97 protein-coding genes and 1 tRNA gene (1 of these 98 running past the window's edge) are annotated in these 115343 nt (G+C 62.1%); 44 read left to right on the top strand and 54 right to left on the bottom strand.

The features are described from left to right. Positions 1-31, top strand: partial view of a carboxy-S-adenosyl-L-methionine synthase CmoA gene (gene cmoA, locus CRO06_RS10525; protein ID WP_022994101.1) — the end only. 719 nt of this gene lie to the left of the window's left edge; the window shows 31 of its 750 coding nt (coding positions 720-750); its start codon lies beyond the left edge, outside the window; its stop codon occupies positions 29-31. A gap of 210 nt (positions 32-241) precedes the next feature. On the opposite strand, the gene CRO06_RS10520 is transcribed toward cmoA, so the two are convergent. Continuing rightward, positions 242-1234 (bottom strand): DUF2333 family protein, encoded by a 993-nt coding sequence (locus CRO06_RS10520; protein ID WP_022994102.1) that lies wholly within the window; start codon positions 1232-1234, stop codon positions 242-244. A gap of 383 nt (positions 1235-1617) precedes the next feature. On the opposite strand from CRO06_RS10520, the gene dsbD reads away from it, so the two are divergent. From dsbD to accC, 4 genes are all read left to right on the top strand, one after another. Further along, positions 1618-3540 (top strand): protein-disulfide reductase DsbD, encoded by a 1923-nt coding sequence (dsbD, locus tag CRO06_RS10515; RefSeq protein WP_244902812.1) that lies wholly within the window; start codon positions 1618-1620, stop codon positions 3538-3540. A gap of 184 nt (positions 3541-3724) precedes the next feature. Continuing rightward, positions 3725-4177 carry a type II 3-dehydroquinate dehydratase gene (gene aroQ, locus CRO06_RS10510; protein ID WP_022994104.1) on the top strand — a complete coding sequence of 151 codons (453 nt, stop codon included), beginning with the start codon at positions 3725-3727 and terminating at the stop codon, positions 4175-4177. A gap of 34 nt (positions 4178-4211) precedes the next feature. Further along, positions 4212-4664, top strand: coding sequence for an acetyl-CoA carboxylase biotin carboxyl carrier protein (accB, locus tag CRO06_RS10505; RefSeq protein ID WP_022994105.1), 453 nt, complete (start codon positions 4212-4214; stop codon positions 4662-4664). An 11-nt stretch (positions 4665-4675) separates the two neighbouring features. After that, on the top strand, positions 4676-6022 hold the full coding sequence (accC, locus tag CRO06_RS10500) for an acetyl-CoA carboxylase biotin carboxylase subunit (protein WP_022994106.1): 1347 nt from the start codon (positions 4676-4678) through the stop codon (positions 6020-6022). A 41-nt stretch (positions 6023-6063) separates the two neighbouring features. Here the strand turns inward: accC and CRO06_RS10495 are convergent, their stop codons facing one another. Both CRO06_RS10495 and CRO06_RS10490 read right to left on the bottom strand, forming a co-directional pair. Further along, the gene (locus tag CRO06_RS10495; RefSeq protein WP_022994107.1) at positions 6064-6726 is read right to left on the bottom strand and encodes a BUD32 family EKC/KEOPS complex subunit; all 663 of its coding nucleotides are present in this window, start codon (positions 6724-6726) and stop codon (positions 6064-6066) included. Between the two features lie 63 nt (positions 6727-6789). After that, on the bottom strand, positions 6790-7359 hold the full coding sequence (locus CRO06_RS10490) for a methyltransferase (protein ID WP_022994108.1): 570 nt from the start codon (positions 7357-7359) through the stop codon (positions 6790-6792). Positions 7360-7515: 156 nt separating this feature from the next. On the opposite strand from CRO06_RS10490, the gene prmA reads away from it, so the two are divergent. The 10 genes from prmA (at position 7516) to coq7 (ending at position 19687) form a co-directional block, all read left to right on the top strand. Continuing rightward, positions 7516-8400: a 50S ribosomal protein L11 methyltransferase gene (gene prmA / locus CRO06_RS10485; protein WP_022994109.1), complete on the top strand. Its 885-nt coding sequence runs from the start codon at positions 7516-7518 to the stop codon at positions 8398-8400. An 82-nt stretch (positions 8401-8482) separates the two neighbouring features. Then, entirely contained in the window at positions 8483-9568 is a 1086-nt protein-coding gene (locus CRO06_RS10480) for a zinc-ribbon and DUF3426 domain-containing protein (protein WP_055099686.1), read from the top strand. 112 nt (positions 9569-9680) lie between these two features. Beyond that, the gene (gene dusB / locus CRO06_RS10475) at positions 9681-10721 is read left to right on the top strand and encodes a tRNA dihydrouridine synthase DusB (protein ID WP_022994111.1); all 1041 of its coding nucleotides are present in this window, start codon (positions 9681-9683) and stop codon (positions 10719-10721) included. Positions 10722-10765: 44 nt separating this feature from the next. Then, a complete protein-coding gene (fis, locus tag CRO06_RS10470) occupies positions 10766-11047 on the top strand; it encodes a DNA-binding transcriptional regulator Fis (RefSeq protein WP_014993375.1) in 282 nt (93 codons plus the stop codon). Between the two features lie 71 nt (positions 11048-11118). After that, positions 11119-12687, top strand: coding sequence for a bifunctional phosphoribosylaminoimidazolecarboxamide formyltransferase/IMP cyclohydrolase (purH, locus tag CRO06_RS10465; RefSeq protein WP_080530547.1), 1569 nt, complete (start codon positions 11119-11121; stop codon positions 12685-12687). A gap of 24 nt (positions 12688-12711) precedes the next feature. Next, positions 12712-13998: a phosphoribosylamine--glycine ligase gene (purD, locus tag CRO06_RS10460; RefSeq protein ID WP_026949657.1), complete on the top strand. Its 1287-nt coding sequence runs from the start codon at positions 12712-12714 to the stop codon at positions 13996-13998. A gap of 76 nt (positions 13999-14074) precedes the next feature. Further along, on the top strand, positions 14075-14824 hold the full coding sequence (locus CRO06_RS10455; protein ID WP_097058398.1) for a sulfite exporter TauE/SafE family protein: 750 nt from the start codon (positions 14075-14077) through the stop codon (positions 14822-14824). Between the two features lie 245 nt (positions 14825-15069). Next, entirely contained in the window at positions 15070-16128 is a 1059-nt protein-coding gene (locus tag CRO06_RS10450; RefSeq protein WP_026949656.1) for a cyclic nucleotide-binding domain-containing protein, read from the top strand. Further along, complete coding sequence (locus tag CRO06_RS10445; protein WP_097058397.1) at positions 16094-18883, top strand: hybrid sensor histidine kinase/response regulator; 2790 nt, start codon at positions 16094-16096, stop codon at positions 18881-18883. Before CRO06_RS10450 ends, CRO06_RS10445 begins: the two co-directional genes overlap by 35 nt. 135 nt (positions 18884-19018) lie before the next feature. Next, the gene (gene coq7, locus CRO06_RS10440) at positions 19019-19687 is read left to right on the top strand and encodes a 2-polyprenyl-3-methyl-6-methoxy-1,4-benzoquinone monooxygenase (protein WP_218839885.1); all 669 of its coding nucleotides are present in this window, start codon (positions 19019-19021) and stop codon (positions 19685-19687) included. Positions 19688-19836: 149 nt separating this feature from the next. On the opposite strand, the gene speD is transcribed toward coq7, so the two are convergent. Together speD and CRO06_RS10430 are read right to left on the bottom strand one after the other, a co-directional pair. After that, positions 19837-20640, bottom strand: a complete 804-nt coding sequence (gene speD / locus CRO06_RS10435; RefSeq protein WP_022994118.1) for an adenosylmethionine decarboxylase — start codon at positions 20638-20640, stop codon at positions 19837-19839. Between the two features lie 142 nt (positions 20641-20782). Continuing rightward, positions 20783-21202 (bottom strand): OsmC family protein, encoded by a 420-nt coding sequence (locus CRO06_RS10430; protein ID WP_014993367.1) that lies wholly within the window; start codon positions 21200-21202, stop codon positions 20783-20785. A 271-nt stretch (positions 21203-21473) separates the two neighbouring features. Between CRO06_RS10430 and crp the strand changes: the two genes are divergently transcribed. Further along, a complete protein-coding gene (gene crp / locus CRO06_RS10425) occupies positions 21474-22103 on the top strand; it encodes a cAMP-activated global transcriptional regulator CRP (protein WP_014993366.1) in 630 nt (209 codons plus the stop codon). Between the two features lie 158 nt (positions 22104-22261). Here crp and trpC read toward each other — a convergent pair whose 3' ends face one another. The 11 genes from trpC to cyoA all read right to left on the bottom strand — a co-directional run bounded on the left by trpC (position 22262) and on the right by cyoA (position 33336). After that, complete coding sequence (gene trpC, locus CRO06_RS10420; RefSeq protein WP_097058395.1) at positions 22262-23056, bottom strand: indole-3-glycerol phosphate synthase TrpC; 795 nt, start codon at positions 23054-23056, stop codon at positions 22262-22264. 137 nt (positions 23057-23193) lie between these two features. Then, the gene (trpD, locus tag CRO06_RS10415; protein WP_097058394.1) at positions 23194-24237 is read right to left on the bottom strand and encodes an anthranilate phosphoribosyltransferase; all 1044 of its coding nucleotides are present in this window, start codon (positions 24235-24237) and stop codon (positions 23194-23196) included. A gap of 2 nt (positions 24238-24239) precedes the next feature. After that, the gene (locus tag CRO06_RS10410; protein ID WP_097058393.1) at positions 24240-24830 is read right to left on the bottom strand and encodes an anthranilate synthase component II; all 591 of its coding nucleotides are present in this window, start codon (positions 24828-24830) and stop codon (positions 24240-24242) included. After that, positions 24830-26320 (bottom strand): anthranilate synthase component I, encoded by a 1491-nt coding sequence (trpE, locus tag CRO06_RS10405; RefSeq protein ID WP_026949651.1) that lies wholly within the window; start codon positions 26318-26320, stop codon positions 24830-24832. The genes CRO06_RS10410 and trpE overlap by 1 nt, the downstream gene beginning before the upstream one ends. A gap of 246 nt (positions 26321-26566) precedes the next feature. Then, the gene (locus CRO06_RS10400) at positions 26567-27127 is read right to left on the bottom strand and encodes a response regulator transcription factor (RefSeq protein WP_022994123.1); all 561 of its coding nucleotides are present in this window, start codon (positions 27125-27127) and stop codon (positions 26567-26569) included. After that, positions 27111-28466: an ATP-binding protein gene (locus CRO06_RS10395; protein WP_179746566.1), complete on the bottom strand. Its 1356-nt coding sequence runs from the start codon at positions 28464-28466 to the stop codon at positions 27111-27113. The genes CRO06_RS10400 and CRO06_RS10395 overlap by 17 nt, the downstream gene beginning before the upstream one ends. A gap of 39 nt (positions 28467-28505) precedes the next feature. Further along, positions 28506-29261, bottom strand: a complete 756-nt coding sequence (locus CRO06_RS10390; protein ID WP_244902811.1) for an SURF1 family protein — start codon at positions 29259-29261, stop codon at positions 28506-28508. Next, on the bottom strand, positions 29258-29644 hold the full coding sequence (cyoD, locus tag CRO06_RS10385) for a cytochrome o ubiquinol oxidase subunit IV (RefSeq protein WP_097058391.1): 387 nt from the start codon (positions 29642-29644) through the stop codon (positions 29258-29260). Before cyoD ends, CRO06_RS10390 begins: the two co-directional genes overlap by 4 nt. Then, positions 29641-30270, bottom strand: coding sequence for a cytochrome o ubiquinol oxidase subunit III (gene cyoC, locus CRO06_RS10380; RefSeq protein WP_097058390.1), 630 nt, complete (start codon positions 30268-30270; stop codon positions 29641-29643). Before cyoC ends, cyoD begins: the two co-directional genes overlap by 4 nt. Continuing rightward, positions 30263-32266, bottom strand: coding sequence for a cytochrome o ubiquinol oxidase subunit I (gene cyoB / locus CRO06_RS10375; RefSeq protein ID WP_022994128.1), 2004 nt, complete (start codon positions 32264-32266; stop codon positions 30263-30265). The genes cyoC and cyoB overlap by 8 nt, the downstream gene beginning before the upstream one ends. 68 nt (positions 32267-32334) lie before the next feature. Then, positions 32335-33336, bottom strand: coding sequence for a ubiquinol oxidase subunit II (cyoA, locus tag CRO06_RS10370; protein WP_051414491.1), 1002 nt, complete (start codon positions 33334-33336; stop codon positions 32335-32337). A gap of 142 nt (positions 33337-33478) precedes the next feature. On the opposite strand from cyoA, the gene CRO06_RS10365 reads away from it, so the two are divergent. Next, positions 33479-34792 (top strand): MFS transporter, encoded by a 1314-nt coding sequence (locus CRO06_RS10365; protein ID WP_055099691.1) that lies wholly within the window; start codon positions 33479-33481, stop codon positions 34790-34792. 51 nt (positions 34793-34843) lie between these two features. Here the strand turns inward: CRO06_RS10365 and CRO06_RS10360 are convergent, their stop codons facing one another. Next, entirely contained in the window at positions 34844-35956 is a 1113-nt protein-coding gene (locus tag CRO06_RS10360) for an NADH:flavin oxidoreductase (protein ID WP_097058389.1), read from the bottom strand. A gap of 149 nt (positions 35957-36105) precedes the next feature. On the opposite strand from CRO06_RS10360, the gene CRO06_RS10355 reads away from it, so the two are divergent. Continuing rightward, the gene (locus tag CRO06_RS10355) at positions 36106-36567 is read left to right on the top strand and encodes a winged helix-turn-helix transcriptional regulator (protein WP_022994132.1); all 462 of its coding nucleotides are present in this window, start codon (positions 36106-36108) and stop codon (positions 36565-36567) included. A gap of 1 nt (position 36568) precedes the next feature. Here CRO06_RS10355 and CRO06_RS10350 read toward each other — a convergent pair whose 3' ends face one another. From CRO06_RS10350 to CRO06_RS10330, 5 genes are read right to left on the bottom strand one after another with little or no spacing between them, the layout of a single operon-like run. Further along, the gene (locus tag CRO06_RS10350) at positions 36569-37108 is read right to left on the bottom strand and encodes a C40 family peptidase (protein ID WP_022994133.1); all 540 of its coding nucleotides are present in this window, start codon (positions 37106-37108) and stop codon (positions 36569-36571) included. A 22-nt stretch (positions 37109-37130) separates the two neighbouring features. Continuing rightward, positions 37131-37925 carry a DMT family transporter gene (locus CRO06_RS10345; RefSeq protein ID WP_097058388.1) on the bottom strand — a complete coding sequence of 265 codons (795 nt, stop codon included), beginning with the start codon at positions 37923-37925 and terminating at the stop codon, positions 37131-37133. Beyond that, positions 37926-38600 (bottom strand): ribulose-phosphate 3-epimerase, encoded by a 675-nt coding sequence (gene rpe, locus CRO06_RS10340; RefSeq protein ID WP_026949644.1) that lies wholly within the window; start codon positions 38598-38600, stop codon positions 37926-37928. A gap of 32 nt (positions 38601-38632) precedes the next feature. Beyond that, positions 38633-39298: an N-acetylmuramate alpha-1-phosphate uridylyltransferase MurU gene (gene murU, locus CRO06_RS10335; protein ID WP_022994136.1), complete on the bottom strand. Its 666-nt coding sequence runs from the start codon at positions 39296-39298 to the stop codon at positions 38633-38635. After that, a complete protein-coding gene (locus tag CRO06_RS10330; protein ID WP_097058387.1) occupies positions 39298-40284 on the bottom strand; it encodes an aminoglycoside phosphotransferase family protein in 987 nt (328 codons plus the stop codon). Before CRO06_RS10330 ends, murU begins: the two co-directional genes overlap by 1 nt. A 174-nt stretch (positions 40285-40458) precedes the next feature. On the opposite strand from CRO06_RS10330, the gene CRO06_RS10325 reads away from it, so the two are divergent. From CRO06_RS10325 to CRO06_RS10285, 9 genes are all read left to right on the top strand, one after another. Then, a complete protein-coding gene (locus tag CRO06_RS10325; RefSeq protein WP_231504735.1) occupies positions 40459-42732 on the top strand; it encodes an LPS-assembly protein LptD in 2274 nt (757 codons plus the stop codon). Further along, on the top strand, positions 42725-44023 hold the full coding sequence (locus CRO06_RS10320; protein ID WP_097058386.1) for a peptidylprolyl isomerase: 1299 nt from the start codon (positions 42725-42727) through the stop codon (positions 44021-44023). The genes CRO06_RS10325 and CRO06_RS10320 overlap by 8 nt, the downstream gene beginning before the upstream one ends. Further along, a complete protein-coding gene (pdxA, locus tag CRO06_RS10315) occupies positions 44020-44997 on the top strand; it encodes a 4-hydroxythreonine-4-phosphate dehydrogenase PdxA (protein WP_022994140.1) in 978 nt (325 codons plus the stop codon). The genes CRO06_RS10320 and pdxA overlap by 4 nt, the downstream gene beginning before the upstream one ends. Next, entirely contained in the window at positions 44994-45767 is a 774-nt protein-coding gene (gene rsmA / locus CRO06_RS10310; protein ID WP_022994141.1) for a 16S rRNA (adenine(1518)-N(6)/adenine(1519)-N(6))-dimethyltransferase RsmA, read from the top strand. The genes pdxA and rsmA overlap by 4 nt, the downstream gene beginning before the upstream one ends. A 48-nt stretch (positions 45768-45815) precedes the next feature. After that, complete coding sequence (apaG, locus tag CRO06_RS10305; protein WP_097058385.1) at positions 45816-46205, top strand: Co2+/Mg2+ efflux protein ApaG; 390 nt, start codon at positions 45816-45818, stop codon at positions 46203-46205. A gap of 72 nt (positions 46206-46277) precedes the next feature. Then, positions 46278-47090, top strand: coding sequence for a symmetrical bis(5'-nucleosyl)-tetraphosphatase (locus CRO06_RS10300; RefSeq protein WP_022994143.1), 813 nt, complete (start codon positions 46278-46280; stop codon positions 47088-47090). 346 nt (positions 47091-47436) lie between these two features. After that, positions 47437-49359 (top strand): PrkA family serine protein kinase, encoded by a 1923-nt coding sequence (locus CRO06_RS10295; protein WP_014993340.1) that lies wholly within the window; start codon positions 47437-47439, stop codon positions 49357-49359. A 114-nt stretch (positions 49360-49473) separates the two neighbouring features. Next, entirely contained in the window at positions 49474-50757 is a 1284-nt protein-coding gene (locus CRO06_RS10290; protein ID WP_022994144.1) for a YeaH/YhbH family protein, read from the top strand. Then, on the top strand, positions 50757-52253 hold the full coding sequence (locus CRO06_RS10285; RefSeq protein WP_022994145.1) for a SpoVR family protein: 1497 nt from the start codon (positions 50757-50759) through the stop codon (positions 52251-52253). The genes CRO06_RS10290 and CRO06_RS10285 overlap by 1 nt, the downstream gene beginning before the upstream one ends. A 61-nt stretch (positions 52254-52314) precedes the next feature. Here CRO06_RS10285 and CRO06_RS10280 read toward each other — a convergent pair whose 3' ends face one another. Further along, positions 52315-53295 (bottom strand): NAD(P)H-dependent flavin oxidoreductase, encoded by a 981-nt coding sequence (locus CRO06_RS10280; protein WP_014993337.1) that lies wholly within the window; start codon positions 53293-53295, stop codon positions 52315-52317. A 354-nt stretch (positions 53296-53649) separates the two neighbouring features. On the opposite strand from CRO06_RS10280, the gene CRO06_RS10275 reads away from it, so the two are divergent. The 3 genes from CRO06_RS10275 (at position 53650) to CRO06_RS10265 (ending at position 56720) form a co-directional block, all read left to right on the top strand. Next, complete coding sequence (locus tag CRO06_RS10275; protein ID WP_097058423.1) at positions 53650-54894, top strand: multifunctional CCA addition/repair protein; 1245 nt, start codon at positions 53650-53652, stop codon at positions 54892-54894. Next, positions 54879-55616 carry a pteridine reductase gene (locus CRO06_RS10270; protein ID WP_097058384.1) on the top strand — a complete coding sequence of 246 codons (738 nt, stop codon included), beginning with the start codon at positions 54879-54881 and terminating at the stop codon, positions 55614-55616. Before CRO06_RS10275 ends, CRO06_RS10270 begins: the two co-directional genes overlap by 16 nt. A gap of 222 nt (positions 55617-55838) precedes the next feature. Further along, positions 55839-56720, top strand: a complete 882-nt coding sequence (locus tag CRO06_RS10265) for a hypothetical protein (protein WP_097058383.1) — start codon at positions 55839-55841, stop codon at positions 56718-56720. Here CRO06_RS10265 and folK read toward each other — a convergent pair. Together folK and folB are read right to left on the bottom strand one after the other, a co-directional pair. Then, a complete protein-coding gene (folK, locus tag CRO06_RS10260) occupies positions 56710-57219 on the bottom strand; it encodes a 2-amino-4-hydroxy-6-hydroxymethyldihydropteridine diphosphokinase (protein WP_097058382.1) in 510 nt (169 codons plus the stop codon). The genes CRO06_RS10265 and folK overlap by 11 nt on opposite strands. Further along, entirely contained in the window at positions 57219-57575 is a 357-nt protein-coding gene (gene folB / locus CRO06_RS10255) for a dihydroneopterin aldolase (protein ID WP_022994150.1), read from the bottom strand. The genes folK and folB overlap by 1 nt, the downstream gene beginning before the upstream one ends. A 152-nt stretch (positions 57576-57727) precedes the next feature. Here folB and plsY point away from each other — a divergent pair, with 152 nt between their 5' ends. Next, the gene (gene plsY / locus CRO06_RS10250) at positions 57728-58333 is read left to right on the top strand and encodes a glycerol-3-phosphate 1-O-acyltransferase PlsY (protein ID WP_097058381.1); all 606 of its coding nucleotides are present in this window, start codon (positions 57728-57730) and stop codon (positions 58331-58333) included. Positions 58334-58472: 139 nt separating this feature from the next. On the opposite strand, the gene tsaD is transcribed toward plsY, so the two are convergent. After that, the gene (gene tsaD / locus CRO06_RS10245) at positions 58473-59510 is read right to left on the bottom strand and encodes a tRNA (adenosine(37)-N6)-threonylcarbamoyltransferase complex transferase subunit TsaD (protein WP_097058380.1); all 1038 of its coding nucleotides are present in this window, start codon (positions 59508-59510) and stop codon (positions 58473-58475) included. 220 nt (positions 59511-59730) lie between these two features. On the opposite strand from tsaD, the gene rpsU reads away from it, so the two are divergent. The 5 genes from rpsU to CRO06_RS10220 all read left to right on the top strand — a co-directional run bounded on the left by rpsU (position 59731) and on the right by CRO06_RS10220 (position 64683). After that, positions 59731-59946 (top strand): 30S ribosomal protein S21, encoded by a 216-nt coding sequence (gene rpsU / locus CRO06_RS10240; protein ID WP_014993329.1) that lies wholly within the window; start codon positions 59731-59733, stop codon positions 59944-59946. Positions 59947-59967: 21 nt separating this feature from the next. Further along, on the top strand, positions 59968-60417 hold the full coding sequence (locus CRO06_RS10235; RefSeq protein ID WP_097058379.1) for a GatB/YqeY domain-containing protein: 450 nt from the start codon (positions 59968-59970) through the stop codon (positions 60415-60417). Between the two features lie 129 nt (positions 60418-60546). Beyond that, positions 60547-62466: a DNA primase gene (dnaG, locus tag CRO06_RS10230; RefSeq protein ID WP_022994154.1), complete on the top strand. Its 1920-nt coding sequence runs from the start codon at positions 60547-60549 to the stop codon at positions 62464-62466. A 94-nt stretch (positions 62467-62560) separates the two neighbouring features. After that, a complete protein-coding gene (gene rpoD, locus CRO06_RS10225; RefSeq protein ID WP_022994155.1) occupies positions 62561-64450 on the top strand; it encodes an RNA polymerase sigma factor RpoD in 1890 nt (629 codons plus the stop codon). Positions 64451-64606: 156 nt separating this feature from the next. Beyond that, positions 64607-64683 (top strand) — tRNA-Ile (locus CRO06_RS10220). 72 nt (positions 64684-64755) lie between these two features. Here the strand turns inward: CRO06_RS10220 and CRO06_RS10215 are convergent. From CRO06_RS10215 to CRO06_RS10190, 6 genes are all read right to left on the bottom strand, one after another. Continuing rightward, complete coding sequence (locus tag CRO06_RS10215; protein ID WP_097058378.1) at positions 64756-65688, bottom strand: DUF808 domain-containing protein; 933 nt, start codon at positions 65686-65688, stop codon at positions 64756-64758. A 144-nt stretch (positions 65689-65832) separates the two neighbouring features. After that, positions 65833-67191, bottom strand: coding sequence for a hypothetical protein (locus CRO06_RS10210; RefSeq protein WP_097058377.1), 1359 nt, complete (start codon positions 67189-67191; stop codon positions 65833-65835). 46 nt (positions 67192-67237) lie between these two features. Beyond that, positions 67238-69289 carry a TonB-dependent receptor family protein gene (locus tag CRO06_RS10205; RefSeq protein ID WP_179746564.1) on the bottom strand — a complete coding sequence of 684 codons (2052 nt, stop codon included), beginning with the start codon at positions 69287-69289 and terminating at the stop codon, positions 67238-67240. A gap of 112 nt (positions 69290-69401) precedes the next feature. Continuing rightward, positions 69402-69842 (bottom strand): CopD family copper resistance protein, encoded by a 441-nt coding sequence (locus CRO06_RS10200; protein ID WP_097058375.1) that lies wholly within the window; start codon positions 69840-69842, stop codon positions 69402-69404. Positions 69843-69952: 110 nt separating this feature from the next. Continuing rightward, positions 69953-71875, bottom strand: a complete 1923-nt coding sequence (locus CRO06_RS10195; protein WP_097058374.1) for a hypothetical protein — start codon at positions 71873-71875, stop codon at positions 69953-69955. Between the two features lie 64 nt (positions 71876-71939). Further along, the gene (locus CRO06_RS10190) at positions 71940-72476 is read right to left on the bottom strand and encodes a hypothetical protein (protein WP_097058373.1); all 537 of its coding nucleotides are present in this window, start codon (positions 72474-72476) and stop codon (positions 71940-71942) included. A gap of 111 nt (positions 72477-72587) precedes the next feature. Between CRO06_RS10190 and CRO06_RS10185 the strand changes: the two genes are divergently transcribed. Then, a complete protein-coding gene (locus tag CRO06_RS10185; protein ID WP_097058372.1) occupies positions 72588-73322 on the top strand; it encodes a Crp/Fnr family transcriptional regulator in 735 nt (244 codons plus the stop codon). A 39-nt stretch (positions 73323-73361) separates the two neighbouring features. On the opposite strand, the gene CRO06_RS10180 is transcribed toward CRO06_RS10185, so the two are convergent. Together CRO06_RS10180 and CRO06_RS10175 are read right to left on the bottom strand one after the other, a co-directional pair. After that, complete coding sequence (locus CRO06_RS10180; RefSeq protein ID WP_097058371.1) at positions 73362-74087, bottom strand: SDR family oxidoreductase; 726 nt, start codon at positions 74085-74087, stop codon at positions 73362-73364. Between the two features lie 67 nt (positions 74088-74154). After that, entirely contained in the window at positions 74155-75345 is a 1191-nt protein-coding gene (locus tag CRO06_RS10175) for an oxygenase MpaB family protein (RefSeq protein ID WP_055099707.1), read from the bottom strand. 108 nt (positions 75346-75453) lie between these two features. Between CRO06_RS10175 and CRO06_RS10170 the strand changes: the two genes are divergently transcribed. After that, the gene (locus CRO06_RS10170) at positions 75454-76062 is read left to right on the top strand and encodes a TetR/AcrR family transcriptional regulator (protein WP_063140286.1); all 609 of its coding nucleotides are present in this window, start codon (positions 75454-75456) and stop codon (positions 76060-76062) included. A 38-nt stretch (positions 76063-76100) separates the two neighbouring features. On the opposite strand, the gene CRO06_RS10165 is transcribed toward CRO06_RS10170, so the two are convergent. From CRO06_RS10165 to CRO06_RS10145, 5 genes are all read right to left on the bottom strand, one after another. Continuing rightward, a complete protein-coding gene (locus tag CRO06_RS10165) occupies positions 76101-77072 on the bottom strand; it encodes an acyl-CoA dehydrogenase family protein (RefSeq protein WP_026949727.1) in 972 nt (323 codons plus the stop codon). Positions 77073-77092: 20 nt separating this feature from the next. Next, entirely contained in the window at positions 77093-77656 is a 564-nt protein-coding gene (locus tag CRO06_RS10160; RefSeq protein ID WP_022994168.1) for an NADPH-dependent FMN reductase, read from the bottom strand. Positions 77657-77708: 52 nt separating this feature from the next. Then, the gene (locus CRO06_RS10155; RefSeq protein WP_097058370.1) at positions 77709-77999 is read right to left on the bottom strand and encodes a DUF1330 domain-containing protein; all 291 of its coding nucleotides are present in this window, start codon (positions 77997-77999) and stop codon (positions 77709-77711) included. Positions 78000-78154: 155 nt separating this feature from the next. Continuing rightward, positions 78155-78949, bottom strand: coding sequence for a LamG domain-containing protein (locus tag CRO06_RS10150; RefSeq protein ID WP_097058369.1), 795 nt, complete (start codon positions 78947-78949; stop codon positions 78155-78157). Positions 78950-78959: 10 nt separating this feature from the next. Beyond that, entirely contained in the window at positions 78960-83519 is a 4560-nt protein-coding gene (locus CRO06_RS10145) for a phosphodiester glycosidase family protein (protein ID WP_244902810.1), read from the bottom strand. Positions 83520-83808: 289 nt separating this feature from the next. On the opposite strand from CRO06_RS10145, the gene CRO06_RS10140 reads away from it, so the two are divergent. Next, a complete protein-coding gene (locus CRO06_RS10140) occupies positions 83809-84615 on the top strand; it encodes a LuxR family transcriptional regulator (protein ID WP_022994171.1) in 807 nt (268 codons plus the stop codon). A gap of 308 nt (positions 84616-84923) precedes the next feature. On the opposite strand, the gene CRO06_RS10135 is transcribed toward CRO06_RS10140, so the two are convergent. The 4 genes from CRO06_RS10135 to CRO06_RS10125 all read right to left on the bottom strand — a co-directional run bounded on the left by CRO06_RS10135 (position 84924) and on the right by CRO06_RS10125 (position 99264). Then, on the bottom strand, positions 84924-86195 hold the full coding sequence (locus CRO06_RS10135; protein WP_179746562.1) for a PstS family phosphate ABC transporter substrate-binding protein: 1272 nt from the start codon (positions 86193-86195) through the stop codon (positions 84924-84926). A gap of 136 nt (positions 86196-86331) precedes the next feature. Then, positions 86332-86577, bottom strand: a complete 246-nt coding sequence (locus CRO06_RS20055) for a hypothetical protein (RefSeq protein ID WP_159660031.1) — start codon at positions 86575-86577, stop codon at positions 86332-86334. Between the two features lie 76 nt (positions 86578-86653). After that, positions 86654-87445, bottom strand: a complete 792-nt coding sequence (locus tag CRO06_RS10130) for a LuxR family transcriptional regulator (protein WP_097058367.1) — start codon at positions 87443-87445, stop codon at positions 86654-86656. Positions 87446-87504: 59 nt separating this feature from the next. Continuing rightward, positions 87505-99264, bottom strand: coding sequence for a filamentous haemagglutinin family protein (locus tag CRO06_RS10125; RefSeq protein WP_097058366.1), 11760 nt, complete (start codon positions 99262-99264; stop codon positions 87505-87507). A gap of 432 nt (positions 99265-99696) precedes the next feature. On the opposite strand from CRO06_RS10125, the gene CRO06_RS10120 reads away from it, so the two are divergent. The 3 genes from CRO06_RS10120 to CRO06_RS10110 are packed head-to-tail and all read left to right on the top strand — an operon-like array spanning position 99697 to position 101833. Beyond that, entirely contained in the window at positions 99697-100299 is a 603-nt protein-coding gene (locus CRO06_RS10120; RefSeq protein WP_167374812.1) for an STN domain-containing protein, read from the top strand. Beyond that, complete coding sequence (locus tag CRO06_RS10115) at positions 100296-100853, top strand: RNA polymerase sigma factor (RefSeq protein ID WP_022994176.1); 558 nt, start codon at positions 100296-100298, stop codon at positions 100851-100853. The genes CRO06_RS10120 and CRO06_RS10115 overlap by 4 nt, the downstream gene beginning before the upstream one ends. Continuing rightward, positions 100850-101833, top strand: a complete 984-nt coding sequence (locus CRO06_RS10110; RefSeq protein WP_097058365.1) for a FecR family protein — start codon at positions 100850-100852, stop codon at positions 101831-101833. Before CRO06_RS10115 ends, CRO06_RS10110 begins: the two co-directional genes overlap by 4 nt. A 147-nt stretch (positions 101834-101980) precedes the next feature. On the opposite strand, the gene CRO06_RS10105 is transcribed toward CRO06_RS10110, so the two are convergent. From CRO06_RS10105 to CRO06_RS10065, 9 genes are all read right to left on the bottom strand, one after another. Continuing rightward, on the bottom strand, positions 101981-102283 hold the full coding sequence (locus CRO06_RS10105; RefSeq protein WP_097058364.1) for a hypothetical protein: 303 nt from the start codon (positions 102281-102283) through the stop codon (positions 101981-101983). A gap of 16 nt (positions 102284-102299) precedes the next feature. After that, a complete protein-coding gene (locus CRO06_RS10100; RefSeq protein WP_097058363.1) occupies positions 102300-103274 on the bottom strand; it encodes a peptidylprolyl isomerase in 975 nt (324 codons plus the stop codon). A gap of 57 nt (positions 103275-103331) precedes the next feature. Then, a complete protein-coding gene (locus CRO06_RS10095; RefSeq protein WP_097058362.1) occupies positions 103332-103823 on the bottom strand; it encodes a YbjN domain-containing protein in 492 nt (163 codons plus the stop codon). 41 nt (positions 103824-103864) lie between these two features. Then, complete coding sequence (locus tag CRO06_RS10090; RefSeq protein WP_097058361.1) at positions 103865-104533, bottom strand: DNA repair protein; 669 nt, start codon at positions 104531-104533, stop codon at positions 103865-103867. Between the two features lie 29 nt (positions 104534-104562). Next, positions 104563-106257, bottom strand: a complete 1695-nt coding sequence (locus CRO06_RS10085) for a putative porin (protein WP_097058360.1) — start codon at positions 106255-106257, stop codon at positions 104563-104565. Between the two features lie 61 nt (positions 106258-106318). Then, complete coding sequence (locus CRO06_RS10080) at positions 106319-106978, bottom strand: energy transducer TonB family protein (protein ID WP_022994183.1); 660 nt, start codon at positions 106976-106978, stop codon at positions 106319-106321. A gap of 128 nt (positions 106979-107106) precedes the next feature. Beyond that, positions 107107-107532, bottom strand: coding sequence for an ExbD/TolR family protein (locus tag CRO06_RS10075; protein ID WP_014993295.1), 426 nt, complete (start codon positions 107530-107532; stop codon positions 107107-107109). A gap of 11 nt (positions 107533-107543) precedes the next feature. After that, the gene (locus tag CRO06_RS10070; protein ID WP_055099719.1) at positions 107544-109436 is read right to left on the bottom strand and encodes a DUF2341 domain-containing protein; all 1893 of its coding nucleotides are present in this window, start codon (positions 109434-109436) and stop codon (positions 107544-107546) included. A 59-nt stretch (positions 109437-109495) separates the two neighbouring features. Then, on the bottom strand, positions 109496-111079 hold the full coding sequence (locus tag CRO06_RS10065) for a ShlB/FhaC/HecB family hemolysin secretion/activation protein (RefSeq protein WP_421706430.1): 1584 nt from the start codon (positions 111077-111079) through the stop codon (positions 109496-109498). Between the two features lie 412 nt (positions 111080-111491). Here CRO06_RS10065 and CRO06_RS10060 point away from each other — a divergent pair, with 412 nt between their 5' ends. Together CRO06_RS10060 and CRO06_RS10055 are read left to right on the top strand one after the other, a co-directional pair. Then, the gene (locus CRO06_RS10060; protein ID WP_031228131.1) at positions 111492-111818 is read left to right on the top strand and encodes a hypothetical protein; all 327 of its coding nucleotides are present in this window, start codon (positions 111492-111494) and stop codon (positions 111816-111818) included. 63 nt (positions 111819-111881) lie between these two features. Continuing rightward, the gene (locus CRO06_RS10055; RefSeq protein ID WP_097058359.1) at positions 111882-112583 is read left to right on the top strand and encodes a 4'-phosphopantetheinyl transferase family protein; all 702 of its coding nucleotides are present in this window, start codon (positions 111882-111884) and stop codon (positions 112581-112583) included. Between the two features lie 257 nt (positions 112584-112840). On the opposite strand, the gene CRO06_RS10050 is transcribed toward CRO06_RS10055, so the two are convergent. Both CRO06_RS10050 and CRO06_RS10045 read right to left on the bottom strand, forming a co-directional pair. Further along, positions 112841-114628 (bottom strand): acyl-CoA dehydrogenase C-terminal domain-containing protein, encoded by a 1788-nt coding sequence (locus CRO06_RS10050; protein WP_097058358.1) that lies wholly within the window; start codon positions 114626-114628, stop codon positions 112841-112843. An 87-nt stretch (positions 114629-114715) separates the two neighbouring features. Then, positions 114716-115087 carry a YbaN family protein gene (locus CRO06_RS10045; protein ID WP_063140374.1) on the bottom strand — a complete coding sequence of 124 codons (372 nt, stop codon included), beginning with the start codon at positions 115085-115087 and terminating at the stop codon, positions 114716-114718. Positions 115088-115343: the final 256 nt, after the last annotated feature.

Below are 115343 nucleotides of genomic sequence, written 5' to 3'. Positions count from 1 at the left end.
TCTCGGAACAAAAAAAGCAGTGAATAGTTAATAGTGAACAGTGAATAGCGCGCGAGACAAGAAAGGTTGATCGGACAGCAAAGAGGCCGCGTCCAAGGGCTGGGCGCGGCCTCTTCGTTTTCAGGAAAAACCATCAAACAGGTTTCTCAGAGAAAGTTGCGGATACACAAACACGCCTTGCGGAACCGCAAACCTTTTTCTTCGCTATTAACTATTCACTATTAACTGTTCCCTGCTTTTCCTACCCCTCCTGCAGCAACTTCCGAAGATCAATCAGGGAGGCGTTGGCGCGGGACAGGTAGTTGGCCATGACCAGGGAATGGTTGGCGAAGATGCCGAAGCCGGAGCCGTTCAGAACCATCGGGCTCCACAGCGTTTCCTGGGTGGCTTCCAGTTCGCGCACCATCTGCCGGAAGCTGACGGTGGCGTTCTTCTTGCGCAGCACGTCGGCGAAATCCACTTCCAGCGCCCGCATCAGTTGCACCAGCGCCCAGGACGCCCCTCTCGCTTCATAGAAAACATTATCGATTTTCATCCACGGGGTTTTCACCACCCGTTCCTTGCTGTCCAGCTGAGTCACCGGGGTATTTTCCTCGGTGTCCAGCGTGGTGCGCCCGACGCTGCGGCTGAGGTCCTGGCTGAGGGCGCCAAGCCGGTTCTGTACTTCGTTGAGCCAGGAATTCAGGTTGTCGGCCCGGGCGTAGAACCGGCCATCGCCACTGCGCAGGCTCTCCAGGTAACGCTCCAGCGCGCGGATACCCCTACGGTACTCGCTTTCCGTGGCGGGCATGGCCCAACTGCGGGAGTCGAAATTGAACTGCGGCTCGGCAATCGCCAGATTACGGTCTTCCTGACTCTGGGACTGGGAGCGGCTCATGTCCCGGCGCATCACCCGCACCATATCGCGTAACTGCACCAACACGCCGAACTCCCAGGACGGCATGTTATCCAGCCACAGTCGATGCGGCAGCACGTCGTTGCTCAAATAACCGCCCGGTTTGTCCAGCAGGGTACTGGCCACGTTGATCACTTCCAGCGTAGTGACCTCTCCAGGCTGGGCATTGGCGAGTGCCCGCACTTCCTGGAGATCCGGCTCCCAGCTCCAGTACCAGCCGAGCAGTACGTCCACCAGAAGCAGGATCACGATCAGCCACAGGGCGCCTTTCCATATCCGGTTATTGGCCGGGTCCAGCAACCGGTCGCCCATCTTCTGGGAGAACTTCTCATTACTCATCGGTGATCCCCACTTGCATCCTGTCAGGCCGGGAACGGCCTTTTGTATCATCTCGGAGTCCGCGCTCGGGACTCCACGGCATTGTGCGCCAATATAGCAGTCTTTGTCGCCAACGACAGGATCCCGGCCGCCGGCGGCGGTCTTTGCGTCCATTTCGGCATGGGGGCACAATGCGTTCTTCACCGCCACCTGCTATCACTGCCTTAAAGCCCCTTTAATCCACGAGGCGCAGACTGGGAACCGATCCGCGCAGGCGGCCTCTATATTTACCCGGAGTATCAGGAATACGGGTAGCACCGGGGCCACCGCCAGCGGGTCATGGCCGTGCTCTTATGTTTGGGGGAGACCGGGCCAGGGACAAAACCGGTTATCTGGAGGAATCAATGTCACAACGCTTGCGTTCACTATTATCCCTTTTTGTGCTGGGGCTGCTCGCCAGCCCCGCGCTTGCGCTGTCTCTGGGCGGGGGAAGCAGCGGCGGGTTGGGCAACGACCAGCCGCCCACGGTGGACGAGGCGATCCAGGTGATGGCGGATGCCGACTGGGACAAACAAACCGTGCTGGTGGGGTTTGAACTTCTCGACGACGTCTATCTGTACCGCCAACGCTTTGAGTTCATTCTCCGCGACACCAACGGCAACGTTCTCGATGACTTTTCCGGTTTCCAGATGCCCGCGGGCAAACCGAAGGTGGATCCCATATTCGGTGACGTCGAGGTATTCTACCAGCGGCTGGAAGTGTCGTTGCCGTTGCGCAGCGTGCCGCTGGCCGATACCGAGTTGGAGGTGCGTTATCAGGGCTGCATCGAGGATTTGCTGTGCTACCCGCCGGCCAGCAAGACCTTCGCCTTCGAGGAGCCCCGTCCCGGCAAGCCCCCCACGGCGCTGAGCGCCACCGCACCGGCCGCCACGCCAACCGCCGCCGCGAGCACAGGCGACGGGGGGTTCCTGGAAACGCTGTTTTCAGAGGACGCCAACGCCTTTAATCGCTGGATCTCCGGTCAGAGCCTGGGGCTGGTGATCGCCCTGTTCTTCGCCGGCGGTCTATTGCTGGCATTCACGCCCTGTGTCTTCCCGATGATTCCGATCCTCTCCGGTATCATCGCCGGGGAACAGCACCCCAGCGCCCGCCGTGGCTTCCTGCTCAGCAGCGCCTATGTGCTCGGCGTGGCGGTGCCCTACACCCTGGCGGGGCTGTTGGTGGCCCTGTTCGGAGCCGGGCTGAACCTCCAGTTCCTGTTGCAACAGCCGGCCGCGATCATCACCAGTGTAGTGATCTTCGTGCTGCTGGCACTGGCCATGTTCGGCCTTTATGAGTTGCAGTTACCGGCGGCGCTGCGCGACCGTCTCAACCAGACTGGACCGAAGCGCAAGGGGCTGGCCGGCGCCGCCCTGCTTGGCATGATCTCCGCCCTGGTGGTATCCCCCTGCGTCACCCCGATCCTCGCCGGCGCCTTGATCTATGTGGCTGGCAGCGGCGATGCCCTGACCGGCGCCGCCAGCCTGTTCGCGCTGTCCATCGGCATGGGCGTGCCGCTGATCCTGTTCGGCACCGGCGGCGGCCATTTGCTGCCCCGGGCCGGCCTGTGGATGGAGGAGATCAAACGCTTCTTCGGCGTGGTCATGCTCGGGGTCGCCATCTGGCTGCTGGACCGCATCGTGCCGGCGCCGGTGACCCTGGCGCTGTACGGCCTGTTGCTGGCCATTTACGGCGTCCAACTGGGCGCCCTGGAACCGGTGAAAGAAGGCGGCTCCCGCCTGAAACGGGGCCTGGCTCTGGTGCTGACGCTGTATGGCGTGATTTTGTTGATCGGCGCCGCCTCCGGCGCCCGCGACCCATGGCAGCCGCTGGCCCACTGGCGGCAACCGGCGGCACCGGTGGCCGTTACTACCGGTACGGCGCAACCCACGGCGGCCAAGGAGGACCACGGTCCCTGGCGCACACTCACCGGCCAGGCGGCGCTGCGTCAGGCCCTGGCGGAGTCCTCCCGGGCCGGACGGCCGGTGCTGGTGGACTTCTTCGCCGAGTGGTGCGTGGCCTGCAAGGTGCTGGAGGAAACCACGCTGAGCCACCCGGACGTGCTGGCCACCATGGAGGGGTTCGATCTTTATCGGGTGGATATCACCGACATCAACAGCGAAAACCAGGCGATCATGACCGAATACAACATCTTCGGTCTGCCCAGCCTGGTGTTCTTCACCCCCGCTGGCGAGGAAGTCCCGGAGTCCCGGGTGCTCGGCGAGATGGGGCCAGAGCGGTTCATCCGCCATCTGGAACAAACTGTCTTGCCGGTCACCGCCTCCTGACCCGCCGCCGTGACCGGCGTCCCGATCCCGTCATCAGGGGCGCCGGTACATGTAACGAATAGTGTAAAGTTCTTTTTTCGCCGGGCGATTCCCCCTAGACTGCAAACTTCGGGAAAAGCCCCGGCCTGATGCCGTTTTTCCCTCCTGTTCACCGCAGATAACGACACATTCAGGGGTATCCATCTTGGCCACCATTCTGGTTCTGCACGGACCCAACCTGAATCTGCTCGGCCAACGCGAGCCGGACAAATATGGCGCCACTAGTTTGGCGCAAATCGACCAGGCCCTGCAGATCCGGGCCCGGAAGGCCGGCCATCATCTTCAGCATATGCAAAGCAATGCGGAATACGAGTTGATTGAGCGCATCCATGCCGCCCGCGCGGAAGGTGTCGACTTCATTCTGATCAACCCGGCGGCCTTCACCCACACCAGCGTGGCGCTGAGAGATGCCCTGCTGGCGGTGAGCATTCCGTTTATCGAGGTGCACCTTTCCAATATTCACCGGCGCGAAACCTTTCGCCATCACTCTTATTTCTCGGATATCGCCGAGGGAGTGATCTGCGGTCTCGGCGCCGACGGTTACCAGTTGGCGCTGGACGCGGCCATCCGCCGTCTGGGCACCGACGACGACATCTGACTTTTAACATCAACAGCTCCCAACAGGACTGGACATGGATATTCGAAAAATCAAGAAATTGATCGAGCTGCTGGAAGAATCCGGAATCGAAGAACTGGAAATTCACGAAAACGAAGAATCCGTACGCATCACCCGGGGCGGCTGGCGCAACGCCGCGCCCGCCCCCGCTGCCCCCGCCCCGGTGGCGCCCGCTCCGGCGGCTCCGCAACCCGCCGCGGCCCCGGCGGCCGAACCGGAACCGGCCTCCCCGGCCGGCCATCTGGTGCGCTCTCCCATGGTGGGCACTTTCTACCGGGCCTCCTCCCCCGGCGCCACCCCGTTCGCCCAAGTGGGCCAGAAGGTCAACGCCGGCGACGTGCTGTGCATCGTCGAAGCGATGAAAATGATGAATCAGATCGAAGCGGACAAATCCGGCACTATTGATGCCATCCTGGTCGAGGACGGCGAACCGGTGGAATTCGACCAGCCGTTGTTCTCCATCGTTTAACGGAGGTCGAAATGCTGGAAAAAGTCGTCATTGCCAACCGCGGCGAGATCGCCCTGCGCGTGCTGCGCGCGTGCAAGGAAATGGGCATCCGTACCGTGGCGGTGTACTCCAAGGCGGACCGCGATCTGATGCACGTGCGTCTCGCCGATGAAGCGGTGTGTATCGGCCCGGCGCCATCCACCGATTCCTATTTGAACATCCCCGCCATCATCAGCGCGGCGGAAGTGACCGACGCGGATGCCATTCACCCCGGTTACGGCTTTCTGGCGGAAAACGCCGACTTCGCCGAAAGCGTGGAACGTTCCGGCTTCACCTTCATCGGGCCGCGCGCCGACACCATCCGCCTGATGGGCAACAAGGTGTCCGCCATCGAGGCGATGAAAAAAGCCGGCGTCCCCACCGTTCCCGGCTCCAATGGTCCGGTGGGCGATGACCCGGAAGCCACCCAGGCCATGGCCGAGCAGATTGGCTATCCGGTCATCATCAAGGCCGCCGCCGGTGGTGGCGGGCGGGGCATGCGCGTGGTGGAGCATGCGGATCAATTGCTCAACGCGGTGACCCTAACCCGTTCCGAAGCGAAAAACGCTTTCGGCGATGCCACCGTGTACATGGAGAAATTCCTGCAGAAGCCACGCCATGTGGAGATTCAGGTGCTCTCCGACGGTGCCGGCCACGCCATACACCTCGGCGACCGGGACTGCTCCCTGCAGCGCCGTCACCAGAAAGTGGTGGAAGAGGCTCCGGCCCCCGGCATTCCGGCTCACCTGAAGGAAGAAGTGGCGCAACGCTGCGTCAATGCCTGCAAGGAGATCAACTACCGGGGCGCCGGAACCTTTGAGTTCCTGTACGAAAATGAAGGCTTCTACTTCATCGAGATGAACACGCGCGTGCAGGTGGAGCACCCGGTCAGTGAGATGATCACCGGCGTCGACATCGTCAAGGAACAGCTGCGCATCGCCGGCGGCGAAGGCCTGACGTTGAAGCAGGAAGACATCACTTTTCTTGGCCACGCCATCGAGGTGCGGGTCAATGCCGAGGATCCCAATACCTTCGTACCCAGCCCCGGCAAGATCACCTACTTCCACGCACCGGGCGGCAATGGGGTGCGGGTGGATTCCCACGTCTATGGCGGTTATACCGTACCGCCCTACTACGACTCACTGATCGGCAAGATCATCACCTGGGGCGAGAACCGCGACGTGGCGTTTGCCCGCATGCGTAACGCTCTGGACGAGATCGTGGTGGAAGGCATCAAGACCAACGTGGCCCTGCATCGGGACAAGATCTTCCGCGACACCGCGTTCCAGGAAGGCGGCGTGGATATCCACCACCTGGAAAAGAAGCTGGGTAATCATTAAGGCATCGCGGCTCTTTCTTGTATGGAAAGAGCCGCGATGCCTCAGCCCAGCAAATGCCGGACCCGCTCCGCCACCTCGCCGATCTCATGGGACGGCAGGTCGGCGGCATCCCGGTAGCCCACCAGTAACGCCTCCACCAGATCATCACGCAGATGCGGGCGATCTTCCTCGCAACGCAGGAAGTGCAGCCAGTTACGGCGCCGGGCCCAACGGGACATGGACCAGGGCCGCACCTTCATATCCAGCACATCGATCAGACCAATGCGCAGACCGTCGATGACGATGTTGCCCGGATGCACGGAACGGAAAAACACACCCAGCCGGTGCAGACGGGCGATAAATACGCCCACCCGGTACATCAGTTGGGTATCCACCTGCCCGCGAGCCAACATCTGACGCAACGTCAGACCCGGCATCGGCTGGTACACCGCCACCGTATGCGGCTCACCGATAATGCGGTGCAGGCTTTCCACCTCCAGGGTGGGGATGCGCAGTTGTGCCAGTTGCCGGGCATGGCGGGCAAACCGTACCGCCGCCGGGGACAACAATTCGCGGTTGAAGAAACGCTTGCGCCGGAAGTATTTCAGGTAGCGGCCATCACGCAGACGCAGCACCTTGATGCCGTGCCCGTCGCTTTCGACCACTTCCGAGTGGCTGATCACGTCCTCCAGCTGCTGGCGGCGGAGGGGATGAATCCGAATCATGGTAAAACGGCTCCTGAACCGTTTTAAAGGCGACCACCGCTATGGGGGCGCGAAAAGGGAAAATCAACGATAACGAGAGAAACGCGGCAGAATCGCCGGAGTGCGCGCCATATAGTCCAGATAGCGATGACCGTACCGCTCCAGCATACGTTGCTCTTCCCTGGGCAACTGCAGCAAGTAAACCATTGTAAAGGTCAGGGCCGCCGCGGGGCCAGCCAGCCAGTTCTGTAACAGCAGCAACTGCGCCAGGGACCAAAGCAGCATGGCGGCACAGGCCGGATGGCGCAGATAACGATAGATACCGCTATCCACCGGACGTCGGGAGCATCGGGCCAGATCCTCCTTGGCCCGCCAGAACAGCCACACCGCGGCACTGCCGAGCAGCAGCCCCAGCCAGGCCACTTCATCCATGAATACGATGTCGGCGAACTCGAACCAGGGCACCATCATATCCAGGAAAGGAATCACCGCCATGGTGCAAAACATCATGCCGACCAGAATGACTTTCTCGAGATCCAGCGAGGTGCGCGCCGGCACACGCGGACGCCGCAAACGCGGCATCGCGAACCGGTACAGCAAGGCGCTGGCGATCACCATCAGCACCAATATCAACTCGGCGGCATCTTCAGTCATAGGCTGGTCAGTCCGATAGACGAATCCGGATAGTACCCCTTAACGGCCGGTGAAAAAATAGCCGGTCCGCAAGTGTCAATGGCCATGACGGCCAAGCCCACCACGGCGCAAATTTTTCCTGTCATCGCTATACTGCCGCTTCTCCATGGAGGTGTCATGACCTGGCAACAACTACATCTGGCTTCCGACTCGCAACAAGCGGACGCCCTGCAAGACGCATTGGAAACCCTGGGCGCGGTGGCGGTGACGCTGACCGACGGCGCCGACCAACCGGTATTCGAACCGCCGCCCGGCGCACGGCCGCTATGGCGGGCCACCGTGGTCACCGCCTTGTTCTCGGACCAGGACGACCTGCAAAAAGTTCTCCAACGCCTGGATGCGTTGGGCCTGACGCCCCAGGATCACCGTATCGAAAGGCTGGAGGATCAGGTCTGGGAGCGGGCCTGGATGGACGACTTCGCACCGATGCGCTTCGGTGAGCGGCTATGGATCGTCCCCACCTGGTGTGAGCCGCCGGATCCGGAGGCGGTCAACCTGCGCCTGGATCCGGGGCTGGCTTTTGGTACCGGCACCCATGAAACCACCGCGCTGTGCCTGGAATGGCTGGAAGCGGCGCCGCTGGCCGGAAAACGGGTGCTGGACGTGGGCTGCGGTTCCGGCGTGCTGTCCATCGCCGCCTTGCTGCTTGGCGCTGGGCAGGCCCTGGGCAATGACATCGATGAACAGGCCTTGCTGGCCAGCCGCGCCAACGCCGAAGCCAACCAGGTGGCCGACCGGCTCGATCTGTGCCCGGCGGACGCCATGCCGGCGGGATTCCAGTGCGATGTTCTGGTCGCCAACATTCTGGCGGCGCCCCTGATCGAGCTGGCCCCGACCCTGGCCAGCTATTGCAAACCCGGTGCGCTGCTGGCGTTATCGGGCATTCTCGCCGAGCAGGCCCAAGCCGTGGCGGAGGCCTACCGGCCCTGGTTCGATCTGTCACCGATCGAGCAGCGCGGAGACTGGGTAAGAGTGGACGGGGTTCGCAAGCTGTCCGCATAACAGTTGCGGCGGGGCACCATGATTCGGTAAAACACCTTACACAGTCCCTACACGAAAAATCCGACCCACGGACCGCCAGCGCATGACCGGCCCTTACAAGACCCGCTGCCCCCATTGTGAGGCGCAATTCAAGATCAGCGAGGAACACCTGGCCCAGGCCAAGGGGGCGGTGCGCTGCGGCTCCTGTTTGCGGGTCTTTCAAGCCACCGAGCATCTTCTGGAAGGTCCGCCGCTGGTGCGGGAAGAAACGCGGCCGCCCGCGGTGGACTGGTCGGCGGCCCTGCCCGAGGAAGCACCGGCTCCGGCCACCGATGGCCATGACCGCCCTCACGCGGAAGACGACGGCCAATTGCAACTCAGCGACAGTTTCCTGTCTCTGGAAAAGGAAGACCCGATCCCAGACCTGGATCTGGAGCTGGGTAACCACCCCCATGAACAAACCGATGAGTCCTGGGCCGAAGCCCTGCTGCGAGAGCTCGAATCGGACCCCGAGCCAAAACCGGAACCGGTAACCGCCGATGCCGAACCCGCGACGCCGGAGCCCGCTCGCGCCGAGCCGGAAGCGGCCACGGACGACGCCTTTGAATTTCTCAACGGACCGGCCACCGCCCGCTCGGCGGCGCGCCGCGAACTGGATTCCCCTCCCCGCCGCAGCCCGCTGGCACTGCTCGGCTGGACAGCGGCTTCACTGGCGGCCCTGGCGGTGCTGGCCGGTCAGTATTTGATTTTTCACTTCGACAGCCTGAGCCGGGACCCGCGCTGGCGCCCCGCCTTTGCCGAGGCCTGCGCGGTGGCCGGCTGCACCCTGCCGCCACGAGTGGATGCCAACCGCTTGCGCGGCACCAACCTGGTGGTGCGCAGTCACCCGAGGTTCGACAATGCCCTGGTGGTGGACGCTCTGCTGTTCAATGAGGCGTCCTGGCCGCAGCCGTTCCCGGAACTGGAGCTGACCTTTATTGACCTGCAAGGCAAGCCGGTGGCCCGGCGGCGCTTCCATGCCGATGAATACCTGCGCGGGGAATTGGCTGGCGCCACGGCCATGCCAATCCGGACACCGGTACACGTTTCCCTGGAAATCGTCGACCCGGGGCGCAAGGCGGTCAGCTACCATCTGCGGCTGCTGCCGGCGGGCGAAACGCCGGCGGCACGGCTTTCCGATGCCCACTGACCCGCGGAACCCCGGCACCGGCCTTTTCTCCCGGCGCCCGGACCTCTATGATTGGCGCCCCCATGCCGGCGTCTCCACCCGGTGAACCTGTTGCGTCCAACCGAGGACAATCATGCGCATCGGCCCCCATGCCCTGCCCAACCCAGTGATCCTGGCTCCCATGGCCGGCGTCACGGACCGCCCGTTCCGGCGGCTGTGCCGGGAACTGGGCGCCGGTCTGGTGGTGTCGGAAATGGTGACCTCGGACACCCGCCTCTGGCAGTCGGCAAAATCCTCGCGCCGGCTTGATCACAGCGGCGAGCCCGGCCCGATCTCGGTGCAGATCGCCGGCGCCGACCCTTTGATGATGGCGGAGGCCGCCCGCGCCAATGTGGACCTGGGCGCCCAGATCATCGACATCAATATGGGCTGTCCGGCGAAAAAGGTCTGCAAACGGGCCGCCGGCTCCGCCTTGCTGTCCGAGCCGGAGCTGGTGGCACGGATTCTCGAATCGGTGGTGGCCGCCGTGCCGGTACCGGTCACCCTGAAAATCCGCACCGGCCCCACCCGCGACAACCGCAACGCGGTAATGATCGCGCGCATCGCCGAGCAATCCGGCATTCAGGCGCTGGCCATTCATGGCCGCACCCGCGCCGACCGCTTCAATGGCGAAGCGGAATTCGAAACCATTGGTGAGGTGGCACGCTCCGTGGAGATCCCGGTTATCGCCAACGGCGATATCGATTCCCCACAAAAAGCGCAACGGATACTGCAAAGCACTGGTGCCGGTGGTATCATGATCGGCCGCGCTGCTCAGGGTAACCCCTGGATATTCCAGGATACGGTGCATTACCTGGAGCACGGTCGTTTAGCCCCGGCGCCATCGGTGGAAGAAGTACGCGCTCGCGTGCTCGCTCATTTGAGTGACTTGCATGACTTCTACGGCACGTATTCCGGTGTGCGCATCGCTCGCAAACATCTGGGCTGGTACACCCAGAATCTGCCGGGCGGGGAGCATTTCCGGCGCGGATTCAACAACCTGGAAAAGGCCACCGACCAACGGCGGGCCATCGAGCAGTTTTTCCAACAGATCAGCGCCAGCAGTGACCGGTTGCGCATCGGTTGCTATGGCGGGGTGTCTGCCCGGAACAAAGACGGAGCATTGGCCGCATGACCCTTTCTTCCATGAAGACAGTCACTGCACGGACACTGACAGAAATGAACACCGCTGAATCGCGTAAACCGCATCTGACTCTCGCCCGCAGCGAAACCCACGATACACTGCGTAACTGCGTGCGACGGTCCATCACCGACTATTTCAATCAGCTGGATGGGGAAGCGGTCAGCGACCTGTACCAGATGGTGCTGGCGGAGATGGAAATCCCGCTGCTGGAAAAAGTCCTGGAATACACCCGTGGCAACCAAACCAAGGCCGCCGAGTTACTGGGCCTGAACCGCGGGACGCTGCGCAAGAAACTCAAGCAGTACGGTTTGCTGTAACCCTTTCCCTGATGATCCAAGGGCAGTGCTGACTGCCCTTTTTTGTTTGACCCAGACTCGGTGACTCTCCCATGAGCAAGGTGGTAGAACGCGCGCTGATCAGCGTTTCCGATAAAACCGGTATTGTCGACTTCGCCCGGGCCCTGGCCGACCGGGGCGTGGAACTGCTCTCCACGGGCGGCACTTTCCGTGCCATTCAGGAGGCCGGCATCGCCGTTCGCGAAGTATCCGATTACACCGGCTTCCCGGAAATGATGGACGGACGGGTGAAGACCCTGCACCCCAAAGTGCACGGCGGCATCCTTGGCCGGCGCGGCCAGGATGATCAGGTCATGGCGGACAACGCTATCCAGCCCATTGATCTGGTGGTGGTGAACCTCTACCCCTTCGAGCGGACCGTCGCCAACCCGGATTGCAGCCTGGAAGACGCCATCGAGAACATCGATATCGGCGGCCCCACCATGGTGCGCTCCGCGGCGAAGAACAATGCCCACGTGGGCATCGTCACCGACGCCGGCGACTACGCCCGCGTGCTGGAGGACATGGACGCCAATAGTGGTGCCTTGTCCGATGGGTTGCGCTTCGATCTGGCGATCAAGGCGTTCGAGCACACCGCCGCCTACGACAGCGCCATCGCCAACTACTTTGGCCGCCGGGTCGGCAACGGCAGCGCCGACTTCCCGCGCACCATCAACCTGAATTTCATCAAAGCCCAGGAAATGCGCTATGGCGAGAACCCGCATCAGAAGGCGGCGTTCTACACCGAGCGGCAACCTGCCCAGGCGTCCGTGGCCACCTCCCGCCAGTTGCAGGGCAAGGAACTGAGCTACAACAACATCGCCGATACCGATGCCGCGCTGGAATGCGTCAAGTCGTTCACCAAACCGGCCTGCGTGATCGTCAAGCACGCCAATCCTTGCGGCGTGTCGGTGAGCCTGGACGGCATCGGCAAGGCCTATGAGCTGGCTTTCCAGACCGATCCGGAATCCGCCTTCGGCGGCATCATCGCGTTCAACCGTGAGCTGGACGCGGACACCGCCAGGGCAATCGTCGACCGTCAGTTCGTGGAAGTGATCATCGCGCCGAAGGTCAGCCAGGAAGCCCTGGCGATCACCGGCGCCAAGAAAAACGTCCGTGTGCTGGAATGCGGTGAAATCAACGGGCCGGCAGCCGCCGGCCTGGACTACAAGCGGGTCAACGGCGGCCTGCTGGTGCAGGACCGGGACGTCGGCATGATCACCGAGGGGGATCTGAAAGTGGTCACCAAGCGGGCGCCGACGGAAGCCGAGATGCACGACCTGATCTTCGCCTGGAAGGTCGCCAAGTTCGTCAAATCCAACGCCATCGTCTATGCCAAAAACCGGCAGACCGTGGGGGTTGGCGCCGGTCAGATGAGCCGGGTGAACTCCGCCCGCATCGCCGCCATCAAGGCGGAACACGCCGGCCTGGAAGTGAAGGGCTCGGTGATGGCGTCCGACGCCTTCTTCCCGTTCCGCGACGGCATCGACAACGCCGCCGAGAATGGCATCCGCTGCGTGATTCAGCCGGGCGGATCGATCCGCGACGAGGAAGTCATCGCCGCCGCCGACGAGGCGGACATGGCCATGGTCTTCACCGGCATGCGCCACTTCCGTCACTAACCGGCCAGCAACGGAGACACACGGATGAAAGTTCTGATCATCGGTTCCGGCGGCCGTGAACACGCCCTGGCCTGGAAAGTGGCCCAGGCGGAGCACGTGGAAAAAGTGCTGGTGGCGCCGGGCAATGCCGGCACCGCCCGCGAAGCCAAGCTGGAAAACGTGGCGGTGGACGTGCTTGATCTGCCGGCCCTGGCTGACCTGGCCGAGCGCGAGCAGGTGGCTCTGACCATCGTCGGTCCGGAAGCACCGCTGGTGGCGGGCGTGGTGGATTACTTCCAGGAACGCGGCCTGCGCTGCTTCGGCCCGAGCAAGGCCGCCGCCCAATTGGAGGGCTCCAAGGCTTTCACCAAGGATTTTCTCGCCCGCCACCGGATCCCCACCGCCGCTTACGGCAACTTCACTGATGTGGACGAAGCCCTGACCTACGTTCGTGAACAGGGCGCGCCAATCGTGATCAAGGCCGACGGCCTGGCCGCCGGCAAAGGCGTGATCGTCGCCATGACGCTGCAAGAGGCGGAAGACGCGGTGCGCGACATGCTCGCCGGCAACCGTTTCGGAGACGCCGGCCACCGCGTGGTGGTGGAAGAGTTTCTCGACGGCGAGGAAGCCAGCTTCATCGTCATGGCCGACGGTGAGCACATCCTGCCGATGGCCACCAGCCAGGACCACAAACGGGTGGGCGACGGCGACACCGGCCCCAATACCGGCGGCATGGGCGCTTATTCGCCGGCGCCAGTGGTCAGCGACGCCGTGCACCAGCGCATCATGGATCAGGTGATCCGCCCCACCGTGGCCGGCATGGCCGCGGAAGGCATGCCCTATACCGGTTTCCTGTACGCGGGTCTGATGATCGACGCCACCGGCCAGCCCAAGGTGATCGAGTACAACTGCCGTTTCGGTGACCCGGAAACCCAGCCGATCATGCTGCGTCTGCAATCGGATCTGGCCGGGCTCTGCCAGGCGGCCCTGGATCGCCGCCTGGACCAGGTGGAAGCCCAATGGGATCCACGCCCGGCACTGGGTGTGGTGCTGGCCGCCGGTGGCTACCCGGATGACTACGGCAAAGGGGATGCCATCGAAGGGCTGGAGCAGGCCGATTCCGATCTGGTGAAAGTGTTCCACGCCGGCACCCGCGAGCAGGACGGCCAGGTGGTCACCAACGGCGGCCGGGTACTCTGTGTCACCGCCCTCGGTGACAGCGTCGCCGACGCGCAACGCAACGCTTACCAGGGCGTTGCCAGGATTTCCTGGAAAGACGCCTACCACCGTACCGATATCGGCTATCGCGCCGTGGCCCGGGAACAGAACTAGGGTGAACAGGCCCTAGCCTCCGTGCCAATTACCCCGGCGGCCTGACCGGCCGCCGTCAGCCCACGCAGGGAGTTCCATGCCTGAATCGCTGCCGCTGTTTCTGCTGGCCGTTGCCATCGGCACCTATATTCAGGCTGTCACCGGTTTCGCCCTTGGCATCTTTTTGCTGGCCGCCGTGACCCTGCTCCATCTTGGTTCCATCCCCGCCACGGCGACGGCCCTGAACATCATGAACCTGGCCCTTGGCGCGGTGGTGGTGGTTCCCCAGCTGAGAAAGGCGGATGGCCGTATCGTCGCACAGAGCCTGATCGGACTGGTGCCGGCCATGGTCATCGGTGTACTGCTGCTCAGCTATCTCAACAGCAATGCCCAGAACCTGCTCAAGGCCCTGCTCGGCGCCGTCATCATCGCCGCCGGCCTGGTACTGGTCTGCCGCCCCGATCCACTGCCCCGGCGTTCCTCGCCGGCCGCCTTTGTCGGCACCGGCTTCCTGGGCGGGTTCTTTGGCGGCCTGTTCAGCGTCAGCGGTCCGCCCATCGTCTATCAGCTCTATCGGCAGCCGATCCCGGTCCAGACCATCCGCATCACCCTGCTGACCCTGTTCTCACTGGCTTCGCTGGGGCGCCTGGTGGTGGTCGGACTGCACGGTGATCTGACCCTGGATGTGGTCAAAATCGGGCTGCTGTCGCTGCCGGTGGTGGCGGCGATGGCCTGGGTCGGCAACCGCTTCCCGCCGCCGGTCAGCGAGCGCACCATGCGGCGCGGCATCTTCGCCCTGCTGATGCTTTCCGGCGGCGGCACCTTGCTGATGGCACTGACCGCCTGACCTACAGCGACTTTGTAGCGACCGTTGGGCTTTGGATTTGGCGTGCCGCCCCTCCCTCTGGCGGGACTCTTATCACAAAACCGCGGCCCGCCGGGCAGCACGGCGGGAAAACGCTTGGAGTAGCCGCTATCATCAGCCCAAACGCGACGTTTCGGGACCGAGAGTCTCATCACAACCATAATGATCGCCGCCCGATAAGGGTGCCCGGCTTCTTTTGATGCCGTGCGTTTGTTCAGGGGGAAAGTATGTCCATCACCACGCCGGATCCGTCCCGGCTCGCCGAGTTTATTCCGTTCGACAGTCTCAGCCACACTCACCTGCACGCCATCCAGGGCCAGTTGGAAGCGCTGAATCTGCCACCCGGCCGGATGGTGTTCAAACGGGGCCAGCACAGTGACAAGGCCTACTTTCTGGTGGACGGTGAGCTGGATCTGATCGATGCCGGCTTCAGCGTGCGGCCCTTCTCCGCCACCGACGACGAGAATTACCTTGCCCTGGACAACTACGCGCCCCATACCGTCAACGCCATTACCCGCACCGACGCCACCCTGTACACCCTGGATCGGGACAAGCTGGACTTATTGATGGCCTGGACCGGCGCGGTTGATCTGCTGCCGCCGCCAGGGCAGGACGAGCAAAGGGACTGGACCGACGCGCTGCTGGCTTCCGGCCTGTTCGCCCGCATCGCGCCAGCGAAACTGCATACGCTGTTCATGAAGTTCCAGCCCCGGGAAGTGGAAATGGGCACCACCGTGGTCCGCGAAGGAGACAGCGGAGACACCTTCTATGTGCTCAAACAGGGCCAGGCCATGGTCACCCGCGGCCAGGGGCGCGGCGCCAATACCCTGGCCACCCTGGGCCCGGGCCGCTTTTTCGGCGAAGATGCTCTGATCAGCGATCAGCCGCGCAACGCCACCGTTACCATGACCAGCGATGGCGTGCTGATGTGCCTGGGGCAGGATGATTTCCAGGAAATTCTGCAAGCCTCGGTGATCCGCCATCTGAATGAGGCTACTCTCAACGACATGGTTCGCGACGGCGATCACGCCTGTATTTTGCTCGACGTGCGGCTGGCGGCGGAGTTCCGGCACGACCGGACTCCCGGGGCCCGCAACATTCCATTGGGCGAATTGAGACAAAAAGCCCCCGCCCTGGAGCGGGATTTCACTTATATACTGTGTTCCGCCGGTCGACGCAGCGAGTTGGGAGCCTATATCCTTTCCGAAGCCGGCCTGGAAGCGTATGTGCTGGATCGGGAAACGACGACGGATGATGCCACCAAGGACGTTTTGGCCACGGAATAACACACCAGCGCGATGGCTGCCGCTGATATTCGGCCTGCTCTGGCTGGTCGCCGGTCGCGCCTGGGCGGCTCCCCCGCCGCCGTTCGTGGTCAACAGCGAGCCGGACAACGCCCGCATCACCATCTATTCCGAGTACCTGCCCGACCCGGACAACCACTATTCCCTGGAGGATGTGGTCAGCGGCGGCCTGGACCACCGGTTCCAACCGGCCTCCCGTTTCGTTGAGCGGCTCGGGCTGAGCAACCACGACTGGTGGATCCGCGTTTCCATCCACAATGAGCTGTCCGACCAGCAGCGTTTCGCGCTGGTGATGGCGCCCCGCGCCTACCAGGACAGCCAGTTCTACCTTCCCGATGGCCCACCCGGTACCACCCGTTATCGTACGCCACTGCCGGATGAGTCCTTTGTCCACCGCTACCCGATCCAGGTGCTCGATCTGCCGCTGGGCCAGCCCCAGGTGTTCTACTGGCGGGTAAATCCTCATGGTGAGCTGGTCTATTCATTGACGCTCACCACCATGCAGAAAGCGCTCGGCGACAACCCACTGTACGGCGTCTACTGGCTGCTGATCGGCATGTTGCTGGCCATGTCCCTGTACCATCTGGCCCTGGCCTTGATGCGCTCCGCCGCCAGCCATGGTTACCACGCCCTGTTCGGTTTCTGTGTCGTCGGCCTGATCGTCATCGGCAGCGGCTTTCTGGGCCATCTGGACGATCTCAGCAGTTGGGATCATCCGCTGCGCCTGACCCTGCTTTCCGGCGCTCTGTTCGCCGCCTGCGGCGCCGGGCGCACCTTTGTCGACAGCCGTCAGCACAGCCCGGCGCTGCATTACATTCTGCTGGTGCTGGGCGCGTTGGCCCTGGTTCAGATCCCATTGCTATTGATTCTGCCGTCACCGGCGGCCATGGGACTGTGCTGCATACTGGTGCTGCTCACCGCGCCCTGTTTAATCGCGCTGGGCTATCAGGCCTGGCATCGGGAAGTGCCGGCCGGAGCCCTGTTCTTCTTCACCAGCATCCTGGTCGGCATTCCGGCGGCCATTCTCTGCCTGGTCACCCTGGGGCTGCTGCACACCGGCCTGGACGTGCCCCTGACGCTGCTTTTGGTATTCACCGTGGCGGGCACCTTGCAAACCGCCGGTCTGCACCTGCAGCATCAGCGCCGCCAAAGACTCAAGGCGGAACAACTGCGCAATCAGGCCGTCGCCGAGACCGTCGAGACCACCCGGCGCGAAACCCTGGCGCGCATGGGCCATGACGCCCGCACCCCGCTCAGCGGCATCCTCGGCATGGCCGAATTGCTCGACGATACCCCGCTGACACCGAACCAGAAGGAGTGCGTCAGCGCCATTCACAATGCGGGCGAAAGCCTGTTGAAGATCATCAACGATGTGCTGGAGTACTCCCAGCTGTCGACCTCCGGCGCCGAAATCAGCCATGAAGCCCTGGATGTACACGAGCTGCTGGTGGACGCCGTGGACCTGTTCCGCGAGCGGGCCGAGGAAAAGCAGGTGGAACTGATCACCCACGTGCACACCAATGTGCCGGCGCGCATGGAGGGGGACCCCGGGCGCCTGCGTCAGGTGCTGACCAACCTGATCGGCGCCTTCATCCGCCAGGCCCAGCACGGCGAGTTGATCATCGATGTGTCGCTGGAACCCACCGGCCAGGCCGGTCAGGTGCGCTTTGAATTCTCCGGTACCGCTCTGCGTGCCGGCACCCTGCATGATCTACGGGAAAACGGCGCCCGCCAGGACAGCAGCACGCTGAATCTGGCCATCGCCGAACAGCTGGTGGAAGCCATGAGTGGCCGCTGTGGACACCGCGACGGGCACAACCAGGAACCGGCCTATTGGTTCATCGTGCCGTTGTCGGCGCTGGATGATCCGGCACCGGACAATCCGGCGGACCGGGTGCCCCTGCTGGGCCGCAGCATGCTGGTGGTGGATGACTCCACCACCGTGACCCGGGTAATCCGCCATCTGGCCCTGAGCTGGGGCATGCGCGTCACCGCCAGCAACGATCCGCGCGAAGCGCTGGCCTCGTTACGTACCCAGGCCAATATCAATGAGCCCTACGATGTGGTGCTGCTCGACCACCAGATGCCGGGCATGACCGGGGTGCAGCTGGCGGCGCGGATCCACGAGGATCCGGTCATCACCCACTCACCGGTGCTGATCATGCTCACCGGTATCAGCAGCTCCCCCACCGATGTGGACGCGCGTAACGTCAGTATTCATCGGGTGCTGACCAAACCGGTGTCGGCGCCGCGCCTCAAACAGGTACTGAGTGAGGAGTTGGGCCTGCAGCGCCCGTCGGCGCCCCGCCAACGCAGCGAAAGCCCGGACCCCGGATTGCAGGTACTGGTGGTCGAGGACCACAAGCTGAGCCAGAAAGTTATCCGCGGCATGCTCAACAAACTGGGCATTACTCCGGAACTGGCCGCCAACGGCCTGGAAGCCCTCCACCGTGCCACCCAGAAGCGTTATGACCTGATCCTGATGGATTGCGAAATGCCGGAGATGGACGGGTTCGAGGCCACCCGGCGGATCCGTGCCCACGAGCGGGAAAACGGCCTGGTGGCGGTCCCCATCGTCGCCCTCACCGCCCATATCCTGCGCGAGCACCGGGAGCGCAGCCTGGCCTCCGGCATGAACGCCCACATTCCCAAACCGGTGGAACTCAATGTGCTTCGTGACGTGCTGATCCGCTTTACCCGGCGCGGCCAGGTCGAGGAATCCGGGGAAGAAACCTGACCCGCGCGAGGCGCGCCGCCGCGACGATGGCGAGCGTTGCCTGCTACACTATCGGCCCGGCCATGCCACCGTCCGCCACGGACATCGGCATGGCCGGCTTACCATCCGCCCCGTGAGCATCGTGGAGAAGTCGTGATGACGGGTCGTCACCTGACGCCAGTGGACCAATTGCTTAGCCGCGTGGACAACGCGCTGCGCACCCTCACTCCCGGGTCCACCCGGGCCTCCCGGCAGCCCGCCGCCCAGCCCGGCGGTGACGAAGCCGTCATCAAGGACCCGAGCGCCGCCCTGGACGCCCGGCAGCGGCGCCATATCGCCGGCCTGATGCGTATCAACCACACCGGTGAGGTCTGTGCCCAGGCGCTGTATCAGGGCCAGGCCAGCACCGCCACCTTGCCCCACGTGCGCCATGCCATGGAGGAAGCCGCCCGGGAGGAGGAAGATCATCTGGCTTGGTGCGAGGACCGTATCCGCGAACTGGGCAGCGTGCCCAGCCGTCTGAATCCGCTGTTCTACGCCATGAGCTACACTCTCGGTGCCGGCGCCGGGCTGGCCGGAGACCGCTGGAGCCTGGGCTTTGTCTCGGAAACCGAGCATCAGGTGGTGCGCCATCTGGAGCGCCACCTGTCCGAACTGCCCGCCGCCGATCACCGCACCCGTGCCATCCTTGAACAGATGCGCGAAGACGAGCTGAAACACGCCGTCACCGCCGAAGACGCCGGCGGCGCTCCCCTCCCCACCCCGATCCGCCGCGCCATGACCCTGATGAGCAAGGTGATGACGCTCACCACCTACAGGATCTAGTGAACAGTGAATAGTTAACAGTGAATAGCGCGCGGATGAATTTCTCCGTACGCTGCAACGAAAGAGGCCGCGTCCAGGTGTTGGGCGCGGCCTCTTTATCTTTTGATTTTCGCTGTTAACTGTTAATTGTTAACTCTTCACTGCTTTTTTTACATGTTCCGGCTGTAGAAAATCTCCAGCATTTCGGTCTGCAGACGTTCCTTGATTTCGGCCAGTTCGGCGTCGTCGAACTCGTCACTGCCGGCGCCGAACAGGTAGTTTTCGATGTCGAAGTCCTTGAGCAGCATCTTGGTGTGGAAGATGTTCTCCTGGTACACGTTGACATCGATCATCTGGTAGGCGTTCTGCGTGTCCTCCACCAGGAAGTTCTGGATCGACGTGATATCGTGATCGATGTAGTGCTTGGTGCCGTCCAGATCCCGGGTCATGCCGCGGACCCGATAGTCGATGGTGACGATATCGGAGTCGAAGCTGTGAATCAGGTAGTTCAGCGCCCGCAGCGGTGAGATCACGCCACAGGTGGACACATCCACATCCACCCGGAAAGTGGAGATACCGTTGTCCGGATGGGACTCCGGATAGGTGTGGACAGTCACATGGCTCTTGTCCAGGTGCGCCACCACCGTGTCCGGCAGCGGCCCGGGCGCTTCTTCGTCCCAGTCGGTACCGCTCGGCGGGGTTTCGTGTTCCGCGATCAGCATGGTCACACTGGCGCCCTGCGGATCGTAGTCCTGACGGGCCACGTTGAGGACGTTGGCGCCAATGATGCGCGTCACGTTGGTGAGGATTTCAGTCAACCGCTCCGCGTTGTAGAGCTCATCGATGTACTCGATGTACTCCTTGCGGTGCTGCTCGGTCTTCGCATAGGCGATGTCGAAAATATTGAAGCTGAGCGACTTGGTCAGGTTGTTGAAACCGTGCACCGAAATCTTGGGATTGGGATCTTTTACCACCGCATTTCCCCGTTGGCGGTCGTCACCGCCCGTGGTTAACTCACTCAACCCCGGATACGGCTGACCGCACCGGGAATCCGCAGGTTTTTGGCGCCGGCCCAGGTCCGCCCGGCACCTCGCCGCCTTGGCGAAGGGTATCCGCTCAGGCTTCGATGGTATAGCTGTGGGTGACCTCCACACCACCACGGGTGAGCATGATCGACGCGGAGCAGTACTTCTCCGCCGACAATGACACCGCCCGTTTCACCTGCGCCTCCTTGAGATCCTCGCCGGATACCACGAAGTGCAAATGAATTTTGGTGAATACGGCGGGGACTTCATCCTCCGCCCGCTCCGCGCTCAGCTCACAGCGGCAGCCTGTCACGTTCTGACGGGATTTACGCAGAATATGCACCACATCGAACGCGGAACAACCGCCAACGCTCATTAGCAGGGTTTCCATCGGGCGCGCACCGCGATTCTGGCCGCCATGATCGGGCGGACCGTCCATAAGGATGGTGTGACCGGAACCGGATTCCGCCTGAAAACAGGCTTCGCCCTGCCATTCAACCACAGCTTTCATCACCTACTCCTGCTCGGCACCGGAGCGGCCCGCCGGGCCCGCCCCCAAATGGGCGCGCAGATTACCACAGAGCGACCCCGCGACCATACCCTTAGAGCCCGCTCATGGTCTCCACGCCGCCCTGTTTACCACCTCCGCCCGCCCCCAACAGCGGACCGGCGTCACCCCTTCGAGCTCTCGCGGGCTCCTACCCTTGGCAGCGATGTGAAAAACAGGCAATATCCTTGAGCTTAATCGGCTAAGACATTCTTCTGGCTTAAGCAGAGACCCCATGAGCGACGGCAACAAGATTATTCCCAATCTGGACCACTTTCTGGCCAACTGCCACCGTCGGCGGTATCCGGCGAAGAGCACCATTATTTACGCTGGCGATGAGTCCGACGCCCTTTATTACATTCTCCGTGGCTCGGTCACGGTGATGATCGAGGACGACGACGGTCGCGAAATGATCATGGCGTATCTCAACGAAGGTGACTTCTTCGGTGAAATGGGCCTGTTCGAGAGCGACCCTTCCCGTTCCGCCTGGGTGAAAGCGAAAACCGAGTGCGAAGTGGCCGAGGTGAGCTACGCCAAATTCCGTCAGTTGACCCGGGAAGACGCCGACATTCTGTTCGCCGTATCGGCGCAACTGGCCGGCCGTCTGCGCGCCACCACCCGCAAGGTGGGCGACCTGGCGTTCCTTGACGTCACCGGCCGGGTCGCCGGCACTCTGCTGGACCTGTGCAAGCAGCCCGACGCCATGACCCATCCCGATGGTATGCAGATCAAGGTCACCCGCCAGGAGATCGGCCGGATCGTCGGCTGCTCCCGCGAGATGGTCGGCCGGGTCCTGAAGAATCTGGAAGAACAGGGCCTGGTGTCCGTGAAGGGCAAGACCATGGTGGTGTATGGCACGCGCTGATGAAGGCAGCGAATAGTTAATAGGGAACAGAGAATAGCTCGCGGATAAAGCGCCGCGGACACTGAAAGCCAAGAGGCCGCGTCCAGAAGTTGGAGCGGCCTCTTGGCTTTTTCTTTGCTTTTGATTTTCGCTGCTAACTATTCACTGTTCACTATTAACTAGAAAAACAGCTTTTTCAGCGCCGCGCCGGGGTCTTCCTCGCGCATGAAGGCCTCGCCGACCAGGAAACCGTGGATACCGTTGTCACGCATCAGGCGCACGTCGGCGCGGGTGTGGATGCCGCTCTCGGTGACCACAAGGTGATCGGCGGGTACTTGCGGAGCCAGTTCCAGAGTGGTGTCCAGACGGGTTTCGAAGGTGCGCAGGTCGCGGTTGTTGATGCCGACCACTTCCACGTTCAGCTTCATCGCCCGCTCCAGCTCCTCACCGGAGTGCACTTCCACCAGCACATCACAGCCGGCCTGCTGGGCGGCGTGGTAGAGCTCATCCATCTGAGCATCGGACAGTGCCGCCACGATCAGCAGAATGGCGTCCGCCCCCATGGCCCGGGTTTCGAACACCTGCCAGGGGTCAACAATGAAATCCTTGCGCAGTACCGGCAACGACACCGCGTTACGGGCGGCGCGCAGATAGTCCTCATGCCCCTGGAAGAACTCCTGATCGGTGAGCACGGACAGGCAGGCGGCGCCATTTTCCTCATAGCGCCGGGCGATATCCACCGGATCGAAGTCCTCACGAATAACCCCTTTGCTGGGGGAGGCTTTCTTGATTTCCGCGATCACCGCCGGTTTGCCCTCGGCCACGCGATCATACAGCTTGCGATGGAAACCTCTCGCCCGACGCTGATTCTCCGCCAGCGCCCGCAAATCCCCCATGCTGTAACGGCGTTTGCCGTCGACGATCTCCTGCTCTTTACGTTCGATGATGCGATCAAGAATGGTGCCGTTGCTCATGGCCGCTCCTGGCTGTCTGAGCGGGCCGTGCGCCGGCCCGCTTTCTTTATCGAGGGTGGTCAAGCCACTCCCATTAGAACGCTCCCGGCGGGGGATGTTCAAAGGGCTTATGTTAAATCCTGTCCAACCCGCCGCTCTCAGTCCGCCGCTTTCAAGGCACGGCAAAACTGGGCCAGTTCCCGCATGCGCTCGGCGGCTTCACCGTTATGAATCAAATCATCCGCCATCCGCACACCTTCCGCCAGTGTGCGGGTCACCCCGGACACATAGATCGCCGCGCCGGCGTTCAGGGCCACCATGTCCGCGGCCTTGGCCGCCACCGGCCCGGTGCGCTTGCCGAACGCATCCCGGATCAGCGCCAGCGACGCCTCGGGATCGGTCACGTCCAGCCCCACCAGGGAATCGGACTCGATGCCCACGTCTTCCGGTGTGATCTGGAACTCCCGTACTTCACCATCCCGGAATTCCGCCACATGCGTGCGCCCCGCCAGAGTGATCTCGTCCAGGCCATCATGGCCATGCACCACCATCACGTGCTCCGCGCCCAGGCGTCCCATGACTTCGGCCATGGGCCGGCAAAGCCGGTCGGAGAAGACACCGACCACCAGCCTCTGGACGGAGGCGGGATTGGTCATCGGGCCGAGAATATTGAACAGTGTGCGCATGCCCAGCTCCTTGCGCGGGCCGATGGCGTATTTCATGGCGCTGTGATGGCCGGGAGCGAACATGAACCCCACTCCCACCGCGTCCACGCACTGGGCCACCTGCTCCGGGGTCAGGTCAAGATCGATACCGGCGGCCTCCAGCAAGTCCGCGGAGCCGCTTTTGGAACTGACCGAGCGGCCACCGTGCTTGGCCACCCGGCAGCCGGCGGCGGCGGCGACGAAGGCGCTGGCGGAGGATACATTGAACAGATTGGCACCATCACCACCGGTACCGACGATATCCACCAGATGGCGGCGGTTCTCGATGGTCACCGGTTTCACCAGCTCGCGCATCACCATGGCGGCACCGGTGATCTCGTCCAGGGATTCGCTCTTCATCCGCAACCCCACCAGGAAACCGCCGATCTGAGCGTCGGTGGCACCGCCGGTCATGATCTGGCGCATTACTTCCCGCATTTCCTCGGTGGACAGATCGATATGCTCCACCACCCGCGCCAGCGCGTCCTGAATGTTCATTGTTATTGCCCCCCGTGCTCGAGAAAGTTCTTCAACATGGCGTGGCCATGCTCGGTCAGAATCGACTCTGGATGGAACTGCACCCCTTCCAGGGGCAGCTCTTTATGCCGCATGCCCATGATCTCTTCCATTTCGCCCTGCTCATTCTCGGTCCAGGCGGTGATTTCAAAACATTCGGGCAGTGTCTCCCGGGCCACCACCAGGGAATGATAGCGAGTGGCGGTGAACGGGCTCGGCAGTCCGGCGAACACCCCCTGGCCGGTATGGTGCACCGACGAGGTCTTGCCGTGCATCACTTGCCCGGCACGCACCACCTCTCCGCCGAACGCCTGCCCCAGGGACTGATGTCCCAGACAGACGCCGAGAATCGGCAGCTTGCCAGCGAAATGGCGAATCGCCTCCACGGAAATACCGGCCTCATTGGGCGAGCAGGGCCCCGGCGAGATCATCAACCGATCCGCCTCCAGCGCTTCCATGCCGGCCAGATCGATCTGGTCATTGCGGTGCACCAGCACCTCGGCCCCCAGTTCCTGCAGGTACTGGACCAGGTTATAGGTGAAGCTGTCATAGTTATCGATCATCAAGACCCGCATCAGCGTTCCCCCTCGTCCAGATTAAGCCCGCCCAGGGCCATGTTCACCGCGCGGAATACGGCACGGGCCTTGTTCATGGTCTCTTTCCATTCCAGATCGGGCTGGGAATCCGCCACCACGCCGCCGCCGGCCTGCACGTAAAGCCGGCCGTCCTTGACCACCGCGGTGCGGATGGCGATCGCCATGTCCATGTCGCCATCGAAGCCGATATAGCCCACGGCACCGCCGTAGACACCGCGCTTGGTGGGTTCCAGTTCGTCGATGATTTCCATGGCGCGGATCTTCGGCGCGCCGCTCAGGGTGCCGGCGGGGAAAGTGGCCCGCAGCACGTCCAGCGGCCCCAGTTCCGGGCGCAGTTTGCCTTCCACATTGGAGACGATATGCATCACGTGGGAATAGCGCTCCACCGCCATTTTCTCGGTCAGCTTCACCTCCCCTGGCTTGGCCACCCGGCCGACATCGTTGCGGCCCAGATCGATCAGCATCAGGTGTTCGGCCAGTTCCTTCGGATCCGCCAGCAGTTCCTCTTCCAATTCCCGGTCCCGCTCCGGCGTTTCCCCCCGTTTGCGGGTACCCGCGATGGGCCGCACGGTGACGGTATCGCCCTCGACCCGGGTGAGAATCTCCGGCGAGGAGCCGGCGATGTGAAAATCTTCCAGGTCCAGATAGAACATGTACGGGGAAGGGTTGAGATAGCGCAAAGCGCGATAAAGATCCATGGCCGGTGCCGGGAATTCACAGCTCATGCGCTGCGCTGGCACCACCTGCATCACATCTCCCGCCAGGATGTATTCACGAATCGTTTCCACCGCCTGGCCATGCCGGTCGCGGGGAAACTCAGAGACGAAATCCTCTTCTCCCACCGGTTCGCCATAGCGATGGTGGCCGGGCTCGGACAACGGCGCCCGCAGCTTCGCCTCCAGCTCGTCCAGACGGCGCAGCGCCCGGCCTTCGGCGTGGCTGTCCGCCGGGTCCACCTGCACGATCAGGAACAGGCTGCCGCGCAGGTTATCGAACACCACCACTTCCTCGGAGCGCATCAGCAGGATATCCGGTACGCCGAGCACATCCTCCCCCGGCGCCGGCCCCAGACGCGGCTCGAAGTAGCGCACGCTGTCATAGCCGAAGTAGCCCACCAGACCACCGTTGAAACGGGGCAGACCGGGGATCTCCGGGGTGTTGTATTCCTGCCGGTAGGCCTCGATCCAGGCGATCGGATCCGGCACGTCCAACTGGCGCTCGCCGTCGGCATCGGTAATCAGAATGCGCTGGCCGTGGATGCGGATCACCTCCGCCGCTGGCAGGCCGATCATGGAATAGCGCCCCCAGCGCTCCCCGCCCTGCACGGATTCGAACAGGTAGCTGTAGGGCCCGGCGGCCAGTTTGCGATAGGCGGACAGCGGCGTGTCCAGATCCGCCAGCACTTCGCGTACCACCGGTACGCGGGTGTAACCCTGGCGGGCATACTCATCCAGATTTCGTGGTGACATGGTGGTCCCCGATCTTGATACAGACGACAGATTGTAGACGGAAATAAAACGCGAGGGGTGCCGCTATCGGCAGTAGAAGCGGCAAGCGAAGAGCGTCACCATCGCCAGGCGGCGACGGAACGGGGCAGGAACTTGATTTGGAGGTCGGTGCGGCTCACCGGCTTTCCTTCGGCTTTTTGTATTGAGACCGGATTCTAGGACGTGCTGGGCCGGGGCGCAACACGCCCCGGCGAATAGCGTGCCGCCCTACTTCACCTGCTGTTTGCCCAGCTTGCGGGCCAGGGTGCGGCGATGCATGCCGAGCCGGCGCGCGGTTTCGGAAATGTTGAAACCGGTTTCCGCCAGGGTTTCGTGGATGCGCTCCCACTCGAGGGTCTTGATCGAGGTCGGCCGTCCCACCACTTCCACCTCGGTGCTGCCGTCGGCACGATGAAACGCGGCTTCGATGTCATCGGTATTGGAAGGCTTGGCGAGGTAATGGCAGGCGCCGAGCTTCACCGCCTCCACCGCGGTGGCGATACTGGCGTAACCGGTCAGCACCACGATCAGCATATCCTCATCATGGGCGTGCAAGGCCTGGACGCAGGACAGCCCGGTGGCCTCCCCCTTCAGCTTGAGATCCACCACCGCGTAACGGGGTGAGTGACTCTCCAGCAGCGTCATCATCGATTCCATGCCATCGGCACTGATCACCGCGTACCCGCGGCGCTCGAAAGAGCGGGCCAGGGTGCGGGCAAAGGGGGCATCGTCCTCGACAATCAACAGGGTGTCCGCGCTGTCTTCATGCTGGTTATGCTCGTTCACCATGCTCCTCCTCCAGGGCAATCGCCGATAGTGGCAACGTCAGCGTCACTTCGGCACCTTTGTGCGGCCGGTTGCGGGCGGTGAGGTTACCCCCCAGGGTACGCGCCACATTAACCACCAGGAACAGCCCCAGGCCGCTGCCGGGGCGCCCCTTGGTGGATTGATAGGGACGGCCAATACGGCCAAGCATCTCCTCGCTGAAGCCCGGCCCCCGGTCCAGAACCGTCAGTATCAGGGATTCGCCGTCACGGCTCACCTGCAGCCCCACCCAGTCACGGGAGGCTTCCAGGGCATTATCCAATACATTGCACAAACTTTGTTTGAGCGCCGAGTCGGAAACGATATCCATATCCTCGCCAAAGGCGTTGTGATAATCGAACCCGGTCACCGGGCGGGTGGCCCGCCACTCTTCCACCAGCTCGTCCAGGAAAGCATGCACGGTGGTTTCTTCCGAGGACTCACCCCGGGCTTCACCGGCGGACAGCAAAATACCGCTGACGATGGACTTGCAGCGCAGCACCTGGGTCTGCATTTCGGTGATCTCGTCGAGCAGATCCGGATCGGATTTGAACACCGGCATATGCCGCCAGTCCCCCAGGATCACCGACAGCGTCGCCAGCGGCGTCCCCAGTTCGTGGGCGGCGCCGGACGCCAGCAGCCCCATGCGGACGATGTGCTCCCCCTCGGCGGCGCGCTGACGCAGATCCGCCAGCCGCGCGTCCCGCTCGCGCCGGTTGCGGGTAATACGGCTGATGAAAATCACCAGCAGCACGGCGTTGAGAACAAAGCAGATCAACATCCCCTGGATATACAGACTCAGCGGCCCCCGTTCGTAATCCGGCGGCATCACCAGGGGCAGCCCGGCGAATTCCAGCCAGACGAAGCAGACCGCGGTCACCAGCAGGATGGTCCAGGTGGACCACGCCTCCAACAGCACCGCGGCCAGCACCACTTGCAGCAGATACAGGAAAATAAAGGGGTTGGTGGCGCCACCGCTGGCGTAAAGCTGCATCGTCAGTGTCGCCACGTCCACCAGCAGCGCCAGGAACAGTTCACCGTTGCTGACATCCCGGCGCAACCACCGCAGCCGCAACATGCTGAGCAGGTTGAACCCAATCAGCCCCGCCAGCACCGCGAGCATGAACGCCATCGGCAACGAAATGCCAAAACCGTACCGCACCAGCAGTATGGTGCCGATCTGACCCAGCACGGCGATCCAGCGCAGTTGGATCAACTGCTGCATGTTCTTGCGCCCGGTGGCGTCACCGTCGTCGGTCTCGCGTTGCGCCGGAATCGGCTGGGGGCTTTGCACCGCCGCCGCGGCCCCCTTCGTGGCTGTCATCGTCACCTTCTCCTGAGAGGTTGGCCCCTGAACAGGCTCCTAGCGCCGTGACCGCAGTTCCTCACGAAGCACGAACACAGCGCCGGCGGCCACCATCAAGGCAAGGGTATACCAGGTGATCGCATAGACCAGGTGATTATTGTGAAAAGAGACTACGGTCAGCCCGCCCACCGGTCCCTCCGCCGGCGCCGGCCCGGCGTCCGCATCGACGAAGTACGGTGCCACCCGGGTCAGGTCATGGGTCCGGGCAATGGCGGCCACATCCCGGGAGTACCAACGGCTCTCCGCGGGGACATTGTCCCGCAAAAAACCGCCGCCGGGCTCGCTCAAGCGCAGCAGGCCGCTGACCCGCACCTTGCCTTCGGGGGTCCAGGCGCCGGCGCCGGCCCGGTCGCGCTGTTGCTGGGGAACATAGCCGCGGTTGATCAGCACCACGGTGCCGTCGTCCCGTTTCAGCGGGGTCATCACCCAGTAGCCACTGCCCAGCTCGGTGCTGGCCTGGACCAGGGAGATGCGATCGGAAAGGAAGGTGCCGCTGAGCTGAACGTGCTGATATTCATACTCTTCGCGGCTGATTCGCGGCCACTCGGCGGGGCCCGGGGCGGGCACCGCCGGAGCGTCCACGCGGCTGGAGACGCGTTCGATCAGGTCCAGTTTCCAAGCCCGGCGCTCCACCTGCCAGTTGCCCAGGAACACCAGCCCGATGAACGCGGCCACCGCCACCAGCATCCACGCCAGCCGCGCCGCCCGGCGCGGGCGGCTCACGGCGGGCCGTGGGCGCGAGGGTTGGTTCACTGTCCGTGCACCGATTCCATCAGGCCGGGCATCATGTTGACGTTAAGGTGGTACATCACCCACAACGACCCCGCCAGGGTGATGAATACCATCACCGCGGTAAAGATCAGAGCCAACATGTTCCAACCGCCTTCGGATTGGAAGTTCATGTGCAGGAAGTAAATCATGTGCACCACGATCTGCACCGCGGCGAACCCCAGAATCACCAGGGCGGTGGTGCTGGAGGTCTCGAACACGCCGCCCATCACGATCCAGAACGGGATCGCGGTGAGGATCACCGACAGGATGAAACCGATCATGTAGCTTTTGAAATCGGCGTGCGGCAGCTCGTCGCCATGATGTTCGTGATGATGCTCGTGAACGTTGTCGTGATGCTCGCTCATACCAGCACTCCCATCAGATAAACGAAGGTGAACACGCCGATCCAGACCACGTCCAGGAAGTGCCAGAACATGGACAGACACGCCACGCGACGCTTGTTCTCCGGAATCAGACCGTGCTTGCGCAACTGGAAGCACAGGGTCACCAGCCAGACGATGCCGAAGAACACGTGCAGACCGTGGGTCCCCACCAGAGCGAAGAACGAGGTCAGGAAAGCACTGGTTTGCGGGCCCGCGCCGACATGAATCAAATGCGCGAACTCATACAGCTCCAGGCTCAGGAAGCCGACCCCGAACAAGCCGGTGATCAGCAGCCAGCCAATGGTGCCGCGCACCCGATTCTTCTGCATCTCCAACATGGCGAAGCCATAGGTGATGGAGGACAGCAGCAGCAGCGCGGTGTTCATCGCCACCAGCGGCAGGTCGAACAGCTCGGCGCCGGTGGGGCCGCCGGCGTAGCTGCGGCCCAGAACCCCGTAAGTGGCGAACAGAGAAGCGAAGATCAGACAGTCGCTCATCAGATACAGCCAGAAACCCAGCATCGTGCCCGTCTGCGGGTGATGCTCCTCGGTCTCGTAGAACTGCAGCGGCTGCCCTTGCGCTTGTTGAGTTTGAGTCGTATCAACCATGGTTCGCGAGTACCCGTGTCCGTTCCGCTTCCACGCGCACTACCTCTTCCACCGGAATGTGGTAGTCGCGGTTGTAGTTGAAGGTGTGGCCGATGGCCACCACCAGCAGCCCCAGGAAGGACACGCCGGCCAGCAGCCACATATGCCAGATCAGCGCGAAGCCCAGCACCGTGCTGATGCCCGCCAGAATGATCCCGGCCCCGGTATTCTTGGGCATGTGGATCGGCAGGAAACCGCTCTCCGGACGCTTGTAGCCGTGCTGCTTCATCTGCCACCAGGCATCCAGATCGTGCACACGCGGGGTGAACGCGAAGTTGTAAGCCGGCGGCGGCGAGGAGGTGGACCACTCCAGGGTACGGCCATCCCAGGGATCACCGGTTTCGTCACGCAAGGACTCCCGGCGCATGAAGCTCACCACCAACTGAATCAGGAAGGCGGCGATACCGATGGCGATCAGCACGGCGCCGAACGCGGCCACCTGGAACCAGATCTGCAGGGACGGATCATCGAATTGGCTCATGCGGCGGGTCACGCCCATCAGGCCCAGTACATACAACGGCATGAAGGCGAAGTAGAAGCCGGTCAGCCAGAACCAGAACGAGACCTTGCCCCAGAACGGGTCCAGCTTGAAGCCGAAGGCTTTCGGGAACCAATAGGTGATCGCCGCCAGCATGCCGAACAGCACACCGCCGATGATCACGTTATGGAAGTGGGCGATCAGGAACAGGCTGTTGTGCAGCACGAAGTCCGCCGGCGGCACCGCCAACAGCACCCCGGTCATGCCACCAATGACAAAGGTAACCATGAAGCCCACGGTCCACAGCATCGGCACGTCGAAGCGGATACGGCCGCGATACATGGTGAACAGCCAGTTGAACACCTTGGCCCCGGTGGGGATCGAGATGATCATCGTGGTGATCCCGAAGAACGAGTTCACACTGGCTCCCGACCCCATGGTGAAGAAGTGGTGCAGCCATACCAGGTAGGACAGCACGGTGATCACCACGGTGGCGTAGACCATGGAGGCATAGCCGAACAAACGCTTGCCGGAGTAGGTGGAAACGATCTCGGAGAACACACCGAACGCCGGCAGAATCAGGATGTACACCTCGGGGTGACCCCAAATCCAGATAAGATTGATGTACATCATGGCGTTGCCACCCAGATCTTCGGTAAAAAAGTTGGTACCGAGATAGCGGTCCAGGGTCAGCATCGCCAGTACGGCGGTCAGCACCGGGAAAGCGGCCACGATGAGCACGTTGGTGCAAAGAGCAGTCCAGGTGAACACCGGCATTTTCATCATGGTCATACCCGGCGCCCGCATCTTGACGATGGTCACCAACAGGTTCACGCCCGATAGGAGGGTACCGACACCCGCGATCTGCAAGGCCCATATGTAGTAATCCACCCCGACGCCGGGACTCTTGTCTATGCCCGCCAGGGGTGGGTAGGCCAACCAGCCGGTCTTGGCGAATTCACCGATGAACAGGGACACCATGACCAGCACGGCGCCGGAGGTGGTCATCCAGAAGGAAAAGTTATTGAGGAACGGGAAGGCCACGTCGCGGGCCCCGATCTGCAACGGCACCACGTAGTTCATGATGCCGGTCACCAGAGGCATGGCGACGAAGAAGATCATGATCACACCATGGGCGGTGAAGATCTGATCATAGTGATCCGGCGGCAGGTAACCGGCGGAGTCGCCGAAAGCCCAGGCCTGCTGGATGCGCATCATGATGGCGTCGGCGAAGCCGCGCAGCAGCATCACCAGGGCCAGAATGATATACATGATGCCGATCTTTTTGTGGTCGATGCTGGTGAACCATTCCCGCCACAGGTAACCCCAAAGGCGGAAATAGGTCAGCGCGCCTAGCAGCGCGATACCACCGAGGACCACCGCGGCGAACGTGGCGATCAGGATCGGCTCATGATAGGGAATCGCCTCCCAGGTGAGGCGACCGAAAATGAGCTTGGTCAGGTCGATTTGATCAAACATTTTGCACACCGACGCCCAAGGCGCTTCATGAAAGGTGTATCGGAACGATGGAAGACCGTGTCATTCCATCACTGATGCTGTTCGTGCCCGGCGGCATGGTCACCATGACCACCGTGGCCTTCAGCCTTGTCGGCCTTGTCACCGCCATGACCACCGTGGTGGCCACCGTGACCAAACATCATCATGTCTTTCATACACATCGTGCCGGGCTCCACGCAGAGATTCAGGATCGCGTCGTAGAGCGTGGGATCCACCTCGGCATAATAGTGTACGGGCTCGCGCTCGCTCGGCTTCTCCAACTCCCGATAAACGTCGCGATCCAGGGTGCCGCCCTCGGCGGCGACTTTCGCCACCCACTCATCGAAGCCGGCTTCGCTCAGGCCATGGAACTTGAAGCGCATGTGCGAGAAACCGGCGCCGCTGTAGTTGGCGGAGAAACCGTCGTAGACGCCCTCTTCATTGATCACCCCATGCAGCTTGGTTTCCATGCCCGCCATGGCGTAGATCTGGCCGGCCAGCGCCGGGATGAAGAAGGAGTTCATGGTGGACGAGGAGGTGATCTTGAAGCGGATCGGACGGTCCACCGGCGCCGCCAGTTCATTGACCGTGGCGATGCCCTGTTCCGGGTAGAAGAACAGCCATTTCCAGTCCAGGGAGACCACTTCCACCACCAGCGGCTCCATGTCCTCGGGCACCGGCTTGCCCGGCGCGATGCGATCCAGCGGGCGATACGGGTCCAGTTTATGGGTACTGACGTAGGTCATCGCCCCAAGGGCGATAATAATCAACAGAGGCACGCCCCAGATCACCAGTTCCAACACCGTGGAATGGTCCCAATCCGGCTTGTAGGTCGCTTCCTTGTTGGAAGAACGGTAGCGCCAGGCGAACAACAGAGTAAGGATGATGACGGGCACGATCACCAGAAGCATCAACACCGTGGCCCAGACGATCAGATCACGTTGTTGGGCGGCCACATCACCGGATGGTGACATGACCACTGCATCACACCCCGCCAGCAAAGCGACGGCGGCGGCCAGTGACATCCCGCGTACTAGCTTGAGAATTGGCATTGCCGAGTATTGTAAGTAGTCCAGGGTGCCGCGCACTGTACGCCTCCAGCCCGGAATGTTGAATTGGACATTTTGTCCAATGGTGTCACGATATCGAGAAAGTGATTATGATCGGTTGGACTTGATTCCGTGAGGTACAGCAATGATAACAACTAACGACGCCGCCGCCGTGCCCTCCTACTCTTCCGCTCCCGAGGCCCATCAGGCCGTGGCACCGAACGAGATCGCCGTGGGCGTGGTGATCGGGCGCACCTCAGAGTACTTCGACTTCTTCGTTTATGGAATAGCCTCGGTTCTGGTGTTCCCGTCGGTGTTTTTTCCCTTCGCCGGCCGCCTGGAGGGTTTGCTGTACGCCTTCACCATTTTTTCCTTCGCCTTCATCGCCCGCCCCTTCGGTACCGCGCTGTTCATGACCATCCAGCGCCACTGGGGCCGTAGCGTCAAACTGACCGCCGCCTTGTTCCTGCTCGGCACCGCCACCGCGGGCATCGCCTTCCTGCCCGGCCACGCGGTACTGGGTGGCTACGCCATCCTGGTGTTGTCGCTGCTGCGTATTCTGCAGGGGCTGGCCCTGGGCGGCTCCTGGGACGGCCTGCCCTCCTTGCTGGCGCTGAACGCGCCGAAAAACCGCCGCTCCCGCTTCGCCATGATCGGCCAACTGGGCGCCCCTATCGGTTTCCTGGTGGCCAGCGTCCTGTTCCTGTTTCTGTATATGAGCCTGTCCACCGAGGATTTCCTTGGCTGGGGCTGGCGCTATCCGTTCTTCGTGGCGTTCGCCATCAACGTGGTGGCCCTGTTCGCCCGCCTGCGGCTGGTGTTGACCCATGAGTACACCGCGGCGCTGGAAGAGAGCGAGCTGGAACCTCTGAGCACGCGCAAAATGTTGCAAGAACAGGGCTACAACATCTTCATTGGCGCCTTTGCCGCCCTGGCCAGCTACGCGCTGTTCCACCTGGTGACCATCTTCCCGCTGTCCTGGATCGTACTGAACGGCTCCCAGAATGTGCCGGATGTGCTGATCGTGCAGGCCATCGGGGCAATCCTGGCGATTTTCGGCACCATCGCCTCCGGCTGGATCGCGGAACGGATCGGCAAACGCAACACCGTCGGCTCGCTGGCGGTGCTGATCGGGATCTTCAGTCTGTTCACCCCGCTGCTGATGGATGGTAACGCGGTACAGCAGGATATCTTCATTCTGGTCGGCTTCGTTCTGCTGGGCCTGTCCTACGGCCAGGCTTCCGGCACCGTCACCGCCAACTTCCAGCGCCGCTTCCGCTATACCGGAGCGGCATTGACCTCCGACTTCGCCTGGCTGTTCGGCGCCGCCTTCGCGCCGCTGGTGGCACTGGGGCTGTCGGCCAAATTCGGCTTGGCTTACGTCAGCGTTTATCTGCTGTCCGGGGTGATTTGCACGCTGCTGGCGCTGCGTATCAACAAGTCACTGGAAGCGAGTTAAGGTTGTCGCACCCTCTCCCTTCAGGGGAGAGGGTGCATCAGCGGGGGCGAATCAGCTGAGCGAACCCAGCGCTTTCTTGGTGAAGATCTCGATCTCCTCCTCACGACCTTCCCGCATCTTGATCAGCCAGTTCGGGTCCTGCAACAAAGCCCGTCCGACCGCGATCAGATCGAATTCGTCGTTGGCCATACGCCGTTCCAGTTCGTCGATACTCACCGGATTGGCGGTGCCACCCATACCCTGATTGTTATGGCCGATGAAATCGTCATCCAGGCCCACACTGCCCACGGAAAGGGTCGGCTTGCCGGTCAGCTTGCGGGTCCAGCCAGCCAGATTGAGGTCGGAACCTTCGAATTCCGGCACCCAGAAGCGGCGGGTGGAGGCGTGGAACAGATCGACGCCAGCGTCCACCAGCGGGGCCAGAAAGCGCTCCAGCTCCTGCGGCGTGGTGGCCAACCGGGCCTCATAATCCTGCTGCTTCCACTGGGAATACCGCAGCACGATGGCGAAGTCCTCGCCCACCGCCTCACGCACCGCGCGCACGATGTCCGCCACGAAACGCCCGCGGTTGTCCATGTTGCCGCCGTATTGGTCATCCCGCTGATTGGTGCCTTCCCAGAAGAACTGATCAAGCAGATAGCCGTGGGCCCCGTGGATTTCCACACCATCGAACCCCAGATCCCGGGCGTGGCGGGCGGATTCGGCGAAAGCCCGGATAACGTCGTCGATGTCTTCCAGGGTCATGGCATGGCCGCTCTCCTTACCCGGCTTGAACAGACCGGAAGGGGAATAACCGGGCACGTCCTTGTCCGGGCCGACACCGGGCCGGCGCACCGCCCCCACGTGCCAGAGCTGGGGAATAATGGCGCCGCCGGCCTGGTGAACCTGCTCCACCACCCGTTTCCAGCCGGCCAATGCCAGCTCACCATGAAAAGCCGGCACCCGCTCGTAACCGTTGGCCGCCACATGGCCCACGGTGGTGCCCTCGGTAATGATCAGCCCCACCTCGCCTTCGGCGCGGCGGCGGTAGTAAGCGGCCACATCCTCATTGGGAATGTAGTCCGGAGAAAAATTGCGCGTCATCGGCGCCATGGCCACGCGGTTACGCAGCTTCAGGGACTTGTGTTCAAACGGACGCAACAACGCGTCCAGCGAGGTACTCATAGCCTGTTCTCCCGAGTCGTGGCGGCCCCGGCCGCCGTCCAATTTGGTTGCAGATCGCAACCGTAAACCAGGACGGTTTCATCATGCAACCGTTTTGGATAGACTGAAGTGGCTCTTATATATGCTGAATCCCTTGGAGGGCTGCGCCCGTGACCCGAAAACGCTTTGACGACCTGGACTGCTCCGTGGCCTGTGCCCTGGATCAAGTGGGCGACTGGTGGTCACTGCTGGTGGTCAAGGAAGCCATGCTCGGCACCCGTCGCTTCGTCGACTTTCAGCAGCGGCTGGGCATCGCCAAGAACATCCTCTGCAATCGCCTCAATCGACTGGTGGACAGCGGCGTGATGAGCAAGGTGGATGCCGGCGAGCACGGCACCCGCTACGAGTACCGGCTCACCGACAAGGGCCGCGACCTGTTCACGGTGATTACCGCGCTGCGGCAATGGAGCGAACGCTGGAACGGCAATCGGGACGATCTGCGGCTGGTGGACCGGATCAGCGGACACCCGATCCGCCAGCTCCGCGTGGAAAGCGATGACGGCCAGCCCCTTACCGTCCGCGATGTACGTTTCGAGGATGCCGGGGCCGAACGTCTGGCGAAGGACGCCTGAGTCAGAAGCGCGTTTCGATACGGCGGGCGGTCCAGTAATGGGAACGCCAGTAGACATTATCCAGCGACGAAACCATCACTCCGCGGCTGGTGGAAGCGTGCATGAAACGGCCGTGGTTCATATAGATCCCCACATGACGAACCCCCCGGCCGGTACGGAAGAACACCAGATCGCCGGTCTGTAACTGATCCTTGGCCACTTTCTCCCCTACCCTTGCCTGCTGGTCCGTGGTACGCGGCAGACGCACCCCCAAACGATCGTGAAAGGTGAGAAACACGAATCCGGAGCAATCAACACCCTTGCGGGACATCCCGCCCAGCCGGTAAGGCGTGCCTTCCCATTCCTGCAGCTGCGCGCTGAGCAAAGCGTGCACCATCCCTGGATTGGCCATATCCACGGAGTAATCCTCCATCGATACGGTCTGTTCCGGGTCGGCGTGGCTACCCGGCTCCGGCTCGTTTCGATCTTCCACCACCACCGGCCGGCTGGCACAACCGGCCAGCAGCATACACAACAGCGTCACTCCGCTTACCAGGCGCATTCGATAGTCCGCTTCTTCCTCGTCAAAAGGGTAGCAGCGCCACCCATAACGGCACCACCGCGCCGTAGGCAACGACGATGGCCGGGTGCAGCTTCTGCAACGCCCGCTGCATCAACCAATAGGAAAGGATACTGGTGAAAACCGCCAGGTAAACCAGCCGCCACCAATGATCCCAATGCCATTGCGCCACCTCCGGTAACCGCGTGACGCCCACCAGGCAGAGCAGCACGCCGGCGAACAGCAAGCTCCAGAAAGTGGTGGTAGCCGCCGCGGCGGGCAACCAGTTCCGCAAAATAGCCCCACGGGACAACACCGCGTAGCCGATCACCGCCGCGCAGCCGAGCAAATAGATCTGGCTTCCCGGCCGCGCCAGCAGCGCCATCAGGTCGGTGGGCACCGGCAGGATCAAATACTGGATCACCAGATACAACACCACGGCGAACCCCGCCAGCGGCACCGGGTGCAGATACTCCCGGTTGGCATACCAGGCCAGGATCGCGGTCCCCGGCGGCGACAGCAGATACAACAGAGACAACTCGACGCTGCCAACAGTTCGCAAAGCCTGGAACTGCGCCCAGAAAAACACCGCCAGCAGCGCGCCAAGGATCGCCCAGATGATCAAACGGCGCGGATTGAGCGCCACCCGGGCGGCCGCCGGAACCAATAGCAGCGCGGCGATCAGAAACCGCACCCCGGTCAGAGGCAGCGGGTGCGCGTCCCGAACCAGATATTCCGCGGTGGGAAAGGAAGTCCCGATCAGCAACGACCACACCAGCATTTCGCCATGCCCGGCGGCACGGGTGCGGATGCCGCTCATTCAGGCCCGGGCCAGTTCGGCGCGCATCTGTTCGATCACCGCGCCATAGTCGCTCTTGCCGAAAATGGCGGACCCGGCGACAAAGGTATCGGCGCCGGCGGCGGCCACATCGCGGATATTCTTCTCCGACACGCCGCCATCCACTTCCAGACGGATCGGCCGCTCTTGCCGATCGATCAGGGCGCGCACCTGCTCGATCTTCTTGAGGGTGCCGGGAATGAACTTCTGCCCGCCGAAGCCCGGGTTCACGCTCATCAGCAGGATCATGTCGAGCTTGTCCATGACGTATTCCAGGCACTCCGGCGTGGTCGCCGGATTCAACACCAGCCCGGCCTGGCAGCCGGCATCCCGGATCAGTTGCAGGGAGCGGTCCACATGACGGGAGGCGTCCGGGTGAAAGGTGATCATGGAGGCACCGGCGTCGGCGAACATGCCGATCAGATCGTCCACCGGCGACACCATCAGGTGCACGTCGATGGGCGCTTCGATGCCATGTTTGCGCAGCGCCTGGCACACCATCGGACCGATCGTCAGGTTCGGCACATAGTGGTTGTCCATGACGTCGAAATGAATCACGTCGGCGCCGGCGGCCAGTACCGCCTCGCATTCCTCTCCCAGGCGGGCGAAATCCGCCGCCAGGATGGAAGGCGCGATCCAGGGGGTTTGCTTACCCATCAAATTCTCCAGCACCGCCCGGCCCCGCGGGCTCAGGCGCGTAAAAAGTGATCCAGTTGTTCCAGCCGCCGCGGGGTTCCGATGTCCCACCACTGCCCCCGGTGATGCTCGCCGCCGACCCGCTCCGCCGTCATGGCCGAGCGCAGCAGCGGCGCCAGCTTCTGCTCGCCGGATGCCAGACCGTGAAACAACGCCGGATGCAGGCAAGCGATGCCCGCGTAGGTCAGCCGCGAGGCGCCATTATCCCGTACCCGGCCCTGCTCTGTTAAATGGAAATCCCCGTCCGCGTGGTGTGGCGGGTTATCCACCAGAACCAAATGCGCGTGGTCGGCCGCCAGATCCAGGTGCAGGCGGCTGAAATCGTAATCGGTCCAGATGTCGCCATTGACCAGGGCGAACGGCTCATCGCCGAGCATCGGCAAGGCGCGCAGAATACCGCCGGCGGTTTCCAGCGGGGTGCCTTCATGGGACCAACTGATATGCACACCGAAACGCTCGCCGTCCCCCAGCCGCGCCGGTAGTTGCCCGCCCAGCCAGCCGGTATTGATCACCAGTTCGCGGAACCCGGCGCGGGCCAGCCCTTCGATCAGATATTCGATCAACGGCTTGCCGCCCGCCTCCAGCAACGGCTTGGGGGTATGGTCGGTGAGTGGCCGCATGCGATTGCCATAGCCCGCCGCCAGGATCATCGCCCGCATCAGGGACACTCCCACTCGTCCAGCAGCCGTCCCAGGTCCGCCAGTTCCGGGCGGCGGCCGATCACGGTACGCAGGTAAGTGAAAAAGCGGGGTACATCCTTCACATAACCCGGCTTGCCGTCCCGGTGCATAATCCGGGCAAAGATCCCGATCACCTTCAAATGACGCTGGGCGCCCATCAGGTCACACCAGCGCAGGAAAACATCGAACTCCGGCAGCGGCAGCCCGGCGGCCAGGCCACGCTGATGGTATAGCCGCAGCCAGTCCAGCACCCGCGGCTCGGGCCAGCTGATGAACGCATCCTTGAACAGACAAATCGGGTCGTAACTGATCGGGCCGAGCACCGCATCCTGGAAGTCGATGACCCCCGGATTGGGCTCGGTCACCATCAGATTGCGTGGCATATAGTCCCGATGCACGAACACCCGGGGCTGTTCCAGAGCCGACGCCACCAGCAGATCAAACACCCGGTGCAGACGCGCCTGCTGTTCGCCGGTGGGCGTCAAGGACCGCTCATGCCGTAGATACCACTCCGGGAACAGCGTCAGTTCCCGGCGCAACAGCGCCTGGTCATAGACCGGCAGGCCGTCGGCATCGGCATGGACCTGCATGCGCACCACGGTATCGATGGCCTGGCCGAACCAGGCATCGGCATTGCCGTCATTCAGGGCCCGTAACCAGGTGTCGGTGCCGAGGTCATCCAGCAACAAATAGCCACGGGGCAGATCACTGGCACGAATCCGGGGCACATTGACACCGGCATCGGCCAGCCGCCGGGCCACATCGACAAAGGGCCGGCAGTCTTCCCGCGGCGGCGGCGCGTCCATGGCCACCAGCGAGGCCTGCCCCAGTGAATACCGAAAATAGCGGCGGAAACTGGCGTCCACGGACGCCGGCACCCCTCTCACCGCCTCGCCGGTCTGTTCACCGACCCATTGATCCAACGCGGACTTGCGCGGATCCCGATCATCCTTCTCTGGCTGCATTGCCCATCCCATTCGTTTACACTGCGGCGATTGACGAAGACTACCGTGTCGCCCTGTTTCCTGCCCCGAGGTGCCCCCGACCCGAGCGCCGGCATCGGGAAACACCGGGACAAATCCCGGCCAAGGGGGCGTCCTGCGGTTTAAAACGGCCTTTTTACCTGTTCTGAGCAGCCGATGCCACTGCACTCACGACTGATGTTTTCCTGCCTGGTACTGGGTTTCGCCAGCACCGCGGCAGCCAAGGACGATCTGAACTGGGTTGACCGTGAGGCAATGAAGGAGCTTCCCGAGGTGCTGCAACGCCCCATTCCGGTGTGGTGCGGCGGCATCTATTACAACCCCCGGGTCGGCCCGCGGGCGGAAGCCAGCGATACCATCATTACCGCCGATCAGACCAGCGCGTCCGAGGACGGCCTGATCGAAATGAGCGGCGACGTCCTGATTGAGCAACCCGGTTCCCGGGTGGTCACCAATTCCGCCCTGTTCGACCGCAGCAGCGGCAAGTTTGAAGTGGACACCCCGCTGCGCCTGGAGTCCAATCAATTCACCTTTCTCGCCGACTCCATGAGCGGCCAGACCAGTAGCCGCCAGGTCAGCCTGGGCAATGCCCGTTATTCGCTGTTCGGGCCGGGCGCCCATGGCTCCGCCGAGTATATCGATCAGCTCAGCAATCTGACCTCGGTGTTCAATGGCACCTACACCACCTGCCCCCCCGGCTCCAATGGCTGGCGCCTCTCCGGCGAACAGATCCTGCTGGACCGTGACAAGGGCTGGGGTGAGGCGCGCAACGTGGTGTTGCGGGTCAGGGACGTGCCACTGTTCTATTTGCCCTGGATCACCTTCCCCATCGATGACCGGCGCAAATCCGGGCTGCTGTTTCCGACCATCAGCACCAGCGACAACGGTGGCCTGGATTTCTCCCAGCCGATCTATCTGAACCTGCACCCGCAAATGGACGCCACCGTCGCCCCGCGCTATGTGGACGGCCGTGGCGCCGGTCTGGAAACCGAGTTCCGCTATCTGACCCGCTATGGCCAGGGCCAGGTCAGCTACGGCGTGCTGTTCCAGGATCGCGAGTTCGACGATCAGGACCGCGAGCTGGCGGCCTGGCGCCACGACGGCTCCATCGGCCGCTGGGGCCTGCACGTGGACATGAATTACGTGTCCGACGACTTCTACTTCAAGGACCTGGATACCGGTCTGCAGGTGAGCTCGCAGACCCACCTGCCACGGGTCGGGGAGCTGCGCTATTACGGCCAGACTTGGCAGGCGCTGGGCCGGCTGCAAGCCTGGCAGACCATCGATCCGACCTTGTCGGATGACTTGCACCCCTATCGCCGGCTGCCTCAGTTGCAGCTGACCGGCCGCCCGCATCTGCTCGGCCCGCTGCGCTTGTTATGGCTCAGCGACGTTACCGCCTTCGACCGCAGCGACAAGGACACCAGCAACAACCCCACCGGTGTGCGCATGCACGCGCAGCCAGCGCTGTCGGCGCGGCTGGAAAACAACTGGGGTTATGTGGAGCCCAGGGCACGCCTGTACCATACCCGTTATCAGCTGGATGATGGCGGCCCCAGCGGCAGCGAGCCCTCCCTCAATACCTGGGGCGCCAGCCTCGACGCCGGCATGTTCTTCGAGCGTTCCACCAACCTGTTCGGCCGCGGCTATACCCAGACCCTGGAGCCCCGGGTGTTCGTCAACAAGGTGGCCTACGAAAACCAGGATGATCTGCCGGATTTCGATGCCGGTGAGCTGACCTTCTCCTACAACACCCTGTTCCGGGAAAACCGCTATATCGGCTACGACCGCATCGGCGATGAAGAGAAGATCGCGGTGGGCTTGACCAGCCGTTTCCTGCGCGACGACGATGGCCGCGAACAGCTGCGTCTGCGCGTCGGCCAGGGCTACTACCTGGACGACCGCAGGGTGCAACTGGACGGCACCGGAGAAGACACCGCCGATCAGACACCGGCGGTGGCCGATATGCGATGGAACTTTGGCCGCGATTGGTACCTCTATTCCGAAGGCCAATGGGATACCTCCGGCGGCCAGCGCCAGCGCTCCACCCTGCGGCTCGGCTACAACGACCGCGAGCGGCGGATTTTCAACCTGGGCTTCCACGACCGCCCGGAGGATAATCTGCGGCAATCGGAAGTCGCGGCGATCTGGCCGATCCACCGTAACTGGCGGCTGATCGGCCGCTGGATGTACGACGTGGAAAACCACCGCACCCAGGAAACCCTGGCGGGCGCGGAATACCGAAACTGCTGCTGGCGGGTACGACTGGTGAGCCAGCGGGAACTCTACGACGATGATGGGGACGGCACCCTTGAGCCGGACTCCACCGTGATGTTGCAGATCGAAATGACCGGACTGGGCGGCTTCGGCGGGCGAGTGGACTCACTGCTGGAGCGCAGCATTTCCGGATACAGGAGAGAATATGAATAGGGCTTTGTCGACGTTACTGACCGTCTGTCTGTGTCTGGGCCTGGCAGTCAATGCCCAGGCACAGGTGCGGATCCTTGACCGCATTGTCGCGGTGGTCAACGACGGCGCCATCATGGAAAGTGAGTTGCAGTCCCGGGTTGCCGGCATCGTTGGTCAGTTCGAGGCGGACAACCGCCCTCTGCCTCCGGCCCAGGTGCTGCGCGAGCAAGTACTCGATCGCATGATCATCGAGCGCATTCAACTGCAACTGGCGGAGCGCGGCGGTATCCGCGTGGATGACGGCAGCCTCAATCAGGCGCTGACCGGCATCGCCCGGCAGAACAACATGGATCTGGAGCAGTTCGCCAACGCGGTCCGCGCCGACGGCTACTCCTGGGCCGAGTTCCGTGAGCAGGTGCGCAACGACATGGTGATTTCCCGCCTGCAGCAGCGTTCCGTTTCCTCCCGGGTGCGTGTCACTGATCGGGAAGTGGACCGCTTCCTCAGCTCCGACCTGGGCCGGCGCATGTTCGCCGCCGACTTCCATCTTGGCCATATTCTGGTGCAAGTCCCCAGCGGCGCCTCGCCGGAGCAGCTCGAGCAAGCCCGGAACAAAGCCAACGGCATCGTTCAGCGCCTGCGCGGCGGCGCCGACTTCGCCGAAACCGCGGTGGAACAATCCGACGGCCCACAAGCGCTGGAAGGCGGCGATCTGGGCTGGCGGCCGGCGGCCCAGTGGCCGACCCTGTTCGCCGAGACCGCCATCGACATGCAGCCCGGTGACATCTCCGAGCCGCTGCGCTCCGGAGCCGGTTATCACATTCTGAAAATGATTGAGCGTCGCGGCGGTGGCGGCGAGCACGTGGTCACTCAGTATCGGGTACGGCACGTGCTGATTCAGGCGGATGCCCTGACCACCGAGGATCAGGCCCGGGCCGAGGCCCAGCGCCTGCACCAGCAGGTGATCAGCGGCAGCATCAGCCTGGCCGATGTGGCCCGCGAGCACTCCGATGATCCCGGCAGCCGCAACCAGGGCGGCGAGCTGGGCTGGGTCACACCCGGCCAGATGGTGCCGGAGTTCGAGCAAATGATGGAATCCACTCCGGTGGGCCAGGTGTCTCCGGTGTTCCAGACCCAGTTCGGTTACCACTTCCTGCTGGTGGAAGAGCAACGTGAAGCGGACATGAGCGACGAATTCCGCCAGATGCGTGCCCGCCAGGCCCTGCAAAAACAACGATTCGACGAAGAACTGCAAACCTGGCTGCAGGAAAAGCGGGCGGAAGCCTACGTCGATATCCGCCTGGATCAATGACCGCGCCGATTGTCATCACCAGTGGCGACCCGGCGGGCATCGGCCCGGATCTGATGCTGGATCTGCCCGGCCGCTATGCCGACACCGCCCTCGTCGTACTGGCGGATCGGCAGGTGCTGCAAGATCGTGCCCGGCAGTTGGGTGTCCGGGCGACCTGGCCGCAATGGCAACCCGGCGACGCCCCGCCCACCGGCCCCGCCCTTTGGCACTGCCCCGCCGGTGCGCCGGTGACCGCCGGACAGCCGGATCCGGCCACCGCCGGCGGCACCCTGACGATGCTCGAGCGAGCTGCCCGGGGCTGTCTGGACGGCCATTTCGCCGCCCTGGTCACGGCACCGGTGGCCAAGAATATCATCCGTGAAGGCGCGGATCCGGCGTTTACCGGGCACACCGAATTCTTCGCCGAGCAAGCCGGCGTGGATCAGGTGGTGATGATGCTGGCCGCCAAGACCCTGCGCGTGGCCCTCGCCACCACTCATTTGCCGCTGTCCCAGGTGGCGGCGGCGATCACCGGGCCCACGCTGGAAACCACATTGCATATCCTGTGCCAGGACTTGCATGACAAATTCGCTATCGACTCGCCTCGTATTCTGGTCCTCGGGCTGAACCCGCACGCCGGCGAAGGCGGCCATCTGGGGCGGGAGGAGCTCGAGATTATCGAGCCGGCGCTGGAGAGGCTGCGCCGGCAAGGTTTGCGGCTCACCGGGCCGGTGCCCGCCGACACCGCCTTCCAACCGGAGCTGCTGGCGCGGCATGACGCGGTGCTGGCCATGTACCATGACCAGGGTCTGCCGGTGCTCAAATACGCCGGCTTCGGCGAAGCCGTGAATATCACCCTGGGGTTGCCGTTCATCCGCACTTCAGTGGACCACGGCACCGCCTTCGATCTGGCCGGCAGCGGACGTATCCGCGCCGGCAGCCTGCACGCCGCCATCGACCTGGCTCTGGAACTGGTGGAGAAACGTTCCTCATGACCGAACACCGCGCCCGCAAACGCTTCGGGCAGCACTTTCTGCATGACCCGGGCATCATCGATCGTCTGGTCCGCACGGTGGCCCCCATGGCCGGCCAGAAGCTGGTGGAAATCGGCCCCGGACGCGGCGCGCTCACCTATCCACTACTGGAGCAGGTGGCGCATCTGGACGTGGTGGAACTGGACCGTGACCTGATCCACTTACTGCGCGAGGCGGTGCCCGAGGAACGTCTGACCATCCATCAGGCGGACGCCCTGCGTTTCGACTTCCGCCCCCTGGCCGGCGACCTCAAGCTGCGGGTGGTGGGCAATTTGCCGTACAATATTTCAACCCCCTTGATCTTCCACCTGCTGGAACAGGCGGAAGTGATCGGCGACATGACATTCATGTTGCAAAAGGAGGTGGTGGACCGGCTCACCGCGGCGCCGGGCACGGGCGATTACGGCCGGCTGTCGGTGATGGTGCAATACCACTGCCAGGCGGATTATCTGTTCTTCGTGCCCCCGGGCGCGTTCCAGCCGCCGCCCAAGGTGGATTCCGCCGTGGTCAGACTGACCCCGCACGCCACCGCGCCCTGGCCGGCCCGGGATCCGGTCTATCTTGGCAAACTGGTCAACCAGGCCTTCACCCAGCGCCGCAAGGCGGTGCGCAATGCGCTGAAGACCCTGGTGGAACCGGACATTTTCGATGCCCTGGGCATCGACCCCGGCCTGCGTCCCGATCATCTTTCGGTGGCGGATTACGTCGCGCTGGCCAACGCCACCGGCTGACGGCGGAGGACGCCGCCCACCGGGTTTCCGACCCCGCGAGAGGGAATCATGAGCGACAGTAACAACGATGCCTACCGCATCGAGGTGTTCGCGGAAAGCGAGTACCTGCCGGAGCAAAGCGACGCCGACCAGAAGCGCTGGGCGTTCGCCTACCACATCCGCATCATCAACCGCGGCAGCCAGGGCGCGCGCCTGCTGACCCGGCACTGGATCATCACCGACGGCGATCAGCGCGTACAGGAAGTCCACGGCGAAGGCGTTCTCGGCCAGCAGCCGGAGCTGGCGCCGGGCCAGGAGTTCCAGTACTCCAGCGGCGCCATCCTGGAAACCGCCGTCGGCAGCATGCGCGGCAACTATCAGATGCTGTCCGAGGACGGCACCTGCTTCAATGCGCCGATCCCGGCTTTCACCCTGGCCGCCGATCGAGCCTTGCATTGAACCCCGGCGGCGGAAGCGGCACCCTGACCGACTCCGAATAACCACCCATAGCGAGCCTGACGGAATTTTCCCATGAGCACCTACGCCATCGGCGACATCCAGGGCTGTCTGGGCCCCTTCGAGGCCCTGCTGGAGCGGATTCGCTTCAAGGCGGACCGCGATCAACTGGTCCTGGCCGGGGACCTGGTCAATCGCGGCCCGGACTCGCTCGGCACCCTGCGGCGAATCCATGACTTGCGGGACAATGTCCTCACCGTACTGGGCAATCATGATCTGCACCTGCTGGCGGTGGCCCACGGGCAGACACACGCCAGGAGCAAGGATACCCTGGCGGCGATCCTTGAGGCGAAGGACCGGGACACCCTGCTGGACTGGCTGCAGCGCCAACCGCTGCTGATCGACCTGCCCGAATTCAACGCGGTGATGGCCCACGCCGGCATGCCCCCGCTATGGAGCCTGGAACAAGCCCGTGAACGGGCCGGGGAAATCACCGCGGTACTCGCCGATGGCGAGCAGGCGAGCACCTTTTTCGCCCATATGTACGGCAACGAACCAGCGGGATGGCGTGATGACTTGCAAGGTCCGGAGCGGTGGCGAGTGATCACCAACCATTTCACCCGCATGCGCTTCGTCAACGATGCCGGTGAACTGGATCTGGGCAGCAAAGGCGAAGCGGATCAGCCGCCCGAGGGCTATATGCCCTGGTTTGAACATCCTCGCCGGCGCGACCTGGGCCGTCGCATCCTGTTTGGTCACTGGGCGGCCCTGGAAGGCCGGGCCAGCGCCAATGACGTGGAACCCCTGGATACCGGCTGCGTATGGGGCGGCCAGCTTACCGCACTGCGCCTGGAAGACGGCCTCCGTATCGCTTGCCAGTGCCGTTGATCCTCCCTCCTCCCCTCTTTTCATGACGTTCCGGCGGTGACCGAATTCAGCTCCGCCGGTTCATTCCATCGCTGCAAAAAAAACAAAATTTTTTTTGTGGCCACCGTCCATGGCGGCCACCCTCCGGGCCGTCGCTGCGGCGACGTCAAAAATCGTTCCTGACGATTTTTTACGACTTGGCTTTGACTCAGACTTTGTTTTGGCGCCATGCTAAAGACAAGGCCGGTCACCGACATCCCGTGGACGGGATTCCCTGATCTTCGCGCCGCATCCATTTCGTTAAGGGTTTATTTTCATGTAGAAAGTGACGGCTTGACATTCAAGCGCCGCCAGGAGGGAGTGAGGAATGAGCATTATCAGCCATTATCAGGCCCGGTTTGACGCCACTCAGCAGGAGGAGTTGTCCCTGGAGGAGTATCTGGCGCTCTGCAAGAGCGACCCCAGCGCCTACGCCAGCGCTCCCGAGCGCATGCTCATGGCGATCGGTGAGCCTGAACTGGTGGACACCTCCAAGGATCCACGGCTTTCCCGGATCTTTTCCAACAAAATCATCCGTCGCTATCCCGCCTTCGACGAATTCTACGGCCTCGAAGAGGTCATCGAGAATATCGTCAGCTACTTCCGCCACGCCGCCCAGGGGCTGGAAGAAAAGAAACAGATTCTCTACCTGCTCGGCCCGGTTGGCGGCGGCAAATCCTCCCTGGCGGAGAAACTCAAGGCGTTGATGCAGAAGGTGCCGTTCTACGCCATCAAGGGATCGCCGGTGAATGAGTCCCCTCTGTCCGTGTTCGACGCCGACGAGGACGGTCCCATTCTGGAAGAGGAGTACGGCATTCCGCGCCGTTACGTGCGCACCATCATGTCGCCCTGGGCGGTCAAGCGTTTGCATGAATACGGTGGTGATATCAGCCAGTTCCGGGTGGTGAAATGCTACCCCTCCATACTGGATCAGATCGCCATATCGAAAACCGAACCCGGCGACGAAAACAATCAGGACATCTCCGCTCTGGTGGGCAAGGTGGACATCCGCAAGCTGGAGGATTTCTCCCAGGATGACCCGGATTCCTACGCCTTCTCCGGCGGCCTGTGCCGGGCCAATCAGGGCCTGATGGAATTCGTCGAGATGTTCAAGGCGCCGATCAAGGTGCTGCACCCGCTACTCACCGCCACCCAGGAAGGCAACTACAACGGCACCGAGCACATGGGCGCGATTCCCTTCGATGGCATCGTGCTGGCCCACTCCAACGAAGCCGAATGGCACACCTTCAAGAATAACAAGAACAATGAGGCGTTCATCGACCGCGTCTACATCGTCAAGGTGCCTTACTGCCTGCGCGTCACCGAAGAACAGATGATTTACGAGAAGCTGTTGCGCAACTCCAGTCTGCGTGATGCCCAGTGCGCCCCGGACACGCTGCACATGCTGGCTCAGTTCTCGGTGTTAACGCGGATCAGCGAACCGGAGAATTCCAGCATTTACTCCAAAGTGCGCGTTTACGACGGCGAGAACCTGAAGGACGTGGACCCGAGAGCCAAGTCGATTCAGGAATACCGGGATATGGCCGGCGTCGACGAAGGCATGGACGGCCTGTCCACCCGTTTCGCCTTCAAGATCCTCTCCAAGGTGTTCAACTTCGATCACTCCGAGATAGCGGCCAACCCGGTGCACTTGATCCACGTTCTCGAACAGCGCATCGAACAGGAGCAGTTCCCCCAGGAACGCCAGGAGCAATTCCACCGCTTCATCAAGGAGTACCTGGTTCCGCGTTACGTGGAATTCATCGGCAAGGAAATCCAGACCGCGTATCTGGAATCCTACTCCGAGTACGGGCAAAACATTTTCGACCGCTATGTTACTTACGCCGACTTCTGGATTCAGGATCAGGAATTCCGGGATCCGGATACCGGCGAAATATTCGATCGCCAATCACTCAACGAGGAACTGGAAAAGATCGAAAAGCCGGCGGGCATTTCCAACCCGAAGGACTTTCGCAACGAGGTGGTCAACTTCGTGCTGCGGGCGCGGGCCAACAACAGCGGCCGCAATCCAAGCTGGCTCAGCTATCAGAAGCTTCGTGATGTCATCGAGAAGAAAATGTTCTCCAACACCGAGGAGCTGTTGCCGGTCATTTCCTTCAACCCGAAAGGCAGCGAAGAGGATCGCCGCAAGCACGACAACTTCGTCAAACGCATGATGGATCGCGGCTACACCGAGAAACAGGTTCGGCTGCTGTCCGAATGGTACCTGCGGGTCCGCAAGGCGCAATAAAGGGCAATGAATAGTGAACAGTGAATAGTGGCGCGGGGCTGGCCGGATTGGAATCCGGCCCTCTGCCCGCGAAGCACAGTCCCACCGCCCTATCGGCCGAGACTGGAGAGCCCAATGAGCTATATCATCGACCGGCGTCTCAACGGCAAGCATAAGAGCGCAGTCAACCGGCAACGGTTCCTGCAGCGCTACCGGCGACATATTCGTGAAGCGGTCAATGACGCCGTGGGCAAGCGCTCCATCAAGGAAATGGAACAAGGCGAGCGCATTGTCATTCCCCGCAAGGATATTTCCGAGCCCATCTTCCACCACGGCCCCGGAGGCCAACGCAATATCGTCCACCCGGGCAACCGGGAGTTTCAGCAGGGCGACCGCATCAAACGACCCAGCGGCGGTGGCGGCCAGGGCAGTGGCTCCGGTCAGGCCAGCGACAGTGGCGAAGGCGAGGATGATTTCGCCTTTGAAATCGATCCGCAGGAGTTTCTGAACTTTCTGTTCGAGGACCTGGCGTTACCCAATCTGGTCAAACGCCACCTGGAGGGCACCCGCACCTTCCAGATCCGCCATGGCGGTATCGTCAGCCATGGCATACCCGCCAAGATCAATATCGTCCGTTCCATGCGCCAGGCGTCCATGCGCCGACGCGCGCTGACGGCGGCCAGCCGGCGCAAACTGCGCGAATTGGAGGAGGAACGGGAGGCCTTGCTGCAGCAGGATCAATCCCCTCAGCGCCAGGCCCGCCTGGCGGAACTGGACGAGCACATTGAGCGCCTGCGCCGGCGTATCGACCGGATCCCGTTTATCGATACCGTGGATCTGCGCTACAACCACCATATCAAGGTCCCGGTGCCGGTGAGCCGGGCGGTGATGTTCTGCATCATGGATGTTTCCGGTTCCATGAATCAGGATATGAAGGACCTGGCGAAGCGTTTCTTCCTGTTGCTTTATTTATTCCTGCAGCGCAACTACCAGCACACCGAGGTCGTCTTCATACGCCACCACACCAGCGCCAAGGAGGTGGATGAAGAGGAATTCTTCTACTCCCGGGAAACCGGCGGCACCATCGTCTCCAGCGCCTTGAAGCTGACCCGGGATATCATCAAGGAACGTTACCCGGTGGAGGAATGGAACATCTACGGTGCCCAGGCCTCGGACGGCGATAACTGGAACGACGACTCCCCCGGCTGCGCCGAGTTGCTGGAGAAGGAATTGCTGCCCCGCATGCAGCATTTTTCCTACGTGGAAGTCATGCCCCGCGCTCACCAGGCACTCTGGGACCAGTACGAGGGCATCATGGACCGGCACCCGGATGTCTTCTCCATGGCGCAGATCGACGACCCGGCGGATATTTACCCGGTTTTCCGCCAGCTGTTCCATAAACGCATGGAGGCCGCCTGATGCTGTTGTCCACCGGCTCCGACTGGGACTTCAACCTGCTTGCCCGCTATGACGAGGCAATCTCCGAGCTGGCCCACGGCAAGTATGCCCTTGACACCTACCCCAACCAGATCGAGGTCATTTCCTCGGAACAGATGATGGACGCCTATTCTTCCGTGGGCATGCCGGTGGGTTACCACCACTGGTCCTTCGGCAAACAATTCGTGGAGGTGGAAAACCGCTATCGGCGCGGGCAAATGGGGCTGGCTTACGAGATCGTGATCAACTCCAACCCTTGTATCGCTTACTTGATGGAGGAGAACACCATCACCATGCAGGCGCTGGTGATCGCCCATGCCTGTTATGGCCACAACTCCTTTTTCAAGGGCAACTACCTGTTCAAGTCCTGGACCGACGCTTCGGCGATCATCGATTATCTGGTGTTCGCCCGCAAATACATCGCCGAATGCGAGCAGCGCCATGGCGTCAACGCGGTGGAGGATATCCTTGATTCCTGTCACGCCCTGATGAACTACGGTGTCGATCGCTACAAGCGCCCGACGCCGATTTCCGCCCAGGAGGAGCGGCGGCGGCAGCGCGAACGGGAGGCCGCTTTGCAGCAACAGGTCTCTGAACTATGGCGGACTTTTCCAGATCTGCAGCCCGCGACGCAAAGGCGGGAAAAGAACGAGCGTTTTCCTCCGGAGCCCCAGGAAAACATTCTCTACTTCATTGAAAAGAACGCGCCGCTGCTGGAACCCTGGCAGCGGGAGGTCATCCGTATCGTGCGGAAGATGGCCCAGTACTTTTATCCACAGCGTCAAACCAAGGTCATGAACGAGGGGTGGGCCACGTTCTGGCACTACACCCTGCTCAATGATCTCTATGATCAGAAACAGGTCACCGACGGCTTCATGCTGGAATTTCTGCACAACCACAGCCAGGTGGTCTATCAACCGCCTTTCGACTCTCAGTACTACTCCGGCATAAACCCGTACGCGCTGGGCTTCGCCATGTTCCGGGACCTGCGGCGCATCTGTGAGAATCCGGAGGAAGAGGACCGTTACTGGTTCCCCGACATCGCCGGCAGCGACTGGCTGGCCACACTCAAGTTCGCCATGGAGAGCTTCAAGGATGAGAGCTTTATCCAACAGTTCCTGTCCCCGCGCCTGATCCGGGAATTCAAACTGTTCAGCCTGTTGGATGATACCGAGAAGGAATACATCGAAATCAACGCCATCCACGATGAGCGCGGCTATCAAAAGGTGCGCAACAAACTGGCCGAGCAATACAACCTGAGCATCCAGGAACCGAATATCCAGGTTTACGAGGCCAATGTGCGCGGAGACCGGTCGCTGGTACTACAGCACGTCCGCCAGCACCACCGCCCCCTGGACGAAAGCAGCAGCCGGGAAGTGCTCAAGCACCTGCATCGATTGTGGGGATTCGACGTGCACCTCGACAGCTTGGACAACGGCACGGTCGTTGAGCGTCAGTCAATTCAGGGTGGGCAATAAACGCGGCATCGCGGCCCTCTTTCCCATATGAACCCGGTGAAGAGGGCCGCGCTTCGATCAATCAGCCTGCCAGCAGATTGTTCAGGCGATTGCGAATGGTCTCGGTGCATTCGCTCATGATCTCCTGCACCAGCTCATCGCAGGAGGGGATGCTGTGGATCAACCCCTGCACAATGCCGCTGGTCCAGATACCGTAATCCACGTCACCTTCGGTCAGCGACACCTTGCCGCGAGTACCGGCGACCATGTCGCGGATCAGTTCGAACTTCATATCCTTGCCGGCTTCACGTTCGATCTCATTGACCTTCTCCGCCACCTTGTTCTTGTAAACCCGGGCGGTGTTGCGCAGCGGACGGTACACCAGCGCGGTATCCAGTTCACTGGCTTCGACGATGGCCTTCTTGATGTTCTCGTGAATCGGCGCTTCCTTGGTGGCCATGAAGCGGGTGCCCATGTTGATGCCTTCCGCGCCCAGCGCCAGGCAAGCCGCCATCTGCGTGCCGGTACCGATACCACCGGAGGCAATCATCGGGATATCCAGCACCTTGGCCGCCGCCGGCAACAGCACCAGGTTGGGCACATCGTCCTCACCGGGGTGGCCGGCGCATTCGAAACCGTCCACGGATACCGCGGAACAACCGAGTTTCTGCGCTTTCAGGGCATGCCGCACGGAAGTGCACTTGTGGATCACGCTGACGCCGTTCTCATTGAACTGAGCCATGAAGGGCTCCGGGCTGCGGCCAGCGGTTTCCACCACTTTGATGCCGGCCTCAATGATCACTCGCACGTATTCCTCATAGGGAACCGGCTTGATGGTCGGCAGCAGGGTCAGGTTGACGCCGAACGGCTTGTCGGTCATCTCCTTGCAACGGCGGATTTCCTTGTCCAGGTCTTCCGGGGTCGGCTGAGTCAGGCCGGTGATAATGCCGAGAGCACCCGCGTTGGAAACGGCGGAAGCCAGCTCCGCATAACCAACATTCTGCATACCCCCTTGAACGATGGGGTACTCGATGCCCAGCATCTCGGTAATACGTGTTTTCATGAAACTATCTCTCCCGTTAAGCCAGGGGCGGTCGGACAAAGCATCGGCCGGTGACGCCGTGATGACGGATGGCACGCTGGTGTCCACATGCCCGAATCAGGCAATGATCCGAATCAAATAACGACGAAGCACTAAACCATGGCCCCAGGCCCGGTTCAATGGTGATAAACGCCATGTAGATTGTCATTTCCCGTCATCGCCGGCCAGATTCGCAACCCAGGATCAGAGCAGGGACACCCGCAGACCAGAAAATAACCGTTCGCGTCGATTTCGACCGCATTCCTTGCCCCGGCGGTTTTCCGGCCAGACCAGACATGACATTCTAATGTTTACCTGGAAGCGATAGCGAACATGATGGATATCTATCTTGTCGGCGGTGCGGTCCGCGACGAATTGCTCGGACTGCCGGTCAAGGAGAAAGATTGGGTGGTGGTGGACGGCACCCCCGATACTCTTTTGGCACAAGGCTACAAACCCGTGGGTAATGACTTCCCGGTGTTCCTGCATCCGCGGACCGGCGAGGAGTACGCTCTCGCCCGTACAGAACGCAAGCATGGCCACGGCCACGGCGGTTTTCTCTTCCACACCGCCGAGGATGTGACGCTGGAAGACGACCTGAAACGCCGGGATCTGACCATCAACGCCATGGCCAGGGCCGCTGATGGCCGCTTGATCGACCCCTATAACGGTCAAAACGATCTCAAGGAGCGGCTGCTGCGCCATGTGTCCCCCGCCTTCGCCGAGGACCCGCTGCGGGTTCTGCGGGTGGCCCGTTTCGCCGCCCGCTATCACTGGCTCGGCTTTCGCGTGGCCCGCGAGACCATGGATCTGATGACCGACATCGTGCTGGCGGGCGAGCTGCAGCATCTCAGTCCGGAACGGGTCTGGAAGGAAACCAGCCGGGCACTGATGGAACGCTCACCGCAAACGTTCTTCCGCATCCTGCATGAATGCGGCGCACTGGCGGAGTTGTTTCCGGAACTGGCCAACCTGGACGGCATCCCTCAGTCTCCGGACCATCACCCCACCGTCGATGTGCTTACCCACCAATGGCGCTGTCTGGCCCAGGCGGCCCGGCAGAACCTGTCCCTGACCGGCCGCTACGCCCTGCTCTGCCATGACCTCGGCAAGGCCAGTACTCCGCCGGACCGCTGGCCGCGCCATCAAAATTACGAAAGGCAGAGCGAAACGCTGGCACTGGAGATGTCCAAGCGGTTGCGGGTTCCCAGGGAAATGGCCGACGCCGCCGCCGTCATGGCGCGCTGGCAGAACCGTGGACGTCGCGTCCTCAAGTTGCGCCCGCCGCGAGTGTGGGAAGTCCTGCACGCCCTGGATGTGATCCGCCGTCCCCGCCGGTTGCGCTTCTTCGTCGACGCCTGCGAGGCGGATTACCGCACCTGCCAGGCCGATCCCAAAGCGCCCTTCCCGCAGGGCGAATTCCTGCTCGGCGTCGCTGAAGTGGTCCGTACCGTGGACGTGGCGGGGCTGCGTCAGGCCGGTCTGTCCGGCCCGGCGCTCGGCCGCGCCCTGGAAAGCAAACGCATTCGCGCCATCCGCCTTTACCGACAGGAGTTCGTGGAAAAATGGCCGCTCCCGTAGCCCTGGTCACCGGCGCCGCGCGCCGCATCGGCGCTCGCATTGCCCGTCGCCTGCACCAATCGGGCTACGATGTGATCGTTCACTATCACCACAGCGAAGAACAAGCGCGAACCTTGGTGGAAGACCTCAACCGGCAGCGCCACGACAGCGCGGCCTGCCTGTACGCGGACCTGGTGGTGCCCGGCCAGGTGCGGCAACTGGCCGCCGAGGCACTGGCTCTGAAGCCCGGCCTGCGGTTGCTGGTGAACAACGCCTCCCGGTTCTATCGCACGCCTTTACATCAGGCCAGCGATGAGGACTGGGACCAACTGATGCACAGCAACCTGCGGGCGCCGTTTCTGCTCAGCCAGGCACTGGCCGCGACCCTGAAACAGCATCACGGCGCCATCGTTAATCTGGTGGATGTTTATGCCGAGAAGCCACTGCGAGAGCATCCGCTGTACTGCATGGCCAAGGCCGGACTGGCAATGATGACCCGCAGCCTGGCCCGGGAACTCGGCCCTGAAGTACGCGTCAACGGCGTGGCGCCCGGGCCAATATTGTGGCCAGAACAAGGCCAGGAATCCCAACAGGTGATCCTCGACGCCTTGCCGCTGGGCCGCGCCGGCGACCCGGATGACATCGCCAACACGGTGGCCTGGCTCGCCGATCACGCCCCCTACATTACCGGACAGATCATCGCCGTGGACGGCGGTCGCTCCCAGTCCTTTCCCGGAGCCTGAGGCAGGCCGTTCAGGGGATTGGCACTGACGTCCTTTACCGCTATGGTTGATAACCAAGACCGCAGCGACGGGCGATGGCCGTGGGGCCGACCGTCACAACATCAACAACGCGGTTGATCCTGTCGACTCAGGGATGGAGTCCAGCGTAGGCCAGCCTTGTCTTACCGTTCCATCCCCCAACCGGGCCGACAACGCCTTATTTCGGTTTAGAGGGATACTCGCATGTCACTTTTCACTATCGGCTCCACCCGTGCGCGGGCGCTGACGCCTGTCTTACTCGCCTCTGCCCTTGCCGCCTGTGGCGGCGGTGGTTCCTCCGGCTCGGGAGGTGGTCAAGAGCCCTTCGTCAGCCTGAATAACGAGAATACAGGCCCGCTGCTCTATCTCGCCCTGGAGGGCAGCCTGGGAATGGTGCCGGTGCAGATGCATGCCATTATGCTCCCCGATTTAGAGGGGGAGTGCACCCAAGGCTCTATCACCGTGGTTTACGGTACCAACGACATTCCCACCAGCGCCACCGCCAATAATTGCACCCTTAGTGGCGAAAACACCGACCCTGTGACCCTGGCGGGCACCGTCCGCTACGACTTTGAAGGTGATTCCACTTTGGAAGTCGACACCAGCGGTTTCAACTTGGTAGCGGGGAATCCTGTAGAGGCCAACATCCTGATCAGTGGAGAATTCGACTACGTTATGGACGCCGTCGATCATTTCGCTGATACGGATCTTCAGATAGATGCTCAGGGCCCCAGCCAGAGTGGCGAAGGCAAATACAACGCTAACTGGCACGTGGAGGATCTTAAAACCACCTGGGACTACTCGTCTGAAAATGTCACCTATACGGTAGAAGGGACGCTCCTGGTGAACGGTAGAAGCGAGAAAGTCAGCATCACCACCGCAGAGCCGCTAACAAGAAACCTGGACCAGGAATTCTGCCCCGAATCCGGCGAGATCCGACTGCGCGGCGCCAACAACACGCACGCCGAGGTTTTGGTGGAGCACCGGGACGGTATCGTCGTGACCATCAATGGTGTCGCCACCAATTACACTTGCGAGCAGTTCGAAGCTTATATGATCGAAGCGGAGAACTCCTTCATTCAGTGATATCGCCATCGGGCCAGCGGAACGGCACTTGCCAGAGCCGCTGTCCCTTGAAGTCGGTTTCCGCCAGCAACTCCCGGTAGCGGCGCCCATTCCCCGGGTGCCGCGTCTCCGGCGCCAGATCCGCCAGCGGACGCAGTACGAAAGCGTGCTTCAGAATTTCCCCGCGCGGCAGCTTGACGCCATCCACCTCGCCAACCGCATCGTCGTAAGTGAGGATGTCGATATCCAGGGTGCGGCTGGCGAACTTCTTCTCGCCGCGAACCCGGCCGTGACCGCGCTCGATATCATGCAGCGCCCCGGCCAGTTCCCCCACTGACAGCTCCGTATGCAGAGCCACCACCAAATTGAAGAACGGGCTGCCCTTGAAGCCCACTGCCTCGCTTTCATACACCGGGCTCAGCCTCAGCTCGCCGAACCGCTCCGCCAGCGCATCGAGACCGGAATGAATATTGTGTTGCCGGTCGATGTTGGAGCCGAGACTGAGAAACACCTCCGCCATCAGGAACGCTCCCCGCGCTCAATGATCACGCCAACGTCACGGGCACCGCGCAGGGCACCGGGTTTGCTCAGCCGCAATCGCAGCCAGGGCACGTTGAACTCCTCCAATACCAGCGCCGCCACCCGTTCCGCCAGGGTTTCCACCAGCTGGAATTCACTCTCCTCGATAAAGGCGATCAGGCGCTTGCTGATACTTTTGTAGTCCAGGGCATCGTCGATGTGGTCGGTGGCGGCGCCCTTGCTGATATCCGCGGCCATCTCCAGATCCAGGCTGACGGTCTGACGGATACGCCGCTCCCAGTCGAAAATGCCGATCACCGTATCGACTTTCAAATCATTGATATAAACGATGTCCATGCTGTTCCTCGGTCCGGCCGCGCGCGGGCCTGATACGCGGTTAGGTTTGGCCGCGCCACTCCCGGGAGCCTGAACCCGGGGTGACGCGCGACAAGCGGCTTGTGTGTACAATGTCCAGCCTGTTGATTCGGGGATTATAGCCGGTGGTTGCCATGGCATTACAGGAAAGCTGGGGTTGGTTGCTGTCTTTATGCGCGGTGGCGTATCTGCTGGGCTCGATTTCCAGCGCCATCCTGGTCTGCCGTCTGTTCGGCCATCCGGACCCGCGCACCCAGGGTTCCAGCAATCCCGGCGCCACCAATGTGCTGCGCATCGCCGGCAAACCGGCGGCGGCGCTGACCCTGCTCGGCGATGTGCTCAAAGGCGTGCTGCCCGTCCTGGCGGCGACGGCCCTGGGGCTCTCCCCATTTGCCGTGGCACTGGTCGGTTTCTGCGCCTTCCTCGGCCACTTGTTCCCGGTGTTCTTCCAATTCAAGGGCGGCAAGGGCGTGGCCACCGCCTTTGGCGTGCTGTTTCCGCTGCACTGGCCCAGCGGTCTGGTGGCCGGCGCGGTGTGGCTGGTGGTATTCGGGATGCTGCGCATTTCCTCGGTGGCGTCGCTGAGCGCCTTCGTCGCGGCCCCCATCTGCCTGTGGTTCTGGCTGCCCGGCGCCGCGCTGCCGATGGCCGCCCTGACCCTGATCATGATCGTGCGTCACCGCGCCAACCTGACCAAACTGCTGCGCGGCGAGGAACTGGGGTTCAGGAAGAAAGACTAGGGGCCCGCTTACACGGCAATTCGCTGCCAAGGCAGCTTCCCACGGAGAAGGGCTACGGAGCTGCCGTGGGAAGCTGGCTTGCCAGCGAATAGGGGACAGCAAGGGCCCTCTTCATACAAGGAAAGGACCGCGATCGTTCTCAATGAGAAGGCACCCTCGCCAGTTCCGACAGCGGCCAACGCGCCCGCACGCTCACGCCCAGCCCTTCCTGACGCTCGCCGGCGGCCAGCCGCAAAGCCCCCGCGTAAGCAATCATGGCACCGTTATCCGTGCAATACGCCAGCCCGGGGTAATACACCTTCACCCCCAGCTTGCCCATGGCCCGCGCCAGCCGCTCGCGCAACATGCCATTGGCACTGACGCCACCGGCCACCACCAGGCGCTTGGCGCCCGTGGCCTGCATGGCCCGGCGGCACTTGATCACCAGGGTGTCCACCACCGCTTCCTGGAACGCCAGGGCCACATCGGCGCGGTCCTGGTCATTCAGCGCGGTGGCGCCCCCCAGATCGTGAATGGTGTTGAGCGTGAAGGTCTTGAGGCCGGAGAAGCTCATATCCAGGCCGGGCCGATCGGTCATCGGCCGAGGAAAACGAAAGCGCCCCACCCGTCCCTGCTCCGCCAGACGGCTGATCGCCGGACCGCCGGGGTAACCCAGCCCCATCATCTTCGCCGCCTTGTCGAAGGCTTCACCGGCGGCGTCATCCACGGATTCACCCAAAGGGACGTATTCGCCCAGGGCGCGGGCTTCCAGCAGCAGTGAGTGCCCACCACTGACCAGCAGCGCGACAAAAGGAAAGTCCGGGGCGTCGTCTTCCAGCAGCGGCGCCAGCAGGTGCCCTTCCATATGGTGTACCGGTAACGCCGGCACGCCCCAGCCGTAGGCCAGAGCGCGAGCCACGCCGGCGCCCACCAGCAGGGCCCCGGCCAGCCCCGGCCCGGCGGTGTAGGCGACGCCGTCCAATTCCCGGGCGCCAATGCCGGCGTCGGACAGGACCTGGCGCAGCAGCGGCAACAAGCGCCGTACATGGTCGCGGCTGGCCAACTCCGGCACCACACCGCCATAGACCGCGTGCATGTCGATCTGACTGAACAGGGCCTGGCTCAACAGGCCCCGTTCGGTGTCGTACACGGCCACGCCGGTCTCGTCGCAACTGGTTTCGATGCCCAAAACGCGCATTTAGCCACCTCAAAAAGCGGAATCCGGCCAGCGGCGCACCCGCTGGCGAGGGCCGGCATGATAGCCCGGCGCGCCGCCATTTGCATTTACCTGCCGGTCACGGGTAGAATTCGCGCCCTGCCGCCTGGGTGGCCGTCCCCATGACGTTTGCCCCCGAGGGACCACCTGAGCCCGTGGCGGAACCCACACAACTCAACACTTTTTAGGTAGGTGATACTTCATGCCTCAGGTGAAAGTAAAAGAAGGCGAACCCTTCGACGTGGCCCTGCGCCGCTTCAAGCGCTCCTGTGAAAAAGCCGGTGTTCTGTCCGAAGTCCGCCGTCGCGAGAACTACGAGAAGCCGACTCAGGAACGCAAGCGTAAGCGCGCCGCCGCGGTCAAGCGTCACCTGAAGAAGCTGCAACGCGAGCAGCTCGCCCGTAAGCGTCTGTACTAAGACCGTTTCCGGTCTTTGACCATGAGCGCGATCAAAGCACAGCTCGCCGGCGCCACCAAAGACGCCATGCGCGCCAAAGACAAGGCGCGCCTGGGTGTTCTGCGTATGGCCATGGCGGCGCTGAAGCAAATCGAGGTGGACGAGCGCATCGAAGTGGATGACGCCCGCGCCCTCGCCGTGCTCGATAAACTGGTCAAGCAGCGCAAGGATTCCGCCGGTCAGTACCGTGACGCCAACCGTCCGGAACTGGCCGAGGTGGAAGAAGCGGAAATTCTGATCCTCCAGGAATTCCTGCCCCAGCCCCTGAACGATGCCGAAATCGAGGCGTTGATCGACGAGGCCATCACCAGTACCGGCGCCGCCGGCATGGGTGATATGGGCAAGGTCATGGGCTTGCTCAAGCCCAAACTGCAGGGCCGGGCCGATATCGGCGCGGTCAGCGGCAAGGTCAAAGCCAGGCTCACTGGCTGATTCCGGACCCGGCACGCGGTTCCCGCCCATCCCCGGCGGCGCCCCCATCAGCCGTTGAGTGCCGGCCTCCACCACTCTCTCATTAGCCGGACTTGCCATCAGCCCGGGTGAGTCGGAATATTGCTTCCCATGGCCGGTTTGATTCCCGAACATTTTATTCAGGATCTTCTCGCGCGAATCGATATCGTGCCGCTGATCGACGCCCGTGTGCCGCTGAAGAAAACCGGACGCAACTATTCCGCGTGCTGCCCGTTCCACCAGGAGAAGACGCCGTCGTTCACGGTGTCCCCGGACAAGCAATTCTATTACTGCTTCGGCTGTGGCGCTTCCGGCGATGCGCTGCGCTTCGTCATGGAGTACGACCATCTCTCCTTCCCCGAGGCGGTGGAGCAACTGGCCGGCCGCGCCGGTGTCGACATCCCGCGCGAGGAGCATCACGACAGTCGTGAGGAGAAAGCACGCCGGAGCCGGTTGCAAACCCTGTACGATTTGCTCGCACGGGCGGAGCGCTACTACCGTCAGCAATTAAAAAGCGCCCCGGATCGGCAAAAAGCAGTGGCTTACCTGAAAGGCCGGGGACTCAGCGGCGAGATCGCCGCCCAATACGGTCTGGGCTTCGCCCCGCCCGGCTTTGACAATCTGATGACCGGGCTGTCGCTGGACCAGGCCGGGCTGGAGCAAGCCCTCACTGCCGGCCTGTTGGTGCGGCGCGAGGACACCGGCCGGGTTTACGACAAGTTCCGTGACCGGATCCAGTTCCCGATCCGGGACGCCCGCGGTCGCACCATCGGTTTCGGCGGCCGGGTGCTCGGCGACGGCAAACCCAAATACCTGAACAGCCCGGAAACCCCGGTGTTCCACAAAGGCCGGGAACTGTACGGGCTATGGGAATGGCGCCGCAGCCGCGACCGCAGTGATCGTCTTTACGTGGTGGAGGGTTACATGGATGTGATCGCCCTGGCTCAGCACGGGGTGCCCAACGTGGTGGCGACCCTCGGCACCGCCACCAGCCCGGAGCACTGCCAGACCCTGTTCCGGCAAGTGAACGAGGTGGTGTTCTGTTTCGACGGTGACAACGCCGGCAGACGCGCCGCCTGGCGGGCTCTGGAATCCGCCCTGCCGTCCCTGGACGACGGCAAGCAGGCGCGCTTCCTGTTCCTGCCCGACGGCGAGGACCCGGACACCCTGGTGCGTGCCCAGGGGCCGGAAACCCTGCTGGCGCTCACCGAGAAGGCGGACACCCTGTCCAGCTATCTGTTCCGGCACCTGTCCGAGGGGCTGGACCTCAACACCGTGGACGGCCGGGCGCGGCTGGCGCGGCTGGCGCTCCCTTACCTGAGCAAGCCCTCGGGGCCGTTCTACCGGGTGCTGCTGGAGGAGGAACTGGCGCGGCTGACACGGCTGGAACGCTCCTCTCTGGAGCGGCTGCGCCAGGAAGCGCCGGCGGAACCCGCGCCTCGGCCAGCCCCGGCATCCAGGCCGGCGGCACCGCCGCAGCGGGCCGTCCGCCATACCGACCATGCGGAGCAACCGGATTGGGACGACGCACCGCCGCCGGACTTCCCGCCGGCCATGGCGGATGAACCGGACCCTGTCCCGGACCGCCCGCGGTTGGGATCGCGCGCGCGCCAGCCCGGCCTGGGCCTGGTGGAACGGCTGGTCCTGCTGCTGCTCTCCCACCCCCAGGTGGTGCGCGACCGCCCTCTTCCCGAAGGGGTCGAGGAACTGGATCTGGCGCGGGTCGATCTGCTGCTGCAGGTGGCCGGCGCGGTACGCGAGCACGCCACCCCGGCGGCGGCGCTGGGCGCCATCATGGCACTGGAACAAGGCGAGTCCCTGTCCCGTCTGCTGCGTGAGGCGCTGAAGCCAACCATGGATGACGATACCGCGCGGCGGTACTGGGACGATGCCCTGCATCGCCTGCATACTCTTGCATTGGAACAGACTTTGAAAACCGAGGAAGCCCGCCCCAATCCAGACCTGGCGCGGCTTTCAGAGCTTCACCGCGCACTCGCCAGAGCGCGTGCCGGACACCAGGCTGAACCATAGCGGGGGTCTTGTGATTACTGGCTCAACCCCCCATATCAGCGTATAATACGCCGTTTTCCCAGGACCACGGCTCTTCCAACTACGGGCATTTCGCATGACGACTCAAAAGCAGCAACAGCAGTCACAGCTGAAGCAGTTGATCGCGCTGGGCAAGGAACAGGGCTACCTGACCTACGCCGAAGTGAACGACCACCTGCCCGAGTCCATCACCGACACGGACCAGGTGGAAGACATCATCCAGATGATCAACGACATGGGCATCACCGTGGTGGAAAAAGCCACCGATGCCGATGAGATCATGATGGGTGAAGGCGCCGACAGCACCGACGAGGTTGCTGCCGAGGAAGCCGCCGCCGTACTCGCCTCCGTGGAGAGCGAGCCGGGCCGCACCACTGATCCCGTGCGGATGTACATGCGCGAAATGGGCACCGTGGAGCTGCTCACCCGGGAAGGCGAAATCGAGATCGCCAAGCGCATCGAGGAAGGCACCCGTGAAGTCATGCATGCCCTGGCCTTCTGGCCCGGCGCGGTGGAGATGGTGCTGGATGAATATGACCGTATCCTGTCCGAGGAGCGCAAGCTGACCGACGTGATCGCCGGTTACCTGGATCCGGACGACGACGGCGCCGCCGCCACCAACGCCAACAAAGAGCCGCGCTTCAACCAGAAGAAGCAGGCCGAGGCCGCGGAAAAGGATAAGGACGACGACGAAGACGACGACAGCACCGACAGCGACGACGACGGCGAAGAGGATGAAGGCGGCCTGGATCCGGCTCTGGCGGCGGAACGTTTCGGCGAACTGAAGAAGCGCTACGAAAAAGCTGAACGGGCGCTCAAGCGCAACGGCCGCGACCACGCCAGCAGCGCCAAGGCGCTGGAAGCGCTGGCCGAGCACTTCACCCTGTTCAAGCTGGTACCGCGCATCTACGACCAGCTGCTGCAAGGCGCCCGTACTCACCTGGATATCGTGCGCAAGTTCGAGCGCCAGATCATGGCGCTGGCGATCCGCCGTGCCGGCGTGCCGCGCAAGGATTTCGTACAGCAATTCCCGGGTAACGAGACCAACCTGGAGTGGGTCGCCGCCCACGCCAAGACCAAAAAGGCCAAGGACTACTCCGAGCGCCTGCTGGCGGTGGCGGAAGACATTCAGCGCAACCAGCGCAAGATCATCACCGTGGAAGAAGTCATCGGCCTGCCGGTGGCGGACATCAAGGAAATCAACCGCCGCATTTCCATCGGCGAAGCCAAGGCCCGCCGCGCCAAGAAGGAAATGGTCGAAGCCAACCTGCGGTTGGTGATCTCCATCGCCAAGAAGTACACCAACCGTGGCCTGCAGTTCCTGGATCTGATCCAGGAAGGCAACATCGGCCTGATGAAGGCCGTGGACAAGTTCGAATATCGCCGCGGCTACAAGTTCTCCACCTACGCCACCTGGTGGATCCGGCAGGCCATCACCCGCTCCATCGCGGACCAGGCGCGCACCATCCGTATCCCGGTGCACATGATAGAGACGATCAACAAGATCAATCGGGTACAGCGCCAGATGCTGCAGGAAATGGGCCGCGAGCCGACTCCGGAAGAACTGGGCCAGCGCCTGGAAATGCCGGAAGACAAGGTGCGCAAGGTGCTGAAGATCGCCAAGGAGCCGATCTCCATGGAAACCCCGATCGGCGACGACGAGGATTCCAGCCTGGGCGATTTCATCGAGGACGGCAACGTGGACTCCCCGGTGGATTCCGCCACCTCCCTGGGTCTGGAGGAAGCCACCCGGGAAGTGCTGGCCAACCTCACCGCCCGGGAAGCGAAAGTGCTGCGCATGCGCTTCGGCATCGACATGAACACCGACCACACCCTGGAAGAAGTCGGCAAGCAGTTCGACGTCACCCGGGAGCGGATCCGGCAGATCGAAGCCAAGGCTCTGCGCAAGCTGCGCCACCCCTCTCGCAGCGAGCACCTGCGCAGTTTCCTGGACGCGGACATGTAACTCGTTATATAACTACCGGCCCGGACGGCAAGCGCCATCCGGGCCTTGTTTTTTCGGGGAAAAACCAAGACACAAAGGACACCGGCATCTCGCCACCGAGACCGCCGGCCGGGGCAGGATACCTCCTCCCGCTGTTGCACATCCTCCGAGTTCCAAGGGCCTATAGCTCAATTGGTTAGAGCAGCGGACTCATAATCCGTTGGTTCCAGGTTCAAGTCCTGGTGGGCCCACCATTTCCATCCATGAAACCCCTAAGGCTTTTCTGTCCTGGAGCGGCCAATCAAGCCCTGAGCCCGGCGGGAAGCCTAGTGGGTCTGTGCCTCACTCTTGCCTCGCAAGCGCCCCACCAGATTCACCACCGCCAGCACGATGAGGCCGGCGATCAATCCACCGATCAGATTCACCAGCACCGGTATCGCCCAGGACACTGCCCCGGCCAGTTCGCCAAGGTGATGCACCCAGTCGTGGGAACCCGGAATACCATGAACCAGAATGCCACCACCCACCAGGAACATGGCGATGGTACCCAGCACCGACAAGGTTTTCATCAGCCACGGGGCCAAGGTCAGCAATCCCCGGCCGAGAGCAATGCGGGCCGGAGCGGCGAAACGGTCCTCGGGAGTTTTCATCAGCAACAGGCCCGCGTCGTCCAGCTTGACGATCCCGGCCACCAACGCGTACACCCCGATGGTCAGCAGCAAGGCGAGGGTACTGAGAGAAATCACCTGCACCCCGAAACTGGCGCTTTGCATGGCACCGAGGGAGATTACGATGATTTCGGCGGAGAGGATGAAGTCGGTACGAATGGCACCTTTGATTTTTTTCTTCTCGAAGGCGACCAGATCCACCTTGGCATCCTGTAACGCCTGGAGCCGTTCTTCCCGGTTGTGCTCGTCCTCACTATGCAGGAACTTGTGCAGGACTTTCTCGGCGCCTTCATAGCACAGGTAAGCCCCACCGATCATCAACAGCACGGTGATCGCCCAGGGTGCGAAGGCGCTGATCAGCAGCGCCGCCGGCACCAGAATCACTTTGTTGAGCAGGGATCCTTTGGCCACCGCCCAGACCACCGGCAATTCCCGATTGGCGCGCACGCCGGATACCTGTTCGGCGTTCAAGGCCAGGTCATCCCCCAGCACACCGGCGGTCTTCTTCGCCGCCACCTTGGTCATCAGGGATACGTCGTCGAGCAACGTGGCGATGTCATCGATCAGCGCCAGCAAACTGGTTCCGGCCATACTTCTCTCCTTGGGGCGGGCCGCCCGATGGCGCCGCGGCAAAGACAAGAAAGTACACGTGACCATGGGGATTCGGCAAATTCCCCTGTTTCCCATCCGTGTCACCGGGCAGCGCCGGGCAGGCAACGGCGCGGATCGGCTTTATCAGGTGACCACGCGCCCGCGCCTGAATGCCGCCAGGAGAGCCAGCAATGCCAGAGTAGCCGCACCTATACCGCCCCCATTGCCCGAGCTCTCCTGGTGACTTCCCAGGGTGTTCTCCACCGGCGCCACGCCGAAGGCCAGGACACCGGCCTCCGGGTTCAGATCCCAGGGGCCATTGTCATGCAATCGGATCTCCAGCGCATGATCGCTCAGTCGTCGATATGCATCGGACGCCATTAATCGATAGCGTTCGTTGCCGTCGATGACTTGAGAGGCGTACAGAAGAAGACGCGAAGACTCCGGCAGCGGTGCCTGGAAGGTAACACGCACCGTCACCGGCTCGCTTGTCATGGCGCTTGCCTGCAAATCGAACCGAATGAATCCGTATTGGTATTCCAGCCCGGCGTCACCGCGCGTGGTATCGGGAATGGAGGAATCTCCGTCCGGGTCCGTGGCCAGGGACATATAGCCGGTGGTGACGCCGGCAAAGCGCCAAGGCTCGCCCACGGCGGCCTCGGCGGTGGTGCCGGACAAGGCGTCTCCAGTCACCTGCCGCCCAGGGATACCGTCGAGCAGCGCCACACCGGCTGCCAACCGGGGATCCAGAGCCGCCGCGCCAGGCTCCAGGGCGTCGATGAGACCATCCGCATCCGTGTCCACCGGGTTCTCCGGGTCCTCCCCCAGTTCCTCCGCATCGGGCAAGCCATCACCGTCGGTATCCGCGTTATCGGCATCCGGGTTGAGCCCCAGCTGTTCCTTCAACTGGTCACTGATGCCATCACCTCCGCTGCTGCTGCCTTCCAGGCGCGCGTAACCTTCGAAGTCGGGCTGCACGGTCATCGGAAAAACACCCGTGATCTGAGTCCCCGGAATACCGTCGAGTACGCCCGCCGGCTCATCATCCACGGTGATGATCAAGATACGATTGGGGTTATCCGGGTCCTCGGTGATCTCGAACCGGGTGCTGGTATCGGCACGGGGATTACCGACATTCGGGTTGTAGATCTGAAAGCCGTGATAAACCGTGTACGTACCATCCAGATTATCGGTGAACCCGGCGGTAAAGCGATCATCCCCTTGCCCCTGATTACCGATGGATTGGACCTCGTAATCGAATCCCACGGTCAGGGTGGTGCCGCGAATCAGCACCCACCCCTCATCGAAGTTCCAGCTCCAGTCCGCATTTTGGATGCCTTTGCCCAGCACCAGCTCACTGCCGGCCTGGCAAGCTCCGGGACAACCTCGCATGGTGAGCAGGTGCTGACCATGATAGACACCGGTCAGGCCGGGAGTCCCGGCCATAGCCGCGCCGCAGATGATCAACAGCGGAGCACTCATCAAAGCAGTCTTCAATTTCATATCACCCCCTTCCTCGTTCCATATCGGGGGCTGCCGTGGCGCCCCTTCACCATCGGTAAGTTACTCCGGCGTAACCGTGAAATTCCGCGCCGGGCACGAAGGTCGGAGCGGTCAGGCTGGACTCGGGATCTTCCGCCGACAGCCCGCGGACTACGTAGGCCGTCTGCCAGGTCTCGTTGGTGAGATTGCGCAGATCCAGGAACCACTCCCAAGATGGCGTCGGACGATATGACAAAGCGGCCCCGAGCAGCAGATAGCTGTCCTGCTTCAGTCCCGCGTTGTAGTGATCGACATGGGTGTCTTGCGGCTGCCAACGGGCGGACAGTGTCAGGCCAAGCCGCCGCGACCAGTGATATCCCAATTCAGCGGTCACCAGGTGAACCGGAATGCCGGCGATCCGCTTACCGTCATACCGCCCGCCATGGAAACGGAAGTCGCTGTAGTTGTAGACCCCACGCACGGAGAGCCAGTCTCCGGAGCGGAACAGTCCACGCCCGCTTCGGGCGCTCACCGCCAGTTCAACACCCTGATGCACCGTATCGTGATCGTAGTTCACCGTGGTGCCGTCAATGGCGAAGTTCTGAACTTCCGCGATCAGCTCATCCTTGACCCGCGAATAAAAGTACGCCCCTTCCCAGGCGAAGGAGCCGGCAATCCGCCGGGCGCCCACTTCAAAGGTGTTCGCCATCTGCATTTCGAGGGGCTTGGTCATCAGATACAGGCTCGCCGGCGACGCCGGCACCGACCCCGGCCCCAGGTCCACCAATTGCCAAAAGGTGGGAGCTTCCGAACTCCGGCTCACATTGGCGTAGTAATGCGTGCCGGCGAAAGGCGAATAAATCAGTCCGAGCTTTGGATTGAGAGCGCGATAGGTCAGCTCGCTGTCGAGCAGACCAGGGGCTCTCTCATCATCGACATTCCGTTGGTGCCACGCATACTGAAACGCGGCCACTGCCTGCCACCGTCGGGACAGGGGATAATTGACCTGCGCTCCTCCGACCACGTTGCTGGCCCGCAAATCGAGATCGGCGAAGCGCCTCTCCAGACTGCCGTCGTCGGGATGCACCAGATAGTATTCCCTGGGCATGGCGCCAGAGTTGGCGGACAGGAATACCTGATAGCGAGCCTCCGTTCCATCCGTATTGGGAACAAACACTTCCGTCCCGTAATCCAGACCGAAATTGCCCGCCTCGGTATTGGCTTGCCAGGCCGGATTCTTGAACCGGTCCCGTATTGACTCAGCGTACAACCCCAGACTGTGGGAAGCCTGTTCCGTGTACCAGATGGTTTTGTTGGCCAGTCTGGTCTGCCGGGTGTCCCGTTCCGGCTGGCGCACCCGGACGTTGAGAAAATCCTCTGTGCTTTTATTGTCCGGATCAGCGTAGTCCCCCATCACCGAGTCTGGATCGGACAAGGCCCTGTCCTTGGTAAGCAGAAAGGGGATGTCGAAACGGTTATCCGCCAGATTCAGATAGGTTCGGTTGATCCAGTTCCCGCCCCGGTATCCGAAGTTGGCAACGAAGGTGTTCCTTTGCGCGCCACTGTGGCTTCGCCAACCGTCGGATGCCTGATACCCGGCGCGTATGTAGCCATCCCATTGCTCTTTTTTTTCAGCCAGGGCGACACTGCCCCGCCAGGTGTTCCAGGATCCCCCTTCCAGAGAGACCGAGGACGGACTGTTTCGTGCCGTGCGCATATTGAAATCAATGGCGCCGCCGAGAGTGGTACCACCATATCGGAGCGCGTTGGCGCCACGGTACACGGAGATCAGGCTGGTTTGCTCGGGATCAATCAGGCCGATAATAAAGGAACCGTCCGCCTGATTGATCGGCAGACCGTCGTAAAGAATCTGGATGCCACGACTGACCGGATTATCCTGAATGCCTGATCCACGGATATTCAGTCTTGGCTGATCATTGCCGCCGAAGAACTCCTGGATGATGATCCCCGGCTCAAAATCCAGCACCCTGGCCAGAGTAGCCTGGCTACCCTCCTTCTCTCCGGGATCGATCAGGTTGGTCGCACCGGGCACGTCATCGAGCCGGCGTTGCAGTTCCCGCTTTTCATGCACCGCTTCGTTACCGGCTTCGACCGTCACCGGATCCAGACGGTTAGGCTCCGCCGCCAGAACGGTTGTGGCAACGAGCAGGCAACACGACAAACAACGCCGGATCATCGGCTCGCCTCCCACGGAGGGCAAGGCGGATCGATCAGGTCAGGTAGAACATGGCCTTGGCCAACACCACAATCAGCACCATGTGGATGAAAACACTGTAGTGGGTAATCTTGAAGCGCAGGGAGCTCATACTCCCACAGACGGAGGCCCGGATGGCGGTAATGAAATGCACCAGGACACTCAGCGCGAGCACAATCTTCACCGTCAGGAGTGTGGAAAAAACGCTGGAAAATGGAGGATACCAGCCAGCCCAATACACCCTCACCAGTAATCCGATCCCGGTGAGGAAGAGCAGCCCCACCACATAGGGCATGATCTTTCGCGCTCTTCGGTGAATGCCCTCCTCCACCAGCGTCATCATACCGGCGGGCAGATACCGACGGATGTTCTCCAGAAAGATCACCTCGAACGCCACGATGCCGATAAAGAAGATCGCGCAGAACAGGTGCAGCGTGATCAGTACTCCGTATTCCAATTCGATTCTCTCTCATTAAACGGTTGCAAAGCCGAATCATTGCTCACCAACTCCCGGAACCTCAATGACATTTGTCATGGTGATAAGGGACGCCAGGCGTCCCACGGCACCTATCTCTTGCGGCGGATGAGCAAGACTGAAATCAACCCCAGCAATCCCAGGGGGAGAGTGCCGCCACCCCCGGAACCGGAGCCACCACCGGCGCCGTCATTACCATCACCATCGCCGCCGCCATCTCCGCCTCCGTCCCCGTCCCCGCCGGAATCTTCTGGCTCGGTGGTGGCGAGCACCAGGTTGACCAGTCGCCCGCCGTCCTCGTAGGGGTAATCGTCCGGTAGCGCGACGATGTCCTGGTCTTCATCAATGGGTGAAAACATATGGGTGGAAACCGTGAACCGCACGCTCTGTTCGTCAAGCCGGGTATACGGCACCTCCACCGCCAGGCTGGCCCAGATGGTCGGTGCCAGAATTTCCTCTCCGTTGATCACCTCGGAGGTACTGTTGAGCACGCGCCGGACGGTGAACAACCGGAGCCCTTCCGGGATCCCCCCGGCGAATTCCAGCTGCATGGGTGGCGCATCGGGAAGCAGGCGATACACCACCGTGCCGTCGGACAGCTCTTCGCCCAGCTTGACGTAGTCGACAATACCCGCTTCATCCAGGAACCCTTCAAAGTCATTTTCGAAGGCTTCGCCGAAAAGTCCGGTTCCCTGCGCACGCCACGCGCTGATTCCGGCTTCGAACGCGGGCCGGGCCAGTTCCATACTGGCGGCATGGTTGTCCATCAGCGTCTTCTTGCGCGCCAGCAACGTCTGTTGCTGCTCGGTCGGTTGATCCCCGAGACTGTCCCTATACGCCTCGTAGTCAGCCTTGCGGAACAACCAGTCTTTCTTGGCGGTGAGATATTCCCCCGCATACGGCTCGATGAATTCCTTGTTCCACCGGTCCCAATCGGTATCCCTGGCGGTGGTGGCAAACTGAATCTGGCCCAGATGGTAGCTCAGCTCCGCGCCGTCTCCGGCAATAAGGGGCAAGGACTCGCCCACCGAGCCGGGTTCAAAATAACGGGTGTCGATGCCGGTGACGGTATTGCCCAATTGAAAGCGGTTTCCCCTGCTGTTGGTCAACGTCACCAAGCGCCCGTCAAGCAGCTGTATGCCGGCAGCCACGGAATCATCCGCCGCGCCGTTGGCGCCTTCGATCAAATCGGCGATACCGTCGTTGTCGGCATCGATCGGCATGGTGACGATGTCACCGCGCCTGGCAACGTCCAGAACGGTATCGACGGCTACGCCATAGGCCTGTGCCTGGGCATCGGTCACGCCATCGCCGTTACTGTCCGCACCATCGTCCGGGTACATCACCGCGCTTTCGAACTGGGGAGAGACCCGGAAGGGAAACACCGCGTTGGGTTGCCCCTCGAACATGGCCGGCAACCAGCGCCCCGGAATCCTGTCACCATCAGGCCCATCAAGAGTGGTGATCGAAAGCCTGCCATCATCGGCTTCCTGTATCTCGAAATCCGTGGTGATCACGCCGAGAGGGTAGCCGGCGAAATCAAGGAAGATCTGTAAGGCGAATTGCGCGGTGTATGTACCGTCGCCATTGTCCATGAAAGTGCCGGTCACCTCGGATGGATCAGGCGTCTTTTCCGGAAAGAGCTGCCCATCGATTCGCTCCCGACCCGGGCTGAACAACTGGAACGGCGGCGAGGCCGTCTGCAAGGCATATATCCACCCTCCTCCGAGAGTGATCGTTTTGTTGTCAAAGTCCCACTGCCAATACTGCGTGGAACGACTGCCCCCAAGCCGGTTGTAGTAAGTGCTGTTATCGTACGGGCTGGTCAACAACTGGTTGATCGGCGCCCGCGGAATCTCCGCCGGTAAGGTAATGGGACTGTTCATATGCAGGGAATAACGACCGATATAGGTACCGTTCAGCCCCGTGGTCCCGGCCAGGCCGAGAGCGCTTTGCAATGCAAGGATGACGGCGGCAACGCGCGCGACCATTCTCAATCTGGTATCAGCTTTCATGGGAGCAATCCTGATGTTTACGGTGGCGGGCACGCCTGGCATGCCCGCCTTCGCCGGTTGCCTGTCAGTAAGCGGAGCCGGTCAGTTCAATGGACAAATTAGCCGGGAATGGCGAGGCCGGAAGGTTGTGCCCGATGACCCCGTCGCCATCGGAATCGATGGTATCGATGATCAGAACACCACCGCTGTCGGTGATCTCCAGCGTGATCCCGGTATCCTTGTTGGGGTTGCCAAACAGCGGATTGAACACCTTGAAGTTGTAATTGAACGAATAGGTACCATCGCCGTTATCGGTAAACGGAATCGTCGTGCTCCCGGAGCTGATATCGGTCAAGGCGTAATTGAAAATGCCGGATATGCCCAGAAAGCTGGCGTTCACCTGGCCGTTGGTGATGGTCATTTCCGCGTTATCAAAATCCCAGTCCCAGTCGTAATAAGCCAGGCCGGTGGCGCAAATGGTGTTGTCGTCGGTGGTCCTGACCTGAATCAGATAATCACCATAGTAGGCGCCGGTCAGTCCGGGGGTTCCGGCCATCGCGCCGGCGCCCAGTTGCAGCGTGAAGATCCCCAGAATCGTGGCAATGCTAAGAAGCGGTTTCATGGCATTTCTCCGAAGATGAAAGGTCGTTCCTTGCTCCTGAAGACAGGAGAGCCTATCATCTGATAATCATTCTCAAACAAAAATGACTTTTATCAGTTCGGTGGGTGGGCCGTGTCCGTAATCGAAGCACTGAGCAAGACCGCCCTGTTTTCCGGGGTGGCATTACCGGCCTTGCGGGTCATCACGCGGGGCGCGCATTCCATATCCGTGCCGTGCGGTGGACATTTGTTTGCGTCAGGTGATGAGGCACACGCATTCTTCCTGGTAAAGACGGGAATCGTTCGCCTTTACCGTGCCGGCCTGGACGGTGAGGACAAGGTCTACCAGGTCTTGGGGGAGGGGGATTTGATCGCCGAAACCGCCATGTTTTCCAACCCCTGCGTCTACCCGCTCTCCGCCCAGGCGGAGAGCGACTGCGATCTTTACCGGTTACAAAAAGAAGGTCTCGTCGAACTGGCCACCAACGATTCCCGCTTTGCTCTCTATCTGCTGGAGCAGATGTCGGGCCGGTTGTATCAGGCGGTCAATCGCTTCGATCATTTGACCGTGACCAATGCCAGCCAACGATTGGTGATGTACCTCCTTGACTTGATCCAGGAACAAAAAAGCCATTGGCTGACCCTGCCGGTCAGCGTCAAGGTTCTGGCCAGGCAATTGAACATGTCCCCGGAAACGCTTTCCAGATTGCTGGCCCGCTTCCGGGAAAGCGATATGATCAGCGGCCGGGGCCGCAAGTGGGTTATCTCCGATGCCGCCGGCCTCTGCCGGGTCACCAACCTTCCGCTACCGGATTCCATGTCCTCCATGGCGGGCGGCCAGTTTTTTCGCTGCTGCAACTTCGGCTAGGGGGGGGCTCCCGCACGCCCTGTCCGGACTGACGCCATGTCAGGAAAACGCCGCCCGTCCCACCGAGGCGCCGCCGTCCACGAACAGGGTCTGGCCGGTGATGTAGCCGCTATGCTCGCCGAGCAGAAATTCGATGGCGGCGGCGATTTCGTCCGGCTGGCCGAGCCGGTCCATGGGGACACCGGACAGATAGCGCGCTTCACCTTCACTTCCGGGCGGGTTGTTTTCGCGAAACAGTTCGGTTTCCGTCGGGCCCGGTGCCACCGAATTGACGGTGATACCGGTTTTCGCCAGTTCCAGCGCCCAGGTGCGGGTGAAATTGACCAGAGCGGATTTGGCGGAGGCGTAAGCGGTGCGCCCCGGCATACCCAGCACGGTCAGGCTGGAGATATTAACCACACGCCCCCAGCCGCGCTGGCGCATCCCCGGCAATACCGCCTGGGTGGCCTGGATGCTCGGGTGCAGATTCAGCGCCAGCACGCTGTCGAAGGTATCCAGATCGATCTCGCCCAACGGCTGCGGACGCACCGCGCCCACATTGTTGACCACGCCGTCGAAGTCAAAACGGTTGGCCAGATCCGCCAGCACTTCCTCCGTGCTGGCGCGATCGCTCAGGTCCGCGGAGATCAAAGTGCCGGGGAAGTCCCCCTGGCCAGCGCTACGGGCCAGGCCCACCACGCCGTGGCCGGCGGCGGCCAGCCGCTGGGCCAGGGCACGGCCGATGCCCTTGCTGGCACCGGTAATCAGAAAGGTTCTTGTTGTCATGAGGTTCTCCCGATAGGACAAGGCCCCAAGTGTGCCGTGTCCGACCGGATCGGGACAACGCTCTTGATCAGCTTTCCCGCAACGTGCCCACCGCCGCTTTCTGGAAGGCACGGCCGCGTTGCTGCAGCCGTTCCCGCAGCCCGGGCAGAAAACGGTGACTGCTGTAATAGGTGAAGCGCGGAGCAATGGTCATTAGCGGGAACCAGGGCAGGATATGCTCCGGCAGACCGAGCTGGCGCATCTTTTCCTTGCCGAGGAAATAGCGGCTGGTGCTCAGATGCATGTGATAGCGCAGCCGCCGGCGCACGCTCTGAAGACGGGGAAAACGATGCGCCAGAGGCTCCCGGGCCAGCGCCCGCGCCAGTTCCGGGGTGGTCCAGTCCGGCTGGCTCTGGGTCATCAAAGTATGATGCAAACGCAACGCGCCCTCTTTTTCGGTATCCACCAGCCACTGCTCCTGCACGCCCATCAGCCAGCAGGCGTAGCGCCACAGGTGCATGACCGCCCGAGACTCCCTGGGCGTCACCGGGATCCCAAGCAAGCGCAAACCATTGAGCATGACCACCGAAAATCCCAGATAGGTCGCCACCATATCCACCTGGCTCAGCGGCAATCCCCAGCGCTCATGATCCCAGTCCTCACGCCGGTCCAGATCCCGACGCACCAGAGCATGCACCAGGCGTACCTGCAAGGTGGCGCGATAGCCCGCGGCCAGCGGCTCCAGACCGCCGACCTCGGTGCAATCGATCCACCAGTGACCGGTACGTGCCACCCGACGTCCGGTACCTTCGGTAAGCGCCCCGGTAAGCACCAGCGACTGATTGAACCCGGACAGCAGATAGCCCCCCATCAGCGCCAGATCACGGAGCACGAAGGTGGCGCCCTCCCCGGTGCCATGGATGAAGCGGGCGCCCAGCTCAAGCAGCTCCGGATTCACCCAGTCCGGCCTGGTTTCCACCCGCCGGAAGAAGCGCACCAACGGCTCGGGGGCATCCGTCAGGCTGTCCACGCCTTGCTTCAGTGCCTGCTGGAACAACTTGTGGCCACGGCCTCGGCCATACTCTTCCATCCACGCCACCAGTTCATCCATGGCCGGATCACCTACCCACAGGCCGTCCAGAGCCGCCTGGAACTCCTCCCGGCTCGGCGCCAGATCGCGCCCCAACCATAACCGCAACCACAGTGGCGTGCGGCCCTGGGTCTTTTCAAACGGGCGGGCCCGGGTCGGAGCCGGGCGGGGAGTAACGGACGCGTCCATGGTGGATCTCCTGCGGGCGATGGCCTCTTGTATTACTCCGAACCATAATGCGAATATGTATTCGCATTCAATTCGCGTTTGGGCCCACCCTGGCCTTGAAGGAGTGTCATGCGTAAACAACCCAGACAGCGGCGCTCCCGGCGGATGGTGGACGCCCTCATCGACGCCACCGCCCAATGCATCACCCAATACGGCGTGGACGGCACCACCACCCCGCGCATCGCCGAATGCGCCGGCGTCAGCGTCGGTTCCCTGTATCAGTATTTCAGCGACAAGGACGCTTTGTTCGAGGCCCTCGGAGAGAAACTGGCCCACGATGTGGCGCGGGCGCTCAAACGCCTGCCGCTGCCGGAATCCGCCAACCTGCATGATCTGGTGGGCGGCGCCATCCGTTTCGGCTTCGACATGCTCAACTCCCGGGAGGGGTTGTTTCTGGAGCTGATCCGCAACTGGCACCGGCTGCCCACGGCCCGCGTGGCGGATGTGCTACAGGGGCACTTCCTGGAGCTGGCGCGGCTGTATTTCATCAAGCATCACCAGAAGTACCCGATCGAGGATCTGCAGGTGCGCATGTTCATCGTCGCCAACAGCACCTTGTTCACCATGGTGCGACAGGTCAGTCAGGACGAAGGGCTGCTACGGCAGGAAGACGTGGCCGAGGGGCTCACCAACATGATCGTCGGCTATCTCGGCGGTGAGACAGGCCCGTCCCGGTAGCATGGCTGGCACGGGCCCTGATTGAGGACAACCCGGGGTCAGGACAAGGTGGCGAGCTGTTCCCAGGCCCGTTGGACCCGCAGCTCCCGTGGTTTGGAGGCGATCTGGAATAACGGCTGGTCTCGCAGCCAGCGCCGCAATGCCGGGTCCCCGTTGTCACTGCCGCGCCACTGATCGGTCACCCTGCCATACAGGGCCTGCCCCTGACCGAGCAGGCCGGCGAGCGCCACGTGGGTCGCCGGGCTGCCGGCATCCACGCTGGCCAGACTGCCCAGCGAAAACAAATTGGCGGCCAGAGCTTCGATGAGCGGATCCGGCCAGCCGCGATAGCGGGCTTCGCGCAACAGATAGGCGTGCGTGGCGATGGCGATGAAGGTGTCTTCCACGGTGCGGAACGGCTTGACGTAGTCGCTGTAACCGTCGCCGGGCAGTACCGCCTCTCGCGGCACCCGTACATTGTCGAAGGCCGCCGCCTGATGGGGCACCTCCGGCACGAATTCCAGCGGCGTCTTCTCCGAGAAGTAAATCCCTTCGGAAGACGCCGGCACCGCCACTACTTTCAACGCCGGCCTGGCTTCCGGTTCATGGCCGTTGATGCGGGCCACCACCAGAAACACATCCGCCACCGGCCCCAGCGTGGTCCAGCTCTTCTCACCACTGACGGTGACCGTGCCATCGCCGTTGTCGGTTACCTGGGTACGAATATCCCGGGGACGGTTACCGCTGCTTTCCGTGGCGCACAGCGCCATCGTCCACTCGTTCTCCAGCAATTGGGGCCGGAAGGGAGTCAACAACCGGCGCAGCGCCGCCTGGTACCCGCCAGCGAAGGCCCAGGCAAGGCGATCGGAGAGAAAGCCACCACTGACCGCCAGCGCCACCGGCGACAAACCCTCGGCTGCCTGGGCCCGCCATTCCGGCGCCCAATCCTCGGCGGTTTCCAAAGCGTCCACGTCCGCCCGGGAACTCAGCGCGAAACGCAGGGCGTCCATTAAATCGGATTGATCAGACATGTGCTCTCCCTCCCTCGGCATTACGAAGCGCGCAGCGGCTTCAAGGCGCCGGCCCATCGTTCCAGTTCATCGAGCATGGCCTGAGCGCTGTCCCGATGATGATCGTTACTTTCAAAGACACCGTCCTTAAGGTGTTGGTTCACCATCGGCACCATCACCTGCTCCACCAACGGCATTATTTTCAAGGTGGTCAACAACGGCTTGGTGGCCTGCACCGAACGCAGTCCTCCGGAAACGCCGCCATAGCTGACGAAGCCCGCCGCCTTGTAATTCCACTCCAGGTACAGGTAATTGAGTGCGTTGGTCAACGCCGGTGTCGGCCCGAAATTGTACTCCGGCACCACGAAGACAAAGGCGTCGGCGGCATCCACCGTCTCCGCCCAGCGGCGCGTATGTTCATGCTGGTACTTCTGCATTCTCGGGTGATTGGGCTCGTCCAACAAAGGCAGATTCATCTCGGCCAGATCCACCAGACGGGCGTCGAACGCCCCGTGCTCCCTGGCGACGGGATAGAACCAATCGGCCACCGCTTTTCCCACCCGTCCGGGGCGGGTACTGGCGATCACCACATCAAGACGCAGCATGCGTTGCCCTCCGATTGCAAAAGTGATGTCTACAATCTACTCCCCACCGCCGCTACTGCAAACCTTGAAGAAGCAAAACCACTCCATGAGAGCCCGCTTTGCGATCCCTGGCGATGGTGATGTACTGCTCGGACTGTGACCATTCCCGAAAGGCCTGGGCGTCGGGGAAGGACATCAGAATGGCTTTTTGGTAACCCCATTCCCCTTCCACTTGCTCCGGCGCTTCGTCGGCGGCGAGCAGCCGTCCCCTGAACTGCCGAAAGACTTCCATGAAACGGGACAGGTAACGCTGGTAAGCGTCACGGTCGGTGATGGTGATTTGGGCTAACGCATAGACGGTCATGATCGGCTCTCCTTAACAGGCTAGCGTCCTTATTAGGAGAGACCGGCCGGTCAGGCAATGACCGAAAAGCAGCAATCCATTGGCGGGATATTCCGGACACGGTGACCGGGGCGGCCAATGCCGCCCCGGACCGCCCCCTTTTTTGGCAATATCTTTTAGTCGGATTCCGGGCAGAACAGATTGGCTTCGTCGCTACCGCTCAGCCGTACCAGGTCCACATCTCCCTGGAATGGCGTCCGCGTCGTGCTCCCCCAGGCGGCGCCGACCATGGCACCGGTGGCCTGGCTGGAAAGAATAGGCATGCCGGCGGAGCGATCAAACTCCGCCACGGTTTCACAGTCCAGCTGCACCGTGACGTGATTGCCGTCACTGCCCACCCACAACTCCTGCCAGGTGCCGGCGTCCCCCAACGCCACCACCAGACGACGCTCCTGGTTCGGGAAGTTCAGCACCGCGGCGGCACCGTTCATTTGCAAATCAAAGGCCAGCGCGCCCTGGCTTCCCAGCGAGAACACCGAGCCCTGCGGGTCAGCGGCACTGCGAGCCCGTACATGCAAAGCGAACGCCTCGCCGATCACGGTGTTGGCCAGCACCGAATTTTCCCGGGTGGACAGCTGATAGGTGCCGTCGAAACCCAACACGCCGCCAACAGCGCCGCCCTCCTCCGACCGCGGCGCGGCTTCCAGTTCCTGATAGTTGCCATCCAGAGCGTACAGCGGATTACCGTAGGCGGAATAATCGTTGACGCAAAACTCCTCGCAGTCGGCATCCGCGTCCATCACCCAGAAACCCAGCACGTGGCCATCCACGGGCATGTACTCCACCGGGTTCTCGATGGTGTCACCGGGTACTTCGGTGACACGATCCACGTAACGGGTGTCGTCGCCGCCACAGGCGGTCAACGCAAAGGCCATGACGGCCAGGCTCAACGAAGTCTTGGCGATTTTCATGGTCTGCTCCTTAACGCCCCGCCCGCGGGGTGATGATGGTGTCGTCCACCACGGTGCCATCGAGAGTGCGCGTCAGCACATGCATGTTCTCTCCGTCGATTTGCAGCGTGGTGTAGGTATTGACGTTGTCGTCGAACAGCACATCGGCGAACTTCGCGATACCGTCGCCGTTGTTGTCGTAGTACTTGGCCGAATCGGAACCAGCGATCAGGTAGGTGGCACCGGCCGGGTGCGGCCGCCCGCCCGCCATCGGCACACTGCGCGAGTACATGTGGTCGTGACCGGAGAGCACCAGATCGATGCCAAGTTCATCCACCAACGGTGGCAGGTACTGCATAACGCGGCCATTGCCGGAGGCCGGGTTGCCGTTGTACGGCGGCCGGTGAATCATGACGATCTTCCAGGTCTGGTCGGACGCGCTCATATCCGCGCGCAGCCAGTCCATCATCTTCGGCCAGTCACGTTCCTCGGTGAGTTCGCTGGTCAGCACGGCGATGTGGGTATTGCCGTAATCGAAGCTGTAGATAGCGCCTTCGAAGGGATCGGCCACGCCGCTGTCGGTGGGGTCGAAGCGGAACATGGCGGCGAATTTCTCCGCGCCTTCGTTGTACACCTCGTGGTTCCCCTCGGTGGGCGCCAGCAGATGGGACGCCAACATGCCCTCACCTTCCAGGGACTCCAGGAACAAGCGCACCAGACGGTAGTCGCTCAAATCCTCGGTCAGGTCGCCCACATGCAGAATCAGATCACCGTCCGGCAATTGCGCCTGCATTTTCTGGTACAGCTCCGTCACCAGACCGCTGCCGTTGAAGATGTTTTCATTGGACAGGGTCTGGGTATCACCGAACAGATGAATGTTCACCTGGTCGTCGCCGTCATCGGTGGTGAAGCTGAACTCGACGCTTTGGTTACCCGCACCATCGCCGACCCGGTAGCGGTAGGTGGTGCCCGGTGCCAGGTTGTCCAGCGCCACATGATGCACCCGCACCACGCCCGCTTCGGAGCCGTAGAAGAAGGGCAGGATCCCGGATTCACCGGTGGCGCTCTGGTTCAGGGAACCAGCGCCGTAGGCAACCTCGCTGGCGCTCACGTCCGTGGAGGTGTACCAGGTCACGTTCACCTGAGAGCCATCACTGCCCGGGGTCAGGTACACATGGCGCGGCGCCGGCGTCAGCCGTTCCACCAATGCCTGCACATCGGTCATCAGCGACGAGCCCTGATCGTCATAGGCCCGGAACAGCAAATCCTGGGAGTCGCTGCCGGCGGGCAGGGTCACGGCCAGACGGCCTTCCGCGTCGGTGGTGCCGAGCACCACGACGTCACTGATCTGGTCCGTGCCACTGTTGTAGGTGAAGGTCTCCACCGTCACCCCGGAGGCGGCGTTACCCTGCTGATCCACCACCAGCATGTCCAATTGCTGGCCGCTGATGCCCCAGTGGGTCAGCAAACGATAACGGCTGCCCACTTCCTTGCGCACCACCGGGTGGTAGTAGGTATCGCCATCCAACTGGCCGTTCACCACTACCGAAACGAAGGTGTTCTGGATGTAGTCGCGCACCTTCAGTTCCAGATACGCCACCACGCCGGTATCGTCATTGAACCCGGTAAAGCGCCCGCTCCAGTTGCCTTCCGTGGTGCTGACATCGGTGGCGCTCAGGTCACCGTCGATCACCGTCATGGCGGCTTTGGTGGCGTCGTAGTCGAGACTCAGATTCAAGTCACCGAAGTTACCGCCGCCCTCCACGCGGATCGGTACCTGGAAGGTGCCGCCGGGGTAGAACTGGATATTGGCACTGTCGATGTAAAGGCGCGGACCACCGGTCAGCACCTGGAACAGATAATCCCCGGCGGTGACGTTGCCGTTGGTATCCGCCACGCGGTAGTCCACCCGGTGCCAGCCGTCCGCCAGACCGGCGCTCTGAAATTCGATACGGTCCTGGCCATTGTTGGTGAGCGAGGCGGAAACGTCCTGGCCATCCAGAGCCACATAAGCGCTGCCAAAATCCACGCCGGAATCGTCATGCACCTGCAAGGACAACAAAGGATCAGGCTGCTCCACCGTGGCGTCGGCTTGCGGCGACACCGTCACACCTGGTCCGGCGAGATCGGTGTCATCGCTGTAGATGGCGGTGAAGTCGTCCAGAATCACGTGGGAGTCGATGCGCTCGGCGGTCTTCAATACCAGGAAGCGGAACGGCTGGAAGAAACGCAGCGGTTCCCTGTAGCCGGACCCGATTTCCGCTTTCATGAAATGCCAGCCCCGTTCCGGCAAGGCATCGCCATCGTTGTTGTAGTTCAAGGTGACGGTCTTGCCGTCGGCATCCTTGAGACTGCCACGCACCCACCACACCTTGCCGGCCAATTCATCCGGGATGTAAACGTTCACGCCCAGATACTTGGGGTACCCCGGCAATTCGGTGACCTGGCCCGGATCGGTGAGATAAGCGCCGAAAGTGCCGGGCTGGGCGGGGTCCGCTTCCCAGCTCAGCTTCATCGAGTAGTTACCAGAAAATACCTGATCGGATACTTTCTCGATATTCACCGCCTTGTGTCGCGCACCGCCCGGCGCGAAGGCGCTGGTGTCACCCTCGAAGTCGGTCACCAGTTCCGGCGCCACGCCGATGTTCACCACGGTACTGGCGCTCATTCCGGCGGCGGTGGCGGTGACGGTACAGCTGCGCCCCTGCACCGGCGCCACGGACAGCACGCCGGTTTCCGGATTCAGAGCGCAATCGTCGGTGTTGTCCAGCTCATAGCTGATGACGTCGTTGGAATAGTGCACGCTGTCGCCGTCACTGATCAGCAGCGGCGTCAGTTGCAGGCTGCTGCCGCTGTCCACCGCGTACTGCTCGCTGGGGAAGCGGATCTCGTCGATGGTACTGGTGACGCGCACACGGGCCACACCCTTTTGTTCGCCGACCCGAACCACCACATACCCTTGCGCGTCCGCATCGGCGGCTTTGAAGGCACCGGTGCGGCTGTCGATCAACCCCAGGGACGCATCGCTGATGCCGTACTCCGGGATGTCACCGCCGCCTTCCCAGGACGCACTGTCGTAACCCACGCCCCGGAAGCGGCGATAAACGGCTCCGGCCATCACCGTCAGTTCCCGGGGGTAAACCGCCACCGCGTTAGCGTCGTAGCGCGCCTGTTCCGCGTTCAACACCAGGCCCCACTTGGTGGCGGTGACCCGCTCGGCGCCATCGGAGGGCGTATTCACTAGGTAGGTGTAGCGTTCGCCGGGCAGACGTGCCGCCAACGTGGAAGAGCCGCCGCCGTCCAGGTTGATCGCCTGCACCGCGCCATAGCCGATCATGATCTGGCCCAGCTTGGTCTGGGTGATACCGTCGTAGAGAGAGCCCACCGGCTTGTCCACCACCAGGAAAAAGGCGCTGCCATCGGCGCGAATGCCAAAAGCGGTGCGGCTGCTTACCGCCACTTCATCCTGATTGCTGCCAAGCTGACCGTCCTTCACCAACAGACCACGGCCAAAGCCGGCCCCCAGGGCACTTTCCACCTGATCCCAGGACGGATCGTCGGTTTCGTAACGGATATCCACCCGGCTGCCCGCGGACAGCGCGCCGCCATCCACCAGCAACGCATGACCAGCGGGAACCACGTAGTGGGCACGGTCTTCCACGCGCCCCACCACGGTTCCGGACAGTGGCGGTAATTGCACGCTCACCTCGCCGTCGCCCCGCGCCACCACGCTGACGCCATTGGCCTCGGCGGCGATCAGCGCGGCGCTGCGACCGGTCAGATCAACAGTGCCGCGATAGCTTTCCGCCGGGTACAGCTCCAGTTCGGAACTGCCACGGCTAAAGCTGGTGTTGGCCTGGCTGGCGTTATCGAAGTAATGCACCTTGCCCAGCGGCTCCAGCAACTGGCCATTGTGATACACATTCAGAGTGAACTCCGGCACCTGCTCAAGAATGCCGGGCGAACCGTCCTGGTACACCACGATCGCCTGTTCGTTGCGATCGGAAAACCCGGTGTAGGTGACCCCGTCCTTTTTGATCAGACCCATGTTCCAGCCCTGGGTCATGTTATACGGATCGGCGTTTACCGCCAGAATCACGTTCTGGCCGTTGTCGATGGCATGGTTGGCGGACGCGGTGGTGCGCTCAAAGGAGAATTGCCCGTTGGAACGGGTCAGAGGTACCAGGGACAAACTGCCGCCGGTGGTGAACTCCGCACTGAAGATGCCTTCATCGCGAACGTGATTCAGACGACCGCTGGTCAGGCTCAGATCGGTATTGACCTGGAAGCGCTGGTAGCCACTGATGACCGTCGCATCCTTTTCCCGCGCGGTGACACCATTCACCACAGGGGCAGGGTGCGGCTGGAACTGGTCATCAGCGCCATCCGGCGCGGCGATTATATTCGCGGTAAAGGTTTCCGCACCGGAGAGGTCCTCCACATAGGGGACGTCCTCTTCCACCGGCACTTCGACAATCTTGTCAACGAACTTGGTGTCGGTATCCCCACCACAACCTGCCAGCAAGGACGCGATCAACGCCGGCAATACAGCCGCACGCCATCGGCCCGCGTGGCGAACGCAAGCTCCCATGATGTTCTCCCGATTAGATAAGCAAATGTCAGGGCAAAGACCCCGCTAAAGATCGGGCACGATAAGAGAGCACGGTGGCAAATCGATTACCGGAAGGTGACAGAGTTTATGACAACCGGCCTTCCCCTTTTTCTGTCACGGTGGCGACATCTTCCGCACCTAACAGGCTGTAAAAAAAGACAGGGCAATCATCACGAAACCGCAACACTTACTGCCTAATCTGTTATGAAAATCCGAGAATCAAAATCATAAAACGAACACCCATAAACCACAGGGAAGGCTCAGGGGGATGTTCTACGACAAAAGCGTGGTGGCCCAGATCCTGGCCATCACCCGCCTTACACGTCTTACACGTTTGCACACCGCGGTGGAGTACTTCATTCGTGAACACGGCTTCCAACGCTATTTTTTTGTCATCAACAGCACGGTATCTCTGAACCAGCCAGAACCGCTGCGTCTGCATAATCTGGCCGACGACTGGGTTCAACTTTACCGGGACGAGCACCTGATCAATACCGACCCGCTGGTCCACTATGCCCTGAACCACCAGTTACCCTTGGACTGGCGGTCCCTCATGACCCTGCCGGACTACGACACCGGCGAGCAACGCCGCGTCATGATCCTGCGTGCCCACCACGGCATGGCCTCCGGCTGCACCGTCCCCCTGGCCATCGGCGGGCTGCATGCCCGTTTCAACCTGATCAGCGAAGAAGACGGCGAGCGCGCCTGGGACCATGTTCATCAGTTCCTGCCCTATGCCCTGTTGCTCGGCAACGTGATCCTGGAACGCACTCGCACACTGCGCGGCCAGGATGGCACCACCACAGCACAACAACGTGAAGCCCATTGCGCCGAAGCGCTCAACAGCCGCGAACGGGAATGCCTGGTATGGGCCAGCGCCGGCCACACCAACAACGAAATCGGCCAGCGCCTGGGCATCACCGAACGCACCGTGGTCTACCACATCAGCAACGCCTGCCGGAAACTGCGTGCCCGTAATCGTCAGCATGCGGTGACCCGGGCGATCCTTTCCCGGCAGTTGCCACTGGAAGGCCTGCCAGTGCAGTTTGATTCGCAGGGTGGCGGGGGCGACTGAAGCGGGTAAAAGCCTCGGCATGTTTATTCTCGGCCCGTCGAAATATTCGCTTGCAAGCAATCTTCCCACAGCCCTCATGTCATGCCTAACTTGATCCGGCATCTCCTTCTTCCTCTACAAAGCCGCGCCCTTCAGACGGAGATCCCGGGCCACACAACGGTGCTTAGAGCACCGTTTGGATGCCCCGCAGGGGGCGTTCAATGGCCTTAAGCCATTGAACTCTCTACTCCGGGATGACTGGGTACAGCCTTTACAAAAAAGGGGCGCCCTCCTGGGGCGCCCCCTCCGGTCAGGACCGGATATGGTGCTTAGTTGATGCAGGTGTCGATGATGTTTTCAGATGCGGTTTGGATACCGCTGGCCAGGCGGGCAAAGCCTACCGGCAGAGCGGAAGAGCCGCTGATCACTTCCTTGAACAGATCCCGGGTCGCCGCCGGATCCACGTTGTTGTCGGTGTAGGTCAGCAGGTTGGTGACGGCGGCAATCGGATAGTCACCTTCCAGTTGGGCCGCCGGATTGATCACTGTCAGACACCCTTCGGCCAGGGCCGGATCAATGGAAGCCAGGGATTGCGTGGTCGGCAGACCGGTGGACGGGTCAACAGCACCCAGAACGGTATCCGGCAGCAGATCGCCAGTAGCGTACCCTACAGAGGAGGCGGTAGCGGGATCGTGCCCTTCGATCAAGGCATAGGCCAGACCGGCCTCATCCACGTTGGCGAAGTTGGCGAAACCGATGGACCCGCTGTTGGCGGCTACCGCGGCAACCACACCACCGTTACCGCTGGCGGTAACACTGGAGTTGTAATCGGAAGGACCGTAGGAATCGGTGAAGTCTTCTGAAGTGACGAAAGCATCACCATAGTTAACGTTACAGTTAGCGGCAAAGTACTGGGTCGTGGCGAAAACCGTGCCGCTCTCATCGGTACGGACCACCATGGTGATCGGGTCGGAGGAGCTGACGCCCACATCGGTCCAGACCTGAGCATCCCCACTGAAGATGTCGCACACTTGCTTGGTGGTCAGATTCACATTGGTGATCGGGTTGCCAAAGTTATCCTCAACGTTCACCGGCAGACCGATCAATGCACCCAGAGCAGGCACCTGTACCAGATTATCGCGGGTGGCTTGATTGCCATTCTGGAAGGTAGCGATGTCACTCGCGTTCAGCGGAGCATCAGAACCGGCAAAATCAGGCAGTGCATTCAGGCCGCTGAAACCGGCGGGGGAAGCGCTGTAGTCCCGGCAGTCACCAGATGCGGACCAGCCCGGAGCACCGAGCAGAACGCGGCGGCCCGTGCCGCTTCCGGTTTGGCAGTAGGAAGCGGTATTACCGGTGCTTAATTCATATTCATCGAAAATGGAACCGATACCAACGAAAGATTCCAGATAACCGGCACCCGCGGTCAAACCCGCGTTGGTGGACAGACGGGCTTGCGGGCTGGTCAGGGTGAAATCAGCGCCGATATAAGCCAGAGCCGGCAGGGAGGCACCACCGCCTACCAGATCGGTGGCGGAAGCGGCGAAAGGAGCGGAAGCGATAGCGGCAGCCAAGGCTGCCTTCTTGATCATGGCGTTCATAACAACAATACCCTCTTGGTGTCTAATTCGATTGCAACGAAGTGCGGCGAACCGCATGAACCACACTAAAGAGGGCGCGTTTCCAAACCTTTTCATTTCAGGGAATATTACCGGTCGGTCAGGCGACGTTTTCTTGTCACGGCTTTGTTGTTTCCAGCAGTTTGTAACCGGTTTTTCGTTGTCTTTTATGAACCCCGCTTGCATCCCGGGTTCGGCCGCTGTCGAACAGGGAAGAGATGTGACAGAAGGTCATAAATTGGCGGATAAGATTGCTGTAATTGGCAAAGCAAAAAAGGCCGCTCTTTGGGGTGAATTCGAAGCCGCTGTGGGAAGCTTGCTTGCAAGCGAATTGCCAGCGCCAGGAGAAATAATTCGCGGCCAAGGCCGCTCCCACAGCGGATTCGTGGTTGGAGTTGGGAATGAAAGGATATGTGATCGCCTTCGATCAGCGACAAGCGCTACACCATGTTACCAACCAGCCGAGAACTGTCACTGGTGGGACCAAACAGCTTTCGAGACAGGATGGCCTTGGTGACCGCGTGTTGGCGATTGCGGGCATGGAGTTTTTCACAGGCATGGTGAACGTGATACACCACGGTACGTTCGCTGATGCCGAGCAGCGCACCGATTTCCGCGTTGGTCTTGCCTTCACTGGCCCAAAGCAAACACTCCCGTTCCCGTTGAGTGAGCGGTGTGCCGCCATCGAGCTCCATCAGGTCGTCGTCTTCTTGCCGGGTCAGACCCCGGGTTTTATCCAACAGGACCTGTCCCAGCAAAGAAGCGTATGGCAGGTAGCGGCGAATACAGAGATCCGCTTCCTCGTCATCATGATCACAGATCAAATCCAGCCGCGCCAAAACGCCACTGGCCTGACTCAAGGGCACGGTGCAACCACTTAATAGTCCGTGTTGGGCCCGCGCCGCCATGACGCGCAGATAACCCCGGTGCTGGTAACCGGGCAGCGCCATGATCTGCTTCCAATCCATGGGCAGGGTACGAGTAGCGGCGTAATGAGCGAGGGGATCCTGATCCGGCTCTCTATCCATTTCAGGCCGGCGGCCATTGACCGGCAAATTGTGCAAGGTGACCGGGTCGCGGCCTGTCAGCGCATGCTGCCCACGCAGCGAAAAATAGTAAAAGCGAAACCCGTGCATCTGAATCAGATACGTGGTGGCGGCATGCAGGCGCGCCAGCGTGGTCACCCGGGTCATCGCCAATATCTGACTGGCCGCGTCACGGTCGTAGAACATCCTTGTGCCTCCTGGCAATGTCCCCGGAGCGGGCTTGCTCCGGGGTTCAACGGAGATGATCAGCGCGACTTGAGTCCCCGGCGCTCAGCGGGCGTCAACATGCCCGTCTGGTTCTCCGACAACGGCCCCGCCCCCAACACCTGTACCATGCCCTCTCCAGGCCGGGAGGCCGGGGCGGCGCTGGTCCGGTCGCCTCCCGCTTCCAGCCGTTCCTGGCCGTAACCGAGAATTTCCACGCTGATAATGGAAGGCTGGTTCTGCTGATAGCGCCGGCCCACCTGCTCCGCCGCCTGCACCGCGCTGGAAGCGGCATTGCTGGCGCTGGTCAGAGCCCCCACGTTCACCGCCGCCACCGCCGGCAAGCCGGTGGACTCCCCTTGCACCTGGATGTTTTCCGCGTTCACCACCTGCAACGCCGCCACGTTGATGCTGCCAGACACGCGAATACCCGCCTCACCAGCATCGATCACGCCCAGCGGCGCGATCAGATCGATATCCCCCGGCGGCACTTCCGGAATCGGAGCCAGGGTGGCGATGCCCGCGCCAGTGCTTGGCACGGACGGCGACAGCGTCACATTACCCAGATCGTCGTAAGTGCGGCGCGGCGGGGTGTACACCAAGGTGGTCTTGGCGCCGCGGCCGGCGTTGATGTCACCGGCGTTGGACCAGGCGAAGATGTCGCCGCCGTAGGTGGTCATGATGCGGGACAGGCCCAGCGCGATATCGCCCTGGCTGAACAGCTGAATATCGCCGCTGCCCTGAGTGAGGATGCCATTGTCGCCGCTCTCCGGGCGCACCGATTCCAGGCCGATGATCAAATCACCGCCGGGCACCAGCATCTGGATGTCGCCGCCGGCTTCGGTGCGGATCAGACCGGAGCGCTCGGTGCTTCCGTCCCGGGTGGTGAACATGGTGAAGTCGCCTTCATAGCCCGAGGTGCCGGCCTCGCTGTCCATCTCCGGCAACAGTGTCTCGATCATGCGGCGGCCACGCAGGTAGCTGCCGAAACGGGGTCCTTCGGAATCCGTGTACTCCCGTCCCCCTTCCCGCAGTTCCGCGTAATAGAGCTCGCGCAAGAAGATACGCTGCTGCTCCGGTGCCAGATTCTGGAAATAGGCCAGGGCATCGGTGAGGTCCAGACCCGTTAGCCCGAAACGCTGTTCCAGCCAGACCCTCAGTTCTTCGTCGTACACCTTGACGACCTTGTCCGGTTGCTCGGCCAGAGGCCTTCCGGCCTCGGCCAGATTGGCCGGATCCAGATAGCGATCGATGAGCGCCTGATAATCCGGGCCGGACGCGCCCATGCCGACATTGATGACGATGTCAGCGCCGCCGTTCTGATCACCGCCGACGACATCACCAAAAGCCCCGAGAGTACGAATCTGCCCCCGATCTGCCTGATAGAAGCCGCGTCCCGCGGTCAGTTCCAGCGTGCCTTCGCCCATCACTTTGGTGTTGATGTGAATCAGATCGCGCCCCGCCTCGATGATCGAGACGTCCGTCGGCCCATAGTGCCCCAGCGCCGATGGCTGGCCCCCCGCGGTTGCGCCCCCATATTCAACGATATCCCGGCCGGCGCGAACATGAGCCGGACGCCCGGCCTGATTGATAAGACGCTCACTCCGGATGCCATAGTAGCCATAGTAGAGCTGGTAGATATCGCCATCACGGGCATAGAACCGCGCGGGGGATACCTCTGTACCGAGCAAATCCGGGTCATAGGCTGAAGACAGCCCCAGGTTGTAGATGGCGTCTCCGGCCAGAAATTCCAGCCACCCATCCGCGGAGGTGTCGGCCACTGATCCCAAAGGGGAATTACTAGGAGTGCTAGCATTGCCATAAATCGTGCCCTCCGCGGCGACCACACTGAAACGGGCGGGAAGAAGTATGGCGTCATTTGATACTGCTCCTAACCCCATATTCCCGCCGGCACTGAACAGCATACCCTCGGTCAGTTCGGTCCACAGCTTCACATCGCCGCTGTTCAGGTTCTCCGCGTTGACAATCTGGTCACCGTAGGTGTGTACCCGGGCCTGGGCATCGCCCAGCATCAGACGTAATCCACCATGAACTCTCCGGTCAACCAGTAGCAGATTCTCATCCGGCCGGGGATCCGTGGTGTTATTGGCAACAGCATAAGTGTGCCAAATCTGGCCGACGGCTCCGGCCCGCAGCAGCACATCGCCGCGCAGATTCGCTGTATATCCATCTGTTTCCCCCAAGGTGTCGGTCCCTCTAGCCTCCCAGCTGTTGACCACGCCCCCTACTTCCAGCCTTAAGTCGCCACCGCCATACTTGCGCCCTTCGCCATCGGCATTTTCCCAACCAGTGGAGCCTACCGCCAGCGACAAGCCGCCCGGTCTGGCGCTGCCATCACTCGGGCCATAGGAATACACGCCAAAGTCCCCGCCTACCGATACAGAGAGATTACCGCCACCGAGAGTACCGATACCGTCAAAGGCAATCAGCTCGTCAGCGGCACCATAACTGCCGGTATTGAGCCACCAGGCCAGGGCGCCGCTCTCCGGATCACTCCAGGTCCACAGCCAGTCGGAAATCTGTCCCTTTCGCGAGTAAGTGTTGCCCCTCATATCCCGGCCCGCGCTCACCAGCACGTTGCCGCCGCCGGAGGCATAGAAACCGCCACTTTGTTCGGCCACTTCCCGGTAGCCACTGCCACTACCCGGCAGCGTGGCGGGGTCCCGCTGTTTATCCGGCGCCTCCACGGCCTCCACCGCGGTTCCGGCGGTATAGACCCCGAAGGGGGTCTCCTGCTGATAATCCCGGGCAGCGATCAACTCCAGGTCACCGCTGCCGGTACGGATCACACTGATTCCCTCCAGCGTATCGGCGCTCCCCGAATGATGTCTCACCTGGTAGGGGTTACTCAGCGTCAGGTCACCTTCGCTACCCTCGAGTGTTGAACGGCGGTCCGCCGCGGCCAGGTCCGCGCCGGCGACCAGCTTCAGATCCCAGCTTTGCATTCCTTCCGGCAACAGCGCCGCCAGCGGCCAGATGATCTGTTCCTGCTCGCCACCGCCGAATGAGGAGACAGCCAACCCGGCGGGCAGCGTATCGCCGACGTTCAACTCGATGGGGCTATTGAATTCATCCGCACTCGAGACTCCCAAGCCAGCCAACTCGTTCCCCGCCGGGATGACAACAGCGCCGTCAAAGCTAATAGCAACAGCTCTTCCGGAAAATGCGCTCCCCGCCCGAACTACCGACCCCACCGGCAAAGTGATCATTCCAAGGGTCGTACCGGCGTCGATCACATCACTGTAGGTCACCCCGGTCCGGGCATCCGTTACTGGTTCCGAGAGCAAAATGACGCCTTGATCCAGGGTCGTGTTAGCCAATCTTGTGCGATTGTTCACGGTGATATCGACGGGAACCTGGGCATCGGCATTCATCAATTGCAGATGCCTAGTCACAGTCAGATCAAAAGGCAGAGTGCCACCCGTGTCATATACAACGCCCAAATTCCAGCCGGCAGCCAGGATCAGCTGCTCGGACAAAGTGTAGCTCTCCGTTAATTGGCCGCGATTATCCAGCAGTCCGTCGGGCAGTTCGAAATCAACGGGATATCTGTCATCCGGAGTGGTCGGTGGCCGATAGAAACCATCGGTGACATTGCCATTCACATCAAGGTCACCCCCGGCGCGCATCACGAACACCCCGGCGGTGCCGCTACCGTACACAGCATCATCGGCGTCCGGTCCGTAGCGGTATCCGGCAAAATCCAGATCACCATCGATACGCAGATTGCCGTCCTCGGTGGCGGAGACGATCTCCACGCCCGGGCGCAGAGAGAAGACCTCGCCGGCGGCGTCTTTCAGGCTCACCAAGCGCTGTTGCAACTCGTCGTTGGCCAGGGCCGCGTTGATGAAGTCCTTGCTATGCTCATGGACACCATCAAGACCATCCCAATGCGGATTTTCTTCCTCACCTTCAGGCACTCTCTCTTTCGTTTTATCCAACCAATCCTGGTCGACAACCTGGGTGTTTTTGTTCTCAGGATCATCCGGGGCGTCATCGTAGGTCCAGAATCCGTTCACCGACACCCGCTTGGCGCCGTTCACCGTCAGGTTGTCACCGGCATCCACCGCTACGTCATTACCCGTTGCCGATGTTTCAGATGGATCGCCCAGGCGGTGGGCATTCAGGTCGATGGTGCCACGGGCTTCGCCACCAGCGCCCACATCCAGAGTGGCGTTATCGCCCAGCGCCAAACGGCCGTCCCGGCTGGTCAGGTTGATGATGGCCCGGTTGCTGCCCTCGATGGGGTCACCATGACTATCCACTTTCAGGGTGTCGCCACTGGCGTCCAGGGTCGCGCTGTCCTCCACCCGTAGATCATTGGCGGCGGCCAGGTAGATACTGCCGGCGTACTTACCACCGGCACGCAGATTGCCGTTGACGATCAGGTCGCCGCCATTGGTGGTGGCCTCGATATGGCGGGCGCGGACTTCCTCGTCCAGAGTCAGGTCGCCTTCGTTGGTTTCGAAGCCGCGCAGGTAATCAAAGCCGCCGTCGGTGAGGCGTTGATTGAGCGCCACGAAACCGGGCAAGGTATTGGCCTTGATACGTAGGGTGCCGCCTTCGCCCTCCCCTTCCGGGTCCTCCCCTGGATTACGGGCAACCAGCTCACCAGCCAGGTCCACGGTGCCGTTGACGGCGGTGGCTTCCAGTTTGCCCGCGTCGCTGTATGGCGCGGACACATCGATACGGGAGCCCGCGACCTGCTGGACATTGCCTTCAACGCTTTCCAGGCTGACCGCGCCACCGAAGCTGTACCGGGTGACATCGAAGAACTCCACCGCCCGGCCGGCCACGTTGATCAGGCTGCCGTCGGCCAGCAGCAGATCCTCGGTGGCTTCGATGGCCACCTTGCCGCTGGGGGCGATGATGCTGCCCTCGACACGGACACTGTTGCCTTCCAAGGTCAGTTGAGCGCCCAGATCCAGGTCCGCCGGGTCCACGGCGGCTGCATCGGCAGGCCGGGTAACCAGCAGGTTGCCGCCGGTCCGGTAGGTCATTTCGGAACCGGCCTGGCCGGTGAGCACCGGGGAGCTCAGGGTCAGATTACCGCCGCTGCGTGTGCCATCGCTATCCTGCCGGTAAACGGACAAAGCACCGTACAGGTCGCTGGTGATCCTTTCCCGCGCCTGGAAAGTGACCTCACCGAAGCCCAGCATCAGACGCTCCAGGGTGGCGTTGGCGGTTTGATCGCCCACCAGACCATTGAAGCCAAACACCACTTCATTGGCGTCCACCAGGAAGCCGCCGCTGCCGGTCCCCGCGCCGCCATCGATAACCTCGCCCGGCGTCACCGAGACATAATCCGGAACGAAAGGGGTCCCCCGATTTTCACCCAGCCCGCTCCAATTGAAGCTGTCGGTACGGATCGTCACGGTGTCGCCTTCACCGCCCAGACCGTAAATGGCCGGGGAGATAAAACGCAGGGCGGCGCGGGATTCGCCGGTGGCGGGGTCGTAGGTATCCAAAGTCACGGGACCGAAGAAATTAATGGCGCCGGCCGCCTGCAGACTGAAGCTCTCCAGTTCCCCCAAAGCGAGCAAACCATCCAGGATACCTTGGTTCAGCCGCCAGCCGTCGGACAGCACACCCCTCGCCTCCGCCTCGGCCAAGGCGTCGTTGGTGCCAATATTAATGTCTTCCAGCGAGAGCAGCAGATCCTTTGCGCTCAGATCGATATCGCCGACGGTGATACCGCCGGGCGCCGCCAGCGCCACGGTGCCTTCGCCGTGCAGCGCCGCCCCATCCTCGATGCGCACACTGCCAGGACCTTCGGCCGCGCCGAGCTGCATCAGATCGTTACTGATCACCAGCAGACCGGTACCACTATCAGTGTCGATCAGAAAACCATTTTCCGCGGTCCAGCCGGCCGCACCCCGTTCCCGGCTGTCCAGGACCGCGCCGGATTCCACCACCACCGCGTCCGCGCCATTACCGGCCAGCAACAGAGTCCCGGCGCGCAAAGTGGCCCCGGAGCGCACTGTCGTGCTACCCGATGAGCGCGCAGTTCCAGTGGCCCCGGGTGGTGTCAAACCCAAGGCCAGCACGCTGGCGTCCAGATCGTTCAATTGGTCGGCATCGAGGGAAACACGGTCATCCGTGCCGTCACTGCCCTCACCCAGTACTTCCAGGTGGTTGCCATGGAACGAGATCAATCCACCACGGCCGCCCTCCACCCGTTCGTTCACCAGGGTTCCCGCGAATTGGAAGGCCGCCTTCCCGGTCAGCTCCGCATTGGTGAAATCGAACACCAGCGGCCGAGCCTGTTCCGGAAGCAAAGGCTGCATGATCGAGGTATCACCGAAACGCGCCAACTGCGTGGCCATCCATTGGGACAAGGTGGTTTCGTTATAGCTGGCGTAGCGGCGCACCGTATCGCCGGACATCACCGAAGCCCATAACGGCAGTTTTCCGGCTGCCCCGGTAAGGGCATTGGTGGTTTCCACCGCGGTCCGATACACACCCGGGGCCGCCGTGGCAATACCGGGTACGGCGTATTGGGCGGCGTCACTCCCCAGTTCCACCCGGAACCCGCCGGGCATCAAGGCGTATTCCGCTGGAAGCAGAGTATAGGTGCCCGCCGCCAGGCCGGGCACACCGTCGCCAATGGTGATCTGTTGTCCCACCTTGGAACCCGTATCCAGGGCCGGGTCGAGAGGGGCCTGGCCCTCGGCCAGACCGGGGACGATAGCGTAAACCCGGGCATTGCTGTCACCAGCGTGCCAGGGGGACGCATTGACCAGAGCGGTATTAAGGATGTCCACGGATCCGCCCCGTCCGGAGGTGAACCCCACGCCTCTCAGCTCTCCGCCGGCACTGACGTCGACCACGGCGCCCTCGCTGGCCGCGAAGGTTCGGGAATCGAAGTAGATGCCGCCCCAGGCCCTCTGAGACTGTTCATCACCTTGGCTGCCAGCGCCACCGGACCTGTCGTAAACCACCTCGGAACCGTTATAGAAGTATTTCAATCCGTCGGCGGTATAACCGTAGGGCAACACTAAACCGGCGGCGCTGATCGAGGTGATACTGCCGGCCTCGAGCTGCACGTCCATGTCCAGATTGCTGAAATACCGGGGAGACGTGTTGTACTTCAGATTCCGTTCCGTCCCATCCCGGGAGAAGTCGATCCTTCCCAACGGTGCCAATAGCACGCCGGCCTGCTCGATTCGCGGCGCCTGCAGGGTAAGGAAGCCGAACGCGGACAGTGGCGCCGCCACGTCCCCTTCCCCTTCTCTTTCGAAACGCAACACCGCATCTTCGATCGGATCAGCATCACGCCCTTCACCGCTGAGCCCCACACGGATCAGGTTCGAGCTGTGCGTGGTGGGGTACAATCGCTCGGAGATAAAACGCAGTTCTTTGCCGGTCATCACGTCCGCGTTGGTAAGGCGGATATCACCGCGGCTGTGTAACGTCACGGAGGCAAAACCCGGTAGATCCACCTCGGCATACCCGGCGGGCGTTTCATAGCGTCCCTGGGCCCCGAATGTCAGAGCGCCTTCCCCCAGATCAATAAGATCCGCGGTCACCGTGAAACGGCTGGAATCAGACGTCGCTGCCGATAACGGCGCCCAGTTATCGTAATCGAGACGGGGGAAAATACCGCCGCCATCAGCACTGGAAGGCAAAGTGGTCCGGCCCGCCAGGGTCACATAGGGGGCATCCAATGCCACACTGATCGCTGGCGTGTCCGGAGCCGCCGCCAGGGTAGCCGCGGACAGGGATAAACTGCCGCCCAGCGCCAACTCGGTGTCCCCATCGAACAGAATGCCGTCCCGGGCCCAGAGGGCGAGATGGTCGATCCCCATGCTCTCAAGATCATTCACCGCGATGCGAGCCCGGCCAAAAGCCAGTTCCTCGCCGTAACCGGAATCACCGTTCTGACTGATGGTGATATTACGTAGAACCGCACGCGGATCGTCGGGATCCGAGGTATGGATGGCGTTGCCCTCGAGCATCATCTCAAGGCGGCCTCCGCCGACGCCCTTGCCGCCGGCATCGGCACGAAGGGTACCGTCGAAATAGATACCCGATGTGGAGCGCATCGCCAGACCGCCTCCCGAACTCGCCACCGAAGTCAATCCGGATCGTCCCAGATCCAGATCCGCGCGGGTACCGGATACGTCGATCAAAGCGCCTTCGCGTACCACCACGAACGCATCGCTCAACTCAAGAAAACCCGTGCCGCTGTTCATCTCCTCGGGGCGGTACGCGCCGAGAGTCACGGTGCCGCCATCCCAGACTTCACCATAACGGCGCCCGGCCGGCCCGGTCATCACATAGGCCCGGCCCGCCGCGTCCAGCACCGCCGTCTCGCCGATCACCAGGGTCCCTTCGGTGCCCGGATGAGAGCTCGAAAGAATGGCGATTTCTCCGCCGGGCGCTCTCAGGGTGCCTTCCACGGCAACGGTGTTGCCACCGGAAATCACTATGGACTGCCCCGGATCGACGCTGATTTCAGCCCCACTCTGAACCTGAATGTCGCCGAAAACACCACGCCGTTCCGAGGTCAAGGTCAGGCTGGCGCCTCGGCGCTGTTGCGCGGTGCCGGCCAGGGGGTCCTCCAGATAGAGCGGTGGCAGCCAGAGTTCCAAAGCCTGGTTAAGGCTATTGGCCCGCGCGGCCTGATCCGTACGACGCAAAACCGGCATCATCACCGCCAGATCAGCGCCTCCGGACACCGTCAAGCCTCCACGGCCGTTGATGTCATAGGCACTGAAGCCGCTTTGCAGCAACGCCTCATCCAGCCTCAACATCGACGCCGGTTCCTCGCCGGAAGCCTCTTCGCTATTCCCGGGCGTGCCACCGAGGACAATGGCCTGACCCTGCCCGGATCCAATGGTCAGCACGCCGCCGCCGTCCACGCCATAACCTCTGAGGGTACCGTTTGTGCTCAAAGCGGCATCCGGGGCGATACTGCTGTTCAATGCCACGCTGGCACTCAGGGTGATGTCCCCGCCACGCCCTCCCAGCAGTTCCCCATCCGCCTTCAAGGCGGCCCCGGAAGACACATCAACCAGGCTGCCTTCCGCCAAAGTCACATCCTGGGTGCCTTCGATGGTGACATCGCCGCCATCCACATAGGCCTGCTTCCAGTTCTCACCGCTTTCCAACAGGCCGTTGTGCCACAGGCCACGGGCGTCCAACTGGCCGTTTTCGGTCAGACGCAATTCGCTGTTGTTGTCTTCATCCGTGAGAGCAATCGGGGTCGTGTTGACAACACCGTCAGGTGTCAGAATGTTGGTCAACGTGATATCGCCCCCCCGGGCGGTGACGGTGGCATCCACCGCCACCTGCCCGGACACCAGACTCAACTGTCCACCCTCTGCCAGAGTCAGATCACTCTCCACCGAAATGCTGCCCCCAGACACCAGATCCAAGCCGCCGAGGCGTTGCTCATTCAAACGGCCGGCGTCCAACCAGACGGTGTTGAGCCGTTCGCTGAGGTCGGATTCCAGGGTGAGCTGTTCGCTGATGTCGTCGAAATCACCGATGCGGATGTCGCTGCCGTAGGCGTTTTCCAGGCCGTACTGGCCATATTGCCCCACCGCCAGGCGGCCACGGCGGACCACCCGGTTCTGCGCTTGCTGGTAGCTGTCCCGCCCGGCGTCCTGGGCCTGGTTCTGGCGCTCGCCCTGGAACACTTCGGCGACGATGTCGCCCTCCAGCACGGCGGTGGGGGCGTTGATGATCAGGGTGCCGGCGTCGCGGCCCACCGTGTAGCCGTTTTCCAGTTGACGCTCCGGCGCGATCAGCGGGTTGCGCCAGGCATCGGTCTGCCCCCAGCGTTCGCTGACCCGTTCATAGCCCTGATAGATGCCCGTGTAAAGCATGCTCGCCGGGGCGTTGGCGGCGTCGTAGAGTCTGCCGTCGGCTCCTTTGAGCCAGGTTTTGGCGATGTAGCCGGTCTGCACATCAAGGGTGCCACCGGACAGGTTCACCGCCGAGCCAGTCTGGGTCACCACTTCGCTGCCGCCGAGCAGCACGGTGCCGCCCGCCGCCGACCATTCCCCGATGCCGTGGCCTTGGGTATCCAGGTAGCCGCTCACTTCCAGCAGACCGCCGGCGGTATACCACCGATCCGTCTCGTAGCCGCCGGTGCCGGCGGGCACGAAGATCAGGTTGCGGCGATCGACCCAGACATCGCCATTGTTGAGTCCGCCGTTATCGCGGTTGTCCGGAGAATCCCGCTGCTCATTACCCTGCACGTTGATCAGGACGTTGTTGGATTCCATCGCCACCTTCACACCCACGGAGCCGGACACGTCCAGTTCCGAGCCCGCGTTCAGGTGGGTGCGGCGGCCAGCGTCCACGGCGATCTGGCCGCCGGTGGCCAGAGTCAGGGAATCCTTCTCGAACACCACATCGCCGCCGGAGACGATCTCCACCCGGGACTGGTCGCGGCGGTCGGCCATCAGGCCGATGTTGTCGAAGGCGCCGGTGATCATGTCATCGCGCAGGCCATCCAGTTCCGCCGACGACTCGATCAAGGCGTCACGCTGATTGTCCAGGGCGGTCTCGCCATCGTCCTCGATCACCACCGTGGTCACCGCCCCCTCGCCCAGGGTCACCTTGCCTTCGGTGTCGCTGGCCGAGTTGAGCAGATGAACGGTACCCCGGGTGTTCACCGTGGTGGTGGCCATGGCCACGCCCTGTTGGCGCACGTCGTGACCGGTGAGGGTGATGTCCCCTTCCCGCGCCCCGATCAGGCCTTCATTGGTGACGGTGCCGGCGTCACTGCCGGCTTCCCAGGTGCTGGCCACTTCGTTGCCACGGGTGGTGGAGGCCTGGTTGGCTTCGGTGCCCGCGCCCTTGCGGATGTAGAAGTCCTCACCGGCGGCCAGGGTGGTCTGGCCCCGGCGGGTGGTGATTTCCCCGGCGTTGTTCACCTCCCGGCCCATCAGCAGCACATAGCCGCCGCCCTGGGTCACCGATTCCGGTTCGTGGGTGGTGATGCGGGCGCCGGCGTCCACCGTCACATTGCCAGCGGCGTCGGTGAAGGTGGGCTGGGAGCCGTTGGTGTCCACGTACAGGCCGCGTTCGCTGAACTGCTGGTCGCTGATGTCGGCGGCAGCGGCCACCAGGTTGCGCACATTGACCTGGCTTGAGCCGCTGAACACCACGCCATTGCGGTTGACGATCATCACCGTGCCGTCGCCCTGGATCCGGCCCTGGATCTGGCTGGGGCGGGCGTTGGGGTCGTTGACCCGGTTCAGCGCCGCCCAGTTGGCCTGCTGCTCGAAGTCCACGGTGGTGTCGCGGCCGACGTTGAAGGTCTCCCAGTTGAGGATGGCCTTGTCGGCGGTTTGTTCGATGCGGACGGTGGTGTGGCCGTCCTTGGTGGTCTGGGTCGGATCCTTGGCGCCCAGCCAACCGGCGGTGTCCGGGTTCACATCGACCTTGAGGCCGCCTTCTCCGAGGCCGTTGGGAATGTTCGACGCGGCCTGTTGGGCGGCCTTGCGGGCCGCTTCCTGCGCCGCTCTCTGGGCGGCCACGGCAGCGGCGGTGCGGCCGACATTGTTGATCGAGTGTTGCAAGCGCTCGCGAGCTTGCCGTTGCTGGGCCAGAGGCCGGGCGGTGGGGGCGGTATTGGCGCGGTTCTGCGCCGCGGCGCCACGGGCGGCGGCGAACCACTCCGGGCTGAACGGGCGCGGGCTGCTGGCCTCGGCCTGCCCGGCACCCACCGCCAGTATCGAGGCCACGGCCAGGGCCAGAGGCTTGCGGGAAATCACGGAACGTACCGGAGTGCGGCGGGCCGGTCTGGTGTTTTTGGTCAGCATGAAATAGGCGCTCTCAACAACGACTGTGGACGACCACCAAGGCGATGGCGGTGCGCGCGACGGGCGCGCCCCGCATCCCTACACGCTAGCGACGGCGGCCACGGCACAACCCCAACGGCCCCCGGCGCGGCATCGGCTCCAGCGTGAACGGTCTTTGTGAGAAAGATGATCGGCCCGCCCCACGACCGCCGTTTTTTCACGGAAAGTTCATCAAGGGGCACAATCCAGGCAGTGTCGGGTTCTACAGTGCACGACACGGATTTGACATACAGAGCCTGCATGGTGGAGCACGGATTGAATCCACCGGTTCAAGACCCGGATGCAGTGTCTACAGGTGACCATGCCAGTGCCGTCTTTCCCGTGACGATCACCGCCTCTTTCGCCGACCGGAGCCTCTTTCTCCGTTTGTTGCGGCTGGTGGGGACGGGATTGATGCTGGCATCGACCCTGGCCGGTTACGCCAATGACGGCGCCCCCTTTTTTGATCTTCCCGCGCAGCCTTTACCGCTGTCGTTGGAGACTTTCAGTGAGCAAACGGGGATATCGATCTTGGTTACCAGTGATCGCATCCAGGACAAAACCGCCAGCGCCGTACGGGGCCATTTCCCTCCGGATCAGGCGTTGACGATATTGCTGAACGGTACCGGGCTGACCAGCCGCCGGTTGACCGATTCCGCCCTGACGCTGGTACCTGCCCAGCACGACGACGCCAAAACCGTCGCATCCAAGACTCGATCCGTGGTACCGCCCGCTTATGCCCGCTCACTGCAACAATCGGTGCTGACCGGCCTGTGTCGCCATCAACCGGAACAACTGGGACAGTTTCGCCTGGTGGTGCAATTGTGGGCCGACCCTCAAGGCCGGGTAACCCGGGTGCACTTTCCGGACGGCGACGCCGAGGCACGCTGGGGAGCAAGCGTCCGCGCCAGCTTCAAGGATCTGATCCTGCCGCCACCGCCGCCCGGCATGCCGCAACCGATCACACTGCTACTCCATCCGGGCACGCCATCCTGCCAAGGAGAATCCAGGGAATGAGTACCGCCGAGACTTCGCACCATTCGCTGCGCGATCTGCTGGTGCAACGCTATGACGAATTCCGTCAGCGTCTGTACAGCCGTCTGGGTTCCCACCAACTGGCGGAGGACGCCTTGCAGGAAACCTGGTTGCGAATTGAACGTATGCAGGAGGGCACCCGTGTTCACCATCCCGCCGCCTACCTTTTCCGCATCGCCATGAACGTGGCGGAGGAACAACGCCGAAAACACGCCAGAGTGATGACACTGGACGAAGTGGACGATCTCTATCAGATGGCGGATGAACTGGCCGATCCCGCCCGTGAGGCACTGGGTGAACAGGAGATCCGGATATTTCGCAGAGCCCTGGCGGAACTGCCACGCCGCCGACGCGCCATCGTTACCGCCGCGCGTATCGAGGACACTCCCCACGCGGAAATCGCCGAACGTTTCGGTGTGTCCCTGCGCACCGTGGAAAAAGAACTACGCGCCGGATTACAGCATTGTTGCGAAAGGCTGGAGCGGGATTACGCCCCACGTTACGGGCCCAGACAAAAAAGGCCGACGCAATCATGACCGATTATCGAAATGCCCCCGCCCCCTCTTCCGACCGGATCACCCGGGAGGCAAGAGAATGGGTGGTGCACCTCTCCTCGGGACGCGCCAGCGCCGCCGACGGTGAAGCTTTCCGCCGCTGGTGCGCGCGGAGCCCGGAGCACGCCCGGGCATTCGTCCATTGCCGCCAGGTCTGGCAGGGCATGGAACAGGCCGCTACCAGCGAGAGCATCGAAGCCGGCGCTCATCCGCTGCCCCGGCGCCGTTCTTCCCGTTTCACTCGCCGGGCCTTTCTCGGCGGCGCCGTGGCGGCTTCGGCGGCGGGCTGGCTGGCGTTACGCTCGCCTCTGGATTTGTGGACGCGCATGGGCATGCAGTCCGCCGATCTTTGGACTGGCACCGGGGAGCAACGCGAAGTAGTGCTGCCCAACGCCGCCACCGTGCAGCTCAACACCCGCACCAGTATCGACGTGAATCGGCAGGCGGAACAAATCACCGGACTGGTGTTGAACAGCGGCGAAACCGAGATCACCACCGCCGACGGCAACCGCCTTCCCTTCACGGTGACCGCCCAGAACGGCCTCATTGAAGCACGCCACGCACGCTTCAATGTGCGCTTCACCGATGACCGCGTGCGGGTGACCTGCCTGGATGGCCAGGTGGCGGTGCGCCATCAACACCAGAGTGTCCAGCTCCAGCCTGCCCAGCAAGTGGTGTACAACAGCGCCCGCTTGTCCTCCGTGCAACACGTGGACCCGGATCATGTGACGGCCTGGCGGCAACGCATGCTGGTGTTCAACGGCACGCCACTGGCCCGGGTGGTGGACGAGGTGAACCGCTACCGCCCGGGGCAGATCGTGTTGGTGAACGATCAGATCGGCCGGGTTCCGGTACAGGCTTATCTGTCATTGGACAAACTGGAAGACTTCGCCGCTCTGGTCAAGGAAGTGCGTGGCGCGGAGGTGCGATCATTGCCGGGTGGGATTCTGATTATCAGCTGAGAGACCGTACTCCTACACATCCTACACGCTGATTCGCTGCCAAGGCAGCCTCCCACAGCGGCTTCGTAGCTCTCTCTGGGAAGCTGCCGTGGCAGCGAATACCATGCGGATTCATACCTTCAGCGGGCATGTCCCGGCATCCCGCCGCTAATCCTGGCAGTAATAGACCACTGAGTAGTTATACACCAGCGTTACCGGAGCTCCCCGCGCCACCGGGGCACTCACTGCTTGTCGGGAATCCACGTTTTTCAAACGCACCCGGTCCGTGCCACAAGCCTGGCGCGCCTTGGCGATACAGGGATTGGCTTCCACATCCTGGGTCAGCGAACATTGCACGATCACCGAACGCTGATAGCGATCAACCGCTGAATCGGAGCGGGGCGTGGTCTGGGTACAGGCGGCCAGCACAGTGGCGGCCAGCGCCGTTACCATTACCATCCGGATCGGCATACAGGTTCCTTTTTGATTAAGGCTGGTTTTGGTTTTCCAGCAACGCCGTCACCGCGGCGCCGTTGATACTGAGAGAAGCTTCACCCACCAGACGGTTCAGGTAGGCCTCGGCGTTTTGCCGCCGGCGCTGCTCCCTGACCGTGGCGCGCAGTTGATCGCGCACCTCATCGAAGGTGGCGGTTCTCGCCGCCTCGGTCTTCTCCAGCTTGAGCACATGCCAACCCGACGCGGTGCGAAACGGCGCGGAGACTTCCCCTTCCTTCAACGCCGTCACCACCGGGCGCGCCTCCGGAGTAAGCTGGGCCAATGACTGCACGCCGATATCACCACCCCGGGCGGCGGAAGCCGCGTCATCGGAATGACGGCGGGCCAGTTCGGCGAAGTCCCCTTTTTTAGCGCGGGCTTCCTTCACCAATTGCCCGGCGCGGGCTTTCACCTGGTCGGCATTGGTGCCGTCCACGGCAAGAAAAATCTGCCTGAGGTGATAACGTTCCGGTACCGCCAGTTCCTGCTTTCTGCTGTCATAAAGCTGCCGCAGCGTGGCGTCATCGGGAAAGTCCTCCGGCACCTGGCTCACCGCGCCCAGATAGCTGCGCAGCAGGATCTGATCGCGCGCTTGATCGATGGCCTGTGTCACTTCCTCCCGCTTCTCCCAGCCCTGTTGCCGGGCCTCCCGGATCAGTGCCTTTTCCGCCAGACGCTGACGCGCCCAATCATCAAACAGCGCACGATCCCGCTGTATCGCCGAGCGGGCCTGTGGCGACAACGCCGCCAGCCAGTCCGCCACTTCCTGATCGCGCAGACTGACCGCGCCCAGGGCCGCGACCGCATCCCCTTGCCCTGTGGAGGTGGGCGATGAGGCCGCTGGTGACGAAACCGATGCCGGTTCCGAAACGGCCACCGCCTCGGACGGTTGCATCACCCAAACGGTGCCAATGACGCCCGCCAAACCAGCCAACACCGCGCTGAGTAAAACCTGTGCGCTTTTCATTGTTCACTCCCAGGTTGAAACCATCGCCGGCACGCCGGCAATTCACTTCTCTACCCGTCACTCCGTCGCTTCCGTGCTTATCGCCTGCTCATGTTCCGAGGCATCGCCTTTATCGTGGCTCTCATTACGGTTCTCGTCACGGTAATTGCGCAGATAGAGCAGGAACTCCTGCAACAAGCGGTCCCAGATTTCCAGGTTGGCGCGCACATGGGCGCGGCGCACACCGCCAGCCACGATCACATCCATTTCCAGTACCAGAAAATCACCGTGCCGACTCAGTCGCGAAAAACGCTTGCCGCGATTCCAGGCCGGGATCAGTCCTTCCGGCAACTCGCCCTGGATGCGCAAAGCGCAGCTGATGGTGAAGTCCAGCAGCCCTTCCCCCAGCATATTACCGGGGCGCACGGCAAAGCCGATGCCCTGACTGGCGCTGAGCAGTTGCTTGCTGCCGTTATGCTCGGTTTCATTGGTGCGATAACCGGCTTCCTGCAACAGAGCACTGAGTTCCTCAAGAGGCAGAGTGTCGATGATGTGGTTTTCTTCGCTCATGGTGATGTCCTTAACAAGCCGTTGTGACGTTTCAATGATGGTCAGCCGTCGTTTTCCGCCGCCCCGGCGTTACCGTCCTGGTCCGACCGCACCACGCCGACCTGGGCGTTATACAGCCGGTCTCCCATTTCCTGGGCCCTGTTCTCGAACTCCACCCGCGACGAGGTCGCCAGCGGCTGACGCATCTTGAACAGGCTGCCGGCACCGAGGCTTTCATAGGCGGACAGAATCTCCTTGCCCGCCATATACATCTCCTCGTTGCGGCTGACGCAGGTCTGTAATTCGGCGGTATGTTGTTGCAATGCTTTCTGCAACGTCAGCCGCTCCGTTTCCTTGCCTTTGGCCAGGGTCAACAACTCATCGTAGGCGTCGCGCATCTGCTGGGCGCGTTCCTGGCTGGCGGCGATGCGTGCCTGACTGCTGCGTTGCTGGGAGGCCAGATTGCCTTCCACCGCATCGAGCCGGGCCTGCAATTTGGCCACCTGGGCCCTGGCGGCGTCACGTTGCACTTCCGCGTTGGAGCGGGCCGCCTCCAGGCCCGCTTGCCGGGATTGCAGGTCTCGTAATTGCTGGGTGGTGTTGCGTAACTCGGTGCGCAGACGTTCTTCCAGGCTGGACTGCTGGGCCTGTGCCCAGGCCGGCAAGGCCAGAACCAGCAATGTCAGCGTCGCGGGAAACCACTTTGTTTTGACGTTATCCGCCTTCTTCATGGTATTACCTCCCTTCATCGCCAGGCCGATCAGAACCGGGCATTCAGTTCGAGTTGCAGGATGTCGATGGACAACGGCGGCCCATACACCTCTTCCGAACTCATCCAGCGGCCCTGGAAGTACAGCCGCTCGTTCAAGGCGTAAGCCGCGCCCAGGTAGTAGCCCTTGGCGTTGGTACCACCGAGGTGGAAGGAAGAGTCGTTGTAGGCATCCGGCAGGGCGTCGGGCTTGATGTACTTGTAGCCAAGGAACGTCATCCAGTCGCCACGCCGCTTCAGATCCAAGGAGGAGCCGAAAGCGGCGTGCACCATCCAGGCGTCGCGGCCACTCTCGATTTCGCCGGTATTGACATTAAAGTTATTCGCCAACTGACCTTCTGCGTTCTCCCACATCTCCTGCTCATCGTAGCCATGGTTGTAGATGTAGTTGCCCGCCAACTGCAATCGGTAGCCGTTGAAAAGAACCGTGTCCCAGCGCACATTCAGATCAAAAAGCTGGAATTTCGAGGCCAGGCCAACGTACTGCGGCATCGGCGTGCGCGCCGGATCCTGGGGGTCCAGCTGGATATCACGCAGCTGGAATACCGTGTTCCCTTTTTGCATGAACGCCGGCACCGACCAGTCGGTATCACAGGAAGGCCCACTATCATAGAGACGGCACTCGGAAGAACGCTGGCCACGGACATTGGTGAAATCGTAATAAGCAAGAGCAGCCTGGAAGCGGTTCTGGTTTTCAAATTCCCAATTGGCACCGATCTGGGCGCCCACCAGCCAGCGGTCCTCGCTTTCACCTTTATCAAAGCTGTTGGAGGGCCAGTCATCATCGCTGTACTGCAACGGGAAAGCACCCAGGGTGCCAAAGACACTCCCGCTCTGACTGAATCGCAGCCCCGAAAAGCCAGCGGAGATACCATCGAAGTTCAGATCGCCGGAATAAAGAATATCGGTGGAGACGAACGGGTTTTCAGCCCGCCCGGCGGTAAAGTTCCAGTTTCCCGGATGCCAGCTGATCCAGGCCCGGTCCAACCAGATGTCTTTTTTACTCAAACCTCCGCCGAGGGTCTGAGTGGTGGACACCGGTCCACTACTACTGCCGGTGGCGAACCGGACTCCAGTGGTCCAGTTCTCGGATAACATCGCCTCCAGACCGAAACGGGCGCGGATACGAAGTAGATTCTCGCGATCCTCGCGAGTATTTATCGTTGGAGGAAAGTACGTTGCTGACTCAGCATTGACGTCGTAGTTATCGTCATTGAATTCCATGAAGTCGATAATTTCGTCACTGTTATCCCCGGAAAAGAACCGGCTCTCATTACGTACCCGCACGTCACCAAACAGCTTCACCCGAGACACCCAGTCCGGGAAGGTATTCGGCGCCGCCCAGTTTTCCGCCTTGGCCTGGGCCATCACTTCCTGTTTGACTTCCTCGCGAATCTCGTCACGAACCACTTCCGGGATGTAGGGCACACGCACGTCCCCTTCCCGCACTTCGGGTTCGGGGCGGCGCTGACTGGCGGTCTGGGCCTCCTGTCGCGCCTGCTGTAGCAAGGCGTTGGCCTGGGCATCGGTGATCACCCCCTGTTCCACCAGCAGCCGGATCAGGTGCACGGTGGTGCTGTTGCCCTCCGGCGCGGTGGATTCGGCGGGTGCCTGCGCCACGGCCGGGCCGCTCAAGGTCGCCGCCACGGCCAGCATCAGCAGCCACTGATTGCGCTTCATGTTCATTGCTTTATTGCTCCTGAAACGGTTCGTCTCGATTCTTGGGTCTGGTTGGTTTCGGTCCCGGTCAGCCCGGACGCCGCCCTTGCAAAGCCACTTTCACCGGCAATGTCATCGACTTCGGCGGCTTTTGATCCAGCGCCGGGATGGCACGCACGGCGGCGATCACTTTGTCGTCCGTATCCGGGTCACCACTGGACTTGAGTAATTGCACCCGGGTGATCTGACCGGCCTCGTTAAGCCAGAGATTGATCTGTATCCGGTAACTCAGATGACGGATCGACGGCTCCTCGCGCAGCGCCCGCTGAAAGGCGTAGGAGAGGTACTGGCCGTAGGTGGCGTTGCCGACCCGGCCGGTGCCGGAACCGGCCATGCCGCCACCACTGCCGGCGCCGATATTGAAAGCATCGGTACCGGCCTGAGCTTCACCATCGATCTGCATGGCCTCGGACAAATCATCCGACGGTGAAGGCGGCTCTTCCGGCGTCGGTTCTTCCACCGGCGTGGGTTCCGGCTCCGGCTCGACGATCTCCTCCGGTTCGGGTTCCGGCTCCGGCTCCTTCATTTCCTCTGGTTCCGGCTCCGGCGGCGGCGGAGGCAGCGGTACCAGCATCGGCTCCTGCGGCACCTGGCGGCGCACGCCGCTCATATCGTTGGCCCATTGCCAGATCAGCCAGCCCAGAACAATCAACACCACCGCGCCGACGGCCAGGCGCACATAGGTCATCGGCCCGCGCCGCGTTCGGGATGTCTTGCTCGCGGAAAGGGAATGCCGCTTGCCCGAGGCCGTTCCGGAATCCCGCGATTGAGGTGACTGCAACGACATGGTCTTTCCTGTTATCCGGTTATCATCGATCACTGTGGCGGCTTGCCGGTCACCAGACCGACCTGGTTGAGATCCAGACGCCGCAGCACATCCAGCACTTGCACCACTTTTTGGTATTGCACCGCGGCGTCCCCGCGCACGATCACCGGAAAGCCGGGGTTCATGGCTTTCTCGGTACGCAACCGATCCTCCAGTTCAGCGAGCGTCACCGGGTAGGCATCGAGAAACACCTGTCCGTCGTTGTTCACCGAAATGGCCTTGGTCTTGGATTCGGACAGCGACACCGAGGAGCTGGCCTTGGGCAGATCCACCTTGATGCCCGCGATCTGCGCCGTGGCGGTGAGGATGAACATCACCAGCACCACCATGAGCACATCCACCAGCGGCGTGATATTGATGCCGTCCACCGGTCCGTCCATTTCATCGTCGTCCATCGAGGTTCTTACCGAAGCCATCGTTGTTCTCCTTACACCACCGGGCTTTGAGAGATGCCATGGCGCACGGCATGACCGGCCTGCGCCGGCTGCGTCGGCCGCTGCCCGGCGCCATGAATCTCGGCCAGGCGGGTGACGAATTCATCCAGGAACACGCGCATATCGGAGCTGATATCACGGTTACGGCCGTTGATGCGGTTGTAGGCAAACAGCGCCGGGATCGCCACGAACAACCCCATGGCGGTGGCCAACAGGGCGGCGGCCATACCCGGCGCCACCGCGTTGATGTTCACGTCCCCGGCCATGGCGGTACCGAGAAACACCACCATGATGCCCATCACCGTACCCAGCAGGCCGATGTAGGGGCCGCCGGCGATGGCGTTGGAGAGCACACCGAGACGGGAACTCAGCTCGCGATTCTGCTGGGTACGAACGGCGTCCATGGAAGCGCGGATCGCTTCCAGGGTTTCCGAGGAAATGCTGGAAGTATCGGCGCCCTGGGCACGCCGCAGACGCAACTCATGCACCGCCACTTGGTACAACCGCCACAGCGATGAGTGCTCCAGTTCCCGCTCCAGCTCGGGGCTGTCCGCGAGTTTTTCCAGTTGCGTGCCGACCTGGGCGAACTCGTCACGGAAACGGCCATTGGCCTCGTCCACCCGGCGGGTATGGCGGAACTTCCGGTACATGACGAACCAGGTCTGGATCATCATGATCACCAGAATCCCAATGATGACCCAGGCGTCGATAGGTACCGCGCTCAGCAAGAAGCCGAGCGCGCCGAAGCCGAAGCCGGACTGTTCTTCGTCGACGCCGAACACCACCAACCGCGACTCGGAGCCCTGGGCCTGGTAATCCGCCATCAACAGAGACGCCGGCCGGGCCTGCTTGGAAATCCGCACTTCATCCAGAGCGCCATTGAAGTGGCGGGACGGCACCGCTGCCGGTGTGGTGGTAGCGACATCCTCCCCTTCACTCGCGGTTTCTTCCGCAACGGGCTCGGCGGGCGCGTAACCCGGAATATCGCCCCCCAAGGCGATGGCGGTAGCCAGCGGCGGCAGTGCCACCGGCAAGCTGCTGATCTGGCGGCCATTCACGTACAACGCCACTTGCTGCCCATCGGCGGTCACCGCCAGATGCTGCCACTGACCGGATGCCAGCGGTTGCGCTGGCGCCGTTCTCTGACCATTGACCTCAACGAAGGGCTGGCCGGCGTTGATACCGATCAACAGCGAATTACCGGCGTCACGGCGGGCATAGATCAACTGTTCATTGGCATTCTGATCGGCACGCACCCAGGCGCTGAAGGAAAACTGACCGGCGGCGGGCGTCGCCAGGGACGGCGCGGCTTCCACCATCAGCGGTTCGCCACCGGCAAAGGCGGCGGCCTGGCCGATCACCCCGGTGACGCTTTGCGCCACGGTGTTACTGGAATTGTTGCCGTAGGCGGTGGCGTCACGGGCGGGTGCGCCGGGCGCCTGGTCAAAGTGATAGACCAGGGTGTAATCGGCGTCGAACACCGCCTGACCGTTGCTGGTGGCCGGCGCGTCGGGATTGCCGTAGTACATCCAGATATCCTGGCTGGACCCGGCTTCCAGCGCCGGCACATCCACCCAGATGTAGGCCACGCCCAACAGCGCGTCGAAGCTTTCAATCTGGTGATTGAGAACGGTCTGATCGTCCGCCGCCACAAAGCGCAGATCCGAGCCGTTTTCCTGGACGTCCTGAAAACTGAAATTGCCGGTATGCAGACGTACCAGCAGCGGCACCCGGCCGACCCGCTGATCGATGGCCGCGCCCTGGGGCGAGGTATCGATGGTGATTTGCTTGCGGTAACTCCAATCGTCTTGCCACCAGGCATGGGCCAGGGTGGGCAACAGCGCACCCAGGCAGGATATGAGAAAAATCAGCAGGCGTTGTTGCATGATCAGACACTCCGAAAAACAAGCTGTTTGGTCGCCCTTGGGGACGTCCTTGGTTCTGTTCAGAAACTGGCGGTAATACTGAAATGCAATCTGGGGTCGTGTTTTTCCGTGTTTTCCGCGTCGGTAAGCGGGTACCCCAGATCCAGCCGTCCGCTCAACCAGGCACCGATCTCCGCCCGCAGCCCAACGCCGACACTGGCCAGGTCGAATTCATCGTCCTGCTCCGGCAATGGGTTTTGCAGTGTCAGATGGGCGCCTTCACCGAAGACATGGGCGCGCACCAGACTCCAGGGCGACCCCAGCCACTCGGCGATGGAAGGTGTGCGCAGCTCAATACTGGCCAGCACACCGTCGTCGGCGGATTGCTCCGCGGACAGATAACCCCGAACCGTGCCGGCGCCCCCCACCGCGAACTGCTCGTTGGAAACCAGGGAGCCGGACGCCATCTGCGCGCTTAGTTTTGTCGCCAGCCCCCACTCGCCCAGCAGCCTCTCGTTGCTGGCCTCGGCCCTGATCACGGCGAAATCCGGTTTGGCCCGGTACCGTTTGTAATCGAACTCTTCCCAGCCGCTGCTGTTGCCGGGGAACTCATTGGTGGCGGTAACCAGGGTCAGATTGATCGAGCCCTGATTTTTTTCGGTGTAGTAGTAGCCGTTATAGCCAAAGGTAAAAGGCGCGTATTTCAGGGGGATGGTGTCCTCGGCGTCGCCGAATTCCAGCGACTCATCGAAGTCCTTGAAATCAACGCCGAGGGAGAGGGAATGCCCCCAGGTGCCGTCGAACGGAATGTTGTAGGTGGCGGAAACACCGTAGGATTGTCCTTGCCCCAACACGCTGGTGCCGCCCACGGTATTGACGTCACTGTCGGAGGTATAACCGGAGAAGCGCAGGGACCAGCGCTCGGACAGCGGCATGCCGTAACTCAACGACCAAACCTCGGCGTTATCGGTATTCTCCGGCGCGGTGAACAGGGTCAGGGACATGCTGTGTCCCCGTTGCCACAAGTTGGAATGCCCGAGGGTGGCGATGGTACGCAGTTTTTCGGTGTCGGCGCTGTAATCGTTGTTCAAGGTCAGGCTGCCGTTCCAAGGCGTCTGATCCTCCACGGCCAGGTCCACATCCATGGTGCCGGGAATGGCGCCTTCCTTGACCACCGGCATTACCTGCCGCTTGCCGGTGCGGTTCACCTTGGTCAAATCTTCCTGCACCAGTTCGAAATTGGGCACCACGCCTTCCCGCAGTGCCGTCACTTCCTCGCGGATTTTCAGCGGGGAGTGGTACTCGGCGCCGACCACGCGCACCCGCCCCACGGTGACTTCGATCACCTGGAGATAGACCACGCCGCCACTGACCCGCTGCTCCGGCAACTCCACATAAACGGATTGATACCCTTTGTCCTGATATACTTTTTGCAGAGCTTTTTGCGCGCTCTGGATGTCTTCCAGGCTTCGTTCCGGCCCGAGAAAGGGGTACACCGCCTTCTCGATGTCACGCGCTTCCAAAACCGTGTTACCACGCACGATGTACTCATTGATGGTCACCGTTCCCGGCGCCTCCGCCGGCGCCTCTGTACGATCCTCATGGCCGGTGGCGTCTTGTTGAGCATGAAGTGACGATGTCAAAGTCATGGCTGCCACGAACATTCCCCCCAAAAACCAGGCCATTCCACTCATTCTGTTGGCGTCACGCATTGACTCGACTCTGCAAACACATACATGGACCGGTGGCCAGCATCACCGTGGACAACTCTGGTAACCACGAACCACAACCCCGAAACACACCGCGGCAAATACGGTGATCCAGTTAACACTCTCTAGATGGCGGGAGTCCGTCGGAACCGAACCGTTGTCACCAAAAATTCACGGAAAGACCGCGTTGCTACAGCAAAAAGGTGGCTAGTCGAAGGCGCTTGACCGATGCCGGGACAGCGTCAGAACAGGGCTGGAGGGAAATAGCGAGGGCCAGAGTGGCTCGTCATGAAAAATTCACTGAAAAACCACCGCGTTTTCATTCTCCTGGCAGCGGACACTCTCACCGATCAAAAACGGAAACGACATGAAGCACTGGATAGGCATGGGATGGCTGGTACTGATGGCGCCAGCGCTACACGCGGCGGAAGCGCCCGCGTCCGAGGCCGATGAGCCTTCCTGTGTGGAAGTGGAGGTGAACGGCCATCGCGCCCTGCCCTACGACTGCCTGCAGCGGAAGATGATGCCGGCGGCCGTTCCCGAGGCGGCCAAACGGGATAATCCGGCGCTGGACTCCGCTGACGTCACCCGCCTGCCGCCCAACCGGACCGGACAGTTCAATCAGTCGGCATTGCGCAATCGTATGGGTAACGCGCTGGGAAGTGGCGTCAAGCCGCAACGCCCGCCGCGTTGAGCCGGACTTGCCGACATCGCGGGCAGACGCCAGTATAAAGACCCCGTCAGCGAGCACCGCGTTATGCCCGAATCCGTGTCCAGCCTGGACCCTATTCAACTAGAGCACTGGGAAGAGGGCCTGTGTCTGGCCAGCGGCGGCTATTATCCGGAACGGACCCGGCTGGAAGATTTTGAACATCAGGCAGTGCCGCTGCCGGCGTCCTTGCAAGGCGCGGTGGAGAAGCGTCTGGCCGAATATCTGGCGGGGCGATGCTGCGCCAGAGCCGCCATCAAGGCCATCACCCGAGAACCCGCCTTGCCCGGCTACGGGGAGGACCGGGCACCGGTTTGGCCACAGGCGGTATGCGGGGCCATCACCCACGCCCAGGGCCGGGCGGCGGCATTGGTGGCCGATCGAAGGCGTTGGCGTGGCGTCGGCCTGGACGCGGAAGCGTGGATCGCCCCGCAACGGGCGCTGAAACTGCGCGAGCAGTTGCTGACGGAGGCGGAGATCGAGGCGCTGTCGGATCTGGATCAGGAACAACAGGCGCGCCGCGTTTCTCTCACTTTCTCGGTGAAGGAGGCGCTGTTCAAAGCACTTTATCCGCTCACCTGCCAACGCTTTTATTTCCAGGACGCGGCTCTGCTGGATGACCATCGCATCGTGTTGCGCACTACGCTATCGGATGAGTGGCGCACCGGAGTGGCGCTGGATTATCAATGGCGGGAACAAAACGGCGGAGTGCTCAGCTGGATTCTGGTGGCACGGAGCGGCGGGGAATGACTTCAGAGGTCGCTACAGGGGGTCCTGTAGGAGCCGGGCGGCGGGCCGCTTGCCCTGCTGGCGAATAGGCTCCATGTTGGGACATTCGCTTGCAGGCAAGCTCCCACAGCGGCTTCGTAGCATGATCTGTGGGAGCCAGCCTGCTGGCGAATCCCGGCCCTCCAGCGCTGGCACATTCGGCCTGCGGGCAAGCGGCCCGCCGCCCGGCTCTACAGCGGCTTCGTGACCTTGTCTATGGCAAGCCCCACTTTAGCCGCTTAAAACAAATCGGCGTCCAGGCTCATCATGGTTTCCGCACCGGCCTTCAATTGCCGCGCCAGGGCTTCGCTGCGCGGCAGCAGACGCTCGAAGTAAAACCGTCCGGTGATCATCTTGGCGCGGCCGAAGTCGTCATCACGCCCGGCGGCATTGACCATCATCATCGCCCACAGCCAGGCGTAGGTGACGTAACCGAACAGGTCCAGGTACTCCACCGCCCCGGCATTGACCGCATCCGGATTATCACCCGCCTGACGCAGCAATTCCTCGGTGGCTACCTGCAGACGATCCACGGCGGCGACCAGCGGCTCGCGCACGCCGTCCAGGCCTGCTTCCTGGCCATTTTCCTCGATCCAGTGGCGCACTTCCGCCAGGAACGACTCCACATAACGACCACCGTTACGGGTCACTTTACGGCCGGCCAGATCCAGCGCCTGAATGCCGTTGGTGCCCTCATAGATTTGCGAGATACGGCAATCGCGCACGAACTGCTCCATACCCCACTCACGAATGTAACCGTGACCGCCAAACACCTGCTGCCCCAGCACCGTGGTTTCGAAACCGCGATCGGTGAAGAACGCTTTCGCCACCGGCGTCAGCAGCGCCACGCGATCCGCCGCCTTGCTGCGCACTTCCTCGTCCTCGGAGAACTTCACCAGATCCAGTTGGATACCAACGTATGCGGACAAGGCACGGCCGCCTTCATTGAGGGCACGCATGGTCATCAGCATACGGCGCACATCGCCATGCACGATGATCGGGTCGGCGGCGCCATCCGGATTGGCGGCACCGGTGGCGGCACGCCCCTGGATACGCTCACGGGCGTAATCCACCGCACTCTGGTAGCTGGCTTCGCCCAGTCCCAGCCCCTGGATACCGATGGACAGACGCTCGTAGTTCATCATGGTGAACATACAGGCCAGCCCCTGATTGATTTCGCCGACCAGCCAACCCTTGGCGCTGTCGAAGTTCATCACGCAGGTGGCGGAACCTTTGATTCCCATCTTGTGCTCGATGGAGCCGGCGGCGACGCCATTGCGTTCGCCAGCTTCCTTGCCACTGACAGGGTCGGCTTCCGGCAGGAATTTCGGCACCAGGAACAGGGAGATGCCCTTGGAACCGGCCGGGGCGTCCGGCAATTTCGCCAGCACCAGATGGATGATGTTATCCACCATGTCGTGCTCGCCGCCGGTAATGAAAATCTTGGTGCCGCTGATCTGATAGGAACCGTCGTCCTGAGGCACCGCCTTGGTGCGCAGAATGCCCAGGTCAGTACCGCAATGCGGTTCGGTCAAACACATGGTGCCGGCCCATTCGCCGCTGTACAGCTTGGGCAGGTAAGCCTGTTTCAGCTCGTCGCTGGCGTGGGCATCCAGACACAGGGTGGCGCCGTTGGTCAGCGCCGGGTACAGCGCGAAGGAGGAATTGGCGCTGTGCATCATTTCCTCGAACAGCACCGCCAGGGACTTCGGCATGCCCTGCCCGCCGAATTCCGGATTGCCGGAGAACGCGGTCCAGCCGTTTTCGGCGTAGGTTTTGAACGCTTCCTTGAAGCCTTTCGGCGTGGTGACGACACCGTCCTCGAAGTGACAGCCTTCCTCGTCACCGTTACGGTTCAGCGGAAACAGCAGGTTCTCCACCATCTTGCCGGCTTCTTCGAGCACGGCGTCGGAAAGATCGCGGGTCACTTCGGAGATAGGAGGCAAGGAAGACCAGAGGTGTTCCGCCTGAAACACGTCGTTAAGCACAAAACGCATGTCTTCCAAAGGAGCCTTGTAGATCGCCATGGTCTGTCTCCCAATTGCTGACCGTGTGAAAGGCGGTCAGTTTAGCCACGACGCCGGTGCGGTAAACGATTATTTGTGACTCCCCATTCATTCGTGACCGCCCGGTTCCGGCCGTTTCCACAGCCAGATCAGGGTCACGCTGAGGAAGGCCGGCACGCTGATTTTCACCAGCAAAGGCGCCGCCGACAGCGTGATCAGCAGCACGCTCAGCGCCATCATCAAAGTCGCCGCGACCTTGGCGCGACGGGATACCGCGCCATGCTCCCGCCACTGCCGGATCGAAAAGCCGTAGCGGGGGTGATTAAGCAGCCAGTGCTCCAGGCGCGGCCAGCCGTGCGTGCCGGCCCAGGCCGACAGCAGCAGAAACGGCACAGTGGGCAGACCGGGCACCACCACGCCGATCATGCCCAGCGCCAGAGTCAGCAGGGCCAGTGTTCGCCACAACAGAATCTTGATCATGGCAAGCATTACAGCATGAGCCGGGGAGCTTGTCTGCGTCGATCCGGGCGCATGGCGTTAGGCCAAATTTAGAAGGAAACACGATTTCCCTCCATCAGGGACGCGGATCGGCAAGCACAGGTGTTTTTCTGGTCTTGGAGACTTAAGTGGCTACAAAGCCGCTGTGGGAGATTCTATGGTGCCCTGCAACGCTTAAAAGAGCTTTGCGGGGCAATATTCTTGTTGCTGCTTCATCAGGGCGAAGGCGGTGCGGGCG

This window comes from Alloalcanivorax xenomutans (assembly GCF_900217905.1).
Taxonomy (GTDB): Bacteria; Pseudomonadota; Gammaproteobacteria; order Pseudomonadales; family Alcanivoracaceae; genus Alloalcanivorax; species Alloalcanivorax xenomutans.
This window is presented reverse-complemented; position numbering and strand designations above follow the sequence as displayed.

What these genes read in the sequence shown, in the direction of transcription:
- CRO06_RS10095 (WP_097058362.1), bottom strand. Translation starts at nt 103,823, where the DNA reads ATGAGCGAAGAAAACCACATCATCGACACTCTGCCTCTTGAGGAACTC.
- prmA (WP_022994109.1), top strand. Translation starts at nt 7,516, where the DNA reads ATGACCTGGCAACAACTACATCTGGCTTCCGACTCGCAACAAGCGGAC.
- CRO06_RS10295 (WP_014993340.1), top strand. Translation starts at nt 47,437, where the DNA reads ATGAGCATTATCAGCCATTATCAGGCCCGGTTTGACGCCACTCAGCAG.
- CRO06_RS10490 (WP_022994108.1), bottom strand. Translation starts at nt 7,359, where the DNA reads ATGACTGAAGATGCCGCCGAGTTGATATTGGTGCTGATGGTGATCGCC.
- CRO06_RS10280 (WP_014993337.1), bottom strand. Translation starts at nt 53,295, where the DNA reads ATGAAAACACGTATTACCGAGATGCTGGGCATCGAGTACCCCATCGTT.
- trpC (WP_097058395.1), bottom strand. Translation starts at nt 23,056, where the DNA reads ATGAGCAACGGCACCATTCTTGATCGCATCATCGAACGTAAAGAGCAG.
- cyoB (WP_022994128.1), bottom strand. Translation starts at nt 32,266, where the DNA reads ATGTTTGATCAAATCGACCTGACCAAGCTCATTTTCGGTCGCCTCACC.
- CRO06_RS10170 (WP_063140286.1), top strand. Translation starts at nt 75,454, where the DNA reads ATGCGTAAACAACCCAGACAGCGGCGCTCCCGGCGGATGGTGGACGCC.
- CRO06_RS10210 (WP_097058377.1), bottom strand. Translation starts at nt 67,191, where the DNA reads ATGAAATTGAAGACTGCTTTGATGAGTGCTCCGCTGTTGATCATCTGC.
- rpoD (WP_022994155.1), top strand. Translation starts at nt 62,561, where the DNA reads ATGACGACTCAAAAGCAGCAACAGCAGTCACAGCTGAAGCAGTTGATC.
- tsaD (WP_097058380.1), bottom strand. Translation starts at nt 59,510, where the DNA reads ATGCGCGTTTTGGGCATCGAAACCAGTTGCGACGAGACCGGCGTGGCC.
- CRO06_RS10105 (WP_097058364.1), bottom strand. Translation starts at nt 102,283, where the DNA reads ATGCCGATCCGGATGGTAATGGTAACGGCGCTGGCCGCCACTGTGCTG.
- CRO06_RS10350 (WP_022994133.1), bottom strand. Translation starts at nt 37,108, where the DNA reads ATGCGCCTGGTAAGCGGAGTGACGCTGTTGTGTATGCTGCTGGCCGGT.
- dnaG (WP_022994154.1), top strand. Translation starts at nt 60,547, where the DNA reads ATGGCCGGTTTGATTCCCGAACATTTTATTCAGGATCTTCTCGCGCGA.
- purD (WP_026949657.1), top strand. Translation starts at nt 12,712, where the DNA reads ATGAAAGTTCTGATCATCGGTTCCGGCGGCCGTGAACACGCCCTGGCC.
- CRO06_RS10050 (WP_097058358.1), bottom strand. Translation starts at nt 114,628, where the DNA reads ATGGCGATCTACAAGGCTCCTTTGGAAGACATGCGTTTTGTGCTTAAC.
- CRO06_RS10145 (WP_244902810.1), bottom strand. Translation starts at nt 83,519, where the DNA reads ATGGGAGCTTGCGTTCGCCACGCGGGCCGATGGCGTGCGGCTGTATTG.
- CRO06_RS10365 (WP_055099691.1), top strand. Translation starts at nt 33,479, where the DNA reads ATGATAACAACTAACGACGCCGCCGCCGTGCCCTCCTACTCTTCCGCT.
- CRO06_RS10285 (WP_022994145.1), top strand. Translation starts at nt 50,757, where the DNA reads ATGCTGTTGTCCACCGGCTCCGACTGGGACTTCAACCTGCTTGCCCGC.
- CRO06_RS10055 (WP_097058359.1), top strand. Translation starts at nt 111,882, where the DNA reads ATGCCCGAATCCGTGTCCAGCCTGGACCCTATTCAACTAGAGCACTGG.
- CRO06_RS10235 (WP_097058379.1), top strand. Translation starts at nt 59,968, where the DNA reads ATGAGCGCGATCAAAGCACAGCTCGCCGGCGCCACCAAAGACGCCATG.
- CRO06_RS10125 (WP_097058366.1), bottom strand. Translation starts at nt 99,264, where the DNA reads ATGCTGACCAAAAACACCAGACCGGCCCGCCGCACTCCGGTACGTTCC.
- rsmA (WP_022994141.1), top strand. Translation starts at nt 44,994, where the DNA reads ATGACCGAACACCGCGCCCGCAAACGCTTCGGGCAGCACTTTCTGCAT.
- CRO06_RS10320 (WP_097058386.1), top strand. Translation starts at nt 42,725, where the DNA reads ATGAATAGGGCTTTGTCGACGTTACTGACCGTCTGTCTGTGTCTGGGC.
- dusB (WP_022994111.1), top strand. Translation starts at nt 9,681, where the DNA reads ATGCGCATCGGCCCCCATGCCCTGCCCAACCCAGTGATCCTGGCTCCC.
- CRO06_RS10090 (WP_097058361.1), bottom strand. Translation starts at nt 104,533, where the DNA reads ATGAAGAAGGCGGATAACGTCAAAACAAAGTGGTTTCCCGCGACGCTG.
- accB (WP_022994105.1), top strand. Translation starts at nt 4,212, where the DNA reads ATGGATATTCGAAAAATCAAGAAATTGATCGAGCTGCTGGAAGAATCC.
- rpe (WP_026949644.1), bottom strand. Translation starts at nt 38,600, where the DNA reads ATGGGTAAGCAAACCCCCTGGATCGCGCCTTCCATCCTGGCGGCGGAT.
- CRO06_RS10410 (WP_097058393.1), bottom strand. Translation starts at nt 24,830, where the DNA reads ATGCGGGTCTTGATGATCGATAACTATGACAGCTTCACCTATAACCTG.
- CRO06_RS10455 (WP_097058398.1), top strand. Translation starts at nt 14,075, where the DNA reads ATGCCTGAATCGCTGCCGCTGTTTCTGCTGGCCGTTGCCATCGGCACC.
- cyoD (WP_097058391.1), bottom strand. Translation starts at nt 29,644, where the DNA reads ATGAGCGAGCATCACGACAACGTTCACGAGCATCATCACGAACATCAT.
- CRO06_RS10160 (WP_022994168.1), bottom strand. Translation starts at nt 77,656, where the DNA reads ATGCTGCGTCTTGATGTGGTGATCGCCAGTACCCGCCCCGGACGGGTG.
- crp (WP_014993366.1), top strand. Translation starts at nt 21,474, where the DNA reads ATGAGCGACGGCAACAAGATTATTCCCAATCTGGACCACTTTCTGGCC.
- CRO06_RS10345 (WP_097058388.1), bottom strand. Translation starts at nt 37,925, where the DNA reads ATGAGCGGCATCCGCACCCGTGCCGCCGGGCATGGCGAAATGCTGGTG.
- accC (WP_022994106.1), top strand. Translation starts at nt 4,676, where the DNA reads ATGCTGGAAAAAGTCGTCATTGCCAACCGCGGCGAGATCGCCCTGCGC.
- CRO06_RS10430 (WP_014993367.1), bottom strand. Translation starts at nt 21,202, where the DNA reads ATGAAAGCTGTGGTTGAATGGCAGGGCGAAGCCTGTTTTCAGGCGGAA.
- CRO06_RS10075 (WP_014993295.1), bottom strand. Translation starts at nt 107,532, where the DNA reads ATGGCTTCGGTAAGAACCTCGATGGACGACGATGAAATGGACGGACCG.
- CRO06_RS10135 (WP_179746562.1), bottom strand. Translation starts at nt 86,195, where the DNA reads ATGAACGCCATGATCAAGAAGGCAGCCTTGGCTGCCGCTATCGCTTCC.
- CRO06_RS10085 (WP_097058360.1), bottom strand. Translation starts at nt 106,257, where the DNA reads ATGAACATGAAGCGCAATCAGTGGCTGCTGATGCTGGCCGTGGCGGCG.
- CRO06_RS10180 (WP_097058371.1), bottom strand. Translation starts at nt 74,087, where the DNA reads ATGACAACAAGAACCTTTCTGATTACCGGTGCCAGCAAGGGCATCGGC.
- CRO06_RS10270 (WP_097058384.1), top strand. Translation starts at nt 54,879, where the DNA reads ATGGCCGCTCCCGTAGCCCTGGTCACCGGCGCCGCGCGCCGCATCGGC.
- cyoA (WP_051414491.1), bottom strand. Translation starts at nt 33,336, where the DNA reads ATGCCAATTCTCAAGCTAGTACGCGGGATGTCACTGGCCGCCGCCGTC.
- coq7 (WP_218839885.1), top strand. Translation starts at nt 19,019, where the DNA reads ATGACGGGTCGTCACCTGACGCCAGTGGACCAATTGCTTAGCCGCGTG.
- CRO06_RS10045 (WP_063140374.1), bottom strand. Translation starts at nt 115,087, where the DNA reads ATGATCAAGATTCTGTTGTGGCGAACACTGGCCCTGCTGACTCTGGCG.
- CRO06_RS10110 (WP_097058365.1), top strand. Translation starts at nt 100,850, where the DNA reads ATGACCGATTATCGAAATGCCCCCGCCCCCTCTTCCGACCGGATCACC.
- CRO06_RS10330 (WP_097058387.1), bottom strand. Translation starts at nt 40,284, where the DNA reads ATGCAGCCAGAGAAGGATGATCGGGATCCGCGCAAGTCCGCGTTGGAT.
- CRO06_RS10400 (WP_022994123.1), bottom strand. Translation starts at nt 27,127, where the DNA reads ATGGTGAACGAGCATAACCAGCATGAAGACAGCGCGGACACCCTGTTG.
- CRO06_RS10275 (WP_097058423.1), top strand. Translation starts at nt 53,650, where the DNA reads ATGGATATCTATCTTGTCGGCGGTGCGGTCCGCGACGAATTGCTCGGA.
- CRO06_RS10480 (WP_055099686.1), top strand. Translation starts at nt 8,483, where the DNA reads ATGACCGGCCCTTACAAGACCCGCTGCCCCCATTGTGAGGCGCAATTC.
- CRO06_RS10290 (WP_022994144.1), top strand. Translation starts at nt 49,474, where the DNA reads ATGAGCTATATCATCGACCGGCGTCTCAACGGCAAGCATAAGAGCGCA.
- apaG (WP_097058385.1), top strand. Translation starts at nt 45,816, where the DNA reads ATGAGCGACAGTAACAACGATGCCTACCGCATCGAGGTGTTCGCGGAA.
- folB (WP_022994150.1), bottom strand. Translation starts at nt 57,575, where the DNA reads ATGGACATCGTTTATATCAATGATTTGAAAGTCGATACGGTGATCGGC.
- CRO06_RS10265 (WP_097058383.1), top strand. Translation starts at nt 55,839, where the DNA reads ATGTCACTTTTCACTATCGGCTCCACCCGTGCGCGGGCGCTGACGCCT.
- CRO06_RS10445 (WP_097058397.1), top strand. Translation starts at nt 16,094, where the DNA reads ATGATGCCACCAAGGACGTTTTGGCCACGGAATAACACACCAGCGCGA.
- CRO06_RS10130 (WP_097058367.1), bottom strand. Translation starts at nt 87,445, where the DNA reads ATGTTCTACGACCGTGACGCGGCCAGTCAGATATTGGCGATGACCCGG.
- CRO06_RS10150 (WP_097058369.1), bottom strand. Translation starts at nt 78,949, where the DNA reads ATGAAAATCGCCAAGACTTCGTTGAGCCTGGCCGTCATGGCCTTTGCG.
- CRO06_RS10060 (WP_031228131.1), top strand. Translation starts at nt 111,492, where the DNA reads ATGAAGCACTGGATAGGCATGGGATGGCTGGTACTGATGGCGCCAGCG.
- CRO06_RS10195 (WP_097058374.1), bottom strand. Translation starts at nt 71,875, where the DNA reads ATGAAAGCTGATACCAGATTGAGAATGGTCGCGCGCGTTGCCGCCGTC.
- CRO06_RS10450 (WP_026949656.1), top strand. Translation starts at nt 15,070, where the DNA reads ATGTCCATCACCACGCCGGATCCGTCCCGGCTCGCCGAGTTTATTCCG.
- CRO06_RS10100 (WP_097058363.1), bottom strand. Translation starts at nt 103,274, where the DNA reads ATGAAAAGCGCACAGGTTTTACTCAGCGCGGTGTTGGCTGGTTTGGCG.
- CRO06_RS10115 (WP_022994176.1), top strand. Translation starts at nt 100,296, where the DNA reads ATGAGTACCGCCGAGACTTCGCACCATTCGCTGCGCGATCTGCTGGTG.
- trpD (WP_097058394.1), bottom strand. Translation starts at nt 24,237, where the DNA reads ATGAACATTCAGGACGCGCTGGCGCGGGTGGTGGAGCATATCGATCTG.
- CRO06_RS10175 (WP_055099707.1), bottom strand. Translation starts at nt 75,345, where the DNA reads ATGGACGCGTCCGTTACTCCCCGCCCGGCTCCGACCCGGGCCCGCCCG.
- CRO06_RS10215 (WP_097058378.1), bottom strand. Translation starts at nt 65,688, where the DNA reads ATGGCCGGAACCAGTTTGCTGGCGCTGATCGATGACATCGCCACGTTG.
- CRO06_RS10080 (WP_022994183.1), bottom strand. Translation starts at nt 106,978, where the DNA reads ATGACCTATGTGCGCCTGGCCGTCGGCGCGGTGGTGTTGATTGTTCTG.
- dsbD (WP_244902812.1), top strand. Translation starts at nt 1,618, where the DNA reads ATGTCACAACGCTTGCGTTCACTATTATCCCTTTTTGTGCTGGGGCTG.
- CRO06_RS10155 (WP_097058370.1), bottom strand. Translation starts at nt 77,999, where the DNA reads ATGACCGTCTATGCGTTAGCCCAAATCACCATCACCGACCGTGACGCT.
- CRO06_RS10065 (WP_421706430.1), bottom strand. Translation starts at nt 111,079, where the DNA reads ATGTTCGTGGCAGCCATGACTTTGACATCGTCACTTCATGCTCAACAA.
- CRO06_RS10300 (WP_022994143.1), top strand. Translation starts at nt 46,278, where the DNA reads ATGAGCACCTACGCCATCGGCGACATCCAGGGCTGTCTGGGCCCCTTC.
- CRO06_RS10165 (WP_026949727.1), bottom strand. Translation starts at nt 77,072, where the DNA reads ATGTCTGATCAATCCGATTTAATGGACGCCCTGCGTTTCGCGCTGAGT.
- purH (WP_080530547.1), top strand. Translation starts at nt 11,119, where the DNA reads ATGAGCAAGGTGGTAGAACGCGCGCTGATCAGCGTTTCCGATAAAACC.
- CRO06_RS10070 (WP_055099719.1), bottom strand. Translation starts at nt 109,436, where the DNA reads ATGCAACAACGCCTGCTGATTTTTCTCATATCCTGCCTGGGTGCGCTG.
- cyoC (WP_097058390.1), bottom strand. Translation starts at nt 30,270, where the DNA reads ATGGTTGATACGACTCAAACTCAACAAGCGCAAGGGCAGCCGCTGCAG.
- CRO06_RS10120 (WP_167374812.1), top strand. Translation starts at nt 99,697, where the DNA reads ATGCTGGCATCGACCCTGGCCGGTTACGCCAATGACGGCGCCCCCTTT.
- CRO06_RS10140 (WP_022994171.1), top strand. Translation starts at nt 83,809, where the DNA reads ATGTTCTACGACAAAAGCGTGGTGGCCCAGATCCTGGCCATCACCCGC.
- CRO06_RS10520 (WP_022994102.1), bottom strand. Translation starts at nt 1,234, where the DNA reads ATGAGTAATGAGAAGTTCTCCCAGAAGATGGGCGACCGGTTGCTGGAC.
- CRO06_RS10495 (WP_022994107.1), bottom strand. Translation starts at nt 6,726, where the DNA reads ATGATTCGGATTCATCCCCTCCGCCGCCAGCAGCTGGAGGACGTGATC.
- plsY (WP_097058381.1), top strand. Translation starts at nt 57,728, where the DNA reads ATGGCATTACAGGAAAGCTGGGGTTGGTTGCTGTCTTTATGCGCGGTG.
- CRO06_RS10325 (WP_231504735.1), top strand. Translation starts at nt 40,459, where the DNA reads ATGCCACTGCACTCACGACTGATGTTTTCCTGCCTGGTACTGGGTTTC.
- fis (WP_014993375.1), top strand. Translation starts at nt 10,766, where the DNA reads ATGAACACCGCTGAATCGCGTAAACCGCATCTGACTCTCGCCCGCAGC.
- trpE (WP_026949651.1), bottom strand. Translation starts at nt 26,320, where the DNA reads ATGTCACCACGAAATCTGGATGAGTATGCCCGCCAGGGTTACACCCGC.
- folK (WP_097058382.1), bottom strand. Translation starts at nt 57,219, where the DNA reads ATGGCGGAGGTGTTTCTCAGTCTCGGCTCCAACATCGACCGGCAACAC.
- CRO06_RS10190 (WP_097058373.1), bottom strand. Translation starts at nt 72,476, where the DNA reads ATGAAACCGCTTCTTAGCATTGCCACGATTCTGGGGATCTTCACGCTG.
- CRO06_RS10395 (WP_179746566.1), bottom strand. Translation starts at nt 28,466, where the DNA reads ATGACAGCCACGAAGGGGGCCGCGGCGGCGGTGCAAAGCCCCCAGCCG.
- murU (WP_022994136.1), bottom strand. Translation starts at nt 39,298, where the DNA reads ATGCGGGCGATGATCCTGGCGGCGGGCTATGGCAATCGCATGCGGCCA.
- pdxA (WP_022994140.1), top strand. Translation starts at nt 44,020, where the DNA reads ATGACCGCGCCGATTGTCATCACCAGTGGCGACCCGGCGGGCATCGGC.
- rpsU (WP_014993329.1), top strand. Translation starts at nt 59,731, where the DNA reads ATGCCTCAGGTGAAAGTAAAAGAAGGCGAACCCTTCGACGTGGCCCTG.
- CRO06_RS10360 (WP_097058389.1), bottom strand. Translation starts at nt 35,956, where the DNA reads ATGAGTACCTCGCTGGACGCGTTGTTGCGTCCGTTTGAACACAAGTCC.